The organism is Chryseobacterium sp. 7 (genome assembly GCF_003663845.1).
Classification (GTDB): domain Bacteria; phylum Bacteroidota; class Bacteroidia; order Flavobacteriales; family Weeksellaceae; genus Chryseobacterium.
Map to the genome: position 1 here is coordinate 749,727 of NZ_RCCA01000001.1, position 115,343 is coordinate 865,069.

Sequence of the window (115,343 nt, forward strand, 5' to 3'; positions counted from 1 at the left end):
TTTCAAAATTCTAATTTCGATCCGAAAGTTTAACAATCATAGTTCATTTGAAAATATCTATTCCCGTTTTTATACAAGTCCCGTTAGATTTGATTTACAGGAGATTATAATTTAAATGGCAGATAATTATTGTCTATGATATAAAACTTAAAAAAAACACATTATTAAACCTTTAACATGAAAAAAAACTATTCGATTGTAGCATCAATTGCTGCTTCAGTGATGCTTAATGCACAAGTCACTGCGGTAGGCATAAACACCAGTACTCCTACAAACACATTAGACATTAATGGTACAGCCCGCGTTAGAACCTTAGTTCCCAATACCTACATTTCCGGTATTGACAAAATAGTAGTTGCAGATGCATCCGGAGTATTAAAATCTGTTCCTGAAAGTGCTATTTCTACCCATCTTTCATATGATATTTTATTTGATCTAAATTCTTTAGGAATTGCTTCTATTGATGATGCTGATACCAGTGCAAGTAATCCCAGAACTCCCATTGAAATTCAAAGTAAAACCATAACCCTTACTAAGGATGCCTTGGTACAGATTAATTTTTGCGTTCCCCTTAATAAAGTCTATGAACATGGTACTGCCCTACCTCCAAAAGATGGAAGAATCAAAATGCTTAGAACCAATTTGGTTGTGGATGGAAATATCGTTACAAAATCAACAAACACAGTTACAAATTATGTAAACCCAGATGAGCCTACGCCACCGCCTGCTTTAACTGGTGTTTTTTATAACACCGGCAGTTTTTCTATAAAGTTAGCAGCAGGAACCCACACCATTAAGCTAGAAGGTACATGTAATCCATACATATCCTGTGAACAGGGAGGAGGTATCTCAGGAGCAAGATTTCAAGCTATAGCTTTATACTAACACTATACAAAACAATTACGTTTATATATTAATTTAAAATTCAATTACGATGAAAAAAACAATTTTGGCAGGTTTACTGCTTGCAACATTTAGTACTTCTTTCATGAATGCAAACACCAAAAAGGTCGCGGCTCATAGTGAAAAAACATTATGCTGTTGGTTTTCCGTTTCATATGAAACCAGACAAGAAGGAAGCTGTACAGTTACGTATAAAGTCGTAACTCAATATTTTCTTTGCTGTCCCTTAGGAACTACCAGAACAGTTTATTCAAAAAGTTGTGCATCTACTCCTATTCCTACCAATCCCGGAAATCCAACAAACCCTGGAAATCCTGGTGGAGCAAATAGAATTGCACAATAAAATAATCTTTATTTTAATTTTAAATTACTCCCTTCAGATTTAACCTGGAGGGACTTTTGTTTATGTTCAAAAATCTTAAACAGATACCACAAAAACTATTTTTTTCTCATAAAGGCATAAAATATGCAGAGAATTAACAATACACGTTAAAAATATTAAGTTATGAAAAGTTTACTATGGTTAGTTGCAGTCATCTGCATTGTTGTTTGGCTTTTAGGAATGTTAGGAATAGTTCCGGGTATGAGTACGGGTTATTTAATTCACGTTTTACTAGTCATCGCTATTATTGTTATTCTTTATAACATCATTTCCGGAAGAAAACCCCTCGATTAGTTTATTATTTTGTTAAACATTTAAATTAAGACCTTTTATCAGGTGCTTTTCCAGATGAAGAGCACCTGTAAAAGTCTGTAAGGTTCAATCTATTAATTTTCCTTCATTTCCGTTTCATTTTCTGTATTTTAAAATCTTCTCAATTCCTTCTTTCAACCTTGTTTTTCCGTTAAAATTATGGTTTTATAATTTCTGATTTGCAATCGTCAATAACAAATCCGGTATTTTATGGCATCTTATTTTTAACTACATTTGATGTGTTGAAAATCTATTTGTTCAATTCTTACAATGAACAAACTCATTCTATTTAAATAAAAAAAAATAAATATAATTTATGGAAAGACCACTTATTCTGGTGACTAATGATGACGGAATTACAGCTCCCGGTATCAGAAATCTTATCAATTTTATGAATGAAATAGGAGAAGTAGTGGTTGTAGCACCCAACTCTCCTCAAAGTGGAAAAGGCCACGCTATTACCATCAATTCTACCTTAAGCTATGAAGAAGTAACTCTGGATGGGCCACAGACAGATTTTTCATGCAGTGGAACTCCTGTAGACTGTGTAAAAATGGCTCTTGACAAAATTCTGACAAGAAGACCTGATATTGTGGTTTCAGGAATCAATCACGGGGCTAATTCATCTATCAATGTAATTTATTCCGGGACGATGTCTGCCGCTGTGGAAGCTGGTGTAGAAGGAATTCCTGCGATTGGATTCTCATTACTTGATTTCAGCTGGGAAGCAGATTTTACTCAAGCTAAAGAATTTATTCAGAATATCGTAAGAAAAACACTGGAAAATCCAATGCCTAAAGGCGTTGTACTGAATGTCAATATTCCTAAACTTACGGCCTCAGAAATAAAAGGCGTGAAGGTTTGTAAGCAGGCTAATGCCAAATGGGAAGAAAGCTTTGATGAAAGAGTAAATCCGCACGGGAAAAAGTATTACTGGCTGACGGGTTATTTCAACAATATGGATGATTCTGAAGATGCTGATGAAACGGCATTGTCAAACGGATATATTTCTATTGTTCCTGTAAAATTTGACCTTACAGCGTATGAATATATGAAAACATTGGAAGAGGTAATGACTTTTTAAAATGTAAAAAAAGCAAAATAAATCTCAGAAATTAAAAATAAGAAAAGCGTGAAATTGAGTTTCACGCTTTTTTATGTATTAAAATAACACTTTATCTTCTTTTCTGAGTTCTTCGAGATAAGCCTTTTTTTCGTCCCTGTAGAAAAGATTCATGGTTTCAAAAGGAATTAACTTCAAGTCTTTATTAACAATATGAACACAGGATTTTTTTACTGCCCGTACATCAAAATCATGAGCATCCATAAAGTTCATAATAATAATTCTAAACAGATTGTCATACCCGAGATCCGGGGCGCAAACTTCCGGAAGACAGCACAGTAACTGATTTACTTTGGACTGCACTTTATCTACAGAAATTCCGGTACTGAATATATCCAGCAGCTGCATATGCAGCCCTTTATCCTGTTCGTAAACAATGGTATTCCTGGATTCGTTATTCAGGAGATCTGCCGGATTGATATACCTGGTTAAAGGAATTATTTCATCCTGAAGTTTTAAAATATATCCCATCGCCAAAGAATCCGGGTTACATGGAACCGGAATAATGTCATCAGCATTCAATAAAGGAAACTGATTGATGATTTCCTGCCTTACCTCCGTTAAAGTAATTTTTTCATGAGCAGAATCTTCCCTGTTTCTTCCTGCAATCTCAACAGGCTGGAAAGTGATTCCCCTCACACATTTCTGCTTCAGTGCAAATTCTATAATTTTTCCAATTTCATCAATATTTTTGCCTTTCTGAAGGACAATAACCAATGTAGTGGAAAGATTAAGTTCATTAAGTTTTTCTAACGCTTTCATTCTTACAGCAGTAAGATCTTTACCTCTGAAGTCTTCCAAAACTTCCGGTTTGAATGAATCAAACTGAAGATATATTTCAAACTCAGGAGCATAGGTGGCCAATTGTTCAGCAAATCCCGGATCATTGGCAATTCTGACTCCGTTGGTATTCAGCATGAGATGTTTAATAGGTTTTGACTTTGCAATATCCATAATCTTGAAAAACTCCGGATGAATTGTGGGTTCTCCCCCACTGATCTGAACTACATCCGGCTCTCCTTCATTTTTTACAATAACATCAAACATGGCTTCAATTTCTTCCAGGCTTCTATGACTTCCATAGTGCGGAGAAGACATCGCATAACACGTAGGGCAAGTTAGATTACAACGATCTGTAACTTCTACGATAGAAAGGCAGCTATGCTGTTCATGATCTACGCAAAGCCCGCAATCATAGGGGCATCCATATTCTACATCGGTTCCGAAATGAAGAGGCATTTCTGAAGCCTTATTATAGTTTCTTATGTTTTTATAATAATGTACATCGGAAGCTATTTTTGTTTTAAAAAAGCCATGATCAGGACATCTCTTGGTCATAAAAACAGCTTCATCCTCTATGATAATCTTTGCTCCTACCCTTTTAAGACATTCCGGACAAAGACTGATTGTATAATCGTAATAGGTATAATTTCTTACTGGCATCGTTATTTTTTTAATTGCTTATCCACAAATATAACCGCTGATCAGTCCACAGATCAGAAGGCATATCAGCATTGTTTGAATAAATTGTTTTTTACTGAATTTTCTGTTGTCCTTACTTTCATAAATCAGTTTTGCAATAACTGTAACAATAAGCGACAAAAACAAAGCACCTAAAATTATTATTCCAACGATTATGATTACCACACCGGTCATATCACCAACCTCTAAAAGTGTTAATAGATTCATCTTGAATATTTTAAAGTAGTTTGAGTATTTTTAATACTATAAATGTAATAAATAATCATGCAAATACATACAAGTTGGATAGTTCCCAGATTTCCTGCCAATTCAACCCTCGGTTTTATGAAATCTAATAACAATCTGAATATAAAATAGCTGATCATAAACAATTGAAAAATAAAGCCGGAAGGATATTTCTTAAGATTTTGAATATATTTTAACCCCAGCCAGAGAGCAATTAAAAAGACTATTTCATATAAAGCAACCGGATGCCTGAGGTATTGATCTCCCAAATGCATCCCAAAAACAGAATCAGTAGGAATACCATATGTTTCTTCATAAATTCCTGTAAGAAAGCAACCTATCCTGCCTATAATAATGGCAAACATCAAAGGAAAAACAATAAGATCTCCAGTACTTTCTTTATGGTTGACTATTCTTTTTGCTAATTCAACCCCTAATAATCCAAAGGCCAGACCTCCGACTATGGTATTATTTGACCAGAATTTTTTAATACTAAAATTCTCAAATAATGTATAGGGATTTTCAAGATTACCAATCAGTTTGGAACCTATCAAGGCACCGGCAGTAGCTCCTATTAAAACTGCAGCAGAGGTATTGAAAGAAAGTTTTTCTTTAGACTTACGTTTCAGATAAAAATAATATCTCATTCCCAAAAACATTCCACCAGCCTCAAAAAGAGGATGTGCAAGGATAGTTTTGCCGAAAATATGAAATGTTACAGGAAAATCCATTATTTCAAAAATACACTATTTCATATTATTCACTACCTTTATTCTGACAAATAATTACAAAATGCGTATAGAATATGACATAAAACTGGGCTTTAAGGATGTAATGTTCCGCCCAAAACGTTCTACTTTAAAATCCCGTTCGGAAGTTGATTTACAAAGAGAATTTACCTTTAAGCATACCAAGAAAAAATGGACAGGAGTTCCCGTAATTGCAGCCAATATGGATACGGTAGGAACTTTTGAAATGGCTGTAGAGCTTGCCAAGGAAAAGATTATTACAGCGGTTCACAAGCATTATACTCCTGAAGAATGGAGCCGGTTTCTGGACAGCCAGCCGGAAAGTATACATCAATACATTGCTCTAAGCACAGGAACAGGAAAAGCCGATGAAGAAAAAATAAAACAAATCCTCGAAAAGCATCCAAAAATTGAGTTTCTCTGCATAGATGTAGCCAATGGCTATTCTGAGCATTTCGTTGAATTTGTGAAGAAGGCAAGAGCCAATTTCCCGGATAAAATTATTATTGCCGGAAATGTGGTGACAGGAGAAATGGTAGAAGAGCTTCTTTTGGTAGGAGCAGATATTATAAAAGTAGGTATTGGCCCCGGATCTGTTTGTACAACGAGAGTAAAAACAGGCGTAGGATATCCCCAGCTCTCTGCTATTATTGAGTGTGCAGATGCCGCTCATGGTTTAGGAGGACACATCATTGCTGATGGTGGATGTAAAGTTCCCGGTGATGTAGCAAAAGCATTTGGTGGTGGTGCAGATTTCGTGATGCTGGGCGGAATGTTTGCCGGTCATGATGAAAGCGGCGGTGAAATGATGGAAGAAAACGGTAAAAAATATCGTTCATTCTATGGAATGAGTTCCAAAACAGCGATGGATAAGCATTCCGGAGGTGTGGCAGAATATCGTGCTTCAGAAGGAAAAACAGTAAAAGTAGCTTATAAAGGTCCCGTTTCTGAAACGGTAAAGGATATTTTAGGAGGAGTAAGATCTACTTGCACTTATGTAGGAGCTTCTACCCTTAAGGAACTTTCCAAGAGAACTACTTTTATAAGGGTTCAGGAGCAGGAAAATCAGGTTTTTAACTAAAATTGATTTAAGGATAATAAAAAAGGCTGCAAATTGCAGCCTTTTCTTATATTTTAAGTTAACATTCCACCATCAACGTTTAACGTCTGTCCGGTAATGTATGCTGACATTTCGCTTCCTAAGAATACGCAAGCATTTGCAATATCTGCAGGCTGTCCTCCCCTTTTCATCGGAATTTCTTCTCTCCATCCCTGAACTGTTTTTTCGTCCAGAACAGCAGTCATTTCCGTTTCAATAAATCCTGGAGCGATAGCATTACATCTGATGTTTCTTGAACCTAATTCCAGTGCAACAGATTTTGTAAACCCGATAACTCCAGCTTTAGAGGCTGCGTAGTTGGCTTGTCCGGCATTTCCTTTCACTCCTACCACAGAAGTCATATTAATAATAGATCCTGATCTTGCCTTCATCATCGGCTTGATTACCGCTTTTGTAAGGTTAAAAACTGAATCTAAGTTTACTTTGATTACTTTATCCCAGTCTTCTTTAGACATTCTCAATAACAGGTTATCTTTTGTAATTCCTGCATTGTTGATCAGAATATCAATCTGCCCGAACTCTGTCATTACATCTTCCACCAATTTCTGAGCAGCATCGTAATCTGATGCGTCAGACTGATATCCCTTAATTTGGGTTACAGAACTTAAAGCTGCTTCTAATTCTTTTGCTTTGTCTACAGAACCCGCGTAGGTAAATGCTACCTTTGCCCCTTGCTGAGCAAACATTTCAGCGATACCTTTACCGATTCCTCTTGTAGCTCCGGTAATTAATGCTACTTTTCCTTCTAATATTTTCATATCTATTGATAATTATTTTCTTTTATAACTCATTCAGCTTCTGACAGCTGCCTCTTATTGCTTCTACAATTCCTCTCCGGAATTAAACGGTTTGCAAAGATATTATAAAATGTTATTCAAGCCATTTAAATTGTTAAAATACTGGATTTTTTTGACAATTACTAGGGTTTTTATTAAAGTTGAACGGAGTTATTTTTAAATCTGGTGAAATAAATAAAGTCTGTTTTTTTGCTTCTATCCAGCTTCAGTACTTCTTTCTGCCAGAAATACTTATCATAAATGATTTCTTTTAAAGGTTCATTCTGAAAGTTAGAAACCCCAAATTTTCCTTCTTTTTTTACCACAATTTCGTTTTCAGCATTCCCGAATGTTATTATATCTTCATAGATAAAGGGTACAATTTCTGTTCCTTTTCCATCCAGAATGCCATAAAAATTGTCTGTGTTCCTGCAAACCAAAGGTTTTGAATAATGATTCAGTATATTAAAATATTCTATGCCTTCATTTTTGATTTGGTTGATATTTTTCAATTCAGACATTGATTGATCCTTCACTGAAAATCTATAGTAACGATCCTGCTTGCCAATGATTAAATTATCCGGATAGAAGCCTAAAATCTGAACTCCTTCTCCTACAATGTTCTTAAGATCTTTATCCAGAAACTGTTCTTCATTTCCTTTTTTTAAATAGATAAAATCTTTTCCTGAAATGGTAAAACTTTTGATGAAATCATATTCCTGGGGGAAAATCATATTTCCCTGCAAATCTACAACACCGTATTTTTTTTGCTTATCATGATAAACATTGAAAAGATTATTCAATAAAGGATCCAAATATTTAAATGGCTGAGCATACAACTTCTTATCTTTCTTATTGAAAACTGTTGTTTTTCCATTTTTTGTAAGGTAGATGTACTCTTTTTTGCCAAAGTATTCAGGGATGGCATCGTTGAAGATCTCTTCTGCAATGGTATTTTCTTCCGTGTCAATCAAGCCGTATTTTCCTGTACTTTTATTTTGGGTAATCAGATAAGGATAGGCATTGATATTGACTACATTTTTTGAAAATTTATGCAGTGTCTGACCATTGTTTCCGATGATTTCATGCTCATTGTCTTCATTAATGATAAGAGCTCTGCCCTCTTCAAAATTATAATCTTCTTTAAATTCCCGGGTGCTGAGCTGTTTTCCATGAAGGTCAAAGAGTATCCATTTTTTATCTTTTAAAACAAATAATCTGTTCTTCCCGGAAAAACGAATTTTTTCTGCATAAGGAATGATTTCCTTTCCGTTAAAATCATATACAGCTTCTCTGTCCTGTTTTGTAGAAATAATGCATTCTTCACTCCACCAGGGTGTATTAAATTCCTGATTATCCAAAGGAATAATCTCTTTTCCTTTTTCGTCAATAACAGCGGATTTTCTATTGCTTCCTTCTTCTGAATAAAGGACAAACCTGTTTTTAAAAACATGCAAAATTCCTCCTTTGGAAGGAGATTCAAAGGTTATAGTACCCAAAGAGTCTACAATTCCCAGCTTCTTATAACCGGCATCATAAAACGTTCCGTATCCCTCAGAATAAGAACTTACCTCCCTATCTGCCTTTTTAGACAGAATCACTTTCATATATTGGTTAGTCTGTGCTGTACAGACTACAGAACTCAATACAAAAATTAATTTTTTCAAGGAAAATTAAATAGAATTGTTGACGATAAGAACGATCTCTCCTTTTAAAGTTTTACTCTTGGAAAACTCAATTAATTCATTGATTGTTCCGCGTTTGGTTTCTTCAAATTTTTTAGAGATTTCACGGCTTAAGCTTGCTTTGGTTTCTTCTCCAAAGAATTCCTTGATCTGCTCCAGCGTGGTATTGATTTTATGAGGACTTTCGTAAAGAACTATCGTCTTTTTTTCTTCTGCAAGCTGCTTCAGCTTTGTCTGTCTTCCTTTTTTCTGTGGTAAAAAGCCAGCGAATAAAAATTCGTTATTAGGAAGTCCTGAAACCACTAATGCAGGAATCAGCGCTGTGGCTCCGGGAAGGCAGATCATATCAATATTATTGTCTGCTCCTGCTTTTGCAAGCAAATATCCGGGATCCGAAATACCGGGTGTTCCGGCATCGGTAATAATTGCGATATTCTGACCATTTTTAAGGTCTGCAATTACTTTCTCTGTTGCATGATGTTCATTGTGCAAATGATAAGATTTCAAAGGCTTTGAGATCTCGAAATGTTTTAAAAGTATTCCGGAAGTTCTGGTATCTTCGCATAAAATATAGTCTACTTCTTTCAGGACATTTACTGCCCTGAATGTCATATCTTCCAGGTTCCCAACGGGTGTGGGAACAAAATATAGGATTCCGCTCAAAATTATAAGAATTTATTTTCCACCAATATCCAAAGTCTCTGCGCGTATTCATCCACTTTATTCCATTTTCTGTCGTAATAAAGATCACTCAAATATTCTTTGGCTTCTTCCAGTGTTTTGAATTGGTTCAGCTGAAAAATAGTATCATTAAGATCTGTCTGGCTTCCTTCGAACAGCATTTTAGAGAAAGCAATTCTGTCATTCAGATCCAGTTTAAATTCTGGTTTCTGCTTATCTGCTTCCATAAATTGGGTAGGAATATTAGATTTCAGGATGCTTCCTGTATCTTCTTTTACTGCTGCCGGTTCTTTCTCTTTTGGAAGTGGAACTTCTGTTTCCAGATGATCATCATCAAAAAGTGACTGAACGGCTTTTAATCCTTTGATATTGGCTAATTTTATTTTTTTCTCCTGATGATATGCTTCTAAGTTTTCAAAGCTCTCATCAGAAGGATGTCTGTCTGTTTCTTCAGGAACAGGTCTGTCTATTTCAACAATCTTTCTTCTGTCATACACTTCAGCAAGAATGCTTTCTTCTTTAGCAGGTTCTTCAGAATGATCATTTTTTATCTCACTCAGAATATTTTCTACATTAGAAGTTTCTGTAGCCATTTCGCCCTGTTCTATGGAAATATTGGAAGCTACAAACTGTTCTTCGTTTTCCTCAATCAGTATTTCGTCATCCAGTGTTTCTGCATCAAAAATACTAGGAATAGTCTCCGCTACCGAAGCTTTAGCATCATTTACCACAGCAAAATCTGTTTCTTTTTTAGATTCTGGTTCAGGGCTTCCTTCTTCCAGTTCTTCTATTTCATTAAGCTGATTATTGAAAACAGCTTCTTCTTCTGTTACTTCATGATGAAACAGGTCTTCATTGAGATCTTCATCAGAATCAGGTTGAGAATCTGCCAGAATTTTTTCTTCATCTACAAAGCTTAGAACAGCTCTCTGTTCTTGTGAAATTTCATTTTCATCAATTTCGTTCAGTTGATTATTGAAAACTGCTTCTTCTTCCAGAGTTTCATGCTCAGGAGCTTCTTCATGAATATTTTCTTCCTTGTTTTCTTCTACAAAACTTACGATATTTTCATGGAATTCATTTTCAACAATGTCATTCAGCTGGTTGTTGAAAACGGCTTCCTCTTCTTCAGATTCGTTGGAGAAAACCTCATTTTCATCAATTTCGTTCAGCTCATTATTAAAAATTGCTTCTTCCTCTGTCACCTCATTTCCTGTATCATGATGATCTGTATCTCCTGATACAAAAGAAAGATGCTGATGATCCGGATTCTGTGCCGGAACGTCTGTAATGAAGTATTCAATATTTTTTTCCAGCAGTTTCAAAAAAGAAATCCTGTTAGCAAGCTCATCCACAAGATCTTGCTTGGAAAGTAATTCGTCTATATGGCTTATTTTGTCCAGATTATCAATGATATTCATGGATTCAAAAAAAATCTTTTCCTTTAAATCTTGGATATTCTGCATAATAAGATTCTTATTAAAATTGCTTACTTTTGATGTTAAAAATATACGGCTAATTTAACAAATGTTTTTAGAAAATACAATTAATCATTCCAAACAAAGCGGTTGGATGGAAGTAATTTGTGGCTCTATGTTTTCCGGTAAAACCGAGGAACTTATCCGCAGATTGCGAAGAGCGGAAATGGCAGGACAGAATGTGGAAATTTTTAAGCCAAAAATGGATGTACGCTATTCTGAAGAGGATGTAGTGTCTCATAATCAGAATAAAATCCGTAGTACAGCAGTAGAAAATCCTAATGAAATTCTTCTGCTGGCTTCCAATTGTGATGTAGTAGCCATTGATGAAGCTCAGTTTTTCGATGAAAGCATTGTTGATGTTGCCAATCAGCTTGCCAATAGTGGTATCAGAGTGGTGATTGCCGGGTTGGATATGGACTTTTTGGGACGTCCGTTCGGGCCAATGCCTAATCTGATGGCTACAGCAGAGTATGTTACAAAAGTGCATGCTATTTGTAAAAGAACAGGTAATCTTGCCAATTATTCCATGAGAACTTCTCAGGGAGATGATCTTGTAGAATTGGGAGAAACTGAAAGCTATGAAGCAGTAAGCCGCCGTGTTTTTATTGACGAAGTACTTTCAAAAAGAAAATAAATGAGAAAAGGTAAAACAGTAAAATTTTAAAATTACTGTTTGCAAAAAACATAGAACACATTCACATAATATAAAATGAAAAGCGAAAACGCTCTATTGTAAAATAGTAAAAAGGGGAAATAAAATCTCTTACAATTTTACCTTTTGCCGTTTCGCACAAAAATAAAGCAGAAAGGGTACCAATGAACTATACAGTACAACACATTGCAGAGATCACCAATGCACAGATCATTGGAGACGGTAATTTATTGATTAAAAATATAGCTTATGACAGCAGAATTATTTATTCTACCAAGAATACAGCTTTTATTGCGATCAATACTCATAAAAATTCCGGAGAAAAATTTATAGAATCTGCAATAGACAGAGGTATCAGTGTCATTATTTCTGAACATCATTATCCGGAGTTTGAAAATATAACCTGGATCATTGTTGAAAATTCCGTAGAGTTTCTTCAAAAATTAGCCAAGTATCATTTTGAAAATTCACATTTGCAATCTATCGGCATTACCGGAAGTAATGGTAAAACTATTTTAAAAGAATGGTTGTATCAATGTTTATGGAATGAATTCCCTACAGTAAAAAGTCCTAAAAGTTTTAATTCTCAGATCGGTCTTCCGCTCTCTCTTCTTCAGATTAACAGCTCATATCAGCTGGGAATTTTTGAAGTAGGAATTTCAAAACCTCATGAAATGGAAAAGCTTGAAAATATTTTCCATCCTCAGATCGGACTGCTTACCCACATAGGGACTGCTCATGCTGCCAACTTTTCTTCCGAAGAAGAGTTGATTGATGAAAAGATCAGGCTTTTTAAAAATTCTGGAGTGATCATTTATAATGGTGACCACTCTTTGGTTGATCAAAAAATTAAAAAATCCTATTCTGATAAAAAATTAATTTCTTACGGTTTTAAAAAAGAGAACCAGGTTTTCATCAACAGCAATATTTCTAAAGATGAAAACATCATTGTTCAATATTTTGACGAAGAAATCAGTTTTCCGGTCTATCAAAGAGACGAAGCGACATTAACCAATGCTATGGCGCTTATCACAGTGCTTAAGGAACTGAATATCGAAAATAAAAAGATCGTTGAAAAAATCAACCTTTTAAAGGCCGTTGAAATGAGGCTTGAAGCAATAGAAGGAATTAAAGGCAATATTGTCATCAACGATTCTTTTAATCTTGACCTCGATTCTTTGAAGACTGCCCTCCAATTTTTGAACGAATACAACAAATCTAAAAAATCTCTGGTCTTAACAGATATTGTGGGAGTAAATTCCAACGCTAAAGAATTATATGAAGAAGTTTCTGAACTGGTGAATGAGCAGCATTTTGATTCTGTATTTTTAATCGGTGATGAAATTTCAAAGTTCAGTGAATTATTTAAAGCTAAAACATATACTTTCATTGACACTAAAGAGTTAATTGAAAGTAAATATCTTACAGAAATAGAAAATCAGATAATTCTTCTGAAAGGAGCCAGAAAATTTGAGATCGAAAGGCTTAAAGATATTCTTGAATTAAGAAAGCATGATACGGTACTGGAAGTAAATCTTAATGCAATACTTCATAATATCAATTATCATAAATCACTTCTGAAATCGGGAACCAAAATGATGGCTATGGTAAAAGCCAATGCCTACGGTCTGGGAAGTTATGAAGTATCTGAATTTCTACAGCACCACCATATAGATTACCTTGGAGTAGCTTATGTAGATGAAGGCGTAGAGCTTCGTAAAAAAGGAATTACAACACCTATTATTGTAATGAACCCTGAGCAGCACAGCTATCAGACTATTATAGAATACAACCTTGAGCCAGAAATTTACAGTTTCAGAGTTCTGGATTTATTTTATGAAGCCGTTCAGAGATCCGGATATGACAAGAAATATCCTATTCATATCAAGCTGGAAACCGGAATGCACCGTCTTGGTTTCAAAGATTTTGAGCTGGATCAGTTAAGTGAAACTTTAAGCCAGAAAAATGTAAAAGTGCAAAGTATGTTCAGTCATTTATCCTCTTCGGATATGCCTGAAGAAAAAGAATTCACGTTGAAACAGCTGGAAGTATTCGAAAAAAATTCCAGTTACCTTATTGAAAAATTAGGCTATACTCCTATTCGCCATATTCTGAATTCGGCTGGAATAACAAGCTATAAAGAACATCAGTATGACATGGTGAGAATTGGTATCGGTATGCTTGGAGAATCTGCAGATCCTGAAATTCAGAAGCAATTAAGATCTGTTGTAAGTTTTAAAACCGTAATTTCACAGATATCAACCGTTGAAAATGGCGAATCTGTTGGTTACAGTAGAAGGTATAAAGCAGATCACGCTACAAGAATTGCGACTATTCCCGTGGGATATGCAGACGGAATACCAAGGCTGATCGGAAATCAGGTTGGAAATGTAGGGATTAACAAGACATTGGCTCCAATTGTTGGAAATATCTGTATGGATATGATGATGATTAATGTAGACCATATTCCCAATGTAAAAGAAGGCGATACTGTAACTGTTTTCAATGCCCAGCCAAGCTTAAAAGAATTCGCAGGATACTGCAAAACGATAACCTATGAAGTATTAACCTCCATTTCGCCCCGGGTGAAACGGATTTATATAAAAGATTAATTATGAGAAAACTCCTGATTCTGTTTTTCATATTCCCACTGTTATTGATCCATTCTCAGGTAAAAAAAGATTTGGTGATTCCGAAAAATCCAAAGATAGGTCTGTCACTTGCCGGTGGCGGAGCCAAAGGTTTTTCACATGTCGGAGTTCTTAAAGTATTAGATTCATTGGGAGTGAAAGTGGACTATATCTCCGGAACAAGTATGGGAGCTATTGTAGGCGGATTGTATGCTGCAGGCTATTCTGGAAAAGAAATTGAAAAAATAGTCATGGATACGGATTTCTATTCTTTAATTATGGATCCAAAGTCAAGACAGGAAGCCAGCTTCTTCAATAAATCCGTAGACAAATACCTTTTATCTATACCGCTTAAAAACGGAAAAATCACACTTCCCTCCTCTATCAGTACCGGACAGAGAAATGTTTATCTTCTGAAAGAACTTTTCAAAAACGTTTCCAATATTGAGGACTTTTCCAAAATGCCCATTCCTTTTCTTTGTGTTGCTACCAATCTTGAAAGCGGAAATATGCAGATTTTTGAAAAAGGAGATCTGGTACAGTCTATCATGGCCAGTTCCGCATTTCCTTCTTTAATGGATCCTGTAAAGATTGGCGACAGTATTTATATTGACGGAGCCATGACAGTAAACTATCCATCAAAGCCTTTAAAAGACAAAGGAATTGATATCGTTATTGGGGTGGATCTGAATCAGGATCTATCAAAAAGAGAGGATTTAAACAATATTATATCCATTCTGAATCAGGTGATTGATTTTGGAATAAAAAAAGATACCAGAAAACAATATAAATACACAGACATCAATATAAAACCTAATCTTAAAGGAATGTCTGCTACAAGCTACGATGATAAAAAGAAAATTCTTGATAGCGGTTATGTAGAAGGGTTAAAATATACCCAGATACTAGACCAACTTCCCAAGCGGCCATTTGACCGCCTAAGACAGCGTATAAATCCTATTTATTCCAATGTATATAAAATAGACAGTATTTCTATTGAAGGAAGTAAAATCTACGGAAAAAATTATACCCTGGGGAAAATGGGATTGCGTCTACCCTCTTTACAAACCTATGGAAGCATCAATAAAATGATTGATAAATTGGTTGCAACCAACAACTACAAATTTATTAATTATGATATCGTTCAGGAGAATGATGCTAATTATTTAAAGCTTTATGTAACGGAAGATGACACCCGTCATTTCTTAAAATTTGGTTTGCATTATGATGAAGTTTTCAAAACAGGGCTTCTTCTGAATTACTCTGCAAAAAGGCTTTTATTTAAAAATTCAAACCTATCCCTTGATGTGGTGGTAGGTGACCGTTTAAGATATTATCTGAACTATTTTATAGATAACGGATATATCCCCGGATTTGGCCTTTATTCATCAGGTATGAGCTTCGATATTAAAAACGTAGATAACTATACTGTAGACCGCTGGGAATGGCTCAGAAATGAAGCCTATATACAGTCTGTATGGAAAGATAAATTTGCCATTGGTGGTGGAATAAGCCACGATTATTTCAAAGCAGAAAGCCCCAACGGCGAAAACCAGCGTTACAGCCGTTTTTTAAACCCTTATATCTTCATTAAAACCGATACTCAGGATGATAAGGAGTTTCCAACAAAAGGGGTTTATTTTGCAGCAGAAGGAAAGGTTATCGACCTTTTAAAATCACAAGTAGACAAAAGAATTATTCAGATTAAAGCAGATCTTAGGCTTAATATTCCTTTGGGCAAACAGTTCAGCTACCGGCTGAATTTATTTGGAGGGGTTACCCTTGGAGAAAACCTTCCTGACTATTATCAATACAGATTAGGAGGAATCTTCGAGCAGAATCTGATTAATTTCAAAAGCTTCGGAGGATTTTATTTCGCCCAGCTTTATACCAATAACGTGATATTGGCATCCAATGATATCCAGTTTAAATTTAACAAAAACTATTTCATCAGTGGAAACTTCAGCTTTGCTAACCTATCAAACGATATCAAGTTTGAAGATGCAGTTAAAGTAAACTATAGCTCACTGGGAATAACGGCAGGTTACAAATCTCCTTTCGGGCAGATAAAAGTAAACTTCAGCCACTCACTTAAAAATAACCAAAAAGGTATATTCAGTGTTATTTTAGGACACTGGTTTTAAAAAAAATGATACAGTTCTTTTACGAAAACTTACCAGAGTCGGTAAGCACAGATTACAAAAAATGGCTGGAAGATCTTATTCTTTCGGAAGGAAAAAAACTAGGAGAAATCAATTACATTTTCTGTGATGATGAATATCTTCTTAAGATCAATCAGGATTATTTGCAGCATGACTATTATACAGATATTATCACTTTTGATTATGTAAAAGGCAAGACAATAAGCGCTGAGATTTTCGTATCTTTGCAGCGCATTTCTGATAACGCTTCTACCCTTTCCCGAGATTATGAAGAAGAATTAAGAAGAGTTTTAGCCCATGGTATTTTGCACCTTGCAGGCTATAAAGACAAGACGGAAGAGGAAGAAAAAGAGATGCGGAGAATGGAAGATCTGTACTTAGACAAATACAGGGATTTAGAGATTTAAAATTGAACAATCACTTAAAGTCCCATACCTAAAGTACTCTGTTCTAGTAACAATATAAGTTTATCTAGAGTGCATTCTTCAAAAATGTTTCACGTGAAACATTGGTTAAAAAGATAAGGTTTAAAGCTTAAAACAAGCGAGATAAAATGATTTCAGAAATATATGATGTAATAGTAGTAGGTGCCGGACACGCTGGTTGTGAAGCTGCCGCTGCAGCAGCCAACCTCGGTTCAAAAACACTACTTGTTACAATGAATATGCAGACCATCGGACAGATGAGTTGCAACCCGGCAATGGGCGGAATCGCAAAAGGACAGATTGTAAGAGAGATTGATGCAATGGGAGGATATTCCGGAATTGTGGCAGATAAATCCGCTATTCAATTCAAGATGCTGAATCTTTCAAAAGGTCCTGCGATGTGGTCTCCGAGAACCCAAAATGACAGAATGCTTTTTGCCGAAGAATGGCGCTTAGCATTAGAGAATACTCCCAATCTTGATTTCTTTCAGGATATGGTGAAACAACTGATTATTGAAAATAATAAAGTAACCGGAGTGGTTACTTCTTTAGGAATTGAGATTAAAGCAAAATCTGTAGTTCTTACTAATGGTACATTTCTTAACGGATTAATTCACGTTGGAGACAAACAATTAGGAGGAGGAAGAATGGGCGAACCAAGAGCTTTTGGAATTACAGAACAATTGGTCACTTTAGGTTTCGAAGCAGGAAGGATGAAGACCGGTACTCCACCGAGAGTAGACGGAAGAAGTTTGGATTATTCAAAAATGGAAGAACAGAAAGGAGATGAAAATCCACAAAAGTTCAGCTATCTTGATACCCCAAAATTGACAAAACAATTAAGCTGTCATATTGTTTACACCAACGAAACAGTACATGATATCTTAAGAGAAGGTTTTGACAGAAGTCCAATGTTCAATGGAACGATTCAAAGTTTAGGACCTAGATACTGCCCTAGTATTGAAGATAAAATCAATCGTTTTGCAGAAAGAAACAGACACCAGCTTTTCGTAGAACCGGAAGGATGGAAAACTGTTGAGATCTATGTAAACGGATTCAGCTCTTCTCTTCCCGAGGACGTACAGATCAAAGCAATGAAACATATTCCAGGATTTGAAAACGTAAAAGTTTTCCGTCCAGGCTACGCTATTGAATATGATTACTTCCCTCCCACTCAATTGAAGCATACTTTAGAAACGAAATTAGTAGACAATTTATACTTTGCAGGACAAATTAACGGGACAACAGGATATGAAGAAGCTGCAGGACAAGGATTAATTGCCGGTATCAATGCACACAATAAAGTTCACGAAAAAGGAGATTTTATCCTAAACAGAGATGAAGCTTATATCGGAGTATTGATTGATGATTTAATTACTAAAGGAACAGAAGAACCTTACAGAATGTTTACTTCACGTGCCGAATACAGACTTCTTTTGAGACAGGATAACGCAGATATCAGACTTACTGAAAAAGCATTCCAGCTAGGCTTGGCAAAAGAAGATAGGTTAAGAAGAGTTGAAACCAAAATATCTGAAAGCCAAGCACTTGAAGAGTTTCTTCGCGAAACTTCTTTAAAACCAGGAATAATCAATCCTATTCTTGAATCTATTGAGAGCAATCCTGTAGATCAGGCATACAGAGCAGCTCAGTTTCTTACCAGACCTAATATAACATTAGAAAAGCTGGATGAAATTGATTCTATTAAAGAAGTTTCTTCTCAATACAGTGACGAAGTAAGAGAACAGGCAGAGATCAATATAAAGTATAAAGGTTATATTGAGAAAGAAAAAGAAAACGTAGCGAAGCTGAACCGTCTGGAAAACATTAAAATTCCGGAAGACTTTGATTATACGAAGCTAAACAGCCTTTCTGCAGAAGCAAAACAGAAGATGTCTAACGTACGTCCGAAGACCATTGCGCAGGCAGGAAGAATAAGTGGGGTTTCTCCAGCTGATATTAATGTTTTACTGGTCTATTTAGGACGTTAAAAAAGAAATGTTTCACGTGAAACATTAAAAATAATAAAGCAAAAATTAAGGTATTTATGAGGCTCTATCAACCTCTGAATATCTTAATTTTTTTACAAGATAAAAAGATAACGATTTCAATGAAAATAAAAGATCATTTTCTTTCACAGGAAATATTTGAGATTAAAGAAACACATACAAAAGGAGTCTTTAAGACCTCCCCTATCCCAACCAATATTTCCAGATATTATGAAAGTGAAGATTACATTTCTCATCATCAGGATTCCGGAAGTCTGAAAGAAAAACTATATAAATTTCTTCAGTCTTTTAATCTACAGTACAAAAAAAATATACTCGTAGACAGAATAAAAAAAGGATCAAAAGTTCTTGATTACGGATGTGGTGCCGGAGAGTTTGTAAAATATATAGAAAATGATTTTGAAACATTCGGTTTTGAACCAGATTCAGATGCAAGAAAAGCAGCACAGAGTAAAATAACGAAAGCTTCTATTCTAGATAATATCAATAAAATTGAAGAAAACAGTTTAGACGCTATTACCCTATGGCATGTTTTTGAACACATCGAAAACCAGGATGAGATGCTTAATATTTTTCACGGGAAATTAAAAGAAAAAGGAATTCTTGTAATCGCAGTTCCCAATCCTACTTCTTATGATGCAAAACATTATAAAGAATATTGGGCAGCTTATGATGTACCAAGACACATCTATCATTTCTCTAAAAATGGAATGGAAAATCTAATTTCTAAAAATCCAGATTGGAAAATGAGAAAGATCAAGCCTTTGGTTCTTGACTCATATTATATATCCATGTTAAGCGAAAAATACAAAAAATCACCACTATTTTGGGCAAAAGCAGTGATCCACGGAACAATTTCTAACATAAAGGCATTATTTTCCAACGAATTTTCAAGTTTGATATACATTATCGAAAAAAGATAAAAAGTCGATTTTTAAGCCATTTCTGAAGGTCAATTTTCAACGTTTTTAGCTTAAAAAATAAAAACTCAGGATTTTTTCCTGAGTTTTCTTTTTTTTATCAAACCTAATTTTTATATCTTATAAAATATTAATAAAATCTGGAGAAAATATTTAAACCAAAATATTCACTTTCATAAATTTAAGAAACATCTTCCTTACTCCATTTTACAAACTGAACAAATTAACTATTTCAAAACTTCTCTCAAAGTTCTACTCAAACTTAAAAAAATCAATTTTTATATTTGCTTCTATCAGTATAGATAAAAAAACGCTAAAATTGATTTCAGAAAGCAAATTCTGTCAGAAACAGACATAATTTCAATTCAAAATAAACCAGGATATAAATCTTGAAAAAATTCAGAAATTTGATTTTTAAGCCATTTATGAAGATCGATTTTCACCACTTTTATAGAAAAAAGATTAGTCAATCAGGAACGATGTATCTCTTCAAATCAAAAAATTTAAATTATCAGTTTATTTGAAAATAACTTCACCGAAATTAAGTGAATGGAAAAAATTAAGACTCCCCTACTCCATCTTCTCATTCTTATAAAAAATTGAATTGGCCTTAAATTATAATTTTCAAAATAATTCTATCAAATTTTAAAATATAAAAGAATTGGCAGCAAATGAAAATTTGTGGAGTAAAAAAATTCGAATGTTGATCTAAAAAAATAATACACAATTTAAAAACTAAAATTGGGGAACTTAAAAAAGTCAAAATAATTTTAAGCATCTAATCAATTCTAAAGTTTAAACGGAAAATATATAAAAAAGAAAATTTATCTTAAAAAATATATAACTTATTCATTCTATGATATTTAATGAGTAAAATTAAAACAAAATAACAAATAAAAAAATAGCTTAATTATTGATATACAATAAATTACAATGTCTTCACATATATATGAAATAAAATAAATATTTCAGACCCAATTTTAAACAAGAAAAATAGTAACCAAATCTCTCCTGCAAAAAGATAAAATTTAGAAAAACAAAATACAAAACTTTGGACTAAAGATTATAGCTAAAAAAATATTGAAAATCTGGTAATGGATAAAAATTAAGATCAGAGAAAAACACCTTAATTTATATAGAATATTTTGTCTGAGTCACTCCAAATAAAAACAGATATTTTCCATAAAACATACCCAAAAATTATCTGGAAAGAGATCATGGGAACTTACGACAATTTCAAAATTTAACTGCTAAAAATAGAGTCAGTTTTATTAAGAATTCATGATAAAAAGCGAAAATAAAATCTAAAATAATATAGAAGTTTAGAGGAAGATTGTAAGATAAGATCCATTAGAAAACCTAAGTAACTGAAAGAGAATTCACCTCAAAAATACATAACTATAAGTTATATCTAAAATTATTTGAAGATGCTCATCAATACAGGATTTTCTTACAATTCCAAAAAGAAAAAAAGCCTGCTAATAATATTAGCAGGCTTTAAAATATTAATTTTTATCTCTTAATTGTTGATAGCAGCTACACCTGGTAACTCAAGTCCTTCAAGACTTTCAAGCATTGCTCCACCACCGGTAGACACATAACTTACCTGATCAGCATATCCGAATTGTTTAACGAAAGCAACACTGTCTCCTCCTCCTACTAAAGAGAAAGCTCCTAATCTTGTTGCTTCAGCAATACTCTCACCTAAGGCAACGGTTCCTCCTGCAAAATTTGACATTTCAAAAACCCCAATAGGGCCATTCCAAAGAATTGTTCTTGAATTCAATAATACATCATTGAACTGGTCTCTTGATTTATTTCCAGCATCAAGTCCCATCCATCCTTCAGGGATTGCATAGATATCAACTTCTTTTCTCTCTCCGTCATTACTAAAGCTTTCAGCGATGATAGTATCAGAAGGAAGATATACTTTTACTTTATGTTCTTTTGCTTTTCCTAAAATCTCAAGAGCCAAAGGAATTTTATCTTCTTCTACCAAAGAATTACCAATTTTCCCTCCAAGAGCCTTAATAAAGGTAAATGCCATACCTCCTCCAATGATCAAATTATCCACTGCAGGAAGAATATTTTCTATAATGGTAATTTTAGTTGAAACTTTAGAGCCTCCCAAAATAGCTGTAACAGGCTTTTCTCCACTTTTTAATACTTTATCGATGGCCTGAAGTTCTTTAGCCATTAGTAAACCGAAATATTTAGTTGATGGAAAATATTGTGCGATGACAGCTGTAGAAGCGTGAGCTCTGTGTGCTGTTCCGAATGCATCATTTACATACGCATCACCTAGCTTAGAAAGTTTCTCAGCAAAAGCAGCATCTCCTTTTTCCTCTTCATTATGAAAACGAACATTCTCCAATAATAAAACCTCTCCCGGCTTCAGATCTGCAGCAGCTTGCTCTGCTTTCTCACCAATACACTCATCCACAAACTTCACTTCCTTACCTAAAACAGAAGAAACTTCGCCAACAATATGTTTAAGAGAAAATTCATCTTTCACTTCCCCCTTAGGTCTTCCAAGGTGTGTGATTAAGATGACAGAACCACCATCACTAAGGATTTTCTCCACTGTAGGTTTCACAGCAACAATTCTTGTATTGTCTGTCACCTTCAGCTGATCATCCTGAGGAACATTGAAGTCCACTCTTACCAGAGCTTTCTTATCTTTAAAATTGAAATCATTGATTGTTTTCATAAATAGATCTATTTTTTTCCAAGTCTTACGAAATCATTTTGGCCAGTCCAGATTAACTTTTCCGGAAATCCCGCCAGGACAAATTCATGCAACTCATTGAATTTTCGTTTCACAAATGTAAGGTTTTAAACTTTTTCAACACTTTGATTAAAATAAAAGTTTTCAAAAACTTTCCCCGAACCCAATCACCCATTAATCAACAATTTTTTCTCTTTTAAAAAAAAGAATAATGTAGTTGTTGTTGAGTGTTGTTAGTTTCGGGGATAAGTTTTAGCTTAATAATTGGTAACATTCAACTTTTATTCAATTCATATTTAACTCACAATATAAATACTTGTAAACCGCCTATTTAACATACTTATTAACAAATGTTGGTAACTTTGAAATGAAACCATTATTAGTTATTTTATTATGGAAAAAGCTGGGGATAGATGAAGAAAACATCTGGAAAGTTGTGGTAAAAGTTTGAGGAAAGAAATTCTATTACGAAATAAATTGATCTTTAAAAATAGAAAGTTGATAAAAGTTTTCCACAGTTATTCACATCGCTTTTCACAATTAACTCAGGGTTTACTAACACGAATTGTTATTATTCTTACCTTTGTCATGAAATAGAATCTAATAAAGCTTAATAAGAGTATTATGAAAAGAAAAATTGCTATCGCAGCGGACCATGCAGGCTATGAATATAAGGAGATTGTTAAGAACTACCTTTCAGAACGTTTTGAGGTTCAAGATTTTGGCACGTTTTCCACAAACAGTGTGGATTATCCGGACTTTGTGCACCCTGCTGCAACCTCTGTGGAAAACGGAGAAAATGAGCTGGGAATTCTGATCTGCGGAAGCGGAAACGGCGTTCAGATCACTGCGAACAAACACCAGAAAATAAGATGTGCATTATGTTGGATGCCGGAGATTGCAACACTGGCAAGACAGCATAATGATGCCAACATGATTTCAATGCCTGCAAGATTTATCTCAAAAGAACTGGCGATTGAAATTGTAGATAAATTTCTTTCAACAGACTTTGAAGGTGGAAGACACCAGAACAGAGTTGACAAAATTGCAGTTTGCTAAATATAATAAGGCTTGTAAATCACTTTACAAGCCTTATTTATTTTTTATTCGTACATTTGCAGTGTCCAATAGAAATTACACTCTATTATTCTACAAAGCCTTTCTTATATTTGAAACATATTTAATAGAAGGTTTTTCTCTTTTCTTCTCGAGAATTGTATTAAATTTATACAAAACTAAAGCTCCCGTTCTAAGTAAACTGAAAGATAATTTCTGATGATGTACGGAAAGAATCTAATGATGAAATTGAATAACCTTATATAAAGGAATGAATGGGGAAGATTTAAAAAAGGTCTTCATTGGAATAAGACCAAAACAATTAAAAAGAAATTTAAAATGCCAAAAAAAAGAAAATATATAAGTCATAAAAATGATTTAAAAATGATGGAGATCGGAAGACTGATCCTCCGTTTTATGAATGCGAATTCATCCAAAATTTATAATTATAAGCAGATTGCTGACGGAATAGATTACAAAAATCCGAGACAAAGAGAACTTGTGATCCAGGCACTGCATAAACTTCAGGGATCTGAAAAGATCAAAGAAGTGGAAAAAGGAAAATATATAGTGAACCTGAAAATTGCAGGAACGCTTACCGGAATTATAGACTTTAATCAAAGTGGAAATGCCTATGTAAAAGTGGAAGGATTGGAAGATGATGTCTTCATTCATTCCAAAAATGTGAAGGATGCATTGCAGGGTGATAAGGTTCTTATTATAACTTATCATTATAAAGGAAAGAAATTAGAAGGCTCTGTTCTGGAAGTTTTAGAACGTAACAGAACTGAATTTGTAGGAACATTTCAGAAGGTCCTTCATAAGGATTTCGGGTTTGTGGTTTGTGATAAAAAATCCATCAACACAGATATCTTTATTCCGAAAGGAAAATTCAGCACAGCGGAAGATGGTGATAAGGTGATTGTAAAAATGACGGAATGGAGGCCGGGAGATAAAAATCCGGAAGGTGAAATTATTCAGGTGCTGGGTGCTCCGGGAGAACATGAAACCGAAATCCACTCTATTCTTGCGGAATATGGTCTTCCTTATGAATTTCCAGCAGAAGTAGAAGCAGATGCTGATAAAATTGACAGAAGAATTACGGATGAAGAAGTTACAAAACGTTGGGATATGCGTAATATCTGTACTTTCACCATTGACCCTAAGGATGCGAAAGACTTTGACGATGCTTTATCCATCAGAAAACTGGAAAACGGAAACTGGGAAATCGGAGTTCATATTGCAGATGTATCTCATTATGTAGTTCCGGGAACAATTCTGGATGATGAAGCTTATCAAAGGGCTACTTCCGTATATCTTGTGGACAGAGTTGTACCGATGCTTCCAGAAGTTTTGAGTAACGATGTCTGTTCCCTTCGTCCACACGAAGATAAATATACTTTTTCAGCTGTTTTTGAACTGAATGATAATGCTGAAATTCAGAAGCAGTGGTTTGGAAGAACGGTTATTCATTCAGACAGAAGATTTACTTATGAGGAAGCTCAGGAACGTATTGAATCCGGACAGGGAGATCTGGCAGAAGAAATCAACACACTTGATAAGTTAGCTAAAATTTTGCGTCATGAACGTATCAGAAAAGGAGCTATTACTTTTGACAGAAGTGAGGTAAGATTCAATCTGGATGAAAATAATGAACCGATTGGTGTTTACTTTAAAATAAGCAAAGACTCCAACCACCTGATTGAAGAATTCATGCTTTTAGCCAATAAAAAAGTATCGGAATTTGTATCCCTTTCAAGAAAAGGTGAGATCACCAACAATACATTTATTTACAGGGTTCACGATGATCCGGATCCGGCAAAATTGGAATCATTGAGAGACTTTGTTGCTACTTTCGGATATAAAATGGATCTGGCCAATACCAAAAAGGTTGCCGCATCTTTGAATAAGCTTCTTCATGATGTAAAAGGAAAGGGCGAAGAGAATATGATTGAAACCCTTGCTATGAGAAGTATGAGCAAAGCTGTATACTCTACAGAGCCAATTGGCCACTACGGTCTTGGTTTTGAGTATTACAGCCACTTTACCTCTCCTATCCGTCGTTATCCGGATTTATTGGCACACCGTCTTCTTCAGCATTATCTGGATGGAGGTAAATCCCCAAACAGAGGCGAGCTTGAAGACAAAGCAAAACACTGCAGCGCCATGGAAAGACTGGCAGCAGATGCGGAAAGAGATTCTATTAAATTCATGCAGGTGAAATTTATGGAAAAACATTTGGGAGAAACTTTCAAAGGAGTAATTTCCGGAGTCGCAGAATTTGGTTTCTGGGTAGAAATTCCTGAAAATGGTGCAGAAGGTCTGATCAAGCTTAGAGATCTTGTAGATGATTCTTATATGTATGATGCAAAAACCCATGCAGTATACGGAATAAGACACGGAAACAAATACCAGTTGGGAGATGAAGTTCAGATCAAAGTGGTAAAAGCTAATCTGATCCAGAAGCAGCTTGATTTCCAGATTGTGAAGTAATGACAAGAATAGATAAATCTATTGTCTTTAGTATCTTAAATGCAATATTATTGATAACAGTCATTTTTAATACTGTTATCAATTTTTATCTTTTTGTATTGGTTCTGATCATTGTTGTTATATTATGTAATATTCTAATTAAAAGAAATATTATCAATATCAATAAGCAAGGGAGAAAATATTTTTTTGGAGTTACTTTTCCTCTCATAATAAATGGATTCTTTCTGATCAATTATTTTACAGGAATGAATCCTACCAAAGAAGCATACTGTTTCAGATGTATGGTTTCAGAGGTTGGAAGTGTACGAAGCCATCAGAAAGGAAAGACAACTTACGTTTATTTGAGTGGAAATGCCTATGAATATTCTTATATGACCAGAAGTTTTTGGATAGATTATAAAAGAATGCTGTTTAAAAATCAGGTTATTTATACTTTTGAAAGAGGTATTTTTGGTCTTAAAATCAGAAAAGATTTCGAATTTGTTTTCAATGAGAACTGTTTGGAAAAATAAAAAGATTGCTGAACATACTCTACAAAAATATAATACAAAAGAGGTTATTTCTAAATGGAATGACCTCTTTATTTTTTTAATTAAAAATGTATAATACACGCTCCTCTCCCATTTCATTAAAAATTTCACATTAAACTCTCCTTAAAATCCACTTGATATATCACAACTTTATTGAATAATTAAATCATAAAGTATAACTTTGTATAAAACGAAATGAATTTTATTCATTTTTAAACCCCACTTAATGTTAGAACTTGTACTATCTGCCATCATATTAGGATTTATGCTGAGCCTGGTTTTTATAGGACCTATTTTTTTCCTTTTAATTGAAACCAGCTTTTCCAGAGGCCCGAAACATGCACTTTCATTAGATCTTGGAGTGATTACTGCAGATTTATTATGTATTGTGGCAGCTTATTATGCCAGTACAGATATTGTAAGTTTAATAGATAAACATCCCGGGTTTTACAGAATTACCTCTATTCTTATTTTTATCTATGGAATTGTAATGCTGGTTACCAAAACCAAGATGCATATGCCTGGTGAGGAAAGGATCATTGGCCAAAACTATTTTAAAACATTTTTCAATGGCTTTTTCTTTAATCTTTTGAATGTAGGAGTCATCCTTTTCTGGCTGGTAACGGTAATTTCCGTAAGGAATCAATATCCGGACACCAGCAGTTTTATTTTATACATAGGCATAGTACTGGCCACTTACCTTTCAATAGATCTTGCCAAGATATTTCTTGCCAAGCAGTTTCACGATAAATTAACACAAAAACTGGCCAACCAAATCAGAAGAGTTGTTGGCTGCATTCTTATTGTCTTCAGTTTCTTCATCTTCCTTCAGAGTTTCAAAAAATTCAATCAGTTTGAAAAACAGCTGGAAGAAGCAGAGAAAAAAGAAGTAAAATATCAAAAAACAAAATGAAAAAAATGATCTTTCCGAAGTCTCTTAAAAAAGGAGACAAAATAGCTGTTATTTCCCCTGCCGGAGCGGTAGATGCCTCTCAACTTGAAAAGGGAATTGAAATGATTAAAAGTAGAGGTTTTGAACCCGTTCTAGGGGAACATCTTTACACCAAATTTTCAAACGGATACAATTATGCCGGAACAGAAAAGGAAAGAGCAAAAGATATCAACTGGGCTTTAAATGATGCAGAGATTAGAGCTGTATGGGCTTCCAGAGGAGGCTACGGATGCCAGCATCTGATTCAGCACCTGAAGTTGAAAAACTTTACAGAAAACCCGAAATGGTACATTGGCTATTCCGACAATACCGTAATTCAAAGTTATCTGTTGAAAAAAGGTTTCGCTTCCATCCACGGACAGACCATTAAAACATCCAGTTTTGGAGTTACAGAAGAAAGTTACGATCTGATTTTTGACATTCTGAAAGGTAAAATGCCAAAATACAGCCTTAAATCTCACCAATTTAATAAAGAAGGGAATATTGAAGGAGAATTGGTTGGAGGTAATTTAGCCCTTATTTATGCTCTTTTAGGAACTAAATATTCTTTCGACTTTAAAGACAAGATCCTATTTATTGAAGATATCGGAGAAAACTTCTATGCACTGGACCGTATGATCATGAGTCTGGAGCTGGCTGGAGTTTTCAATAAAATCAAAGGATTGATTGTTGGCGGCATGACCAATATGGGAGATGAAAAAGAAAATAAAAGCTATGAAGAAAGTTTTGATGAATTTGTCTATAAGCTCATCTCGGATAGAATTTTAAAATACAAATTTCCTGTGGTATTCGGTTTTCCGAATGGACATATTAAGGACAACAGGCCGCTATTAATAGGTGGAAATGTTAAAGTGAAGGTTGTTGATAAAGTAAAAATCGAGTTTTAAAAATGAATGATATAATTCTTAAATATTCTTATTCTCCCGGATTTTATGGTGAATTTATATGTAAGGATTTATTGATTTCCCAAACATTTGAAACTCAACTTAAGTTTTTTTGGTATTTTGATCCCGGTTACTTTCCTGATAACGATGAGGAGAGGCGTCAACAGAGACGATTGACCACCATAAAAGATAAATTACCGGAAGCACTGCAGATAATATTTGAAAAAATACAGAAGTCTGATATAAGAGTAATCGTACCTATAGAGACCAAAACTGATAAGGTTGAATATACCACTTCAGTACATGATTCAAATGAATATTATAAAATGAATATTCAAAATGAAGAAAAGCATATCAATATCCCCTATCATTTTTCTGATGCTTTGATTGAGGGAAAAGATGTAGAACTGTTTTTTGATTTTCATACTAAATTGAAATCCTGGATTGATGAAGAATTTGAAATAGTATCAGAAGGTAAAGCAGTTAAACTTAATAAAGGAAACAATGGCTCATCATAACGATTTTGGAAAAATAGCAGAGGATCTTGCTGCCGATTATCTTCAGAAAAATGGCTATAAAATCCTGATCAGAAATTTCCGTTTTCAGAAAGCTGAGATTGATATCATTACTGAAAAAAACAATCAGATTATTGTGGTAGAAGTAAAGGCGAGATCTACCGATGCATTTATACTGCCTCAGGAAGCGGTAACCAAAGCCAAAATAAAATCTATTGTTTCCGCAACCAACTATTATCTGGAAGAATTTAAAAAAGAGAAAGAGGTCAGATTTGATATTATTTCCGTTCTTCCGGATGAAAATAAAAACTTAATGATCGATCATATCAAAGATGCTTTTCAGGCCTTTGATGCCAATTAATAAATCAATTTTATGAAGACAATATTAATTACCGGAGCAACTTCCGGAATAGGAAAATCCACTGCAGAGCTTTTGGCAAAACAAGGAAACAGAATCATTATCTGTGGAAGAAGAAGTGAAGTACTTGAAGCTGTAAAATCTGAGCTATCTCAATATACCGAAATATTTAGTTTAATGTTTGATGTAAGGAATCTTGAAGAAGTGGAAACCGCCATTAATTCACTTCCTGAAAACTGGAAAGACATTGATGTTCTGATCAATAATGCCGGGAATGCTCATGGATTGGATCCTCTGTCGGCTGGCAAGACGGATGACTGGGATTCTATGATCGACGGAAATGTAAAAGGACTACTCTATGTTTCCAAAATGATCATCCCGATTATGAAAACTAAAAATTTAGGTCATATTGTAAACATCAGTTCTGTAGCAGCAAGACAAACCTACGCCAATGGAGTAGTGTACTGTGCAACGAAGAAAGCCGTAGATGTTATTTCGGACGGAATGAGACTGGAGCTTACCGAATTTGGAATCAAAGTAACCAATATTCAACCGGGAGCTGTAGAAACAGATTTCTCTTTGGTAAGATTCAAAGGTGACAGTGAAAAAGCTTCTGGCGTTTACGCAGGCTACGATGCTCTGAAAGCTGAAGATATTGCCGATGCTATTGCTTACTGTGTTAATGCACCGAAGCATGTTACCATTTCAGATATGACTATTTATCCAAGCGCTCAGGCAGAACCGAGAACGATTTATAGAAAATAGTCCAAAATAATGGATTAAATTTGCAGAAAATAAAAAGCATCTTGCCTTTTTGCAATGTTGCAGTTTAGCTTAAAACAAAAAAATGAAAATTCTATATCTGGAAACCTCTTCCAAGAACTGCTCGGTAGCTGTATCAGACAATGAAAAATTACTATGTGTATGCGAAGAAGTTTCTGAAAACTATAAACAGTCAGAAAGTCTTCATACTTATGTAGAATGGGCTTTAGAAGGAGCGGGGATCTCTCTTAAAGATATCGAAGCAGTTTCTTTAGGAAAAGGACCCGGGTCTTATACCGGTTTGAGAATTGGTGCAGCTTCAGCAAAAGGATTTTGTTACGGGCTTAAAGTTCCTCTGGTAGGAGTAAATTCTCTTGAAAGTATGATAGAGCCCTTTTTAGGCGATAACTATGATTTTATAGTGCCTTTGATTGATGCGAGGAGAATGGAGGTTTATACAGCCGTTTATGACGGTCATACAGGGAAAGAAGTATTACAGACCGAAGCTAAAATCTTAGATGAAACTTCTTTTGAAGAATTCAGAGATAAAAAGGTATTGTTTGTAGGCGATGGTGCTAAGAAAACAAAAGAGATCGTGAATCTTCCGGATGCTGTCTTTAAGGAGGATGTTTACCCTTCTTCCCAATATCTCATCAGAAAGACGCTGGAAAAAATAGGAAACAAAGAATTTGAGGATATGGCGTATTTTGAGCCTTTTTATCTCAAAGATTTCCATGGAGTAAAGAAAAAGAAAAGCGAAGAGTAAATCTTCGCTTTTTTATTTTATTGAATTCCTGGCGGTTTGCCAGATGGCGGCCTGTTTTCGTTTGGTTTTTTATCCTTTTGCTGGGAAGGGTTTGTCTGCGGCGGTGGAGTAGCACCCATATTCTGGGGCTGCAGATCTACATTGTCCAGCTTCTGTACTTTTCCGTTATTCATTTGTGGAATACCTATTCCATTCGGGGTGTTAGGTTGAGAAGGTCTGTCTCCTGGCTGTTGCTGTGGAGGGAGAGAATTTCCTTTATTATCAGTCGCCTGGAAGCTTAGGTCACTTTTCAGATAATTCAGCATTTCTTTAGCCCTTACACCTTCAGGAGTTTTTGCATAATTCAGGGCAATCTGCTCAAGCTGCAGAATCATGACTTCCTTTCCACTGGATTTTCCTGCGTTGAACGCATTTAATAAATACAGCTTAGGAACCAGTGCATCTTTAGGGTACTTCTGAATGGTCTGATCTATGATATCTTTACTTTCTGCAAATTTTTCGGATTCAAACAAGGCATAAGCCTTTTTATATTCATTTTCAACTTCTTCAGTAGATTTTACGAAAGACTGGTTTTTAGGATTTCTCGCAAATTCAGCATAGGAAGTATATGGATAATCTGTTAACAGAATTTGTTTTGCTCTTTCAGAAACTTGCGGATTTTTCTCATAGTTCATCGCAAAAATCTCATACAATGCCTGCAGCATTACCTTTTCTTCCGGTTTTACATCTATAAGATCATACAGCGTTTTGGTAGCCAGGGGAGTGTTGGTAAAATAGTTCTGATACATAATTCCCAGCCCTAAGGAAGCAGTGTCTCTGTCTTTTTTTAACTGAGATAATTTACCCTGATCCGTAGGAATCTGCTCAATATAGTAAGTTGGCTCAAAACGTCTTGGATTAGGCGCAGAAGTTACTCCTAATGCATCATTCTTCATATCCTCAATAGAAGCCATTTTCTTTGAAAAACGCCAGTTATCGGCAAGGGCACGGTCTCCCCATACCTGCTTAAACGTAGATGTTCCTTTGCTTACTGTTCCTGTATTGCTGAAGTAAAATGATTTTGTAGTCACCCCAAAATCCTCAAAAGAATTGGAAGAACCATTAGCGAAAATAGAGTTGGCACTATAATCTCCGGTATCAAACCCTTTGCTTCTTTCAGCACGTCTTCTTTCCTGTTCTTCTTTCTCTTCTTTAATCTTTAATTTCGCAATATATTTATTGAAATAGTCTGTTTTCTGTGTATTATCCATCTTTGCCAAAGAAAGAATACTGTCATTCTTTTTGATCAGATAGTAGTTTTTGGAAATCTTTTTGATGTATTCAGACTGGTCTTTTAATAAGATTTTTGAAGGCTCATAAGTCATTACAGCAAGTGCAGAATCATAATAGCTTCCCGCACCGATGTAATCATTCTTTTCCAGATAGCCTTTTCCTATTTCATAATAAGCCAGACCACGGATTTGAGGATCTGAAACCTTCTCAAACAGAGATTTTCTGAAGAACTGCTGGGCTTCATCTTTTTTTCCCGCTTTGTTGGCCATTAAACCCAATGCATAGTAAAATTCATTTTTTCTGGATCCGTAAGTTCCTTTCTTACTGATGCCTTCCAGGTAGTTTTTTGCTCCGGCATAATCGCCTTTACCATTAAAAGTTTTGGCAATAGCAATCTGGGATTTTACTTCAAATTCAAAATCGTTAGCGTATTTGTAAGCCGAAGTATAGCTTTCTCTGGCTTTATCATTCTGACCAAGATTTTCAAGAACCTGTCCTCTCAGGTATGCGATTCTGCTCTTTAATTTTCTGTTGCCGTTCAGTTCAAAAGCATCATCCAGTTCTTTGGCTGCCTCTTCTTTTTTACCCGCATCAAGCAGAGATTCAGCATAATAAATACTAAGCAGTTTTGCATAGCTTTTGTTGAGATCTTCTCCTTTCAGCTTGGCAAAAGTTTCGTGGGCTCTGTGATAATCTTTAATTTTATCATAAGCAAGACCCTGATAAATTCTAGCCAATGGAATCCTCTTATCATCTTTCATGTGGGTGAAAACATAGTTAAGAGCATCCAGCGCTTCCAGAGATTTGCCACGGTAAATTCTTGCTTGAGCCAGAATCATATAAGCATCAAAAATAGTCTTGTTTTTTTCTTCACCATTTCTGGTTACAGAATATTTATTGATTGCTTTTAAAGCTTTTGCTTCTGCAATTTCAAGGGTAGTAGCCCCTTTGCTCTGTTCGCCGTCTGGTCTTCCGGTTCCTGCAGGTCCGCCACCCGGTGTTCCCGGAGGTCCTGAAGCGCTTCTTCCCGCAGGTTTGTTAGCTACTTCAGCCATCTTCATAGAATTTTCGGCAAAAGCTTCAGATTGTCCGAGATCACTTCCTAAAGGCTGGTCTTCATAAGTAAGAATAGGAATATAGGGTGCATAAAAATTATCTTTATGTCCCTTATCTCTGGTCGTAAACTCACTGTTCAATGCGTCTTTTGCATTAAAAAGAGTGTTGTAGTATGTGGAAAATCCTTTCAACATCTTAGATCGCTGCTCCGGCTTTTTTGTTTTGGTAGCACAGGAAGCAACAAGGCATATGACTAAAAGGAATAATATATTCTTTTTCATTATTCAATATAACTCGCTAATCTGCTATTTATTATCAGCTGTTTGATGATTTTGTAAAAATAATAAAATTTTATAATGAATAATATTTATATTTCTTGCGGAAATATTTTATTTCTACTTTAACAGGCATTTTAAACTTCAATAATTGATTAAATCAGAGAGATTTCTTTCAATATTTTGTAAACAAGATGTGTAGGAAGTCCCATAATGGTATAAAAGCTTCCTGTCATATTGGTGATTTTTGCCATTCCCAGCCATTCCTGAATGCCATAGCTGCCCGCTTTATCGAAAGGCTTATAGTTTTGAATATAATAGTTTATTTCTTCATCAGAAAGCGTATCAAGAGTAACATCCGCTACATCTGTTTCTGTAAAGATTTTATTGGCAGTTTTAATAGTAATTCCTGTATAAACCTGGTGGGTTCTTCCCGAAAGGCATCGAAGCATCTTGAACGCGTCGTCCTCATCTTTAGGTTTCCCAAGGATCACACCGTCAACAGCTACTACTGTATCTGCGGTTAAAAGAACTTCACCAGCTTCCAAACTTCTAAAAGCATCAGCTTTTAAATCAGAAAGATAAGCGGAAGCTTCCTCTATCTTGATATTTTCCGGAATAATTTCTTCACAGTCTATTTTTACCACTTCAAATTCAAAACCCAGGCTGGAAAGAAGCTCTTTTCTTCTTGGTGATTGTGATGCTAAAAGTAATTTCATATCCTAAATTATACAGATTGAGTATTATCATCATGCCAGTTCCCCTGAACTTTCATCACCTGTTCAATCACATCACGCACCGCACCTGTTCCTCCTTTTTTCGGGGAAATATAATCTGAAATTCCTTTTACTTCAGGAACTGCATTTTCAGGACAGGCTGCAATGGCCGAACTTTCCATGATATGAATATCCGGAAGATCATCACCCATCGTCAGAATCTCCTCATTCTTAAGATTATACTTCTTTTTAAAATCCTCAAAATCCTCAATTTTATTGTGAGACTTCGGATAATAATCCTGAATTCCAAGATAATTGATTCTGTGTTTTACCATTTCATCATTTCCTCCTGTAATAACACCAATCAGATAATTGTTTTTTAATGCTTTCACTACCGCATACCCGTCCAGAACATTCATAACCCTGCACATATTTCCACCGGGAAGAAGATATACACTTCCGTCTGTAAAAACTCCGTCTACATCAAATACAAATGCCTTAATATCTTTTAATTTCTCTTTATAACTCATACATTTTCTGAATAGAATAATTCATTGTTTTATAAATTTCAAGACTTTCGTCTTTTAATAACTCTTCATGCAGCTGCAAAATTCTCACATCATTTCTTACGGCAGGTCCGGTTTGTGCCAGTTTAGGTTCAATTTCATGAATTTTCTGTACTGTTTCATCAATCAGTGGCAGAAAATAATCAAACGGAATTTCCTGGGAATCCGAAATTTCTTTAGCCCTTGAAAAAAGATGATTCACAAAATTGCATGCGAAAACGGCGGTCAAATGAATATACTTCCTTTTTTCATGACTGCTTTCCATTACCTTTTCTGAAATCTGAGAAGCAAGATCAATTAATATTTTCTGATCCTCTTCATTCTCTGCCTCTACAAAAAACGGAATTTTTTCATATTCCAACTCTTTGGATTTTGAAAAAGTCTGTAAAGGGTAAAAGCTGGCCTTCCTGTAATCACCGGAAAGTGCTTCTTTCGGAAGAGATCCGGATGTATGGGCAACCAAACTGCCTTTTTGGGTAATGAGTTCCGAAACTTTTTCTACAGAATTATCACTCACACAGATGATATAAAGATCTGCCTCTTCCAGATGATCTGTTGAATAGGGAATGTGCAGTTCTTCAGAAATTTTACTTAATTCTTTTTTGTTCCTGCCAAAAATCTGGGCCAGAGGAATGCTTTTCAAAGTGAAAGCTTTTGCCATATGATAGGCAACATTTCCGGAACCGATTATTACAATTTGCATATAACAAATATAAGGTTTTAAGCTGAGAGGGAAAAGGAAGATGATTTTAGAAATAGGATCACTCAATATAGGCACGTTTATTGCGTAACTGTCTCATATTATTTAAATTTTTAATCTGAAAATTGAATTTTTAATTTAACTTTCAGTTATTTTTGTAATCCAAAACAGTGAAAGCATCTTATGAAGATTAAGGACGCGGAGATTATTTCGTTGATGCAGAATCCACGAACCCAGGATAAAGGTGTTCGTGCCTTGATGGATGCCTATCAAAGCAGATTATACTGGCACATAAGAAGGATTATTGTGGACGGAGATCTTGCACAGGATACTTTGCAGGAAACTTTTATTAAAGCATATCAGAATTTTCATCAGTTCAAGAATGATAGCCAGTTATATACCTGGTTGTACAGAATAGCTACCAACGAAGCGCTGCAGCAGGTAAACAAAATGAAGAAAATGCAGAAAACTGATGAAGATCCGGAGTATCATATGCAGAATCTGGTTGCAGATAATACAGAAGGAGATGCCGAAGAGATACAGATTTTACTGCAGAGCGCTATACAGAGTCTGCCCGAAAAGCAGAAACTGGTATTTATGATGAGGTATTATGATGATTTGGCCTACGAAGAAATATCAAAAATAGTAGATATGTCCGTAGGAACACTGAAAACAAATTATCATTATGCCAAACAGAAAATAGAAGAGTATATTAAAGAAAATTACGAAAGATAATTTTTTACCCAACAAAGATGAAAGAGTTCGACATAGAAAAATTAGAGCGTAAAAACATTTACACAGTTCCTGATAATATGTTTGAAAATATTCAGGAAAAAGTTTTGAATGATATAAAGACAAGTAAAAAAGCACCTGTCTTTAAGATGAACTGGATGTATGCAGCAGCAGCGTCACTGGCTTTGATCTTTGGAGCAACTTATGTTTTCAATTCAGATAATGATTCTGCGGAACAAACATTGAATGCTAAAACAGAATATGCTGCCAATACCGGAGAACCAAAAACAGAGAGCGAGCAGGCTTATGAAACTCTAAAATCTGATTTAATTTCTGTTGAAAATAACAATCAAACAGTTGAAAATCAAAAAGGTAAAGAGGTTTATGCTTCAAAAGGTGAAGCGATAACTGAAAAAGTATCAGAGACTGCAAAACCTGCAAAAGCAGCAACAAAAAAATATGAAACACAAATGAATGAATATCTGGACTCGTTTTCTAATTCTGAAATTGCAGAGTTAGCAAGTAATTCGACACAGGACGTTTATTTGGATATATATAATTAAAAGAAGATGAAAAAGATATTATTTGCGTTTTTGATTATTTACGGCTTCGGCTTAAATGCCCAGAGGACGGATTATGACTGGAAGAAAATGGATCCTAAGCAGAGGAAAGAAGTCATCAATAATCTTTCTCCGGAAGAGAGAAAAGATCTCCTAAAGAAATTCAGGAATAATATGATTATGGAAAGCCTGAATGTAGATCCTGGTGATAAAGCCGAGTTTACTCAATTGTATAATGAATATCTGGAAAGCCAGAAGCAGATAAAAAGCCAGTTTAATTCAAGCTTTGATCCGGAAACCTTAACGGATGATGAAGCCAAAGCTAAATTGCAGCAAAGTTTTGAAGTAGGGCAAAAGCTACTGGATAACAGAAAAAAATACGCAGAAAAAATGCAGCAGGTAATTCCCTGCCAAAAAGTTCTGAAGCTGTTTCAGTCTGAAAAAATGATGAAAGATAAAATGGATGAAAGAAAACCTCACGGACACAATAATAATGCTTCGGGATCTAAACAAAACCCATAATAGTTTATTTTTTTAATGTTGGACGGCTCTCACAGATCTTTTTGTGAGAGCCGTTTGATTTAAATAATGTATTACATCATTACGAAAATTAAATAAATTGATACAATAAGATAATGAAAGACAATAATCTCTCTCTTTTTTTTATCTTTGCAAATTACAAGATTCTTAAATGAAAAACATACGAAATTTTTGCATAATCGCTCATATCGACCACGGTAAAAGTACCCTGGCAGACCGTCTATTGGAGTACACGAATACCGTTACCCAAAGAGAACTTCAGTCTCAGACGCTTGATGATATGGATTTGGAAAAAGAACGTGGGATTACAATCAAGTCGCACGCCATCCAGATGGATTATGAGTATAAAGGAGAAAAATATATTTTAAACCTTATTGATACACCGGGACACGTTGACTTTTCTTATGAGGTTTCCCGTTCTATTGCTGCCTGTGAAGGGGCTCTTCTTATCGTGGATGCTGCACAGAGTATTCAGGCGCAAACCATTAGTAACCTGTATTTGGCACTTGAAAATGATTTGACAATCATTCCGATTCTGAATAAAATTGACCTTCCTTCTGCAAACCCTGAAGAAGTAACTGATGAGATTATGAATCTTATCGGATGCGAATATGAAGATGTTTTAAGAGTTTCAGGAAAAACAGGTGAAGGGGTTCATAACCTTCTTGAACAGATTGTTGAACGAATTCCTGCACCCGTAGGAAATCCTGATGGTCCGCTTCAGGCTTTGATCTTTGACTCTGTTTACAACCCGTTCAGAGGAATTGAAGCTTATTTCAAAGTAGTGAACGGAAGCATTACTAAAAATGAAAAGATCAAATTCTTCGCCACTGGCAAAGAATATGGTGCTGATGAGGTAGGTACTCTGAAACTAAAGCAGGTTCCAAAGAAAACAATCCAATGTGGAGATGTAGGATATCTGGTTTCCGGGATTAAAGATGCCCGTGAAGTAAAAGTAGGAGATACCATCACTTCTTTTGAAAAACCTGCTGATGGACCTATTGATGGATTTGAGGAAGTAAAACCAATGGTATTTGCCGGGATTTACCCAATTGATTCTGAGGATTTTGAAGAATTAAGATTCTCTCTTGAAAAATTAAGACTGAATGATGCTTCTCTTGTTTTCGAACCGGAAAGTTCTGCCGCTCTTGGTTTTGGTTTCCGTTGCGGATTCTTGGGAATGCTTCACATGGAAATTGTTCAGGAACGTCTTGACAGAGAGTTCAATATGAACGTAATCACAACGGTACCGAACGTTTCTTATTTTGGATATACTAAAAAAGAACCGGAAGTTCCTATTTTGATCAACAACCCATCTGAAATGATGGACCCTTCAACAATGGACAGAGTAGAAGAACCTTTCATCAAGGCTTCTATCATTACAAAATCCGATTTCGTAGGAGCAGTAATGACTTTGTGTATCGAAAAAAGAGGAGAAATTGTTAACCAAAGTTATCTGACTTCTGAAAGAGTAGAGTTAATTTTCAATATGCCGCTTGCTGAAGTTGTATTCGACTTCTATGACAGGCTGAAATCAATTTCTAAAGGATATGCTTCATTCGATTATCATCCAATCGGATTCAGAGCTTCCAAGCTTGTAAAAATGGATATCCTGATCAATGGTGATATGGTAGATGCATTATCTTCACTGATTCACGATTCTAATGCTTATTACATTGGTAAAAGAATGTGTGAGAAACTTCGTGAGCTGATTCCTAGACAACAGTTTGATATTGCTGTTCAGGCTGCATTAGGAACAAAAGTAATTGCAAGAGAGACCATTAAAGCCCTAAGAAAAGACGTTACCGCAAAATGTTACGGAGGAGATATTTCCAGAAAGCGTAAGCTATTGGAAAAGCAGAAAGAAGGTAAGAAGAAAATGAAGCAGATTGGTAGAGTGGAAGTACCACAATCCGCATTTATGGCTGTATTAAAGCTAAATGATTAATTAATAGCTTATTATAAAACAAAAACCGCTTCGTCAGAAGCGGTTTTTTATTGATTTATTTTTTACGGGTGTACTTTATTTCCATTGTTTTATACTCTTTTCCAGTTTTGGAATCAGGGCCGTACATTTCCAGTTTTTGGGTATTATCATCCACAAAGGTGAAAACTTCTCTGAAATCACAATCTTTGCCGGGTCTTGAAGGGTCTGTCATTTTTCCTTTAAATTCAACTGATTTTGTAGAAGCATTCCATTCTCCCTCTCCATTCATAATTCCGGTTCCCATATTGTCGATCCAGGTACTTACAAACTTCTTTTTGGAGTTGTCATATCCTACAATGCTCATTCCTTCAAAAGGCATTCCCATAAAGTCTCCTTTGTGATTCGTCATCTGATAACGGCCGCCAAACATCATCTTATTGGTAGCCTCAGATTTACTCATCATAGGTTTTGCTCCGTTTTCCATCCACATAGTAGTTTCCCCGGTCCAGGTTCCATCAGATTTTGCAAGCATTTTTTGCATTTCTCCCGGAGTTGAATATTCCATCCAGGCTTTCATGGCCGCTGCGGAATCTACGGGTTTCCATTCAGATTTTGCAGTTGCCGAGTCCATTTTCTCAGAACCTGCGGCAGCAGTAGTTTTTCCTTTCTCACAAGCTACTAATAAAAAAGCTGCAGAAAGAATTGTTAATAAATTTTTCATAATTGTTTAGTTTTAAGAATGTTATAATGATAACTTAAAGATAAGAACTTTTATTATAATTGAAATTATTTTTTTTATACAGACATAAATCGTAATTTTGTGTATTCGTAACGCAAATCAATTTATGGAGTCTCCAAAAAAATTACAGGATATAAAAGTGGCTGTAGATGCCGTTATTTTCGGATATTTTGATAAAAAAGATCTTCAGATCCTTCTGATTAAAAGAAATATTGAACCTTTTAAAGGAGGATGGGCGCTACCAGGCGGACTTGTTCTTGATGATGAAAGTGTGGATGATGCTGTAAAAAGAGAACTCTATGAAGAGGCAGGCATAAAGCCCGATTTTTTAGAACAACTGTACACTTTTGGTAATCTGGGTCGTGATCCTAGGAATAGAGTGGTTTCTGTGGCTTATCTGGGGCTTGTAAACCCATCTTATCATGAACTGTTTGCTGATTCGGATGCGGAAGATGCACAATGGTTCAGTATTAATAAACTTCCTTCAGTAGCTTTTGATCATAAAACAATTATTGAAACAGCCTTAAAAAGACTTCGTACGAAAATTCAGTACCAGCCGATCGGCTTCAATCTTCTCAATGAAGAATTCCCTTTTTCAGACCTTGAAAACCTTTATAAAACAATTGTAGGGCAGGAAATCGACAGGAGAAATTTCCGAAAGAAAATCATGAGCTACGGACTGCTTAACGAAACCAATAACGTTAAAAAAGAGGGAAGCGGCAGACCCGGAAAACTTTTTACATTCAACAAGGAAAAGTACAAAGAACTTGAAGAACAGGGTTTTTACTTTGAAATTAAATAGTTTGTTCTAAACACAAGCTTCACTAATAATTTAGGACTAATGTTCACAAATAATTAGAGCATAATTCTTAGGTTCTGATAAATATCCATAAAAATTTGTTCTATAAATAATGCTTGCAGCAAAGGTCATATTGTTGATCTTTATCATTCTGACGAAGGAAGAATCTCATTTTTGTCACTCTATTAAATTCTTTATGATGTTTATGAACGCTGTTCGTAGACCTTGAGTTGGTGTTTATAATGACGTTGTCGTAATATCAACTTTTGTAATCAAATTTCATTAGCTTTAGCTGAAGCCTATCAGATTTGTGTCTTTAGTGTTTAATTGAATTAAATTTTTATAATTGATTATCAATTATTTACATTTATTAGCGTAAAATTAACGCAAATAAATTTGGTTCATAAAATGATATTCTTTTAAATTTGTGTCAAAATAACGCAATCATGAAATATACCATACAAAATATTACAGAACGTTTTCAGAAGAAGGAAAGAATAAAGTTTCTCTTTTTCTGGGGACACACAGCAAAGGACAGTGTTACCAAATCATGCTTCAGCCAATGGTTTCCGGGAAGTTTTGAAGAAAACGGAATTACTTACAAAACAGCAGAACATTATATGATGGCAGGAAAAGCCAGATTATTTAATGATCCTGAAACAGAAAAGGAAATCTTAAGTGCAAACACTCCCAATCAGGCAAAAGTTTTGGGCAGAAAAGTAAAAAACTTTGATCCAAAACTTTGGGATGAGTATAAATATCAAATCGTAACCCAAGGGAATTTACTGAAGTTCTCTCAAAATCAGAAATTTAAAGACTTTCTTTTATCAACTGGAGAGAAAATTCTTGTGGAAGCAAGTCCTTATGATAAAATATGGGGAATCGGGATGCTGGAAACAGATAACAGAGCAGAAAACCCTTTACTATGGAACGGAGAAAACCTTTTAGGATTTGCTCTAATGGAAGTAAGGGATGAATTAAGAAGGTAAAAGTACAAACCAAACACAGAATATTAATTATGGAAAAAACAGAATTACATCCACAGATATTCCTGATTGAAGATTTTCTGACTGAAACGGAATGTGATCATTACATCAGTCTTTCTCAGGAAAAAGTTTTTGAAGAAGCAAAAATCAATGTATTTGGACGCCAGCAGATGAATAAAGGGGTCAGAAATAATGACCGGTTGATGATTTTTGATACAACAATCGCTGAAGAGCTTTTCAAAAGGGCTGCAGTATTTCTACCTCAGGAACACGATGGATATCAGATTCTTAACTTTAACGAAATGCTGAGGGTTTACAAATATGCTCCCGGGCAGCAATTCAAAATGCATAGAGACGGAAGCTATATCAGAAATGAAAATGAGAAAAGCTTTTACACCTTTATGATCTATCTGAATGATAATTTTGAAGGAGGAGAAACAGAATTTGAAAATCTGTTTACCGTTGCTCCAAAGAAAGGAACTGTCCTTGTTTTTCATCACCCTTTGAAACACGAAGGAAAACCCTGATAAGCGGATTGAAGTATGTTTTGAGAACAGATGTAATGTATTCAAAAGTATAAATCATGCATATAAAAGGAAGGGATTACTATGTCCTGTTTAATTAGTGTAATATTAACACAAATAAAAATATTTGATCATGGAAGATGAGTTAAAACCCAGATTTATCGAATCATTACAAAGAAATAATGATCAGATCAGAGAAGACCGGGCAAAAATCATCGGAGGAGATTCCGAATTGATTTACAGACGCCGAGTGGAAGATATCGAATTAAAAATCAAAAGACTCGAGCGTGAACAGGAAGGGCTTATTGATATCAGTCCTTTAGACAGAAACAGTCTGACTTTTGCGGATTTTAATCCCGAAGCATTCGTTCAGAAAGACATGGAATTATCATTAACAATCAGAAATCTGAATATTCAGCTCGAAGTAACCCAAAAGAGATTTGAATATTTATTTGGAAAAACATTGTAGTCATGGGAAGCACAAGATACGATTTAGACGCTCGTTATGACAGAGCAAGCAAAGCAGGTTACGGAACAAAATCCGCAGGGGAAATTTTCACCCAGAATGCCAAAAGAATGGCTCATGAATCGATGAATCCTCACGGAATTTCTTTCAGAGAATCCCGAGATTCAGAAGTTCATCCTAACTCAGTTCCGATTATTTTGGGATTGGATGTTACCGGAAGTATGGGGCATATTCCTCACGAACTGATCAGAGATGGATTACCAAAATTAATGGGAGGAATTATCCAGGGAGGTGTCCCAGATCCGGCCTTATTATTCCTTGGAATTGGAGATCATGAATGTGATGGTTATCCCCTTCAGGTGGGACAATTCGAGTCAGGAGATGAAGAACTGGATATGTGGCTTACGAGAACTTACATTGAATCCGGAGGAGGTGGAAATGCTGGAGAAAGCTACCTTTTAGCTTGGTATTTTGCAGCATTTCACACCAGAACAGATGCTTTTGAAAAAAGAGGACAAAAAGGATTGCTGTTTACCGTAGGTGATGAACCTTGTTTAAAAACACTTTCTGCATCAGCTATCAGAGAAATTATGGGAAAAGGACAGCAAACCTATACTCATTTTGAACTGCTGGAAGAAGCAAAGAAAAAATACGAAGTATATCATATCAGTGTTTTGCATTCCGATCAGGCATTGAGAGCAGACAGAGGCTGGAAAGAATTATTAGGACAAAATTGTATATCCATTGAAGATCACAGGGAAATTCCGAATGTTATCAAAGGAATTATCTGTGATAAATTTAAAAATAAAACCTCCGAAACAGGAGGGTTAGATCGGTTTCAGATGCTTTAGAACAAGACAATTGACATTTAAAATAAAAAGACATGAAAAAGGCACAAATCGTAATAGGACTTGGTTTTGGTGATGAAGGAAAAGGAATTACCACAGATTTTCTGGCTTCTCAGCATCCTGAAGCTGTTGTAATCAGATTTTCTGGAGGGCAGCAAGCGGCACATACCGTAATGATTGATGAAAGAAAACACGTGCATTCCAGCTTTGCAAGCGGAGTACTCCGAGGGCTTCCTTCTTACTTCACCGAGCACTGTACGATACATCCTGTTTTTCTATTCAATGAAAGAGAAGAATTAAAAGCAAAGAATGGAAACATTGAACTGCATATTCATCCATTGGCAAAAGTTACCACTCCATTTGATGTATGGCAGAACAGAACCAATACAAGAAACCTGGAACACGGAACCTGCGGAAAAGGAGTTGGAGCAACAATGAAAAGAAATGAAAGTCCTTATAAACTCTTTGCAATAGACCTCATAGCACCCAAAGAGATGTTGATCGAAAAGCTGAAAGGAATTGCCTATTACTATGGTTTTGTAGATGAAAATGAGATCAGAGAACTTTTGAATCCTTTTTTAGAAGCTATTGACAAAATTGATTGGAAAATAAATAATTATAACTACCTGGCTTCGTTTGATCACCTTATTTTTGAAGGAAGTCAGGGTATTTTACTCGATATGGATCACGGCGTTTTTCCCAATGTGACCTATGCACATACTACATCAAAAAATGCCTGCGAGATCTGTAAGCTTTTAAAAATTGAAGACATTGAAATGTATTATGTGACAAGAAGCTACTCAACCCGCCACGGAAATGGCTGGATGAGCAATGAAAAAGAAATGAATCTGAGAAATAATGAAGAAGAAACATGTACATTTAATGAGTATCAGAAAGAATTCAGAACCGGGGAAATAGATTACAGTCTCTTGAATTATGCTTTGAAGTTAGATGGAGCTTATGTATTTCCGACTAAAAAGAACCTAGTGATTACCTGTTTAGATCAGATGGATGAGAAATTTAAGCTGGAAAACCTGGATATAGAATTTGATGTTGTCTATGGATCTTATTCTCCATATTCAAAGGATTTTAAACAGATTTTAGAAAATAAATAAAGAATTATATTTATTAAGTAATACTAAGCTTAAAAATGATGAATAATATTTTAAAAATAATAAACGATGAATGCAAAAAGTAAACAGGAATTAATTGATAGAGTTAAAAAGCTTAATGAAGAGGAGAATTATGAAGAGGTTATAAAAATACTTTCAGATGAGATTTTGGAACAAATTAATGATTATGAATTATATTCTGAGGTTGCTCAATCTAAATGTAGATTAGGAAGAAATGATTATGAATTAGATGGAATAAAAAGTATTAATATTAAAGAAAATGCAAAGGCCAACCATTACTTAGGAAATTTCTTTATTGATAGTAATCCTACTCTAGCTGAAGAATATTATAAAAAGGCGATAAAATTAGATGCTCACTTTGTTTTAGCTTATCAAGGTCTTGGAATTTTATTTCAAAGATTAAAACAAGATAATACTGCTGAAGAATATTACAGGAAAGCTATTTCTATGGATCCAAATAATCCCAATATATCATTTGCTTATATTGGTTTAGCGGAAATTTATTCTGATAAAGAAGAATATGATGAAGCTGAGGTTTATTTTAAAAAAGCAATAAAAATAAACCCAAAAGATAGATCATATGCATACAATGGTATTGGAAACTTGTATTATGCTAAGGAGGATTTAAAAAATGCTATTAAATATTATAATTTATCTGTAAAAAATGATGTGTGTAATTCTTCACCTTATTATAATACCGCAAATATTTATTTTAGTCAAGGAAAATATGTTGAAGCAAAAAACAACTATCAAAGGTATATTGATCTTGAGAAGGTAAAAGACTTTTATTATAACAATTCGATATCACAGATAAGAGAAATAAGTAAGATTTTATTGAGTGAAGACTATGAAAAAATTCAAAAGATAGTTTCAAAAATTCAAAAAACGTTAGAATATGAAGAGGACTGTATTACACATTTTACAAGTCTTTCAGTTGCAAAAGCTTTAATTTTAGAAAAAAGTAAATTTCGTTTATCAGAGGGAGCTTTTTTAAATGATACTTCAGAAGGGGCTGCTTTATTTGAATATTTAAAATACGAATCGCCACTTAGCAAAAAGGAAAGTCACATAGATATTATTTTTGTGAAAAAGCCATTTATAGGAAGTTTTGTTTCTCAAAATAAACATAACGATCTTACGATGTGGAGAATGTATGGAAAAGAAGGAAAAGAGGAAGCTAGAGGATGTGCAATTACAATGAATAAGGAGGTATTAATTGAAGAAATCAAATCAGAACTTAATATTAATAAAACATCAACTAATGAAAGAGATTTTAAATTCTATAGAGTTGCTTACAAAAAAGAGAATGGACAGTTTTTTATCCCAGAGCAAGCTGAAGAAAGTATAAGAAATAAGAACTTGAATGATTATTGTAATCAATTAAAATTAGCCCTTGAAGAATTTAATAAAAAAACGGGAAGTAAAGATATTCAGAAAGATGTTGAAGAGCTTTTGTTTGAAATTGCATTTTTATTTAAAGGTATTGAGTATCAATATGAACATGAAGTAAGATTAGTACAAAAAGGTATTGGGTTTGATAAAAAAGTTGATAGAGACTTTGAAATACCAAGAGTATATATTGAACTTTCCGAAATTTTGAAAAGTGTAAAAAAAATAACATTGGGTCCAAAAGTAGAAAGGGCAGATGAATGGGGGGCTGCATTATACTATGAACTTCAGAATAATGAGATTGAAGCAGAAATACATATTTCAAAACAACCTTTTAAATAAATTCTATGAAAATTGAATTAATAAAAGGAGACATCACAAAGATCCAAGCCGATGCAATTGTCAACGCAGCCAATTCATCCTTGCTTGGCGGCGGTGGTGTAGATGGAGCCATTCATAGAGCCGGGGGCTCTCAGGTATTGGAAGAATGCAAAGCGATCAGAAATAAACAGGGCAAATGTAAAACGGGAGAAGCTGTAGTAACAAATGCAGGAAATCTGCCTGCAAAATATATTATTCATACAGTAGGTCCGGTTTGGAATGGCCATGAAGAAAAAGAATCAAAACTTCTGGCGAACTGCTATCATAATTCTTTGAAATTAGCAGAAAGTCTTGGACTGAAAACTATTGCTTTTCCTAACATCAGCACAGGAATTTATAGGTTTCCAAAAGAGCTGGCAGGAAAAATTGCAGTAGATGAGGTCAGAAAATTTAAGTCAGATATCATTGAGAAAGTTATTTTTGTTTGCTTTGATGATGAAAATGAAATGATTTACAAAAAACTATTAGATTAAACCAATGAAAAAACTAACCATATTAAGCGGCGCAGGAATCAGTGCCGAAAGCGGAATAAAAACCTTCAGAGACGGAGATGGGCTCTGGGAAAATCATAATGTAACAGATGTGGCAAGTCCGGAAGGATGGCGAAAAGACAGAGCTTTGGTATTGGAATTTTATAACCAAAGAAGACGCCAGTTGCATGAAGTACAGCCCAACGAAGCTCATCAATTGCTGGTAGAGCTGGAAAAACATTTTGAGGTACAGATCATTACCCAGAATATTGATGATCTTCATGAAAGAGCTGGATCTACCAATATCCTTCATATCCACGGAGAACTGTTCAAATCATGTTCTTGTAACAATAAAAGCTTGATTTATGAACAGAAAGAGGATATCAATATTGGCGACAAAGCCGAAGATGGAGCACAATTGAGACCTTTTATCGTTTGGTTTGGAGAAGATGTTCCTTTGTATAAGACTGCGCAGGAAATCGTAAAAGAATCAGATATCTTACTGGTTATCGGGACGTCTTTACAGGTATATCCGGCTGCGGGGCTTATTCATGATATCAAAGATGACTGTCTTTTAATCGTCATCAATCCTAACGAAACAGGATTTGGCTACGGACAAAGAGCTGTAGTGATGAAAGAGCCAGCAACAAAAGGAATGAAACTATTATTTGATAAACTGGTTAATCTTGCCTGATGGAAAACAAAGTAAAAGCCGGAATTATGGGTGTCTGCATTGGAGATGCACTTGGAGTTCCGGTGGAATTTAAAAAAAGAGAAGACTTAAAACGTTCTCCGGTAACAAAAATGTTGGAATACATGTCCTGGAACCAGCCCAAAGGAACGTGGAGTGATGACAGCTCTCTTACACTTTGTCTTGCTGAAGAGCTTACCAAAGGCTACAATCTGGAAAAAATAGGGCAAAGCTTTGTGAAATGGAATAAATACGGTCATTGGACAGCCCATGGAAGACTTTTTGATATCGGAGGAACAACAAGACATGCTCTGGCAAGATTAATCAAAGGTGAAAGTGCTAGATTTTCAGGAAATATTTTTGAAGAAGACAACGGAAATGGCTCTCTAATGAGAATCCTTCCCCTTGCTTTTTATCTTGAAAATGAAAATGATATTCAGAAACTCTATCTGACTGTAAAAGAGGTTTCAACAATAACTCACGGCCATTTTCGTTCTGTTTTTGCCTGTTTCATCTATGTTATTTTTACCATTCAATTGTTGAAAGGGAAGAACAAAAGAGAAGCATATGCTTATACACAAAAAATTGCATTAGATTATGCTGAAGAACAAGAATTTAATCCAAATGAAATTGAACTTTTCGGAAGAATTCTGAAAAGTGATATTTCTCAATATCCTGAAGATGAAATCAAGAGTGGTGGCTATGTCCTTCACAGCCTGGAAGCTTCCTTGTGGTGTTTTCTAAACTCAGAAAGCTATTCTGAAGCCGTTTTAAAGGCTGTCAACCTTGGAGAAGATACCGATACAACAGGAGCTATTACCGGAGGCATTGCAGGTATTTACTATGGATATGAAAGTATTCCGGAAGAATGGATTTCAGAGCTCGTGAGAAAGGATGATATTGAGAAATTGTGTGAGAAATTACACCAAAAATTAATGAATTAAAACACAAACCATGAACGAAATAGAAAAGAAAAAAATAAGTAAATTTTTAAGCCTGATCCTACGACATCAGCCGGAAAGTATTGGACTTACGCTGGATGAAAACGGTTGGGCAGACATAGAAGAGCTGAGAACTAAATCAGCCAAAAGAAGAATATATTTTACTCCCGAAGAATTGGATGAGGTAGTAGAAACCAACAATAAAAAACGTTTTGCTTTTAACGAAGATAAAACCATGATCAGGGCAAGTCAGGGGCATTCTATTGATATAGACCTGGCTTTGGAAACAAAACAGCCCCCTGAATTTCTCTACCACGGAACTGCAGAAGCCAATATCACGTCTATTTTAGAAAAAGGAATTGAAAAAAGAACCCGTCAGCATGTACACTTAAGTGCTGATAAAGAGACTGCTACAAAGGTCGGAATGAGACATGGCAAACCTGTAATTCTTACTATCAGAACCGGAACAATGCATCAGGAAGGATTATCTTTTTACCAGTCTGCGAACGGAGTATGGCTGACAGATTTTGTAGATACAAAATATATTTCAAAGTAAAATGAGCAGAACATTAGTCATAGGAGACATTCATGGAGGATTTAAAGCCTTACAGCAGGTTCTTGAAAGAGCAGGTGTGACAGAAAATGATCAGCTGATTTTCTTGGGAGATTATGTAGACGGATGGAGTGAATCTTCACAAATTATACAGTTTCTATTGGAACTTTCAGAAAAACAAAAATGCATTTTTATCAAAGGAAATCATGATGCATGGTGCGAAGACTGGCTGGCATTGGGGCAAAAACCGGATGTATGGCTTTTTAATGGAGGACAAAAAACGGTAGAAAGCTATACAGACTACTCCCTTGAAGATTTAGATATTCATCTCGAATTCTTTCAAAGAATGAAGAACTATTACATTGATGATCAGAACAGATTATTTATCCATGCGGGTTATGCTTCCATGCACGGGCCGGAAAAAGAAGTCTATTCCAGCAATTACCGATGGGACAGGACGCTTTGGGAAACCGCTGTAGCAATGGATAAAAAACTGGACAAGAACTCAGAATTATATCCTAAAAGACTGCTTCTGTACAAAGAAATATTTATTGGGCATACGCCAACTCTTGATATTGGAATTAAGATACCAGCCAATAAAGCCAATATCTGGAATATGGATACCGGAGCTGCTTATACCGGATCTTTATCCATCATGGATATTGATACCAAACGGTTCTGGCAAAGCGATACGCTTCCCTCCTTATATCCTAAAGAGAAGGGCAGAAATTAATATTATAGGAACAAACCTAACAGGTTTTCAAAACCTGTTAGGTTTCTATTTTAAAAACATTTTATCCATCAACATATTCTCATTTCTCCCAAAAGATAACTACTTTTAAAGTCTGAAAATATGACTTCAATGAAACTGAAATATCTCTTATTCACCTTGAGCTCTACCTTGTTTTTTGCTCAAAAATCATTTCAGACCCCTTTTGAAAAAGGAAATGGGAGCCAGACGGTTACTTATGATGAAATGAATGACTATTATCAGGATTTGACAAAAAATTTTAATACGATCCAATATCTTAAAAAAGGAGAAGATGACAACGGGAAACCAATTTATGTAGTAGTTTATAACCCTTTTCCTGAAAAAGATCTTGAGAAACTAAGAAAAGAGAAAGCTGTTCTTTTCGTCAACAATGGCATTCATCCTGGAGAACCGGACGGAATAGATGCTACCATGATGCTGATGAGAGATCTTGCGAATAAAAAGATCAAAACTCCACAGAATTTTATCATTGCCGCTATTTCAGCTTATAATGTAAGTGGAATGCTGAACAGGGGATCCTATTCCAGAGCCAACCAAAATGGGCCGGAACAATACGGATTCAGAGGAAATGCCAGAAATTATGACCTGAACAGGGATTTTATCAAGGCAGATTCTAAAAATGCCAGAAGTTTCCAGGAAATCTATCAATGGCTGAAACCCGATGTTTTCATAGACAATCATGTCAGTAACGGAGCCGATTATCAATATACCTTCACCTATATTTCTACCTTTAAGGAACGCCTGGGAAACGTACTCGGAAATTATTTCTACAATGATTATCAGGCTAAAAACCTTGAAGATATGAAGAAGCTGGGCTACGAAAGCACTCCTTATGTCAATATTCACGGAGATGTTCCGGAAGTAGGATTTGCTTCATTTGAAGACTCCCCGAGATATTCTACAGGATATACATCTCTTTTCAATTCTTTAGGAACCGTTCCCGAAACCCATATGCTGAAACCTTATGACAAAAGGGTAGATGCTACTTACAAATACATGTTGATCAATCTACAAAATTTAGACAAAGATTATCAGAAAATAAAACAGCTTCGCATAGAAAATTTAAAGCAATATCAAGCCGGAAAACAATATGGAATCCGTTGGAAAATAGATTCTACCAAATTTTCTACTATGGATTTCGAAGGATATGAAGGAAAATATAAACCCAGTGAAGTTTCAGGAAAGCCAAGGCTCTATTATGATAGAAACAAGCCATTTACCAAGAATATAAAACTCTTTACTACTGCTGTTCCTACAGGATATATTACCATTCCGAAGTATTATGTGATTCCACAGTCACAGTACCGTGTGATTGAAGAATTTAAAAGAAATAAAATTCAGATGAAACCGATACAGAAAGACAGTACAATGGCGGTTGAATCCTATAAAATCAAAGATTTTAAAACAAGTAAAAACCCTTATGAAGGCCATTATCTGCATTTTGAAACAACAGTTGACGCTTCCCACAAGAATTTGACATTTACAGCAGGTGATTATCTTGTTCCTACGAATCAGCCAGGAGTTAAATATGTTATAGAAACCATTGAACCTGAAGCATTAGACTCATTTTTCAACTGGAATTTCTTTGACGGAATTCTGGCTCAGAAAGAATATTATTCTGCCTATATTTTCGAAGATACAGCTGCTGAGCTGCTGAAAAAAGATACAAAGCTGAAAGAAGCCTTTGAGGCAGCTAAAGCATCGGATAAAAAATTGTCTGAAGACGGAGAGGCACAATTAGATTGGGTATATAAACACTCTCCTTATTTTGAAGAAAAAACATTCAGGCAGTATCCTGTTTATAGAGTGTTGTAAATTATTGATATTGAGTAAATAAACTAAAAAAAAGAGTTTCAAACGAAACTCCTTTTTATTATCTTGGTAAGCCTCTCTTCAAGGCCATTTCTGCTCTTTTAACAGCCATTTTCTCTTTCCAGTCCATATAGCTCTTTTTGAAATTTGATTTCATAATGTCATCAAATTTACGCTGTACGGTAAGATTCCAAAGAGAGTGTGCTTTTACCGCCCATGATTTGTCCCATGCTCTCAAAGAAATAGAGAAACTTCCGTCCAGATATTTCATCCAGTGCCACCATCCGGTAGGCATAAATAATGTATCTCCATGTTCAAGATAACATTCAATTCCTTCTACGCCATCCAGCGCCGGGAATTTTGTGAAATCCGGATTTTCTATATCATAATCCTCCAGTGCATAGGTTGCATAAGGAATCTGGTAAAGTCTTTCTCTCCATTTATAATCAAACAGAAGAATATGCTTTCTTCCGTTGAAGTGAGTATGGAAGATATGAGCCATATCAATATCAAAGTGAAGGAATGTTACAGAACCCTTTCCTCCAAAGAACATATTGGGATATTTATCCAGAAAGCCGCCCATTAATTTTTTTGGAGAAATATAATCATCCAAAAGCTTGGGAGCATATTTTATAGGATCAAAAAGAAATATTCTGAGGTCAGTAGGCTCACGTTGTATAAGATCTATATAATCTCCAAACTTCATTTTTGCGGCGGCAGCATTGATGGGAGCAGAAGGGTCTGCCTTTGAGCTGTCATATAGCGGTACCTCCACATCTCCTACAACCTCCTTCATATATTCCATCGTCCATTTTTGGTAAGCCGGCCAGTTTTTTGCCATATTCCTGATGACAACGGGCCTTCTTGGCTTCAGATATTTTTCGTAGAATTCTTCTTTCGAAATGTCTTCTACAACATCTATAGGCTTTAAAATAATTCCCATTTTATAAATTTTATGTTACAAAATTATTAAATATATATTTATGTAATAGGGTTTAATTTTTTTTTAATCTATGATTCAAATCAGATTTTACTATCTAGTCTAAATAAGAATATTAATATTTTTTCTTTAATTGAAAATTGTTGTTATTATGCTCAATATGACAATGTTCGTCCAGATTATGTTACAAAATTTTTAATAAATCAATGATGAAAAATTTTATAGATTTTATATGCCAAATGTACTTTTTGAAGAAATATGATCAGCTAGATAAAGAATCCAAAACTTAATCTGATAAAACACTTTTTTAATAAAAATTCAATCATTTAAAAAATATCACTATGTTTGTAGTGATAAAGATTTAACCTTTACCTATAAAATTCATCTTTATAGGAAGTGTAACAAAAAACAAGAATGATTAACTAATTGAGCAAATAATAAGTATGAAAAAAAATATTTCTTTATTTCTGATGCTTTTCTTTACTGTGCTTACTTTTGCGCAGAAAACAGTATCAGGAAAGATTACTGATGATGACGGGGTTGCCATACCAAGTGCCAGTGTGACGGTAGAAGAACCTGGCAAAGATGCTATTCTGGCTTATGGAATTACCAATTCCAAAGGAGAATACAAAGTAACTTTCACTTCAGCAGAATCCAATGTAGATCTTAAAGTGAAAGCATTCAATCAGAAACCGCTTACAAAGCAAATCAGTAACAGCGATCAGACTCTGAATTTCAAAATGCAGTCTGAAGCCACAGAAATTAAAGAAGTACAGCTGAAAACAAAAATGATTACCGCAAGAGGGGATACTATTTCTTACGATCTTAAAGCATTCAACAGTAAAAATGACAGAACGCTGGCAGATGTAATGAAAAAAATTCCCGGAATTGAAGTGAATACAGACGGAACAATCCTTTATCAGGGGAATGCCATCAACAAATTCTATGTAAACGGAAAAGACCTTATGGAAGGAGGTTATGGAACGATCAACAATTCCCTTCCGAAAGATGCAGTACAGAAAGTAGAAGTTCTTGAAAACCACCAGCCGGTAAAAATCCTTCAGGACAAAGTACCTTCAGATCAGGCTGCCATTAATATCAAGCTGAAAAATTCCGTTACCATGACCGGTAGAGGGGAAGTAGGAACGGGCTTCGGAGATCCATGGCTTTGGAATGTAAAGCTGACACCCATGTTTTTCGGACAGAAAAGTCAATGGGTAGTCAATTATAAAACCAATAATATGGGTGAACAGGTGGAGAATGAGGGAAATATTCTGGCATTTGGAAACAGATTTGAGGGAAAAAGAATCAACGCCTCTCAAAATGATTGGCTTAACGTAGAAAATGCAGATACACCTAATCTTCCGGTTAAAAGATATCTGATGAATAATGTTCATTACTTATCAGCCAATTATCTTACCAATATTGATAAGAAAAAGGAATGGGAGCTTAAAGCTAATGCAAATTATACTAACAATGCTGTGGAAAGAGAATCCTATAGTCAAACTGATTATTTTGGAGGGAGTTCTAATATCATAAAAATACTGAATAACTTTTATACAGATAAAGCAAAAGGAGAATTGATATTTACAAAGAATGCCAAAAAAGGATTTTTTAAAAATACCACAAGTTTCTCTCAATATTGGAATGCGGATAGAGGGATTGTTGACAGAACCGATGCAAAAACTGGAATACAAAGAAATGCGAATGAAGGGATTGAATCTCCAACAACATCTTTCCAGAATTCACTAAGTACAATTATTCCTTGGAAGGAAAAAATGGTAAATCTTTTATCTTATGTAAGCTATCAAACAGATAGACAGACTTTGGAAGTTAACCCATCATCTTATTTGGATATTCCTGGATTTGAGGCAGTAGCTAATACAGAGTTTGCAACACAAAATTTAAGGCTTAAGACTTTTGAAGCTAATCATTCCGCCAACATTGGTTTTTCTGTCAAAGGATGGACATTTACTCCAGAAGTTGGGTTTAATTTCAAAAGTACAGATATGGTTTCAGATTTGTCAAATATTAAAGCAATTCCATCTACCAACCCTAATACTCCCAATCCTCAACCTGATGCATATAGCAATGATTTGAAATATACGACAGCCACACCATACGGAAGTTTAGGAATAAATTATAAAAATGAATCGTGGATGATTTATGCTAATTTTCCAGTAAATTCAAATAATATTAAAGCAGAAGATCCATTAAGGTTTGTTTCGAAATCATTAAATAAAGTAACCTTTGAACCCAATATTTTTGCTCAGTATTCATTTGCTTCATTTTGGAAAGCATCCGTAAATGCTAATATTAATAATAATTTTGGAGAAATAAATACGGCATATTCTGGGTTTTTAATGACTTCTCCAGGTGGAATCATTGCAATGGATATTAAAAACCCAATTCCTCAAAATAATAACAAATCTGCAGGAACAAGAATAGAATATAGAAATCCATTGAATAATTTATTCTTTAATGTTAATTACAGATATTCTGATGCCAAGAGAAACTTAATTTCAAACCCGGAAATCAATGGAGCTGGATATACCATAATGAAATATAAAGAGCAGGACAATCATGTATTAAGTAAGGGATATAGTGTAGAAGTTGGAAAATATTTTCCAAAATTTAAAACGAACGCATCACTTAGCTACAGCAATAATACAACAGAATCTGATGCATTCTTGAATGATAAATCCTATACTAATAAGAATAATGGTCAGTCATTTGGTCTTAAATTCAATAATACATATTTCAGTTGGATGAGTGTTGATTATAATGCAAGTCTTACTAGAACAAAGCAGACAAGTGTAGGAGAATTAAACTCTAACGCTACCAGAACAGGATTTACACATAATCTAGGGGTTTTCTTCTATCCTATAGAAAATCATACTGTTGGATTTAATTGGGATCAGGTAAATACAAATGCAATGGGGCAAAAATATCACAATGGATTCTATGATGTATCATATCAGTTTTCTTGGGCTAAAAAGAAGATTGATTTTGAACTAAAATGGATGAATATCGCAAACAAAAAAGTTTTCGAAACCTATGATATTAATACTACAAATATTGCTTATACAAGGTATCAGCTCCGCCCTAGCCAGGTAATGTTTACCGTAAAATTCAACTTTAAATAAAATAAAAACCAATCCATGCGGATTGGTTTTTTGTTGAGATATAATGATGTATTAAATTAAAAACTTTGCTGGTCTGCTGAAGGCCCATAGCTTCCTGGCAAAGGAATATTGTTCAGTCTGTAATATACACCCAGCTGCGCCCTGTGGTGCGTGATCTGGTTTAAAGCATGGCGGATTGCTCCGTATTTGCTCCAGCTTGCCAGTTCATGGCCGTCATTTTTAATCGTCCAGCTGGGATTCAGATCGTCTTCTGTGCTGTTTTCAAGAGCTTTTTTACCGGCCTGATAATCTTCTTCCAGTTTTTTCATAAGATCTTCTTTTGTGGAAAGAACGGTAGGCTTATATTCGCCTTTGCCAAAATCAAGCTCGGAAGTATTCAAAATGGTGCTCGGCCATTCAAAAACTTCTACAAGATGGGTGGCAAGGGGCATCAGTTTCATGCTTTTTTCATGAGGTGCGAAGTCATTTTTTCCTTCAGGGAAAAGTTCAATAAATTTTTTGGTGGTTTGGAATTCTCCCTCCAGTTCGGATTTTAATTGAGATAAGGTATCCATAATATTTTGTTTTTTAGAAACTTAAAGGTAAGCGTTTTAAAAATGAAACTGTTTTAAGAGAATCATAATTTTTTAATTTGGCAGAGATCAATTTTTTTCGAAAAATAAAATTTCAAAAAAACTGTAACAAAAGAAGAACTATGATTACTAATTATATAAAACTTGCTATAATGAAAAAATTATTTTCTCTATTTCTTATCACTCTTTTTGCATTTGCAGGAGCGCAGGAGTCGAAGGAAACAGCTAATCGTTTCTTTTATGAACTGACCTTTAAGCCGAAGAAAGATTCAGCAAAGGTGGATAAGGTAATTACCATCCTTGATATTACTCCCAAAAAATCTATCTACCAGGATTATACAATGCCTGCTCAGGACTCAATTATTAAAGCTCAGGTAGAAGAGATGGAAAAAACCAAATCTTTTAAGGACATGAGTAAAATGATTAAATGGCCGAAGTTTTCTTACAAGATTGTGAAAAACTATCCGGACATGAAAGTGCAGTATGTAGATAAAATCAGCAGAAACTTTTTCTCTTATGATGATAATGTGAAACTGCAATGGAATATTTTGCCGGAAAAACAGAAAATAGGAACCTATAATACACAAAAAGCAACCACTGAATTTGGAGGAAGAACATGGACAGCGTGGTTCAGTTCAGATATTCCTTTTCAGGATGGACCATATAAATTTTACGGGCTGCCTGGTTTGATTGTGAAGGTTGAAGACGCAGATAAAAACTATTCATGGTTACTAAGCGGAAATAAAAAAATAGACAACTATGACGAAATTTCTTATGCAGATAAGATTAATGCGAAGATGGGAATGTCTAGTAATACGGTAACACCAACTACCAAGGAAAAATTTCAGAAGTCATTTGATGCCTTTAAAGCAGATCCGTTTGCAGAATCCCGTCCCTATATGACCGCTGAGACAATGAGCAAGCCAATGCCTGGAACAGATGGAACCATAGGAGATTTTATGAAAAGAATGGAAAAACAGGTGAAAGATTTCTTCGGAGCCAATGACAATCCAATAGAAAAAGAACAAGCTTCTGACAAGAAGAAAAAATAAGCATTCATATCAACTAAATTATATTTTGAATCAACCCAGATACAGCAATGTGTTTGGGTTGATTTCTTTTTGTAAAATGAATTATGTGCCTGATGAGCAAAAATTTTAAAATAACTTCAAAAAAAATTTGATTTTATTTTTTATTCTGCTATGTTTGTTAAAACTAATTTAAAAATTATACCATGAAAAAAATCATTGTCACATCACTTGTGATGACATCAGCATTGCTATTTGCTAAAAATGAATCTCCAAATAAAAATACGGAGCCTCACAAAACAACAGAAACTGTTTTAGTCGCTAAGAAAACAATCCAGGCGGCAGATCTACAACAAAAACCTATTACAATTTCCGCAGCAAAAGAGAAAGAATTAACAACAGCAGAAAAATGCGCTATTGAACTTGCTGTAGGCCCTATCATTGCTGGTCCTCCGGTACATTGTGCACAACTTGCAGCAGAAGGAATCTCTTAATAAGATTAATATCAACCCAGATGCAATAATGTATCCTGGCTGATTGTTTTATAAAAACTAATTTAAATACTATACCATGAAAAAAATTATTATCGCATCACTATTGATGACATCAGCTGTTGTATTCGCTAAAACAGAAGAACCAAAAATGAAAACAGATTTATCTAAAAATCATGAAAAAGTTTTAGTAGCAAAGAAAGATGTAAAAGAAGAGAAAAAAGTAATCAAAATTGGAAATGCAAAGGTTATGAATCCTTTCCAGCAATGTGTTTTCAACAATTCAATGTCTATTTCCTTAATGTATCTCTCCATGGGGATTCCTACAGCAGACGGCTTTGTAGAAGCAGCGGCAACAGCCAGTTGTATAGCAAGCGGTCTATAGCTAAATAATAAAAAAAGTTGGGTAAGGTTCAGGAAGTTTTCTTTCTGAACCTTGTTATTTAGATTAAATTTAAATAGCGTATATTTGCAGGACTAAAAATTAGGCTTTGGAAGAGAAAGGATTACATAAATTAAGTGGATTCCCTAAAAACAAAATGGGGAAGATATTGGGGTATGATAACGACCATCTTAAAATGCCCAATAAAATTATTGAAATGGGGCTTCTTCCGGAAACCACTTTCAGAATTTTGTATCAGGCACCGTTCAATGGCCCTATGTATGTGGAGTTTGGAGCAGAAAAAAGCCGGATTGCTCTTCGTGAGGAAGAAGGAGATTATATTATTGTTGAAGAATTGAATTAATGCAGGAAAACAAGAAAAAACAGATACTTTTAGTCGGAAATCCTAATGTAGGAAAGTCAACGGTTTTTAATACGCTTTGCAACAAAAAGCAGAAAACCGGAAACTATGCCGGCGTTACCGTTGCAAGCCATTCGGGAAACTATACCTATAAAAATGAGGATGTGGAGGTTATTGACCTTCCGGGTTCATACAGTGTATACCCAAGTTCAGAAGATGAGGCTATTTTTTCCAAATATCTTATTGATGAGCAGAAAAACTACGCAGGAGTTGTTTATATTCTTGAAGCATTAAGTTTAAAAAGAGGATTGCTTCTCTTTCAGCAGATCCAGGATCTTGGTATTCCGATGATTCTGATTGTCAATCAGATTGACCAGGCGGAGAGAAGAGGAATCACAATAGATATTCAGAAATTTTCTGAAGCATTAGGCATTAAAATCATTCAGACTAATGCCAAAAAGCAGATTGGTATTAACGAAGTAAGAGAAGCTGTTTACAACAATGAATTTGTAAAAACAAATAAGCTCTCTTTTGAAACACCAAATGAACACAGAGATTTTATTCAGAAACTTGCGGCACACAAAGGTTTCGATAACGAATATAAAGCCTGGATGAGCCTTTCACTGGGAACAGATCTTGGAAGAATTGGCTCTGTCATGGAACAGCTGAATGAAGCTGAGTCTAAAAGTTTGGTTCCAAAAAGATTACAGGTTCAGGAAACCGTTAGAAGATATCAGAACGTAGACAAAATATTGGCGGATGTCATTTACAAAAAAGCACAGTTCAAAGAATTATTGACTGAAAAACTGGATAAAGTTTTGGTTCATAAATTCTGGGGATACGTAGTCTTTTTACTCATCCTTCTGGTAATTTTTCAAAGTGTGTTCTTCCTTGCAGAATATCCGATGAACTGGATTGAAAGTTCCTTCTCATGGTTGGCAGCATTCACTAGCGAGCATCTTCCCGAAGGACCAATTAATTCATTGATCTCAAATGGAATTGTTCCGGGAATAGGAGGAATTGTAGTTTTTGCCCCACAGATTGGAATTCTGTTGTACTTCCTTTACCTGTTAGAAGATTCAGGGTATATGGCGAGAGTGGTATTTCTGATGGACAGGTTGCTTCGCCCTTTCGGGCTTAACGGGAAAAGTATCGTTCCATTGGTTTCAGGAACTGCCTGTGCTATCCCTGCAGTAATTTCCACAAGAAATATTGAAAACGTAAAAGAAAGATTACTGACCATTTTGGTAACACCTTTTATGACCTGTTCTGCGAGGCTTCCGGTATACAGTATTATCATCGGACTGATCATCTCAGAAGGATCATTTTTAGGAATAAAATATAAAGCACTGGTCCTGATGGGAATGTATCTCCTTGGATTCCTGGTTGCCTTATTCTCAGCAGCAGTCCTTAAAAGATTTATTAAAAGTAAAGGAAAAACATACCTGGTAATGGATCTTCCTACCTATAAAAAACCACTTTTCGGATATGATTTGAAAATGGTTTTAGGAAAAGTCTGGGACTTTATTACCGGAGCCGGAAAAATAATTTTCATTGTAAGTATCATTATCTGGTTCCTGAGCTATTTCGGGCCAAGCCAGAAAGCAGACCAGTTTGTAGCTACAGACGTTCACCTGGACCATTCTTACCTTGCTAAGATGGGTAAAGGAATAGAACCTGTAATTGCTCCGCTTGGTTACGACTGGAAAATGGGTGTAGGAATTCTTACGAGTTTCGTAGCCAGAGAAGTTTTCGTGGGAACAATGTCTACCCTTTACAGTCTGGAAGATGATGCTCCGGAAGTAAAAGTAATTGATAAAATGAGAAGAGATGTAAAACCCAACGGAGAAAAAGTCTTCAGTTTTGCAACCGGAATCTCGGTTCTTCTTTTCTATGCATTTGCAATGCAGTGTGTTTCTACACTTGCAGTAGTCTACAGAGAAACCAAAAGCTGGAAATGGACTGGCTTTCAGGTGGTCATGATGACAGGTTTGGCATATTTTGTGTCGATGATAGTATACCAGATTTTAAAGTAATGGACTCATCATTAATTATTCAGTACGTACTTATTGCATTAATTGTAGCATTTGCGTGTTATTCTTTATTTAAAGTACTTAAAAAGAATTTCGCACCAAAGAAATTCAGCTCCAAAAGAAGCAGCTGCGACAAAGACTGCGGTTGTTCTTAATATTGTATTCATCGGATAATTGAAAAAAATGTAGTAATTTCATTTTTCTAATGAAAATTATTCGGTTTGATTTTTTTTAAAGCAGGATTGCCTGTATTATTTTCTTTATTTGTTTTTCAGGTAAAAGCACAGTCAGATACCGTAAATACCAGGTCTTATGCAGACCAGGTAATGATCCGTGTGAATCTTGATACCAATATTGAGAGCTATGTCTTTTCGGAAGGAGAAGGTAAAAATGCCAAAGAAACCGTCCTGTCCATCAATAATAAAACAAAAACCTCTCTTTCAGTTGATTATAGAATCATAAGTGCAACATTGTCATTTGCTCCCAGATTTTTAGAGGGAAATAATGATGACAATATGAAAGGGAAAAGTTCTTATACTGATTTCAGCTTCAGGTTTTTTCCCGGCAGAATCATCCAGAATCTATACTATAAAAATGTAAGAGGCTTTTATGTGGAAAATATGAAAGACCTTTTACCGCAATGGGAGGAAGGAAGAGATCCGTATATTCAGTTTCCGGATCTTAGAGTGCAAAGCTTTGGAGGTTCTACCTCTTATATTCTTAATAAAAATTTTTCAGCAAGAACAATTTATACTCAGGGTGAATGGCAAAAGAAAAGCAGCGGAAGCTGGGTTCCTTTTGTGGATTATGACCTTACTATTTTCAGAAATAACATTGACGGAGTAAAAGACAAAGAAACCCAATACAATATTGGAGGTAACATCGGATATTTTTACAATTGGGTCATTGGGACAAAAGTAAATATAGCTCCATATCTGGCTGTTGGCATCGGGGGGAAATTCTCCAGCTATCGGGATTTTGAGAATGGAGGAGTAAAAGAAAAAGCACAATATGCCACCATAAGAATGCAGGGTGGGCTGCATGTAGGTTTTAATACAGACCGGTTTCTATTTGGGGGGAAGATGAATTTTAATGCCAATAGCTACGATCAGAAAAACAACCAGACTGTAGAGAATAATAACCTCTATGGCCTATTATACATTGGGTATCGTTTTGCACCACCGAAAGTTGTAAAAAATACCTATGATAAAATTCAAAAAAAGATTCCCATTCTATAAGTTGAAAGGTCTTTTAAGTATCTTTGCTCAGGAAAAATTAGAAAAACTATAAATTAAAAACATAATGTCGTTAATAAAATCTATTTCCGGAATTCGCGGAACCATTGGTGGAAAGGTAAATGATAACTTAACACCACTGGATGTGGTAAAATTCGCATCCGCATTCGGAACCTGGCTTCAGAATAATAAAAATAAAAAAAACCTTACCCTTATCATCGGAAGAGATGCCAGAATCTCTGGTCAAATGGTTTCTTCCCTGGTAACCGCTACTTTGCAGGGATTGGGAATTAATGTGGTAGACTTAGGGCTTTCTACAACACCTACAGTAGAAGTGATGGTTCCTGAGCTGAATGCAGACGGAGGAATCATCCTTACCGCTTCTCACAACCCAAAACAATGGAATGCCCTTAAGCTATTAAACGAAAAAGGAGAGTTTATCACTGGTGAAAACGGAGCAGAGGTACTGGCTTTAGCAGAAAGTGAAGACTTCAATTATGCAGAAGTAGATGATCTTGGAAAATACGAGACAAGAGACGATGCTTTTGATATCCATATTCAGCAGATCCTGGATTTGCCAATGGTAGATGTAGAAGCAATCAAAGCGAAAAACTTTAAAGTGGTGCTGGATGCGGTAAACTCTACGGGAGGAATTGCTATTCCTATGCTTTTGGATAAATTAGGGTGTGAAACCATTAAATTATACTGCGAACCTACAGGTCACTTCCCACACAATCCTGAACCGCTGAAAGAACATTTGGGAGACATTTGTGAATTGGTGAAGAAAGAAAAAGCCGATTTAGGAGTGGTAGTAGATCCGGATGTAGACAGATTAGCTCTGATTGATGAAAAAGGTGAAATGTTTGGCGAAGAATACACCCTGGTAGCCGTTGCTGATTACCTGTTGAAGCATAAAAAAGGTGCTGCAATTTCCAATCTTTCTTCAAGCCGAGCATTGAGAGATGTAGCAAATTCCCACGATTCAGAATACTTTGCAAGTGCTGTAGGAGAAGTAAACGTTGTTACTTTGATGAAAGAGAAAAATGCAGTAATCGGAGGAGAAGGAAACGGAGGAATTATCTACCCTGAATTACATTACGGAAGAGACTCTTTAGTAGGAGTAGCCTTATTCTTAACTCATTTAGCCAAAGAAAACAAAACGGTTTCCGAATTAAGAGCAGGATATCCAAGCTATTTCATGGGTAAAAAGAAGATAGAACTGACACCGGAAATTGATGTAGATGCCATCTTAAGCAAAATGGGGCAGGAATATCAGAATGAAGACGTTTCTACCGTAGACGGTGTTAAAATAGACTTTGAAAAGAATTGGGTTCACCTTAGAAAATCCAATACAGAACCGATTATCAGAATTTATACTGAAGCGAAATCTCAGGAAGAAGCAGATCAGTTAGGTGATGATATCATTGCTAAAATCAAGAGTTTAATCTAAAAACATATTAAGAACGGACACATTGTCCGTTCTTTTTTATATCAGGAATGTTTGAGCATATCAAAAACAGATTTCCCTTTCCCAAAGAAAAATGGAGAAAATTTCTGGGCAGCTTCGAACGCATGGAAGTTCCTGCCAAAACCCTGCTTTTAAAGGAAGATGAGGTTTCCTATAACGCCTATTACATTGAAAAAGGTATTGTCAGAGCCTGGTACAATAATGACGGGAAAGATGTAACCTTCCAGTTTTTCCTTGAAAATACAATGTTCTCCTCTCTTGAGAGTTTTAAAAAAGGGTTGCCGAGTATGGTGTCATTTGAGACCATAGAACCGTGTATCCTGTACAAAATCAATAAACCTGATGTGGAAGCTTTTCTGGAAGATGTCTATGAAAATCCGGAGCTCAGAAACCTCTTTATGGATGCCCTTTTTGAAAGAGTATTTGACTATATGAAACATTTCTTTTCATTCATTAAAGACACTCCGCAGCAACGATATCTGAACCTGGTTAGGCAAAAACCCGAGATCATCAAAAGGGTTCCGCAGCATTATATTGCATCTTATCTGGGTATTACAACCGTGCATCTCAGCAGAATTAAAAGCAAAATATTGAAAGAGAGGCTGGAGTAGGCTGGAAGAAGGAAGCCAGAAGCTGGAAGTTTTATGATAACAATATATAACTTCAGATTTTTCTGTTAATCTTCACGAATTTTTTACTAAAAGAAGTCCCTTCTTATACAATGGGCTTCAATAACCCTCCGCCTCCCTCTTCCTGCTTCCATTCCTAAACAAATCCAAAACTGATAACAAATGTTATCGCCCCGCAACATTCATCCCTCATAATTTTGTATAAAAATTAAAAGAATGAAAGCAGCAGTAGTATTTGAAAAAGGAAGTATTCCTCAATATGCAGATTTTCCGGAACCGGAAGTACAGGAAAATGAAATTTTGGTTTCAGTAAAAGCAGCCTCTATTAAAAACCTGGATAGAGCCAGAGCAGGCGGAAACCATTATTCCACAGAAAATCAGGAATATCAGCCAACTATTATCGGAACAGATGGAGCGGGATACCTGAAAAACGGAGATAAGGTTTACTTTTTCAGTAAAAAAGGAACGGTATCTGAAAAAGCCGCAGCAGACAAAAAAATGATTATCTCTATTCCAGAAGACCTGGATTTTTCTTTGGCAGCCGCATTGCCCAATGCTGTTATGGGATCTGCAATGGCATTAAAATTCAAAGCTGGAATACAAAAAGGAAATACAGTTCTCATTAACGGAGCAACAGGAATTACAGGAAGGATTGCTGTTCAGATTGCCAGATTATATGGAGCTCAAAAGATCATTGTTACTGGAAGAAATGAAGAATCGCTGCAGTCTTTGTGCGAATTGGGTGCCGATGAGGTTGTTTCTCTCAAACTGGATGATCATGATTTTAAGCAAAAAATAAAAGAACTTCACAAAGAAACTCCTATAGATATTGTTTTGGACTACATCTGGGGACATTCTGTAGAGATGATCTTGTCTGCTTTTAAAGGTGACGGAACATTTTCTCATAAAACCAAACTGGTAAATATAGGAGGAATGAGTGGAGATACCATTCAGCTGTCTTCACAGATTCTAAGAGGTACAGATATTCAGATTTCCGGATCCGGATTGGGTAGCTGGACGAAAGAGGAATCTGCCCTTCTGTTTTCAGAAATCATCCCGGAAATGTTTCAGGCAGCTGTGGACGGAAAAATTAAAATGGAAACCCAGGAGGTTGATATTAAAAATATCGAAACTATATGGCATGCTGAGATACAAAGCGGTAAACGCCTTGTAATAAGAATTTAACCCCAATTTCCGTTTTTTTATCCACAATCCTTTTATCGGTTTTCTTTTTTTACTATTTTTATAATAGAAATTAATGAAATGGAAAATTCAAAAAAAAGTTGCAACTTTGCATAAATATTTGAATATCAGTTTCAGATGTATTATTAACTAAACGTTTGCCGAGGTTTGTAAGCAAATTCAGACATCAGGCCGACAAAGAGGACACTATTGGAAGAGTATTTTGGAAATGAACTTGTAAAAAAGTTCGAGGAAATGATGGAAAACAATGACGAATTCTACTTCGATACCGAAGAGTTAGAAGACATCATCGTTTATTATTTGGAGCTGGGAGACTTTAATTACGCTGACATGGCTGTTAATTATGGACTGAAGCTTCACCCTAATTCGTTGGATATTAAGATCAAAAGACTTGAAATCCTTCTGGAGTGGGAAGAGTATAATACTGCGAAAGAACTTATTGACGAGTTGAAGGGTGCTTCTATGGAGCATACAGACTTTTTGGTTTGTTACGCCAAGTATTATTCGAACTTAGGAAATCCCAGAAAATCCATTGAAATCTGCAAAAAAGCTTTGACATTAGAGGAAGAAGAAAACTTTCTCCACAACTTTATTGCGGATGAATATGTGAATCTCGGAGATCCTTTTAACGCTCTTAAACATTACAGAAAAGCACTGAAAGAAGATCCTACGGATGAATATTCGCTGGAAAACGCTATGGTGTGCTTCAGTGACCTGAATAAGAGTGAGGAGGCGATTGCCTTTCTTAATGAATATTTAGATGAATTCCCTTATTCTGAAACAGCTTGGTTTGAATACGGACAATTCTATTTCAACAGAAAAAATTATGATGAAGCCATAAGAGGTTATGATTATCTGTTAGCCATCAACTCAAACTCTGTTGGGGTTTATGCTAATAAATCAGCTTGTTATGAAGCTTTGGGACAATACCAGAAGGCTATTGAGACTTATGAAGAAATGCTGGAGCTGGAATATACAAAAGCATTTACTTTTTATAAGATCGGATTATGCAATAAGGCATTGAAACAGCCTATTTTAGCTTTAAATGCATTCCAGAAATCATTGAGAGAAGACCCTCAGTTTTATCTTGCCATGATGGAACAGTCTTATCTTTACGAAGAAATGGGCGGAATGTCTGAAGCATTGCATTATGCCAAAGAAGCTACCCAGCTGAATGAAAACAACCTTGATTACCAGAAAAGACTGGCGTTTTTATTCATTGATTCCGGGAAGTTTGAAGAAAGCCTTTCCTGTCTTAAAAAGCTGGTGGATGCAGAGCCTTCAAGGTTCTACAACTGGTATGCTTATTCAGAAGTTTTAATGTTGGTAGGAGAGTATGAAGATGCTGTAACTGTTCTAAACAGAGCTATTAAGAAGCATCACAGAGCAGAGCTTTTTTATCAGCTGAGTAACTGCTTTTACAATCTGAAAGACCAGGATAAAGGAATGGAATCACTTCAACAGGCATTAGAACTTGACCCGTCTTTAGCAAAAGATATGCAGAAAAAATATCCTTTCATTAAAGATGAGGTGAAAAAAGTAAAAGCCAGTAAAGTGAAGAAAAAGAATTAGAATAATCTTAAATAATAGAAAAACCTGCTGAAATGCAGGTTTTTTTATTGAAAATTGTATTCATAAACAAATTTATCCGGAGCGCTGCTGGTCGGGTTTCCATTGATATCCAGCGTTTGTCTGTCCTCTACGGATGGGTAACCGGCACTATTAAATGTGGTTGTGTATTTGTGGGCACTCGTTCCGCTTCCTGTGCCTCCTCCAACTGTTGTATTGGTGAATTCGCCTTTATAAGTGCTTAAAGAGTTTTTTATATTTGAGAATAACATACTTACTCCGTCACTGCTTTCATTTCCGTTGAAAATGATTTTGTCAAAACCTTTTACATTTTTAAAAGGATAGTTTTTATCCGTGTAGGTATAGGTCTCTTTCTCGGTATAGTTAACTGTATTTCCATTAACCGTTCCCATTCCTGAACCTACATTGCTCACCATATTCCCATTGTTGTAGGTGAATATACTATTGATGGTAGAAGAGCCTGCTGTTCCGGAATTCGTTAATCTTTTTACACTGATCTCAGTCGTGCTTGTGTAAGTATAGGTAAATGTAACGGTATTCTCTATTGCTCCGGTGGTAGAAAATTCCTTAGTAACTGCTGTTGCCATACGGCCGTTATTGTATCCGTATTCAACAGTGCTTTCAAGAATATTATTTTCGTAATTTTTAATACCGGTTACATAATCATCGGTATAAGTGAATTCAATTCTTTGCCCATGATTAATATTGTTAATCATGCTGATGATTTTGGTTCCGTTGTAATTGATTTTCATGACAATGCCATCCTTTGTCATTTTTGTAGGAAGAATGACGTTTTGAGCAGATGGATCACTGTTATCAAAAGGAGTGTCGTCAGAACTGTAGCAAGAAATTGCAGTTAAGGCTAAAACACCAAAAAGTAGAATTTTTTTCATAGTTATAAGTTAAATCACCCAAATATAATTTAATTTATAATATGATTTTATTTTTTCGGATTTGTTCTTAAAAATATGAGACCGCCAATAATAATTCCTGCCCCTGCAAATTGCAAATAGGTCAGTTTTTCCCCATCAATAATCCCCCAGATAATAGCCACAATAGGCATTATTAAAGTAACCGTAGAAGCAAAAAGAGGAGAAGAAACTTTTAGCAAACGGTAATTCATCGTCATGGCCAGGCCGGTTCCGAAAACCGATAAAAGGCTCACAAACATAAGTCCCATCAAATTATCTTTTGAAAAACTGAACTCCGAAAAGAATCCTGTACTCGTCAATGCTATAACAGATGGAAATAATAAAACAAATGAGAATACAAAAGCAGAGAGAACAGTAGACGAAACCTCCATAAGCTTTGATTTTACAGTTGTTGTGCTCATGGCATAGCATAAAGTAGCCAATAACAGCAGCAAAATCGGAATCATTTTCAGTTCTCCGCTGTCGCCTCCTCCGAAAGCGAGAATACAAACTCCCGTAAAGCTTATTAACGTCCCTATAATCTGTTTTTTGGTCGTTTCGAATTTCCATACCAATGCTCCAACGATAATGACGAAAATAGGCATCATTGAATTGATAATCCCGGCAATACTGCTGCTTACTTCAGTTTCGGCAATCGGAAAGAGAAACATTGGGATAAAATTTCCTGTAAAAGCAGCCAGAATGAGCCATTTCAAGTGTTTCTTAGGGAAAAGTTTATAATTGGAAATTGCAACCGGAAGTAAGATAATCCCTGCAATAAGTACTCTTAAAGAGCCCACCTGATACGGATTAAAATGCTCCAGGGATTTTTTGATCAGAATAAAAGATGATCCCCAGATAATACTCAGGATAATCAGAAGAACCCATTTTTCTTTATCTGCGTTCATTATTTTCGTGTAAGATTTTTAGAAATTCTTTTTTAGGAATCATTTTCGCCCCCAGGCTCTCAAGATGTTCTGTATGTGATTGGCAGTCAACAAGTTCAATGTTGTTTTTGTTGCTTTCTACAAAATGAATAAATCCTGCTTTGGAAGCGTTGCTCACCTTGGCAAACATGCTTTCGCCACAAAAAACATTGCCAATCTGTAGCCCGTAAAAACCCCCTACAAGTTCTCCATCCTGCCATACTTCAATACTTTTGGCCAGACCGTATTGATGAAGCTGGATAAAAGATTCCATCAATTCATCAGAAAGCCATGTTCCTGACTGTCCTTTTCTTGTTGCCTGCTGACAGTTTCTGATCACTTCCCTGAAATTCTGATTCTCCGAAAAGGTAAAAACATTTTTGTTCAATATTTTTCTCATAGATTTTGAAACCTTCAGCTCTTCCGGAACCAGAACAAATCTCGGATCCGGGCACCACCAGAGAATTTCTTCTCCAGGATTGTACCAGGGAAAAATACCCAGCTGATAGGCAAACCAAATGCGCTCTACAGACAGGTCGCCACCGAAAGCAACTACTCCTTCGTGGCCCTCATACAGTTCCGGGTCGGGAAATGAAATCTCGTTTTCGTCTAATCGAACCATTTTTTAGAAAAAAAATCCTACTTCAAAAAGCAGGATTTATATTTGATCTTTATTCTTTAATTAAAAAGGCAAATCATCGTCATCGTCTCCGGCAAACGGATTTTCGTTAGAAACAGGAGATGCTGACTGCTGAGGCATAGCCTGAGTAGGTTCTGAAGCGTTCTCAGAAACTTTCTCTACTCTCCACCCTGTAATAGAGTTGAAGTATTTAGTTTCACCCTGAGGAGAAACCCATTCTCTACCTCTGATATTGATTCCTACCTTTACGTTTTCTCCTTCTTTAAGGTTATCTAATAAACTTATTTTATCAGACAAAAATTCTATGTTTATCGGCTGTGGATACTGTTCCTGGGTCAAAATAACCATTTCTCTTTTTTGAAACCCGCTCGCAAATGTTTGAGCATCAAAAAGTTTCTTTACCGTTCCTTGTAATTCCATATCGTAAATATTAACGATGTAAAAGTAAGAAAATGAAATGTAATAAAAGGTGCCGTGAAAAAAAAATGTGGAATTTTTAATTTTTTTTCCTGAAAAGTTTGGTGCTAAAGGAAATTGTCCTATATTTGCACTCACAAAAACGAAGCAAGCTCTTTAAAACTTACAGTATAAAAAAACCAGCGGATGTGGTGTAATTGGTAGCCACGCCAGACTTAGGATCTGGTGCCGTGAGGCGTGGGGGTTCGAGTCCCTTCATCCGCACTATGCGAAAATAGCTCAGCTGGTAGAGCACAACCTTGCCAAGGTTGGGGTCGCGGGTTCGAATCCCGTTTTTCGCTCCACACCATGCCCTGGTGGTGGAACTGGTAGACACGCAGGACTTAAAATCCTGTGTCCGCAAGGACGTACGGGTTCAAGTCCCGTCTGGGGTACAAGACCCTCTGTAATATCTTACGGAGGGTTTTTTGTTTTAATAGAGAGTGTTCTTTTAAATAAAATATTTTATATTTGTAAGAAATACGGCCAGTATCTGTAAAAAGAAAATGGTAAATCCGCGGATGTGGTGTAATTGGTAGCCACGCCAGACTTAGGATCTGGTGCCGTGAGGCGTGGGGGTTCGAGTCCCTTCATCCGCACTATTCTAAAAATACTTTTAGAATTATAAAGAAGGTTGGAACCGAGGTTCGAATCTTTTTTTTGTCCATACCATGCCCTGGTGGTGGAACTGGTAGACACGCAGGACTTAAAATCCTGTGTCCGCAAGGACGTACGGGTTCAAGTCCCGTCTGGGGTACAACTCCGCAAATCCCCTTCCACAAAGGATTTGCGGAGGTTTTTAAAATTCAAAAAAAATTCTTTGTTCTCGCTAGATTTCAAATCGTGCAAAAAAACGTGCAAAAAATGAAATCTTATTCTGAAATGAAAGTTTATCCCGTAAATTGGGAAACATCAAAAAAAACAATCTCAAAAGACTGGATCGTTCGATACAATTTTACTGATAAAAATGGAATTGAATATCCTACATCATTCAAAGGTATGAACCATATTAAGGATCATACAGAACGTGTTGCCGAGACAAGGCGTCTGATTGCTGAAGAGCAATATTTGCTTGATCGTGGGTACAATCCAAAAACAGGAGAATATGATACCGTTTCTGGATTAAATCTTGTTAATGGTAAAACCTTATTTTTGGCAGCTTGTAATATTGCTATTGAAACAAAAGATCTGGTTAAATCTTCTAAAGAAGATATGATCAACAGCATGAAGCATATTACAAAATATGCTACTTTGTTGAAACTGCATTTAAAACCCATAAAAGATATTACGAAAGCAGATATTAAACAGCTTCTTATTCACATGAAAAACGATCAGCATACCAATTATAGGATCAATAAGACAAAGTCTCATTTATCTTCTTGCTTTACGTTTTTTACGGAACTGGATATATTTCAGGTAAATTTTGTTCGTGGTATTTCAAAACTTCCTCACATTCCGGCCAAAAAAGAAGTTATTAGGACTCCAGAAGAGTGGAAGAAATTCCATTCTATAAAAAACCTGAATTATAATGTTTATGTTTTTTTGTATATTTTCTTTTATTGTGGAAGCAGGTTTGAAGAAATGATCCATGTTAAAAAAGAAGATGTTGAAATTGATAAAAGCATCTTTTGGATAAATTTGAAAAAGGGGGGCGTTCATACCCGAGCTATGCGACCCATCAATTTCCATGCGTGGAATTATTGGAAAACTTTGTATGACATTGCTAAGCCTGATCAATACTTATTTAGTTTTAACCAAATGCCACATGATGAGCCTGTAACTGCAAACAGTTTATATCGTATTGCTTCAAGATATTTAAGGAAAGTTGGGTTGAATATTACTGGGTATGCTTTAAAACACTCATATATAAATATGGTGACTAATGTTTATGGGCTGTCAAAAGGTAAAGAACTTGCAGGACATACAACTGAAAGAACAACATTAAATTATGCCGTTGATTATGAGCAGCAGCAAGTAGAAAAAAATAAAAATATTGATATTTGTATTTAAAATAATAGAGGCTGTCTTACTTTTAAGACAGCCTCTTCTTACTTGTTATTAAAAAGTTCTTACTTTTAAAAAGAGTAGTTTATACCTAATTGGAAATTAGTATTTTTTGAAGAGTCAACGTCATCTTTGACAATTTTTGTTAATCCGGCAACATAACGGACATTGACTCCTTGGTTGGGAATAAATTTATATCCGAGGCCAATCCCTAATCCAAAATTGAAGGTTTTTAATGAATCTTTATTATTTCTACTCAAAGGTGTAGTTATGAAATTTTCTTCAGCCTTTGCATTGATAAGGAAGCCAAATTCAGTCCCTGCTTCAAAATAAAATTTAGAAGTGGCATTATACTGAACCATTACAGGAACATTGATGTAGCCAAGAGTTTGCTTTATATCCGTTACAGCAAGACCTCCAAAATAATATTTATCTTTTGCTTTTGCTCCCTGCTGACTGTACACTACCTCTGGTTGAATACTAAATATTTTAGAAATAGGGATATTAACAAAAGCTCCGGCATAAAATCCAAGTTTAGATTTATAATCACTTCCAGTAAAACTTGAAAGGCTACCTCCAGCTTTAGCACCAAATTTAGGTCCGTTTGTAGATTGTGCGAATGACAGAGTTCCTAAAACCATGTATAAGCTAATTAAATGTTTTTTCATAAATATGTTTTAAAAATATATTAGAATCTAGTATTTTTATGATTATCAGATGTGTCTAAAATTTACCTACTTTTTATGGTGAGTTTATTTTTTACAGTCATTTTAAATAGAAGCAAAAGTACGAATATTCATACTTTTGCTTTAATAATCAGATTATGATTATTCGAATTTCTACTGTGTCACTAGGTTAATATTTTAAGCTTTACGTAAATCATCCAAAAGTTTACTCATTCTTTCTGCTCTTTCTTTTCTCTCCTTAGTTTCTTTTTTTTCATCACCCCAAAAATCAAGGTATACAGTTTCTCTACCGAATGCAGCTTCCGCCAATATTTTCACTTCAGGATCAATCTTACCTTCCAAAAACAATTGAGAAAATGCCAATGAAATAATCATATTATCAATCATGTTTAAATCAATATATTCATTACGCATGGTGCGAACGATTCTAGTTAACCTTTCTGAATCTTTACCATCCATGGAAATATCAAAGCCCAGGTATCCAAAATCTGAAAGTTGAGAGTCAATAAATTTTTTTATATCTTTTTTTGGATGTTCCTTTTTCCAGTCAGAATACAGATAGTATGTATCACTACCTATATCATTTCCAAAAGGAGACCATGCATCTAAAGGATCATAATAAAACTCACTAGTCATTATTTTCTTTGCAGCTTCACTGCCGTTTTTCCATTCAATTTCTAAATACTTTGGAGAAGCCTGTCCTTTATAGATTCCAAAAATTATAAAGCAGAAAAGAATAGCTGAAGTATTGACAAACTTTCTCATAGATCTATTTTCCATATTTTACAGTCATTTGAAAATGAAAGCAAAAGTAGGAGTACTCCTACTTTTGCTTGAAGAGATTTAATTTACCACTCTCTCAATTCTTCAGTGATATCTTCATCTACGGCATTATAACCTTTTTCGTGCCCCGCCGATATGATAATCTCGGCGATTTGCTCCCTCTCATTTGTTTCTATCAAAGAAAAATCACATTTATCATTAAGGTCATTTAACTTCAGAACTGTCGATTTTACGATTTTCATCCCTTCATCTTTTGATTCTGTAGCAAATAATTTGATTACATAATCAGACAAGGTCACGATACAGAGATCGACATCATCCTGCGTATATGACGGATCATTTTCATGCATATAATCTTCCATATTCTTCTTGAGATCAAGAATTAAACTATCGATGTGTTTATCCCCTGTTGAGTTTAGATTGACATCCGAAGATTTCTTTTCTACATTCACTTTCCTTTGAGGCCATACTCTTGCAAGGGAAGGTAGATTAGTAATATCTAAATTTTTACAATTTTCTATAAATACATCATTAAGCTTATGGTGATTTGGTAATAAAATCTTTTCCAATTTAGTACAATAATGTACACCCAATTTCTCTAGATCTTTATTATTCCTTAGATCCAGTTCCGTTAATCCTCCTTTATTAATTGTTAACTCTATAAGATTGGGAAACATTTCTGGAAAAGAAGATGTTTTAGTGCTATCCCAAAATACAGCCTTTTTAACAGTATCAAACTGGTCAAGTATTTTACCTTTAAAGCTTTTTACAGATAAAAAAGTAACTTCTTCAAGGTTCTTGAAATTCTTTGCAGATATATTCATTTTTGACTTCTCACCTATAATAAGATGTTGAACATCTATTATAACATCAGATAGATCTACTGAGGAATCATGAAAAGCAACTGCCTCTAATTTTAGTTTAGAAAATACTCCCTTCATTTTTTGGAAATAATCATCTTCTACTTTAGTGAAACCTACATCTACTACTTTATAATTATCTATTTCTGAAATTTCTATCTTTCTATATTCTATCTTGGGATTCACTCCCAAATCCATCCATTTTTTCTCTTCAGCGAAATTACTAGTGACTAGCAATCCTTGTCCCTCAATGTCATAATAAATATTAGTATCCATCTTGTTGTATGTATTTTTTTCCAGGTGATTGTATCATATTATAATTTATTGGATTCATATAGCCCTCTTCATATCTTCGGCGCACTCTATCCGTTTGCATTCTCCTATATTCTGCTTTAAAAGCTTCTCTGTGAGATACTGAAGGTGTCCAATCAAAAGATTTTACCGTTGTACTATTCTGCGTCATCTTTAATATTGCAGATGTAAACATTCTTTCAAGTGATCCCTTACCGTGGTATTTATGATCATTCCCAAATATAATAGTATAAGAACCAGGTCTGGTATCCCTTTCTCTCACCTTGTATTCAGCTCTGACATCAGTGAGAGTTAATGGTACGGCTCTAGTGTATCGATACCCCCAATCTGCATGATTAGGTATATGAGCAGAACCAAAAACCCCATTCATTACGTACCAAAGTACGCCAATTGGTCCGGCAGCAGATACCGTAGTTCCTCCCTCTAAGGTTCCGACTAGCGCTCCAGCTAATGCCCCTTTCCCAGGGCCTCCGGGACCTTCATCTATTTCATCATTATAGTCTGGAGAAATAATGTATTTATATCCATTATTAGGAATATTTGTTGATGTTACTTTATTGGTAAATAAATTCCCTGTATAGGATATTCCTCCAATGGCTCCCCCTAAGAAATTACCTCCTGTAAACGCTGAGTTGAGTCCTCCTGAGATAATACCCGGCAAAGCAAACTTAATAGCTCCGGGGTTGCTTGTGATCGTACCCAGTGCCCCTGAGATAGCTGCTCCACCGATGGCACCTCCCAACACGGCACTCCATGTTCTCTGCCAGTCCCATTTTACAGGGTTCCAGTTTCCACCATTGGCAGCCACACCGTTTAGGTATCCTCCAACAAAAGCTCCAATAATCCACTGTAAAAATTCCCCGCTTGGGTCATTATACATTAGCGGATTATTCATCACATACCCATACTTATTGTAGTTTTGAGTATTGGTAGGATCCTGGATATTTTCATCCGCATTTAAGAACCTCCTTAATAAAGGATCATACAGCCTGCCATTCATGTGAATAATGCCTACTCCCATAAAGTGCTCATGTCCTGTATAGCCACGATCAATAATAAGCGAAGCTTCAGCAATGACTCCCTTATCCGTTATTACAGGTTCATTTCCTATCTTTAGGTGGGTAAGATTCCCCATGCGTCATAGTGTCTCTGTTCGAGTCTGTTTCCGTCCTGGTCAGTTATCGCCAGAATGCTGCCTAGATAATCTTTGTGCAAAAATATGTAAGAACCGCTGCTCTGTTCAAAGTTTTTCAAATATACAATATTAGATTCATACGGATTACCTCCGATGTATATAATATGTTTCTGTTGTCCTGTTGTGTGATCATAAACCACTTCAAAACTTCCGTCTTCATTATAAAACTTTGATATTTTACTCTGCCATACAGGGCCTTCCGGTAGTGCGCTCATCAATGAAATAGAAGAGTCTGATCCTCCTCCGCCAATTACTAGTGGTTTTTCAATGTCCACACGCTGCCTCATACTCCCAAGACCATACCCAAACCTGATATGGGCTTTTTCCCCATTGATTTGGACTGGATCATTGTTCTCATTATATACAACGGTCTGGATCAGGTCACCATTATAGTTCTGCGTTCCATTGTTATTAAGGGTCATTGCTGTAGGCTGATAAATTTTAGCTGAATTATCAAATTTTATCTCACCTACCTGGTCATTCTGCCTGATCCTTCCTTTCTCATCATAGGTATTTTTAGAAAGCTGGCTTGTGACTGGATTAGTCCACTCAATCAGCCTGTTATTGTCATCATAAGTAAAAGATTCAATGATATTAAAATCGCCCAGTGTTTTTCTGGATTTCAGCTCATTTCTGATGGCATCAAAGCCGTACTGTATGTTCAGTACAGTCTGTGCTGGTGAAATATGCTTTATTTCAGTGAGCATTCCAGAAGCAGTATTGTACGAATTGGTAATATTGACAGCACCCAATCTGCTTTCAAGAACCTGTCCTTTTGCATTCGTTTCCTGAAGCTGCCAAAGAACCTTATCGTTTTGCTGGTCCTTAATTTGGTAAAGCTCTCCGTTCCAGTCATTGTAAATATTCTCTATATGAGCCTCGGTAACCATACCTGAAGAAGAGAGCTGTTTTACATAGGAAATTTCCCTTCCTTTATCATCATAGGTGATTCCTTTATTGGCGTAGGTTTTCCCATTACTATTCTCAATAGCAGAAACAACTCTTCCATAAGGATCATACTCATATTCCGTACTGTATGGAATCCCGTTTGCCGTACCAGATTTTTTGATAAGCAGCCCTTTAGAATCATAAGTGAAAGTAATGAGCTTATTGGTAGCCACTCCGCCATCACTCGTAGAAAGTTCTTTTTGGGAAACCAGCTGCCCCAGGTTATTGTAAGTAAATTCCTTGGTTCCTTTCGGGCTGATGGTTTTCTTAGCCTGCCCCAGTCCGTCATATTCATATTTATACAATCCATTGGAAGGATCGTTAAATTCTGATTTCCTGCCCCAACTGTCATAGACTGTACTTACCGTATTTTCTGCATACTGTGCTTTTACCTGTTCTCCGGCGGCGTTATAAGAAAATGTAATGGTTCCTCCCTTATCGGTGGAAGTGATCGTGTTTCCTAAAGCATCCGCTGTTTTGGTAGTGGTTCTTCCGTAATCAGCAGTAGCAGTCTCCTTTACTGTTGTTGTGAACGCTGACACGCTGGTTTCTGTCTGTTTACCCGTAAATGCTGTAGCCGTTACTTTGGCAGGGTATACAGAATTATCATAAGATATGATGTTCCATTTACTGGCGCTTTGTCCTTCGAAATACGGTTCAGACTCTTTTGTCTTTCTTCCCAGGACATCATACTGGGTTTCTTTAGAAACGTATTGTCCCTGGGCAAAAGCCTTGGTGGTTACCTTGTATACCTGTCCCAGCTTGTTGGTAAGTGTTTTAGAGATATTTCCGTCCGCTTCGATTGTGGTAACAGTAACATTATCGTTTGCATCCCTGTCATAGGTATACACTGTTTTTCCCAAAAGGTTGTTTTCTGTAAGCAGAAGTTTTCCCCAGTTATCATAGCTGCTCTTAACGGTATTTCCCAGCGGATCTGTCTGGGTAAGCACCTGCCCAATTGCGGTGTAAGTGATTTGAGTAGAGAGTCCCATGTGATCTGTTCTCTTAATGACAAACCTTCCTGTAGGATCATACTGTGAGCTGGTGGTACGCACCTGAGAATCAATACTGTTGGAAAGTGTTTTTCCGGTGATGTTTCCAAAACCGTCATAGGTGTAGGTTTCAAGAAGGTATCCCGTATTATCCCTGTTCCACTTTTTCAGCGTTTTGATACGGTTATTTTCATAGGTATATTCCTGTTTTCCGGATTTGGTATCCCCGTAAGCCTTCTGGGTTTCTGTTTTAGATTTCAGACGTCCTATATAATACCCACTGCCATTGCCGGAAGGATTATGCTCATACTCAAATACCGAAGTAGTAACCCCGTAAGTATCATTTACCTTTGAAACAACCTGCTGGGGAAGGTAGTACTGCCCGTAAGAGATATTATTTTCTGAAACAGTCCCCGTTAAGAAATCTTTTACCCTGGTTCTGGCTGGTAAAATGGCTGTCACCACCTTTGCCTTATCGGCATCAGGAATAGAAGTAACCTGCTGTCCGTTCAGGTGTTTAATGGTCTGGTAAATGGTAGATTTTAAGCTTAAAAGCTGAGTATTGTTTTCAGAGACATCTGCCGGGAAAATATTTGTTTCATTATCAGTCCTGATGGACCATTCTTTTACCGGAACCCCATCATTGAGCGGATCTGTTTCTACCCCTGTCCAAATCTTTGTATTTTCAAATCCATCAGCATACCATGAGGAGCGTGCCATTTTTCTAAAGCCCGTAAGCCCTCTTCCCAGAATATTAGAGGTAAGCCCCCTGTACCTGAAATCCTGCTTTAACTTTTTATCTGTTGTAGTACTTTGCGATAGTTGGGAAACTACATACATTCCTGTAGACTGGTTAATCTCTACATAAGGGTAGCTGAGCTGAGAAACATTGTCATACAATCCTGGATTGATACTTTTGTCCAGCTGTTTATAAGTAATATCTGTAGTGATTCCTCCCTGTGATATACTCTTTATTCTTCCAGCCTTTGCGATGTCATAATATTCATGGGATATAAGACGCTGCTGGTCTCCAAGATCACTGCCATACCCCACGGCGGAACCCAGCGCCACTTTTCTAAGCATTGCTCCGGTCCACTGGTCAACCGGTAACCCTATCAGGTCCCTGGAATTAACGCCAACTTCTGCATTAACGCCATTGTTGTCAAGATATAGCGTATAGGTGTCAAGATTATAGAGGTAAACCCCATGCGAGAACTGATTTTCTGTAGTAGCATAACCGCCTGTTTCAGAATAAATAGCAGTCATGATATCAATACCTGTGACATACTTAGCTGCATTATTGTTATCCTGTACAGAGGCTAAGCTGTAATTTCTTATTGATTTAACAGCAATAATCTCTGCCTTGCCGTCATTGTTAATATCATAAGCGGCAAAGGTCCGTGGATTGTGGATATTAAAATAGGCCCCGTGCTGAACAAGCTCTCTTTCTGTAGGGGCTTTAAAGAGCACCTTTTCATAAGTAAAACCATTTCCTTTTGAAATATATTTATGCCAATATTCGGAAGTATTACTTTCGGGTATCATCAGATCACTCAGACCGTCCCCATTAAGGTCTCCCACAACTCCTTTAGCCCAAATGCCCTGTAAGGTTTCATTGTTTGCTGGATTAAACGGAGCGATAAAAGATTCATACTGTCCCTGGGAATTCTTTTTAAAAGTAATCAGTACAGGTTTTAAGTCCTGGCTTAGTTTCAGAAAGTCAAATACGCCGTCTCCGTCAAAATCTCCTCCTTTGTAAATGGTAAAGACATCTTTATCGATCTGATCATAATTAGGATAAAGCTCCAGGGGATAGTACCATCCGTTACCAGAAATAGATTCATCAGGATCTACTACATAATACCGCTTTGAAGTGGTGCAAGTCGATGGAGGTCTTGACTCAGGACTTATCACTTCAGGATAGCACTCCCTGTCATTAAGCATTACCACAAGTTCACTCAGACCATCCCCGTTGAAATCAACGGCGTTGATTCCTGTAACAGTCGTTACAACGCCATTGTACTGGGTTCCCGTTGTATAATCATAATCAGCTCCCGGAATGGTTTTGGTAAAATCCAGCACCAGGCTATTTCCTGAAAAGCTGTAAAAAGAAAACTGTAAATCTTTTGTGGAAGTAGCAGTATTGGTAATCGTTTTAAATCCTACAATTCCCTGTTTGTTATGAATAAGATTAGCACTTTTAGAATTAAATGCAATGAAATCTTTCAATCCCTGCAGGGTACTGTTAATAAATATGGGATTCTCCGTAGTATAGGTAACGGAATAAAAATTTTTGTAAAGATATATTCCTGGCTGTGGAATCCTGGCTGAAGCCTGAGAATGATATCTTAACACGTCAAGATTGCCATCACCGTCAAAATCTCCCACTACATCATAATCCTTTTTAGGTTTTAAGGCTGTACTTATCGTAGAGGGCAAAGAATCTGGTTCTCCTGACTTTTCATACGTGAAAATAACCGGGTTGGCTTCTTCATTTTGACCGTTTGAAATAGTTATTTTATCCACGTATCTGTATGAAGTGCCCTGAACATCTTTTTTATAAGAAATAACGTATTTTTTGTACTGCTGCCCACCTGTAGAAACGACTACAGATTCCAGGAGCTTTGTCTGCTTATGCTCAACTCCCCTAATGTAGGCTGCTTCACTTCTGGGTCTTGCTATAAAGTTAAAATCTATAGTATTAACAGGCTGTGTGCCCTGAGCTTCATTACCGCCCCAACTTATCTTTGTGATCACCGAAACATTATCAGCCAGAGTATAGCTGTAGGTAATATAATTTCCGTCAGTATCCTTTGTTTTTACAACATGATAGTCTATAGGTGTTCTGGCCTGGCTGCTTCCGGGAGCAGTTGCCCCGTACCATGATATAGAACCGTCTGGCGAAGTCACTTCCCAATATTCAGGTCCCTGCCAGCTTTGTCCAGAAATGCTTCCTACAGATTTAATTTTGATATTGGAATATTTCTCTGTGACATATTCTGCTCCATCTTTGCCATATTCCCCGGATTTTAAAATTAACCTTTGTCCGTTAAAACTGTAGTAATCTGAATAATCAAGCTGTACTCCTTTGGTAATACCGTCTTTTTCAAGATTCTTTCCAACCCTTGATATGGAACTAAGACCAGTGACGTTCCATCCATAGCCTGCCAGCCCGTTTCCACCACCACTTACATAGACAAGACTAATGCCGGGAGACATATTTTTAACACCCGGAGGAAGATCTATAGGAAGGGTATACTGAAGCTGCCCAGCTCCTGTAACCTCTATATTTCCTTTGGTGTCATGAAATTTTGGGGATGGGGTCTGAGAAAAACAGAATACGGATATAAAAGATAATATGAGTGATGAAAACAGCTGTATTTGTTTTTTATTGTACTTTTTCATGGCGCATTATCTTTTAGTGATGTTTTTACTGAAAACCCTTCCGTCTTTCAGAGTGAAGCTCAGTATGTATACTCCCCAGTCATATCCTGACATATTAATTTTGAGCTGTCTGTTTAGCTCTGGTAAGTTCTGCTGCTGAAATTTCCAGTGAACTGTACTATGTTGATAGAGTGAAACTGATTCTATCAGATTGTCAGTTTCCTCAGTCCAGTCGATAGTCAAAAAATCATTTACCGGAACCGGGTACAACCGTACCTGTTTCCAGAAGGTCTTTTCATCTATGGCCGGATTCTGTACAATTGAAGTGGTTAGTGGTGCTGATTTTGAAAGTGCACTCGTTTGTAATTTAGGATCGTTTTCAGGGCCACGATATTTTTGGCTGCCCGCTTCATCGTATTTGAAGTAGACTTCGGTTTGGGAATATCCCCAAAAGCTAATCAGTAAGGAAAGCAAAGGAAGTATTTTCCTTTGTATTATGGTTTTCCGGACCGACTTGCCCGGAGCGGTACATTCAGAAGATGTACTCAAATAAAGATTTTTCATTTTTTTGTTTTAAAATTGAAATTAGATGTAGTAATCCCAATAAATGAGAATTAATACCGTATTTAACGGCTTTTCATGCGACAGGAAGGACTTATCCTGACAGGTAAAATACTTTCATATTTCTTGTTTTTAAGGTTCGACATGAGTAGCCTGACTTTTACCATCAGGATCTGTTTATATTTTAGTCCATAGGGACTTTAGGTTGTAAAGCTGCACAGAGAAATCAGGAGGTAAGTCCTTAATTATGGTGCATTTAAGAAATTAAGTGTGGGAACAGAATTTCTTTTCTTTCATTTGTTGTTATTTTTTCCAGAAGCGAACTTATGGACGATTGCTATTTCTGACAATCCGTAAAATCACGGTATTTTTATTCCGGATTTTTACGGGAAAAAATCAAAATATATTCATATGCTTTTATTAGAGTTTAATTTCATTCTTATATGTTAATGCAAAGCTATCACGACGCGACGACAAAACGTGACGCATAATATCACAACTCCGGAAAATTTTCTTATTTTTTATAAAAAGAAAGGCACGGAGCAAAAGTCAATCCGTTAAAGAGGTACTAGGATACCCTACAACCAGAGAGACTCCGCCCAGTGCCCAGTATAGGACATGGGCGTAAGTCTATCAAATTTGGTTGTATGAGAAGATTCCTAGTTTTCTTTAACCTATTCGACAGAGCCTACGCTTTTTTCGTTAAAATTATGGGTGCTAATATAGAGATATTTTTTGAACTTATAATTGGCCAAACAAAAACGGGAAATACCGATCCGGCTTTATTGTTATGTTTGTTGTTTCTATATATAATAAAAGCATCCATTTGGGATGCTTTAAATAGAATTGAAATACTGTTTAAAAATTATTTCTATAGATCATTATATCATTATAGGCAGCATTGTAAGTCAGCTGTGTTCCTACGGTTATGGTCTTAGCTCCATCAAAAGGGTTTCTGCAGTATCCATGCTGCTGCATCCACTCGCAAAGCTCTGTAATTTGGCTTTTATTGCTTGTAAAATAGAAGTAAGATGTATCTTCAATAGTCTTGAGTACATTGAGATAGTCTGACAATTTCCAATAATCATTACGGTTGTATGTTGTGGTATCTGTTGAGAGATAGGGAGGATCAACTAAAAATACTACATCTGTATTATTTCTATAATCGGCAAATAAATCACGATAATCTTTTTTAGTTGTGTTTACCCCTTCAAGATAGCCCTCTGCATAATAATCACTTAATCGCAGCCTATTATAGAATGTTTCTTTTTTCAGGTGTTCAAAGTTTGTCACATAATTCATGGAGAACAGTAACGATGATGATATGGTCACCCAGTCGATAAAACCTTGCTCATGGCTTATTCTTTCAATAATTTTAGAGCGAAGCTCATCACTTAGTCTTTCTTTGTCTTTTCTATTGGTATTTTTAGAACAGATTGCCCGAATATCAGCCAGTAAAGTATTGGTGTTATCAATATTCTCAATGCGTAATGTGTAATTATCAAAATCATTATAAATAACCGTTGCATCCGGATAGAAATTTTTCACAGTATGGCTGAGCAGTCCCGATCCACCAAATAAATCTACATAGGTAGCATTGGGTGAGAATTCTTTTAAAGCTTCTTTAAAGTGTTTTAAAAATTTTCTTTTCTGTCCCTGAAAAGGCAAAGGAGCCTGAGTATAATTTTTCATTGTGATTATTGTATTAAACGATTAATATATTAGCATCTCTGTAATAGCTTCTGAGTTTTTTTGTTCATCTTTTTGGGCATAGGCAATGCTGTCAAAAAACGAGATTACTACTTGTTAGAATGGCATATAATGTAGTCAGCTTATAATCCCACTTTATAAGGTATTTACCTAATGTGCAGAACAAACTGACTGTAAAAAGGTAATTTTTTGAATATTTTCGGGTACGTTTAAATGTTCGTACCTGTTAAGACAATAGAATTTTTCCCAGTAACTGCATACTGATAGAGCCTTGTCCTCCTCCGCCTAGTTGGAAAACAAACCTTTTCGGGTATAAATTGTAAGTACTGTTAAACTGTTGATACGTTTTGCCATTTCCTTCGGCGATGACATAGACGACTCCATTATAATAGGCAATATGAAAAGTATCGTTTCTTATGGCCAATGTAGTGCCAGGTAACATTCCTATTCCCCCGCCATCGTAGTACTGGACTCCATAGAATACGCTATCCCCGTTGCCGATTAACCCGCATCTCCAAAAGTTAACGAAGTTGGCTCCATAGTTGGTTAATTGGTTATTTAAAGAAAATGAGGCCATAAAACCGGCATTCACTTCGGCGGTACTTATTAAATTATCCGAGTAATAGAGGGTGTTTTGCGATCCAGATGAAATGGCTGTGTCATTTACGGAAGAATCCCCTCCTGAAGCTTTCTGCCAGTTTGTTATCCCTGTAAACTGGCTGTAAGTTAATCCTTCTTTTACGATTAATTCCGGGGAGCTTGCGTTTGTCATACCATTATGGGTTACAAAAACCTGGTAATATCCTTCTGGCTTTGTTTTCCAGTTGATTCCAAAATTCAGGTTATTGGGGAAATTCTGCAGTACAGTGAAATTATCCACATCATATGTTTCAGGTTCTGGAAGATTTGTACCGTTTATATCCTTCATTCTTTTAATTTTGATATAGGCGTTTGGGGTAACATTATCCACAAATAGATTGACTCCTACGAGTGTTGTATATTGAATGAAGTTCTTTGTATTGTCAATAAAAGGAAGGAGTAGGACATCAATTCTTGGGGTTCCGGTAGAGAAGTTTTCCGTTGAGAGTTTGAGTCCATTTCTGAAGGTTGTTTTTTCGGCATCGGTTGCCAGAGAGGGAAAACGTAAGACGATATTTTTCCCGTTACTCCATGCCTCCTGGCCTGTTGAATCCTGGACCCTCATTCTAACAAAATTTGAATCGATAGATTTATCGGGCAAATTTTTGAGGTAATAATAGAATCCTGCTGTATTTAGGGTCCAGTTTGCTCCTAATGTGAGTCCGGCTCCAGGAACGGATGTCAATGCTGAATTGGCAACATTTTTTCCCAGATCACCGGCGAGCATTCTTCTGACATTATTATCCTGGTCAAGAATATAGGCATACTTAAAAACGGTATCAGGACCTGAAACAGTCTGTGTTGTTTTATCGAGTTTTCCATCAATGCCTTTTTCATCGACAAAGTTATCATTAAACTCATCCACTATATAATACAGCACGTCCCTGACTTTTTCGGCGGTAATTTCTCTGGCCTGATTGTCTTTGATGTTTAGGTTGATCTTATTTTTAATATTCGTTGTATCCATCTTAAAATCTTATATAAGGTGTTAGTGCTATGTTTTGCGGTCTTGTTTCATAGGTTCCTGCTTCCTGGGTTTCAGTATTTCTCCATTTAAAGTTATTTCCTCCGCCATTAAATCCCCCTCCCAGCAGTGCAAATCCATCATAGGGATGAACATCGGTAATGAGGTGTTTGTGCTTTTTTAAAGCATCTGCCTGGAAAGATCCGTCCTGAATGTTTGCTGAATTTCTGTCCAGGTCTATGCCCCTTCCAGCGTCTAATCCACGAATGAAAAGACCTCGTAAATCCGGCACCCTGAAAGTAGAAGTACCATTGCCTGAAGAAAAATATCCGCTGTTTAAACCACTGCCACTGAGCCACTGGGAGTCTGTAACGATCTTGGAATATTTGCTGACCATTTGCCAAAGTCTTGGGAAATCCGCTCGGTTAACAAGAGTGCCGTTTGCCGGGAGAGAGAAAGATTGCGGGGTATATCCATAGCGTACTTCGCCAATGTTTTCCAGATGAATATTTCCACTGGTCAGATAGAGTTTACCTCCGTAGAATGCTGCTGAAAAGCTTTCTCCGCCATGTAACCACAAATCTGTTTTAAACTCATCATCGGGAGTTGCTTCTATGGGGATTCCGGTTTCTATTTTTACGGCATTTCTGTTTGTCCCCAGTGCGGTGAAAGACATAACCTGGCCCTCAGTAATGCCTGAAGTATTTACTGTTACCACTTTGCCGCTGGCTGTAATATCCAAAACGACGTCTTTATCCACGATATCAGGCAAAGTCAATTGAATGCTCTGTGAAACCTGCTTGATGGTTAGAGATTTTCTTTTGCTGAAATGATCATAAAGATACTTCGTTCTATTGGCCAGCTGCTGAGCCTGTCGGTTGGCAATTCCTCCGGACTGGGGATCACCTCCCCGTACTACATCCGACTGTTCTATCTGATAGATGCTTTTTTCCCACTCTGCTGATTCCTGTAAAACTCCCATTTTAGTTAATTGTTATGGTCCAGATTCCTGTTAAAATAATTGCTGATGTCTTGAGTATTTCCGGTCTGGTTTTTCTTGAAAACATGACCAGATCTGCATTAAAAAGTCCCAGCTCTGTAATTTTGAGTCCGTTGGCCTCCCCAGCAGCTAAAGAAAAAGTAAATTGTACCTTACTCATGGAAGGGTAGGTAACGCTATCTATATTTTTATAGAACCCATTGACCAGGGCATTGTCTTGTGGGGAGGGATCGGCGAGGCCTTCACCAAAACCTACTTTGGAAATACTTTTCCCGGAAAGATCTCCGCCCAGTAGTTTGGCTACGTTGATGATTCCTCCGGAAACAATAAGATTATCACCGCTCATCCGCTCCAGGGTTTGTCGTGTTGCCGAATCTTTTACAATGATTTCCAGGGATCCTTTTGTTACTATATTTTCTTTCATATCAGCTTATTATGATTTCTAAAACATCATTATCGTTGTTGTAATTTTTTTCACCATTGTAGGTGTAGGTTCCATCGTATGTAAAGTCACCCCCTAAGAATACCGCGTCTTCACTTTCTATTCCGGGAGCTTCGTAGCTGTCATCTTTTATTGTAAGATCCTCATCGAAATCGAGTTTAAATTCAAATCCCATGAGATGTGAGCGTTCATTCTTATAGGCTTTGACCATGGCCAGAGCATCTTCAATACGCTGTGGATCTACAGCATTCTGTCCAATACCCAGTTCAATGGTAAATCCTGCCCAGTGGTTTACATGCTCTGTAATGGTTGCATCGGGAAATCCGACTGTTCTCAGGGCTTCTTTGATGGCCCAGAGCGTCCCTTTATACCTGTGAAGCTCAATTCCTCTTTTGATAAGGTCTCTTTTCTTTTCGGTGGTGTCTGCGAGTTTCCATCCATTGTAGCCCATGAGATCAAACTGAATCGCTAATGTTCTTAGGACTGATTCCGGTACGGAATCAATCATATATACGAGCAGAGTATCTAGCTCTATGGCATTAAAACGCTTTTTGGCCAAAAGGTCAAAAGCGATAATATGGGGTTGCTGCAAGCTCTCGGGCAGGAGATTATTCATCGCTATATCCTGTTACTTTAACATTGACCCCCGAGCATAGGGCCACCTGATCTTCACCGACAAGGATTGTCGATAAAGGTGAATTTACCTTAACCTCATACACAGAATCTACTTTCATGGCTTCTCCTATAATTTTTTCGATAACCACGTCAAGTCCTGTTTTCATCTTCCTGCTGCTGGCATAATTGATGAGTTTATCATGTACCATAGCGATAACTTCCGAACTTAAAGCCCCTGTGATTAATGTGAGATCAACATCAATCTGGTAACTTTTAGCGGTAGGGGGCAGTACGATAACTGTGTCTGTGAGGGGCCGTACTTTTTCATCGTTACATGCCATCTTTACTTCATCTAAAATGCCCTGGCTGGGTAATTCTCCATCTTTCATTAATGGATAAATATTAACCTGTCCCGGAACAGGGGAGGTGATTCCTACATCCATAATTGCCGCATTGGCGCTGCGTGCAAAAAAAGCATACGCTCCGCGGCTTCCCGCATTGCTGAATGATTGTGGGGCCAGCATAATACGCTGGCGCAAAGCTTCGTCCGATTCTTCATTACTTCCTCCTGTGGAGGTATTGATATTAGTGACAGAATACAGATAAGGCTGAGGGTCCAATATGATTGATATTTCCCCGGGATTCAATCCATTAGCCTGTGCGCCGTTATTCACACTGACAAGTGATGCTGTTTTTTCATCTTCATCAGCCTGAAGGATGACATCCTCCATGAGAGCAAATACCTCCCCGGTATTATTAGACTGAATTCTGATGCCCTTTGGTATGGTGAGAACTCCGTGTCCTGGCGTACATTTCATTTTTACCTGAACGAAAGCCTTAGAAGGTGGAAGTCTTTTTACGCCGACCAGATCTCCCAGGAAATCTAAAAAGGGAGCAGAGCTGAAGGCGACCAGATTCTGTGTTGCGGCGTTTTGGATCTGTGTTCTTAATAATACTTCACGATAGGCCAAGGCATTAATCAGCAATTGTTCTACCTGTCCGGGATAAAGGGTCTGCCCGGTCATCTGCTCGTAGTCCGATTTTATCTCGCGGATAATGGTTTCAGGGTCTATATCTATAAATTCAGGTGCTTCCATTATATTTCAAAGTCTTCATTAAAATCAGAGCTAAAAGCCCCTTTTGTTAATAGGTTAATTTCTAACGTATAGCCATCTAAAGGCTCACTTGCTATGAGCACTAAATAATTGTCTTTCAAGATCCACTTCCCATAGTCTTTGTATTGCTGACTTACGAAATTCAACGCTTCATTTTCTGTCTCAAAACCTTCTGATGGCCATGGCGATATTCTTTTCCCCTCTTTCTTTAATACAACATTGTAATTCATAAGATCGTATCTCTCTGGAAATGGTGCGTGTAATTCACCAGTAACACTTGTGATGGCTAGTTTACCGGATGCTCCTAATTGGGTATTGATATACACAATCACCTTGTTTTCCTGGATGAGTAGATACCAATTGCCAAAATTTCCCCAAAATTGATGAACCCATTTCATCATTTCATTAATAGACAGGAAACCATTTTGTGGACTCGCTGGAGTAACCTCCCCACCCTCTAAAGACATCTCAATGAAATACAGGAATGCATCAGGCAGGTAGGAAGCGGAAAGAGCCAAAGGCGTGGTGTCCTGTTTCAGGGAATACTGAAAGGTACCCGTGTAATTCTCTCCGGTTTTGTAGATAATACCCAAAATAACATTGCTTTTACCCTCTGTTGTATCCAGCTCATGAAGAATTTTTTCAATGGTTATCCTGGGTTCATATGATTGCAGGGCCTGAATGATTTCTCTTTTCATGTTGGGAATTGATGCTGATAGGGGTTTATCGAGCCATTTCCAGATATCACTTCCAAAATCCGGTCTCAGGGGATCTTCGCCTTTGCGTGTACTGAGAATAAGAGCAATACACTGCTGAATATCATCATATCCGGTGACCACCTTACCTGTATTGTTAAGGTCTAACTGCCAGTTTTTTGTAGGGATATCGCTTACTTGCATAGGACAAACTTAATGCCTTGTTGTGGGAAAATTTTTGCTGAATATTTGCCTTTATGAGATGGTTCCTGTCCCTTCCCCTGAGGTGGATCCAGAGCCACCGGAGGTTGTTACCGGAATTCCGGCAGCAACTGTTACCGTAGCGCTCTTAACAAATGCATCAATAGCCTCTGAGAGTCTTTGGGCAAATTCTTCTTTGCTGTCCGTTTCTTTGCTTTCCATATCAGATAGAATGGCTTTAATTTCGGTTTTTAATGTATTTTTATCTAATGGCATCAGGATAGTATTTTTTCGTATTTCTGTTCGAACTGGTTTAATCGCTCTATGGTATCGGGCAGGAGTCCTACGCTGGGTCCTGAGGATGTTTTGACTTTGAGGTTTTCAATGAGTATTTTTAAGTCCTCAAACAATTCCTTAAAACTAACTTCCGGATTGCTGATCTTGAATTTCCCGCTTGCTTTATCAATTTCCAGTCTAAATTTACCATCGTTCATTTCTGTGATGAGCTTATCTTCACGGGCTCCTTGTGGCGGCTTATCTTTTCGGGAATAGATGGCCCCTCCCACGACTCCGAATTCACAGTTTTCATCCATCAGGCACCATACCTGCTCATTGATTGAAAATGGGAATGTGTATTTGTCCTTTTTTGAAGCCGGTACAGATACCGGCAGGGGATTGCTGACGATCTGATCGCTGGCAAAGTTCACTCTGACACACCCTTTAGCGTGGTCTATTTCTGTTATAAATCCGAATTTTAGCATTGTGGTGGTCAATTTTTTAAGGATTCTCCAGTTGGCTTTATCATTAAAACTTACTGGCTGCTGTCTTTTTTATTTTTTTCGGGGTATTTCTTTCGGTCTGTTTTTCTAGCTCCTCCTTACCTCCTACCTTATAGATCTCTGCATCTACCAGCCAGCCGCTGGTACTGCTCAAGGTATGAGAAGCACTTTTGATCAGATAATCCCCGGAAAGTCTTCCCAGGCGATGCAGGGAAATGATATTGCCACTTATTAGAACCACAGATCCGGGAAGGGAAATATTTCCTGATTGCTGCATTTTATTAGCTTCCCGGAGGGCTGATTTTGTCATCTGCTGTGCCTGCTCGATACTATCTACGCTCTGTTCTAAATGCAGGATATCATCAGCATTGGGAAGTCCTCCCTCAGAGGTCTTATACTCAATAATGGATCCTGCTTCCGGATTGTGAAATCGGATAGATGCGGAGCTATAGGTGCCAAAAGTTCTATCCGTTAAAGAGAAGCTGATTAGATCCGTTTTATCGAAATAGGCTACGGCCTGTTTACCCTCCAATTCTTCGTTTTTAATAAAAATTAAATTCTGATCCCTGACATTGAAGGTATAGCCGTATCTGGAAGCGAGTTTTTTGAGCGTGGTCAGATTGCCTTTTTTCTGCTGCACGAGCCTTTCTACTGTTATATTACTGATAGAGCCAATGACTTTCAATCCTAGATCTGCTGCGATGGTATGCACGATCTGAGAAAGGGTTTTCTTTTCGTGAACATGGCTTTTTAGGGTTCTTTTCTGTCCCTGTTTAAATCCGGCTGCGATACAGCGTATATTGACTGCATCGGGGCTGCCGTACAATTCAATCTCATCAATTTCAAAGATTCCGCAATCTAAGACCTCAGCTCCTAAAATTCCGATTTGAGCGGTAATTGTGGCTCCTTTCTCCGGATACCACTCAGATTGCCATTTACCCTGTGAATCTTCCAGGGTTATATCCAGTGTATCAGCTTCTGACATATGATCGGTATACCCCAAAGACATGAGGCTTTTGCTTACATCTGCGGTAATGTTTTTACCATTATAGAGTACTTTGATGTATATCTGATCTATTGTTTCCATGGCGGTAATTGGTCTTTATCGGCTTTGAGGTTGTAACTTTCCAATACTGGAACCTCCAGCACTGTACCTGCTTTTAGTCTTTCAGAAATGGGCACCTGGGGATTAGCAGAAATTAATCGTGGAATTTCTCTCACGGTTCCATACATTTTCCAGGAAATGGAATCCCATCTCTCTCCATCTTGCGTGATATATTGAATCGTATCGGCCATTATATTTTTCTTAGAATAATATCATTAGTGAATACGGTAGAAGCGGTATTAACCGCCCTGATTCCGTTCTTTACATTCAAAACAGAAACTTTTACCTCTTCTGGTTTAAAAGGCTCTTTCATTAAACTTTTACCCTCTGTGAGCTGAGCCATAGAGTGGTTAAGGGCTGAAATAATACCGGCTGCATTATGGATCTGCTGCTGGGTTTTGGAAATAGCATCTATTGCTTTGGTCATGCTGTTTTGAGCTTCTTCCACCGTTTTTTTCACGGGGTCAAATAAAGACGCGGGATTGTCCACTTGGAGGGTTTGATTGGCGGCCTCAGCGGCCTCCCATGCTTTTAACTGGGCATCCATGAGTGCTTTATGGGCCTGTGCTTCTGATGTTCTGGGTTGTGGGGGGAGCTTATTGATCTGCTCTTTATCTCCAACAGCCCGTGCATTTTTCCTTGCATTGATTTTTTTCTTATCAGCATCAGGGACAACTTCTAAGAGAGACAGCGAAACCTGGATCTCAATAGGGGAGCCATCGCTGAAAGTCTGCGAGATGGTCTTCGCTGCGGATTTGAGTACAAAATCGTTGATATACTCCCCATTGCCTAATATCAGCGGTAATATTTCTCCTGTGCTTTTCCAGGTTTCAAAATCCTGTAATTCCTGATTGATATTACAGAAGTCGGCTCTTAAGGTGAGCTGTAGGGATAATTCTTCCAGGGTTTCACTCCCCAACTCAAGCCTTGGCTTGGAGCCTATCAAATCATACTGGGAGAGTACGGCCTCGTTTCCGGAATAAGACCAGCTTTCCGGGGCGTAAAGCCCTGAAAATTCTTTATTGCCTAATTGAAATATCATGCGAATCCTTTTCTTTTTTGTCCGTGACTGTAGTCTGCCATTTGCTTTTCAAAATCTCTACGCATCTGAGCGGTGAGTTTTTGTTGGGTGATCTGATCCATACTGCCGCTTATGTTAATCACCGGCGCGAAGCTCATGCTGCTGTTTAGATTTCGGGCATACGATTTGGGTTGAGGGAGCGCTTTAGTGCCTCCCACATGATTAATTGTTGCGTCCAGAGAATTTTTTGAGGCGTAATCAAGAGCGGAACGGGTACTGCTCACGGCTCCTTGCAGGCCACTTAATATCTTACTGATTAATTGTCCTATCGCAGAATTTTTTATCCAGCCGATCGCTTTAGCGAATATCTCTTTGACCTTGTCCCATAACTTCTGGAAAAAAGCAGTAATGGGAGACCAGTGTTTGTAGATCAGCCCCTGCGGAGTGAAATTCAAAAATAAAAATTGAATCCCTTCCAGTCCTTTATTAAAGAGTTCTTTTAGAGTGCCCCAGAGTGAGGAGAACCATCCTTTTATCTTATCCCAATGTTTATAGATCAGTCCTGCAGGGGTGAATTTGATCAGAAGAGCGGATATGAGTTTAATATAGGAACGGAAAACAGCGGCTACCTTGGTCCATAATTTAGAAAACCAGGTGGAAATCTTATCCCAGTTTTTATAAATAAGATAGGCTGCTGCTGCAATGGCGGTCAGTGCGAGTATCCAGGGATTTGCGATGAGTAATTTTGACACGGTGGAAAAAGCGATCCCAATAACCCTGAATGCTTTTCCCAGACCCATAGCGGCTTTTATGGCGGCGGGGCCTATACTGGTAAAAACTCTGCCCACTACTGTGAAAGTTTTACCGATGTGCGGTCCTATTGTTGAGGAAAACTTAGAAATGGCACTTAGTGCCTTACTTCCGCCAGTGATAAATTTTCCTATCGTGGTGATCGTACTTCCAAGTCCAAATTGTAAGGCGCCGACTCCTATCTTTAGAGCGGCAATGGCTGCAATGATTTTTACAATACCCTCCACTAATTTAGGATTTTCTGTTATCCATTTAGAAAGGTTGTCTATGAGTGGTTTTGCAGCCTGAGCCAGCTTCATCAGGGAGGGTAATAAGGCGCCTCCTATTTTAATACCGGCATTGATGGTTTGCTGTTTTAGGATTTCCAATTGTGCACCTGTTGTTTTTAAGCGGTTCTGGGCTTCATTTTGAACACTGCCTGTCACATTGGAATTTTTAGAGAGAAAGTTGAGCTGGTTTCTGACTCCGGTTGCTGTATCCATATTGGCAGCTAATTGAGCTACCGCGTTACTGTATTCACCGACATCTCTTTTATTGAGCCAGCTAAAGGCATTACCGCTGGCTTTTGCTTTTTCCAAAATAGCGATGAGTCCTTTTGCTCCGCCGCCTGCTTTAACAAACATCGCGCTTAGCTCCTTATTTCCGATGATGGCTTTTTGGAATCTTTTCATAATGGTTGCGGACTCTTCACCGCTTTGTCCTACAACCTGCAGGGCATTCCCAAAGGCCTGCATATGAGTTCCTGAAACTTTTAATGTACTGGCTACAGAGGCTCCGCCCTTGGCCATAAAAGTCACCAAATTGGAAGCTTTACCTCCAAATTTGTTGGTGGCAGCGTTCATGGCATCCATTACGGCATCGGTTTCTTTTAGGGTAATGCCCATGGCATTTTTAATGACCATATAGCCTTTGGCGGCCTCACCTGCTGCCATGTCAAAGGCGAAAGAAATCTTACTGGCAGACCTTGCCACTCCATCAATTTCTTTTTTGGCCACGCCTCCTGCTGCCAATTCGGCCATGAGTTCTGCTACACTGGTAGCAGCCCCTCCGTATAGATTAGAAACAGCGATGGCATTATTGGTTAATTCAGTAAACCCTTTACTTCCAAAATCATCATTGGTTACTTTGGCCACATCGGCAATTTTTGATTCTAATTCTATGGCCTGTTTTACGGCTAAACCTAAAGGAGCGAGCATGGCAGCACCTCCAGCCATGTTGGAAAGGCCTGCCTCCTGCATTTTCTTTCCCTTATTGATCAAGGATTGTCCCTGTGCATTGATTCTGCTTAATGTGCCGGAGAAAGATCTGTCAAGTTGTCTGATGGCTGACTCTGCGCCTGAAATATCGGCTCTGAGTAAAAGGGTTACGGCGGTTGCTGCATGATTCATTCTTCGATAGAATTTAAGGTATTATGAATGGCAACCGCTTCTCTATAATAAAGGTATATCTCCCGGCTGTACCACTGTTCTACCTCTAATGGTGATATGCCATAGAAGTGCGCTGTAAAGGCTATTTCCCTGAGCCCTATTAAAAATTTAATGAGGAAAATGCGATCATGAGTTTTGCATAATCATCCTGGAAGAGATCATCGAGATAAAATTCCGGTGGCTGCTGTTTTCCCTCTATGGTGGTGGCAACACTCATATTGATGGTTTCAAAATCACCGGCAGGATCGTTTTGCATTCTTTTCTTGGTTTCGACAAAATCCCGCCCCTTAAGTTTTCTCACCGAAGCTTTTCGGCCATCCTTGAGTTCAAGGTGTTTTACTTCACTTCCGTTGTCGTATATCTTTGTTAATATACCGCTGTTTTTCTCCTCTTCACTTTGGTAGAAAAAGCCATCCTCGCTGGGCTCTGTTGGGAAAATTTCTTTATTCATAATACTTTGTTCAAAGCTCAAAACTAGGAAAGAAAGCAGAAAAAAAACTTGCCAAATATTTGACAGGTTTCTCCTGAATGGATTTTGTAGGAAGTTCACGGAAATGCTTTAACAAAATTTTCCACTAAAATTTAAACAGGCTCTAAATGTTTTTTAACGGACTGAATCGTAATTTTAGTGGGTTTTGTGTGTTTAATTTTATTATTACGCTATAAAAAAGGGATTAAATTCCTAAATTTTGTCTGTAAGCCGCTAACAGATCCTCCCCATCGACTTTAAATATATTGGCTTCTACATCGACTTCAGTAATGACCTGCCCACCGATTTCCAGTCTGACATAGGTGCATCCATAGTTTGTGGAAAGCTCAACATTATCATGCTGCTGAAAATTTCCGAGGGGAAAATTCTTTGGTTGAATGGTAAGGAAAACAACAGCAGGAGTCTGTGCTATTCTTTCCCCGCCCTGGTATTCTTCCAAACTTCCCCTTACCTGGATTCTTACGGCCTTAAATGGATTGGCCATTTTCTTTAAAAACTCAGGATAGTAAGAGGTCCACTTCATGGAACCTTCCATTTTGTCGATCCCTGAATAGTATTCTATGGTACCATTCATTCCTAATGCTTTATGTTCGGACTGTTTAAAGGTGAGGGTAGGGCATTGGAATTCCTCAACACGCCCCAAAAGGCTTGCACCATCGACATAGATATTGGCATTGGTGAGCCTTCCTATTGTAATTTTTTGCGCCATTTTATGTTATTTTAAAGAGCTTAGATAATTAATATTGATCAGGGAAGTAAAAGAAATTCTTTCGGCCGGTGTTGGCGGCATAAAGTCCACATAGAATGTAACATGTCCCTGTGCGAGCTGTGTTGGGGGATTATCTTCTTGCAAATATTTACATACCCCGTCTATGATGGCTCCTCGTCCCTGTAGTGTTCTTAAGAAGGCGTTCACGGTTTCCCTGACGGAGTCAATCCATCCCTGGGTGATGGGCTGGTCTACAAATTGCAGGCATGCCTGTTCAATACTTTCATTAATGACATCTGCTGTTCTCCTTACGGCAATGAAATTATCAGAAGCTGTACTGGCAGGAAATGCTGCGCTTCTGTTTCCCCATGTTCTGTACCCGGTTCCATAAGAATTGAATACGGTAGTAATTCCTTTTTCATTCAAAAGATTGGCATCGCTGTTGCTATTGGAGATACCGGCACTGATCTCTCTTTCAATTCCTGTAATTCCTTTAATTTCATGGTTGGACTCCGAGACCCAATAGCCTTCCTGGTGATCCACTTTAGCTCTCACGCCTGCCAGGAATGCGGAATACGGAAAGAGCGTCTCGCTCTCTATTTGTGTATTAAAAACTTTCATCATCGGGTATAGCAGCTCAGCTCTACTACTGGAGGTGTTAAAGTTGATGGTTCCTTCCGGTCCTCTGCCTTTAATAGCTTCTTGCACGGTAGTGGCATAGGGGGCATCCAGATAGCATATGGCACGCATTTTTTCAGCGGTGGAAATCAGTTCAGCAGCCACGGCACTGTCGTCTGAAAAGGTAGGGGTAATGATGATTTTTGGAGAAAACCCGAAAAGATTGTAAGCAAGTTCCAGGCATTTGAGTCCGGTTCTCTGGTCGGTGGCGGGGTTGATCTCCCCGATGATATCGCTGGCTGTAATTTTAGTCTCATCGAGTCTTTTGTAGGAAAATTTGATAAATATTCCATCGGCAATACGGGGAGTCAATGCCTTGAAGTTTCCAAAAGGATCGATGCTGTAATCAACATCCTGCACATAGTCTGCGGGGTTGCCGTCAGCATCTTTTATGATGACCGTATCCAGGGGAGGGTAGGTTAATTTCAGGGCTCTGTCTTCTACTTTCAAAGACTCATCGGTTACCGGTGTAGTATGTTTGGTCTGATCAAAAACATTGACTACGATGACTGTTCCGGCTCCCTGGTTGAAAATAGCCTCTAAAGCCCCGGGAATAGAAAATCCGGATATTGTACTCCCAAATTGCGCTGCATCTTTCTCTGAATTCACCAGAATAGGGGTGTTTTTTTCACCCGAAGGGGCAGTACCCACCAGACCTATTACGGCCGATTTGACCACCTGTATGGTTTTGGTGCCCTGTTTCATTTCGAGTGTTTCTACCCCGTGCAGATAATTTGCTGCCATATTATTTTGTTTGTTTTTTGGTTTCTACTAATTCTAAGAGTCCCTGTGCCAGGAGACTTTTTACTCTTTCGTCTTTTTCTGGGAGCTCAATGACTGAGCCTGGAACAACAATATAGCCGCCAAGTGTCGTTTTAACAAGACCTTTATAGATGTACTTTTTCATATGTTATTATTGGGGTTGATCATATAGCGGAGGATCAACAGATTGGGGGAGGATTTGTGTTCTGAGTGATCTGCATGCTACCGACAGGGAATATTCCCAGACATCATTCTGGTAGTTTACATAAGCAAAATCCCCTAAAGAAACCGCTCCGCAATCTGTAGGGGTAAACCCCATCAAGGACTGCTTGATGAGTTCTGAAATGGCGTACACTCCTTTAGGTCCTCTTAATCTTCTGGATTGAATGCTGATCGTAAAGGTCGCGGTGCTGTGCTGTGATATTGGGCCGATACTTTGATTTTTATCAAAGATTTCACTCATAAAAACAACGGTCACTAAACCATTCACAACCGGTATTTTGTATTGTGTAATATCTTCCGGAAGTACTGTAATATCTGCTATTGCAGATAAATCAGTATTTGCTTGCATCTGATGTGCGAGTTCTGATTCTACTGCCTGGTAATTCATTATGCTTCTTCTAGTAGTACTTTATAGGTGTCTCCATCTTGGGCGATACGATCATCGCCTATGATTTTCATAGCGTAATATTCTTTTCCTCTCACTGTGATCAGAACATCTTCTTTTCGCTCAATAGCTTCCCGGATTCCTTTCCAGTCATTCACTTTAAATTCTAAAGTAGGACGGTCATAATCATAGTTATGTTCGGAGAGTTTTTCATTTTCACTGGGATGGTTGAAAAGTACTCTTGCTGTGATTCCTCTGCACTGGGCATCATATCCCATAGTCGTTGCAATAACATCGAATGTCTGAGCCTTGAAGGAGTCAAATACATTATCCAATTTTCACTCTTACTACAGGGTTAGTGGCATCAGCCGTTTCCCAAACGTAGCCGATGAGTGTATTGCCTGAAGCCACGCCGGTAACGGTTTTGTCAGCAGAAATGAAGTATGCTTTTTTCCCCTGACTCAAAGCGACCCCTGTAGCTTTAGGAAGTTCAAAGACGCCCTCAACGGCTACAGCGCATAGATCTATTCCGTTCCCATCTGAAACGGCTACCCCTATTGTGTCTTCTTTGATGACCAGATCACCTCCTTTTACGGTATCTTCTAAAACGGTGTGGAGAAATTCTCCTTTTTCGATATAGTTTTTCATATTCAACAGTTAATTTTAAAATTCATGCAAAGCTTTACTTTGCTATGTAACAATTTATTTTCCTTTGTTTTTATACCACCCTTCCCATCCCCATACGGCAGTGGCAAAAGCCATTGATCCTTTTACTTCCAGGGCATCGGTATCCCAGTTGACCCTTGATTCTGTTTTAAGTCCTCCCTGTCCATTGAGGTAAGCGTAGACGATGCCATCTGCTGAAATGGCTGAAGGATCAGCCAGCAGGTACCATGCTTTGGGATCTTCAAGCTGATCGCTTACCATGACCCTCAGCTGTCCTGCGAAAACGTTAACGTTTCCGGTTTCGGTAGCCAGCACTGCTGATACGAGTCTTTCTGCAGTGGTCTGTAATTCCGGGGGCACTAACAGATACTGGGGTTTGATGCCTAACTTTAATCCTGCGGGTGATTTTTGCCTTCTCATAGCGGTTCTTGCCGTGCTTAATGCATCAGTGGTGAGAGGGGCTCCTGTGGCATCGTAATTTTTATGGTCAGCATGAAATAAAGTCTTTCCATCCGGTGCATTTTTGTTATCGATGATATTGGACCAAACTAAATCACTTTGGAATTGCTGTGCTCCCAGTGCCATAATTTGTGGCAGTCTGCTGAAGACACTCAAATCATCATTGATAATGGCAATATCGCTGATGCTGTATTTCCTTCCGAATTTTTTGAGTTTTATTTTGGCATCTTCCGCCTGAAGGATATTGCTTTCTTTGTATTCTCCTGCTTCGGGAATTTCATCAAAAGACACGGCACCATCGACTTTAATTCCTGTTTTTTCTCTGAAATCGGTAGCGTTTTCCTGCCTTGCAATGAATCTCCACTCATCGGCGTAGCCTTCATAGAACCTTCTGAGTGACCTGTCAAAAGCCAGGGATAAGAGGGTGGGGAAGTCTGTGGTAGCCCATGCTCTTTTTACCACTTCCTGTTCACTTAACATCGAAAAGTTTTCACCCGCTGCTGTTAATCTGTCTTTGGCTACATCCAGGAGTCTCATGTTTCTGAACTGCTGTGCTTTTTCGTTTCCGTTAAGGTCTATAGATCCGGGAATCGCTCTTGCAACAATTCCTTCTACCATCGAGATTCTTTTTTTCTCGGATTCATCTTGCGTCACTTCTGCTGGCGGAGGAGCTGCTACGGGCGCCGGATTGGCTCTTTTGGCTACTTCATCGATGATCAGTGCTCTGGCATCATGTAATGAGGTACCGTTTTTGATGAGTGAATCTGCGAAGGATGTTTCTAAGCCTGCCCGCTGGCAGACCTCTGAAATATCCATTGCTCTTTGTCTTTCCTGGGCAACAGCCTCTGCTCTTACCTCTGATTCATTTACTTTGGGTTCAGGTGTGGGTGTATTCTGAACTTTTGGCGGTGTTGGGACTTCATCCGCCGGGATATTATCTAGGTCCATTATCGTAATTAAATTAAAATGTTCTTCTTTTTGCTGAGATCGTATTCCGGAATTAAAGTCTGCCGGAACGGGTACCAGTGATAATTCATTGGGAGTCCAGCGTGTGGCCCTGTACTCGGGAATTTCTTTGCCATTTTTTGAAACGGTGTACTGATCGACCTTGTAGCCAACACTCATATGACGGATGATGCCTTGTCTCACTTTAGCAATGATATCTGCATCTTTTTCCGTACTGGAAAGTCTGATAATGGCTTTGGCCTGTTTGGTGTTTTCATCGATCCAGGCTGACTCTACCACGCCCAGAATATTTTCCAGTCCATAGGATTGATGGGAGTCCAAAACAGAAAGGCCTCTATTGAGTCTTTCAAAATTGATGGCATCTTTGGAAATCTCGAGAACTTCATTGAAATAGCATCCTTCATTCCAGTCATACCTTTTTACCGGAGTTTCTGTAGCGAAAACCACCTCAATGGTGTTGTTCTCTTCATTGAAGCTGTTCTCGGGTATTGAAGCCCTGACGTAGGATAAGGAAACTTTTGCCTTTTTCATGATACAAAGCAAAGGATTGGATTCCAGAGTATCTTTGCTAAATATTTGACACAAAACCTCACATTGGCGAGGTGCATCTACAAGCTTAAAACGAAATTTTCAAAAAGAAGAACGCTCTTCAATTTTTAGAATTAATTTTGTACATTTGAAAAAAATATTTATTATTTCTTATGAGTGAAGAATTATTACAAAGAGATTTGCAAAAAAATCCTGAGAAAATAGGGAAATGGGATTTCTATAATATTGGTGCTACTTCAATCAAGAATCTAAAAGAATTCGGAATAATAAGAAATGTTGATTATGGGAGTGAAGAAAAGAAAAAAATTGATGCTTTAATCGTACAAAAGAAAAACGTAATTGCGGTAATTGAATATAAAAAACCTTCCGAATTTAAAACAGCCATACAAAAACAGAAAGCTATTGAGCAAGAATTAGAAGTTGCAAAAAAGCTTGATGCTCATATAATAATTGCCACAGATACTAAAGATACAATTTGGGTAAATGTTCTAACAGGAAATAAAATAAAGGATGAAAAAGGTAATTTTATAAAAGAAAATTTTAACCCAAAAGACGAGAAATTACCTGAATTAATTGAAAAAATAAAATATTCTATAAATGAATTAAGTGATCAATTGAAACCAAAAGAATTAGTAAATCCTACTGATTTAGCTAAACAAATTTGGCAAGATATTTGGTCCGTCAGTGGAGCAACTCCTGAAAACTGTTTATATACTTTCGTGGAACTGTTTATTTTCAAATATTTAAGTGATTTAGGGGTTTTACAAGGTATTTTTAATTTTAATACTTTATATTCAAGCTACGATGGAAATACAGAAGATGAAGTGTTAGAGACATACGCAACAACTATACGTCCAAAAATTAAGACCCTTTTTCCTGAAAATTCAATTGACAAAACAACAATTATTAACGGAACTATATTTGTAAGTAAAGATCAAAAAGCTGTACAAGGTTATAGTACGGTTTTTAAAAAAGTTCTAAAAAAGTTCAAAGATTATGGAAAGCTTGAACATATTGATTATGACTTTAAAAGTCAACTTTTTGAAAGTTTCTTAAAAGAAAGTATAAGCAAGAAAAATTGGGGACAATTTTTTACACCAATTAAAGTCGTTAGGGCTGTTGTAGAAATGGCTAAGGATGATATAAAAGAAGGTGTTAAAATATGTGACCCAGCTTGTGGTGTTGGAAAATTTCTTTTAGAACCCATTATTACAAAACTAGACCAATTTTATGAAGTAAAAAAAGGAAAATTAATTCCTAAAATTACGATTCATGGATACGATAAAGGTTTTGATAAAGACGAACAAAAAACAATTATATTGGCCAAAGCCAATATGCTCATTTATTTTTCCGATTTATTAAAAGATAATCCTACAATTACAACTGAATTTGCAAAACTTTTTAATGAAAGTTTTATTTTAAAAACTAATTCTATTTTAGGGACACTTTCTGAACCGATTGAAAATCAGTATGATTTAATTGTAACTAATCCACCTTATGTAACGAGTGGAAGTAGTAATTTAAAAGATGAAATAAAAAAAGATGGAGACCTTGTAAATTATTATAAAATCAATGCTATTGGTGTTGAAGGTTTGTTTATGGAATGGATTGTCAAAGCTTTAAAACCAAATGGGAAGGCATTTATAATTGTCCCAGACGGTATTTTTAATCGTCAAAATGATAAAAATTTAAGACAATTTTTACTTGATGAATGTTTTATTGATGGTATTATTTCTTTGCCAATTAAAACTTTTTTTACAACTCCCAAAAGAACATATATACTTTGCTTAACAAAAAAAGGGCACAAAAAGCAAATCCAAACAGATCCGGTTTTCACTTATTTTGTAAGTGAAATGGGAGAAAGTAGAGATGTTTATCGATTTGATATTGACCAAGATGATTTAAATGAAGCGGTAACATTATATTCCTTTTTCAAAGGTAATAAACAAAGTTTTAGTAAAATAAATACTGATGTTCGTTGTAAAATTCAGCCGATCGAACTTTTTAAACCAGAAAATCATTGGTGTGTAGAAAGATGGTGGTCATCTGAAGAAAAGGAGACTTTAGGAATTAAGGATGAAAATCTAAAATTAAAAATTGAAGAATTTCCGACTTTATTAGAGGAAGTTTCAAATAGTATTATTTCTATTAAAGCCGAAGTTGAAGAGTTATCAAATGACGCAAATAAACCTAAATTTATCAAGCTTGCTATTAAGGATATTTTTGATTTAAAAATCAAAACTAACAATAGTAAATTTACTAAAACGTTTATTGATAAAAACAAAGGTGAAATTCCTGTCTATTCAGCTTCTAAATTTCCTGAAAACGTTGATTATGGTTATGTAAAAGACAAATTAGAAGGGGTGAAATATTTTGAAGATTGTTTAACCTGGAATATTGACGGTTCTATAGGAAAAGTATATTTACGTAAAGGCAGATTTTCTTTGTCAGAGAAGGTAATTCCTTTAATTCTTCAAAAAAAGTATAAGGATAGTTTAGATTTACTGTTCTTAAAATATGCAATCGAAATGGAATTTAGTAAACATTATTTTGGTTTTGATAATAAGGCGGGTAAAGGTAAAATTCAAGAGATTGAAATTTCAATTCCAACTGATAGCAAGGGTAGTTTTGACTTAGATTTACAAAAACAATTAGCAGAAAAATTCAAACGAATAGAAGATATAAAGAAAAGTATTTCTGACGAATTAGAAAAGATATCAAGTACAGAAATTGAATTTGAATAAAAGAAAGGTAGCATATAAAACCCTCCCAGACGCTCAAGCGGGAGGGTGTTTCCTGAACAGATTTTAATGATTAAACTCCCGGTCTTCTTATCTGCTTTTACGCTATCTTCTTGTTAGTAAATAAATTTGTCTTTCAAACTCTCTTTGCAGGGTTTCTTTAGATTCTGTTTCTATTTTTTTTTGAATAGGGTCATGAGTCAAAATCCCGAAAACAGAAGTGGTTTTCATGGCTGTAATGGGGAATCTTTCTTTTGCTTTCTGGAATTTTCCTCCGGCGTATTTTCCTCTGGCAAAAATCTGCTTTTCAACCCCGGTATTGGCCTGTGATTTCGTTAAGAAAGCATAAGGGATGACTTTTCTGCTTCCTTTTTTGATCTCAATAGAAACGCCTCCACCGGCTTGCTCGTTTCTGCTTGCATTTCGGGCTGTTTGCTGTAAAGTTCTTCTGCCTGTTTCTCTATTTCTCACCGATCGAATAGAAATAACACTTCGGCCATTAACAAACTGGGGATTGAACCTGGATAAGCTCAGGGGTCTTATATTTCCTGAGATAGAAGTTTCTGCCTTGTTATAGGTTGCTTTTTTCAGTATAATGGAAGACCTGATGTGGGTAGGCTTAATGTTGTAATGCTCTGAAATCATTCGCCTGTAAAGGGTGTTGCCTTTGGCAACTGCTTTATTTAACGCCCTTGTGCTGGCTTTCTTAAGATTTTTGTCATCTAATTGTCTCTGCAAAAAATTGAGGCCATTACTGCTGTGTGCTATTGTTACCTGTATCATCAGTGCTGTTTTTTAGATTTACCGCATCATATCGGGGATCTGATTTGGGCTGAAGTCCTGCCTTGTCAAATAATTCTTTAGAAATTTTCATTTCTTCCAGAATTTCCTCCGGGGCATAGCCTAAGAGCCTTACGGCTTCCTGCCAGCTCATAAATCCGGCTCTTACCTGTGCTAAAAGTCCGTTCACCTCTTTTACCGGGTCAATCATCATTCTACCCGGGGCGGTCCACTCGACTGTTTTAGGCGTGTCTTTGGGAAGTACCCCTAATAAATTTCCTGCCTCTACAAACCAAAGCCATACTTTTGCGCATAATTTAGGGATGAGAATAAAATTCTGCCATGTTTCAATCATTCGCTGGTACTCCAGCCATCCCATTCTTCCACTGGAATAGTTAACATGGCTTAAATCTCCGGTCATGGCTTCATAGCTCATACCATACCCTGCTGAAATACCGGTAAGAACATTCCTGGAATATTCGCCATAGCCATCGGCAGGTGGCGGGGAGGCAAAAGTGACGGATTTGCCGGGTTCCAGGGTTTGAATAAGTCCTGGTTCCACCCTGTCAAACTCTTCATAATCCTGTGAGCTCATGCCCATCATTTCAGAATCGGTTCTGGTGATGAATATAGAGAAACAGGAAGCGATCTTTTGTCTTACCAGCTGTGCATCGGAATAGTCGTCAAAATCTCTTAAGCTCATCATGGAGGGAGAACCAAAGGGCACGCCATGGATCTGACCGGGTTCATCCTGAAAAAAAAGATGGATCACATCCTGATCTTTCCAAAATGTACTTTTAGAATATTCCAGCTCCGGATCTTTATCGTAAATCCAGTATCCTTTCCTTTTTCCGCTGGCGGCGAACTCAATTCCCCCGGAAATATATGACCCGGTGGAAGTTTTTATGGTATCTTTTGAGAGGTCTAAAAATTTAGTGGAAACCACCTTGAGTTCTAATGGAATATGTTCTTTATTATTGGTTTTAATTCTTAAGATGAGTACTGAACCATGCATAGAGAGTGTTCTCATGCATAGATTCTGTAATCCGTAAAAATTAAAATTGCCATCAAAATCCACGGTGGTTTGCTGGGCCCAATCCTTCCAGATCTTTTTCAGCTGTTCATTTTTAATGGCCGGCACAATGCCTGTGCCGGTGGTATTGTTGGCAATGGAATTGTGAGCGCGGAAAGAATAGGGATTGTTTCGGTAGAGGTCCCTGCTTCTGTTTTTCAGGGTTTTAATTTCGGCTACTTTTGCGGCCTCTTCAAAATCATTCACATTCCACCCTTTGGTACGGCGGTCTTTTCGTGCTCCTTCATATCCTCTCTGTAATATATCCATTGCATTACGCCGCTGTACTCTTTTTAGTCCCCACTGCGGACTTAAATAAGAAACTACTTTATCGAGTAAATTTAATTCTAAGGACATTTTTTCCAGTTTTTACTAAAGACTCCTACTTTTCGGCCATTGTCTTTTTTAATAAGCCCCAATTCTGCTGCGATGAGATTTCTGATTCTGAGCATCTCATCAAGGCTGCGGTAGGTAACGGTTTTATCACCATAGGTAACAGTTAAGGTTCCCTGTGCGATACTCTTATTCAAGGCGTAATACTGTTCTAAGGTGAATGCTGCTCCATCCATTTTTTTTGTTCTTTCTGTAAAGTTGTGAAAATATGGTGTATGTTTTTGTAATGGCAAGCATTTGACAAGTACAATCTGGATCGTATATCGACCCTATCGAGCATATAACTTACATACTGACGGCTGGTGCCTGCCATTCGTGCAATTTCCGGGACTGTCATATTGCATTCTGTTTTTAACAAATGATAGACGAGTGATTTTCTTTCTGAATGCTCGTGATTAGGACTTTTCCCCAATAATTCTTCAGGGGTGGTCTGATAGTATATACATGCAGCATGAATGGCCATTTCTGCGAGGCTTAACGGCATTTGAATGCGTATTGTGATGTGTTTTTCCATATTAATTCCAAAAATCTGATTTCTTCTTTACTTTATTTTTAACTGCTCCGGTTCTTTTATTTCGCATGAGTTCCCAATGTTTGGGTGAAAAGGAGTCCATGCCGACCATATGGGCCGCTGCCCTGGCGTAGTTCCTTATATCGAGGGGCTCATTTCGGGTGAACTTTTTCACCCACCTCTGTACCGTGTGTCCACTTTTATTTTTGGTTGTAATAAGTTCTTCAGAGGTAAGTCCTTTAAAGTAGGCCTCATCATACATTGGGAAATGGCAATACCCTGGATCTCCCTGATTAACTCTTAACCAGCCGTATAGTTCCGATTTTAATAATGAAACACCGACATGCCATACTTTTACCCCGTCCACGGATTTGTTTTTTCTGGTCACATTCACGGCTTTTGGCGCAGAAATAACCGTAATCTGATTATCACGTCCTTTGATGGGGACGACTCTTGAAGGGGGATAACGGCCGCAAAAAGCATAGACTTCAGAGGACCAGTTTCCACTGTCCACACACATCATTCTGATACTCATCTGTGTGCCGTCGGGTCTTATCCATGTTTCATTCAGGACGGCATCGAGTTTTTGCCAAACCTGGGCGCTGCCATCACCTGCCACAAACCCCATTAGCACTCTATAATCAATGGAGTAGGAAACCTTCCCCTCGCACCAGCCTACTATTTCCAGTTCGATACGGTCTTTCTGAATATCTACCCCGGCTGTTAAAAAAGCAATTTCATCAGTGGGTATTTTTCCTCTTGGGTAATCCTCTCTACGGTCATACAAGGCTTCCCACTGGGGCTTATCTCCGCTTTCTTCATAGGTCAGCCCTAAGGAGGTGTTGTAAAACGTTTTCATTTTCGGGACATCTCCCATGGCCTCTTCATATTCTATGGCTAAATCTTCCCAGCTTTTCCATCCTAAAGGGGAATAGAGGGAATTGATATGATAACCCACCCTTTTTTTATTTTGATTCTCAGGCTTTGTAGGTATCCAAACTCCACTCTCCAGCATTTTTGTTTTTTCAGATTCCTGAATACCTTCCTGGCAGTGTTCACACTGGTAATAAACCTCTTTTGCGACCTTTGCGCTTTTGTTGTATTGATATTTTAAATTTTCCCATTTCAAATGCTGCAAAGTTCCGCAATGAGGGCATGGGAGAAAAAAGTATCTCTGGTCGGTACTCTCAAACAGGGGCTCAATAACACTAAGCCCTTTTGTTACCGGAGTGGATAAAATGAAGATTTTTCTTTTGGCAAATGTGGAAGTCCTTTTCTTTGCCAGGTCAATGGGATTTCCTTCAGTATCCAAATCCACAGGATAAGCATCTACCTCATCGAGCATGAGTCTTTTGACGGGCATATTTCTGAGCCCTGCGGCGCTGTTGGCTCCTGCTAACCTCAATACCCCTCCGGGGAATTCTTTTTTTGTGAGGGTATTTCCGCTGTCTCTGGACTTAGGTGGTTTTACTTTGTGTGCCAAGCTGGGCGAGCTTTCGAGCATAGGCTGTATTCTGGTCTTGCTGACGAGTTCCACCACTTCTTTAGTGGGTTCTACAAAAAGCATAGGGCAGGGGGAGATATCAATGGTGTAGCCTATCCAATTGAGTCCTGCCTCGGTCACGCCCAGCTGTGCTCCCTTCATGACAATAACTTCCTCTACAGGAGAATATTCCCCGAGATGATCCATAATCTCTTTGAGAAACGGAGTGATGGAAGTTCTGTATTTTCCTGGCATTGCTGAACTTTTACTGTCTAAGAGCCTGTTTTGATCTGCCCACTGGCTCACAGATAGTATGGGTTCTGGTTGTAAGGCGTCTAAAAATCCTTTAATGAGCATAGGTGGTAAGTTTTATTAAAGATTCGTTGATGCTTTCTGTTAATAATTTATGGGCATCGTTTCGGTCCATGGTCAGGAGCTGATCTATGATCCTGTCGGGAATTGCCTGTAGGTTCATTCTGATTTCTTTGCCATAGGCGTAAATTTCTTTATATACTTCTTCTTTGTTTACCAGCTGTCCGCTTTCTGTTTTGAGTTTCAAGAGATCGAGCTGCGCTTTAATGATGATTTGCTTTCGCAAGGCTTCAGGTGCTGTGTCCTGATGAGAGATTTGTATCTCAACGACATCGACCCCGCTGTAAGCTTCCAATTGCTGCTGGGATATATTTTCTTTTAATTTTTCATTGATCTTTTTGATCTCGGTCTGAAAACCGTATTCCTGATCTGCAATATCTGGGTTGATGGTTTTGGTTTCTGAATCATAGCCTTTAGAAATTTTTCCTGCTTTGATGGCCTTCTGAATCGAAACATGACTTACTCCTACACGTTTCGCATATGCTCTTATGGATAAGTATCTTTCTTTTTTCATAATTTTTTAATGAGTGGCAACCATAGTGGTAACCATGGTGGTAACCAAAGTGGTGTCTGGTTGCCAGGCTGGTCTTTCTCAAACCCTTATTAATACTACGTTTTTGTATTACCACAGTGGTAACTGGTAACCAGAAAAAAAATCTGTAGCTAGCGCTTTTTTGGGGCTCGTAGCGCCGTAGAAGGAGATTGCCGTAAAGTACCTACTCAGATTCCAGGGGTGTGTGTTATTTTTTACTTAATTTATCGATACAAGCCCCTTGATTGTAGCCTGTATCCGTTTCACTTTTACATCACAACTTAGGACTGTTCGCGTTATGATTTCCTGAAGCTCCTTATGGGTCCATCCTGACTTTAAAAACACATCGGCCTGATACTGCTCGTTGTTTTTATCCGTTACTATCATTTCCAGATCTGTCGGCTTCCCAATACTGAACCCCGATTTAATGGCATTGTCTGATATAATGATCTCTATTTCTGTACCGTCTCTGGTTTTTGATTGTAAACTTTTCATATTGATCTTGCTACGATTTTCAGTTTTATGGGTTTCATTAATAATTGGGTTTTTTGGCGGTCTTTTTTTCCTGTAAAGAATGATCATCCATGAGGAAGGGGATTTTCTGGTCATCCATCATCAGGATAAAGTCCCGGAATGCCTTTCCTCTGGTAAGGGCAGCAGAGACAATACTTCTTGTTTCATCATCGGGATCTTTCTGAATCCTGATGGCTGTTTCACAGAGGTTCATCAGATTGGTTCCCAGATTTCCGCGGGGTTTGAGGCTCTGATTGTAAGTTCCGGATGGGTTTTCATGAATGACCACAAGAATATGCGTTTTATACTCTGATTTTAATTTCAGCAGCCACTGAGTAATTTCCCCACTTTCAGCAACGTTATTAAAGTCTTTTACAAAGTGTACGATGTTGTCAATGATCAGCATTCTGCAATCAGGGTTTTGTTTCAAATGCTGCTCTACCAATTGTTTTTTTTGGTCTTTGGTAAGGGTTAAAACACTGTAATAATCTATATCGGCGCCTGTCATATAATAAATTCCTTTTACTGCATCGTGGCTGTCATGCTGTGATTGTTCGGTGTCAATTACTGCAATTTTTTTGCTTTGATAGGTTGAGAACATTTTTTCATTACTTCCATTTAAAATAGCCTGACACATTGATTTTATAAGTCCTGATTTTCTTGCTTTTGCAGGTCCGAAAAGAATGGAGATATTATCTTCAGACATGAAAGGGATATGATATCCATCCTGCTTAATGCAAAGTATGGGAATGGGTTTAGGATAATGATCCGTTCTGCGGATTAAATAATCTGAAATATTGAGTAACACTGGATCTTCATATCCTGCTGCAATGGGTTTAATCGGCTCAATCATTACTCAAAAATTACGTATTATCCGATCTTTGTTGATCGGCAGAACTCAAAGGTTTAACTTCCTTGAATCTGTATCCTTCATTCCATAATTTAAGTTTTGGAAACTCTTCTTTAGCTTTTTTAAGCAGGTCATTTAGTAATTCTTCTACCTGCTGATAGGTGATCCTCTCTTCTTTTTTGATTGGGACCATTTTTTGCGGCGTTACTTTTAAGGTCGATAGATGATCATTTTGTTCCCAGTTTTGTTCTCTATACATTTCTTTCAGGTATACATCCCGATCTTTCGGTATGCGTTCATACTGCTGATAAATCCAAAGTTCATCTGTAATTTTTCGTATCACTTCTTCTTTGGGGTCTATGAGCATGGTTATTCTTCTCATAATATCCATGGCATCAGGCATTCCCATGGGGAAATTGATTTCCTCTAACGGTTTTTCCCGCAAAACGGCTTTATTATTTTCATTCTGAACTTTATAGCATTTTAGAAGGTAAAATAAGAGAAGAGCATCCTCTAGAGAGGTATTTCGCTGTTTGGAATTCTCTTCATTAATGAGCTGCTGCAAGGCGTCAATGTCGGTTTGAGTTAACCTTAATGTTCCTGAATTTCTACTGGCATAATCAAACCTGTTTCGAAGGTGTACAAGAGCTTTCATACTGTTTGAATTTTTTAATTGCGGTTTCAATAGCCAGATGAAATTCGGGCTGTTTTTCGGCGGTCTGATTGACTTCTTTTGCGATTTTATCAATCTGCTTTACGTCATCTTTGCCTGTTTTGCGAAAAGCTTTCAGGCTTGAAATGGTGGTAAACCAAAAATCGTTAAAGCCCAATTGCTTCGCCTGGCATCTTTTGAAATGTTCCAGGATGGCAAGCATTCTTTCCACTCCGTTTTGGTCATTGACAATAATTAATTTCATGGTATTTACCCACTGATAAACATCGGCTTTGAGCAGATGCGAAGCTTTAGGGTTTTCTTCGATCCATAATTTCCAAAATCTGTAGGCCAGAATAAAGTGAGATTTATTGCCCTTAAAATTTTGAAGATAGTCGTTGAGATTTTTAATCGAAACAAAAAGAAATTTTTCTTTTTCCTGACCCTTCACAATATATTTATTAATACTACTATTATTAATACAGTTAGTATATACTTTACCCTTACCAAACCTCGGCGAAACCTTGGAATAAACCTCATCCTTAACCTCGGTACTAACCTCATCCCGAGCCTCTGTAAAATTTCCAAAGGTTAGGGAGTATAGCGTTTCAGAAGCTCCGTTTTTGGTTACAAAATCTATCATTCCTGCCTGTTTTAATTTATTTCGGGCATTTGCCAAAGTTTTGAATGTAACTTTGATGCCTGCTATGATTTTACTATTGTTATGCTTGAAGGATTCTTTCCATGAGCAAAGGTCGTTTATGCGTATCAGATACATATAAAGAGCGATCTCAGTCGAATTGAATGAATGGATTTCGTTCATACTCCAAAAGTGGTCCATAGCTGTTTTAAGATTCATTCTAACTAATTTGAAATGTTTCAGGTAAAAAATTAATAACTCTTAATGACCAGTTCTCCTGTACGTGGACCGATGGCATCGGTGAGTTCAGTAATACGAAGGTCAATCTTATTTTTAAAATACTCATCTGTTGTTTTAAAGAAAAGCCAGTACAGGATGTGTGCTGCTGCCGGAATCTCTACCAGATAGTCTATTATTTCCCTTTCTTTTATAGGTCTTTTGCTGGCCTGATCATTTGAATATACAGGGCTTATATCAGAATATTCCGGGTATTCTTTACTTGATAAGAATTCTTTCAGGAACTTGTCAATGTCGGGAACACATTCAAGCAGAATTTCTGATAAGCTAAGTTTAAAGGTGTCGCTACTGCATGGTTGTGATGGGTTTCTTCTGTTGTCTTGGTAGAATGTCATAATATTATTTTATAGGGTTTAAAAGTGCTTTTTTAGCACATTTGAAAGAATTTATGGTATGATCTTTTTTTTACTCAAAAACTCCCTGAGGAAAACAAATCCTTTCTCGGTCCATTCCATTCTGTTTCTGGTGTCAGAGGTTCCGTCAGATCTGAAAAATGGATATGGTATTGTTTTAGTATATCCATTGCCAGAATATTTTGCAGTAAGCTTCCAACAATCATCACCTTTTATTTTGTATTGAATGCCTAACTTTTTCAATTCTGCATTCAATGCTTTTGCACTTCTAAATCCTAATCTTGCTGATAGGATAGAGGCTGTGTAGGATCCGGTGCTGTTATAACAGTTTTTTGATAAGTCAACCCAAGGAGCATCACTTATGATCTGTTGCTGCTGGATCTCATTTTGCATTTCCAATTGTTTGTTCTTAAGCTTTACATTTTCGATAGTTTGCATGGCTACTTGAAATCCTTTAGCCATGATCATTTCAGGAGAGTCATTGTATTGTATAGGAATATATCCACCCGTCAGCCTTATTTGTTTTAAAACCTGTTTGATTCCTCTCTTTAAAGTTTTTGCAATGGGTTTTCGTGATTGCATTAAAACTTCATAAAGTCCATTTTCAGTTAAAAAATTACACCACCCTTGGAGACTTCCTAAGTTTAACTTAGTCACCTCATCTTGGTCAACTCTGCTTATCATGTCAGTCACGTTTGTTAATCCGAGCCATTGAGCGACATCTTTAGCTAAGAACAATGGATTATCATTTGTTCCATAAACGGTAATGTTTTTACCTAAAATTTCTTTTTGTTCTAATATTTTGATTTCCATATTGTTAAATATTTTGTAATTCCATCATTTATTTTATTTTTGTTATTTTTAAAGGAATTGGATATATCCGGTTAAAAGAATTCCTGCTACGATCGATAGTATTGCAATTGGAGTAGGAATGTCTTTAGTGTGTGGTTTCATAGCTATCCTTAACATTTTCACTTTGTAACATTTAAACGGAACTGTTTTTATTTTTTTGTATATTGGTGGCTCATCTTATTGTTTAGAACAATAATTAATTAAAAAATGATCATCTGCCATGTGCAGGTGATTTTTTATTTTCTGTACATATTCTTTGTCCGTCTACCTGGTAATTTTGCTTTCTCTTCCTCGGGAAGTCCTTTTCCCCTTTGGGGGGAGTTGTTATTTATCACACCAGACAACTCCCTTTTGCTGCATTATCAATTAATTGTATAGGGGATATTTTCTGCTATTACTTTACATCAAATCCAGGTTATTTATTTTTAGGGCTTGGGCAAGAGCTAATTTTTTAGCATTAGATCCTCTACGGTTTAAAATCCTTGAACTATCAATCACGGCTTCCACTCCGTTATTATTCTCTTTGTTCCCGATAGATTCCAATTCTTCAATTTGACATTTTATTAATGTGATTTCTTTTTTTTGATGATCTACCTTTTGCTCAAGCTTCCAGACTTTGATCCGCAGAGTTTCTAATGTTTGTTTTAAGCTTGCCATGTTTATTTTTCCTATTAAGGTTCAACAATTTCAGAGATAGAATCTTCCATTTTTTTTATATCTTTTTCAGCTGTTTTTATTATTTCTTTTGCATTGTCTATTGCGACTTTCGCCAGAGCATACAAAGCCTTTTGATTCTTTTCGTTTGATATGTTTGCATTACAAATCTTAATGTTGTGTAAAGTATTGTACCCGATGCTGTGGTCAAGGGTAATTTTTGCTACGTCTTTAGGTTTAGTGTATTCTTTAAAAAAATCTTTCCAATTGTTGCTGATTCGTTTTTTTAGATTGCTTTTCTTTGTTTCCATAAAAAATTATTTTGTATTGTTATTATTTTAATTATCTTTGTCACACAAATTTGTTTTTACAAATATACAAACAAAATTCGCTTATTACAAACAACAAGACAAACAAAATTCGTTGTTTGTTGTAATTTGTTGATAGTCAAATGGAAAAAAATATAATTGAAATTTCTCAGCGGTTAAGAAGGGCTATAGCTGTTTTAAAGGGAGATATGGTTGTTAAAACCAATCAAAATATCATAGAGAGAATGCAAGTGAATAAATCAAACTTTTCATCAGCTATTAATGGTAATACGAATTATTTGACTGAAGAGTTTGTTAAAAAGTTTGTGTCTGCGTTTCCTGGTTATGGATTTGACTTTGATTCTATATGGTATGGTTTGGAATGTCCGGCTCTTGTTAAAAAGGTAGAAAGTGAAGGCTTAGAAGATAAATATAATGGGTTTTATTATCCTGAGGTAAGGGTTAGTGCTGGATTTGGTGAAAATAATATCCAGCATCATAAAGAACCAGTAATTGTTCCTGGAGTCTATGAAGAGTTGGAATATATAAATGTTTTTGGCGACTCTATGTTTCCTAAGTTTTCAAGTGGCGATATTATAGGTATTAAACCTATAGATTTTAGCTATTTAGTATATGGGCATTCTTATGTTGTTGTCCTTGATAATGGAGACTGTTATATAAAATATGTTAAAAAAGGTTCGGATCAGTATCATGTTTTATTATCCAGTGAAAATAAATTTTATGATGACATGGAATTTCCTTTATCGAGAATAAAAAGTCTCTTTATTATCAAAGCATTAATTAGTAAACAAACATTTTAATTTATTAATATGGAAAACAAGGGAGAAAAACCAAAGACTAAAACCGAAATAAATGGGGTAGGTACAAAAAGTTCTACTGAGGATAAGAACAAAGCTCTCGCTTTAGTGCTTGATAAGTTAGATAAACATTATGGGAAGGGAACTGTAATGCGAATGGGTGATAGTAAAATTGATGAGAATATTGAAGTTATTTCATCTGGCTCATTAGGATTAGATCTTGCATTGGGTGTAGGAGGTTATCCTAAAGGAAGAATTATAGAAATTTATGGTCCCGAATCTTCGGGAAAAACTACTTTGACGCTCCATGCGATAGCAGAAGCTCAGAAAGCTGGAGGTATTGCTGCGTTTGTTGATGCTGAGCATGCTTTTGATCGTGAATATGCCGGTAAGCTTGGGATTGATTTGAATACACTTCTTTTTAGTCAGCCGGATAATGGTGAACAGGCTTTAGAAATTGCTGATAACCTGATCCGTTCTGGGGCTGTAGATATTGTAGTGATTGATTCTGTTGCTGCTCTTACTCCAAAGGCAGAAATTGAAGGAGAAATGGGGGATTCTAAAATGGGCCTTCATGCAAGATTAATGTCTCAGGCATTAAGAAAGCTTACGGCTACGATTTCAAGAACAAAAAGTACGGTAATCTTCATTAATCAGTTAAGAGAAAAAATAGGTGTTATGTTCGGAAACCCTGAAACGACTACAGGAGGAAATGCATTAAAATTCTATGCTTCCGTAAGAATCGATATTAGAAGAAAGGGAGGCGAAGGGGATAGAATTAAAAATAAAAGTAATGAGGCAATAGGTAATCCTGTCAAAATTAAAATTGTTAAAAATAAAGTGGCGCCTCCATTTAAAGAAATAGGATTAGATTTAATGTATGGAGAAGGAATATCCAAAGAGGGGGATATTTTAGATATAGCTCTTGAAAAAGGGATAATTTCTAAAAGTGGTTCCTGGTTTAGCTATGGAGATACAAAGATTGGACAAGGGCGTGATGGAGTAAAAGATATTTTAAAAGATAATCCTGAGCTTATTGAAGAGCTTAAATTAAAAATAGTTGAGACAATAAATACTTAAAAATTAAAATACCTTTTTAATTTTAATTCCCTTAAAATAGGGCGTTTATATGTGTTGCAATCGTGCAAAATACCGTGTAAAAATACTTAAAATTTAACATAATTTAACTAAATTATTAATTCGTAACGTTTTGATTTATAGTGATAAAGGGAAATTGGATGACAGAAATAAAGGACTTAAAATCCTGTGTCCGCAAGGACGTACGGGTTCAAGTCCCGTCTGGGGTACAAAGCCCTCTGTAATAATTTACGGAGGGCTTTTTTGTTTTCAATAATCATATTAAAATATATATAGTACAAAATAAATTTAATACGTCAGGTTCTGTCGCTTTCTGCATTGATATTTGTAACAATAAAACGCAAATATGAAATTCATACCAAAGTAAAAAAGATTCTGAGCCGGACGTTATAGTCTTAATCAAATATTCGGCTCTTTACCTAAACTTTGTTTCGATTTTCATGCTGAATTTTTATTAACCTAAAATTTTAAGCAATGAACTATGACAATTATTTTAATGATTTTGACGACTTCGATGAAACCAGCAAAAAAACTCTGCAGTCTTTATCAAGCTATTTTGTGCCCCATGAATCTCTTTTAAGTAAAACATTAAAGCAACCCACAGATTTACAAACAGAAACCTCTTTACCGCCTGCCCCGTCTTCCGTTTCAGATATTACAGACTGGCAGA

The 115,343-nt window shown here is 36.7% G+C and carries 113 protein-coding genes and 5 tRNA genes (1 of these 118 only partly in view); 58 read left to right on the forward strand and 60 right to left on the reverse strand.

Features of this window, described 5'->3' with window-relative positions; all coding sequences use genetic code 11:
* Positions 1-177 precede the first annotated feature (177 nt).
* From CLU97_RS03495 to surE, 4 genes are all read left to right on the forward strand, one after another.
* On the forward strand, positions 178-885 hold the full coding sequence (locus CLU97_RS03495; protein ID WP_121486714.1) for a hypothetical protein: 708 nt from the start codon (positions 178-180) through the stop codon (positions 883-885).
* Positions 886-934: 49 nt separating this feature from the next.
* Positions 935-1,246: a hypothetical protein gene (locus CLU97_RS03500; RefSeq protein WP_121486715.1), complete on the forward strand. Its 312-nt coding sequence runs from the start codon at positions 935-937 to the stop codon at positions 1,244-1,246.
* Between the two features lie 162 nt (positions 1,247-1,408).
* Positions 1,409-1,579: a lmo0937 family membrane protein gene (locus tag CLU97_RS03505; protein WP_047426491.1), complete on the forward strand. Its 171-nt coding sequence runs from the start codon at positions 1,409-1,411 to the stop codon at positions 1,577-1,579.
* Between the two features lie 334 nt (positions 1,580-1,913).
* The gene (gene surE / locus CLU97_RS03510) at positions 1,914-2,681 is read left to right on the forward strand and encodes a 5'/3'-nucleotidase SurE (RefSeq protein WP_121486716.1); all 768 of its coding nucleotides are present in this window, start codon (positions 1,914-1,916) and stop codon (positions 2,679-2,681) included.
* Positions 2,682-2,759: 78 nt separating this feature from the next.
* Here the strand turns inward: surE and CLU97_RS03515 are convergent, their stop codons facing one another.
* From CLU97_RS03515 to CLU97_RS03525, 3 genes are read right to left on the reverse strand one after another with little or no spacing between them, the layout of a single operon-like run.
* Positions 2,760-4,163, reverse strand: a complete 1,404-nt coding sequence (locus CLU97_RS03515) for a radical SAM protein (protein ID WP_121486717.1) — start codon at positions 4,161-4,163, stop codon at positions 2,760-2,762.
* An 18-nt stretch (positions 4,164-4,181) separates the two neighbouring features.
* Positions 4,182-4,409: a hypothetical protein gene (locus tag CLU97_RS03520; protein WP_121486718.1), complete on the reverse strand. Its 228-nt coding sequence runs from the start codon at positions 4,407-4,409 to the stop codon at positions 4,182-4,184.
* Positions 4,406-5,158: a prolipoprotein diacylglyceryl transferase gene (locus tag CLU97_RS03525; protein ID WP_183084508.1), complete on the reverse strand. Its 753-nt coding sequence runs from the start codon at positions 5,156-5,158 to the stop codon at positions 4,406-4,408. Before CLU97_RS03525 ends, CLU97_RS03520 begins: the two co-directional genes overlap by 4 nt.
* Before the next feature lie 61 nt (positions 5,159-5,219).
* Here CLU97_RS03525 and CLU97_RS03530 point away from each other — a divergent pair, with 61 nt between their 5' ends.
* Positions 5,220-6,257, forward strand: a complete 1,038-nt coding sequence (locus CLU97_RS03530) for a GMP reductase (protein ID WP_121486720.1) — start codon at positions 5,220-5,222, stop codon at positions 6,255-6,257.
* A 53-nt stretch (positions 6,258-6,310) separates the two neighbouring features.
* On the opposite strand, the gene fabG is transcribed toward CLU97_RS03530, so the two are convergent.
* From fabG to CLU97_RS03550, 4 genes are all read right to left on the reverse strand, one after another.
* Positions 6,311-7,054, reverse strand: a complete 744-nt coding sequence (gene fabG, locus CLU97_RS03535; RefSeq protein ID WP_121486721.1) for a 3-oxoacyl-[acyl-carrier-protein] reductase — start codon at positions 7,052-7,054, stop codon at positions 6,311-6,313.
* Positions 7,055-7,227: 173 nt separating this feature from the next.
* Entirely contained in the window at positions 7,228-8,739 is a 1,512-nt protein-coding gene (locus CLU97_RS03540; protein ID WP_147436436.1) for a WG repeat-containing protein, read from the reverse strand.
* 6 nt (positions 8,740-8,745) lie between these two features.
* A complete protein-coding gene (rsmI, locus tag CLU97_RS03545) occupies positions 8,746-9,420 on the reverse strand; it encodes a 16S rRNA (cytidine(1402)-2'-O)-methyltransferase (protein ID WP_121486723.1) in 675 nt (224 codons plus the stop codon).
* A gap of 2 nt (positions 9,421-9,422) precedes the next feature.
* Positions 9,423-10,904 (reverse strand): hypothetical protein, encoded by a 1,482-nt coding sequence (locus tag CLU97_RS03550; RefSeq protein WP_121486724.1) that lies wholly within the window; start codon positions 10,902-10,904, stop codon positions 9,423-9,425.
* A 61-nt stretch (positions 10,905-10,965) separates the two neighbouring features.
* Between CLU97_RS03550 and CLU97_RS03555 the strand changes: the two genes are divergently transcribed.
* The 6 genes from CLU97_RS03555 (at position 10,966) to CLU97_RS03580 (ending at position 19,720) form a co-directional block, all read left to right on the forward strand.
* A complete protein-coding gene (locus CLU97_RS03555; RefSeq protein ID WP_089693308.1) occupies positions 10,966-11,553 on the forward strand; it encodes a thymidine kinase in 588 nt (195 codons plus the stop codon).
* A gap of 182 nt (positions 11,554-11,735) precedes the next feature.
* Positions 11,736-14,183 (forward strand): bifunctional UDP-N-acetylmuramoyl-tripeptide:D-alanyl-D-alanine ligase/alanine racemase, encoded by a 2,448-nt coding sequence (locus tag CLU97_RS03560; RefSeq protein ID WP_121486725.1) that lies wholly within the window; start codon positions 11,736-11,738, stop codon positions 14,181-14,183.
* A gap of 2 nt (positions 14,184-14,185) precedes the next feature.
* Positions 14,186-16,345 carry a patatin-like phospholipase family protein gene (locus CLU97_RS03565; protein ID WP_121486726.1) on the forward strand — a complete coding sequence of 720 codons (2,160 nt, stop codon included), beginning with the start codon at positions 14,186-14,188 and terminating at the stop codon, positions 16,343-16,345.
* Positions 16,346-16,350: 5 nt separating this feature from the next.
* Positions 16,351-16,770 (forward strand): rRNA maturation RNase YbeY, encoded by a 420-nt coding sequence (ybeY, locus tag CLU97_RS03570; protein ID WP_121486727.1) that lies wholly within the window; start codon positions 16,351-16,353, stop codon positions 16,768-16,770.
* A gap of 146 nt (positions 16,771-16,916) precedes the next feature.
* On the forward strand, positions 16,917-18,779 hold the full coding sequence (gene mnmG / locus CLU97_RS03575; RefSeq protein WP_121486728.1) for a tRNA uridine-5-carboxymethylaminomethyl(34) synthesis enzyme MnmG: 1,863 nt from the start codon (positions 16,917-16,919) through the stop codon (positions 18,777-18,779).
* A 119-nt stretch (positions 18,780-18,898) separates the two neighbouring features.
* On the forward strand, positions 18,899-19,720 hold the full coding sequence (locus tag CLU97_RS03580; RefSeq protein WP_121486729.1) for a class I SAM-dependent methyltransferase: 822 nt from the start codon (positions 18,899-18,901) through the stop codon (positions 19,718-19,720).
* Positions 19,721-21,236: 1,516 nt separating this feature from the next.
* Here the strand turns inward: CLU97_RS03580 and CLU97_RS03585 are convergent.
* Positions 21,237-22,427: a phosphoglycerate kinase gene (locus CLU97_RS03585; protein WP_121486730.1), complete on the reverse strand. Its 1,191-nt coding sequence runs from the start codon at positions 22,425-22,427 to the stop codon at positions 21,237-21,239.
* Positions 22,428-23,069: 642 nt separating this feature from the next.
* On the opposite strand from CLU97_RS03585, the gene rpiB reads away from it, so the two are divergent.
* The 9 genes from rpiB (at position 23,070) to tsaB (ending at position 30,761) form a co-directional block, all read left to right on the forward strand.
* A complete protein-coding gene (gene rpiB, locus CLU97_RS03590) occupies positions 23,070-23,504 on the forward strand; it encodes a ribose 5-phosphate isomerase B (protein WP_027372149.1) in 435 nt (144 codons plus the stop codon).
* Positions 23,505-23,840: 336 nt separating this feature from the next.
* Positions 23,841-25,994, forward strand: a complete 2,154-nt coding sequence (rnr, locus tag CLU97_RS03595) for a ribonuclease R (protein WP_121486731.1) — start codon at positions 23,841-23,843, stop codon at positions 25,992-25,994.
* Entirely contained in the window at positions 25,994-26,506 is a 513-nt protein-coding gene (locus tag CLU97_RS03600; RefSeq protein ID WP_121486732.1) for a hypothetical protein, read from the forward strand. Before rnr ends, CLU97_RS03600 begins: the two co-directional genes overlap by 1 nt.
* Before the next feature lie 244 nt (positions 26,507-26,750).
* A complete protein-coding gene (locus CLU97_RS03605; RefSeq protein ID WP_105702325.1) occupies positions 26,751-27,437 on the forward strand; it encodes a LysE family translocator in 687 nt (228 codons plus the stop codon).
* Entirely contained in the window at positions 27,434-28,363 is a 930-nt protein-coding gene (locus CLU97_RS03610; protein WP_121486733.1) for an LD-carboxypeptidase, read from the forward strand. The genes CLU97_RS03605 and CLU97_RS03610 overlap by 4 nt, the downstream gene beginning before the upstream one ends.
* 2 nt (positions 28,364-28,365) lie before the next feature.
* On the forward strand, positions 28,366-28,878 hold the full coding sequence (locus tag CLU97_RS03615) for a hypothetical protein (protein ID WP_121486734.1): 513 nt from the start codon (positions 28,366-28,368) through the stop codon (positions 28,876-28,878).
* Positions 28,865-29,236 carry a YraN family protein gene (locus CLU97_RS03620; protein ID WP_121486735.1) on the forward strand — a complete coding sequence of 124 codons (372 nt, stop codon included), beginning with the start codon at positions 28,865-28,867 and terminating at the stop codon, positions 29,234-29,236. The genes CLU97_RS03615 and CLU97_RS03620 overlap by 14 nt, the downstream gene beginning before the upstream one ends.
* A gap of 12 nt (positions 29,237-29,248) precedes the next feature.
* A complete protein-coding gene (locus tag CLU97_RS03625; RefSeq protein WP_121486736.1) occupies positions 29,249-29,998 on the forward strand; it encodes an SDR family NAD(P)-dependent oxidoreductase in 750 nt (249 codons plus the stop codon).
* Between the two features lie 82 nt (positions 29,999-30,080).
* On the forward strand, positions 30,081-30,761 hold the full coding sequence (gene tsaB, locus CLU97_RS03630; protein WP_121486737.1) for a tRNA (adenosine(37)-N6)-threonylcarbamoyltransferase complex dimerization subunit type 1 TsaB: 681 nt from the start codon (positions 30,081-30,083) through the stop codon (positions 30,759-30,761).
* 17 nt (positions 30,762-30,778) lie between these two features.
* Here the strand turns inward: tsaB and CLU97_RS03635 are convergent, their stop codons facing one another.
* The 4 genes from CLU97_RS03635 to CLU97_RS03650 all read right to left on the reverse strand — a co-directional run bounded on the left by CLU97_RS03635 (position 30,779) and on the right by CLU97_RS03650 (position 35,349).
* On the reverse strand, positions 30,779-33,370 hold the full coding sequence (locus CLU97_RS03635) for a tetratricopeptide repeat protein (RefSeq protein WP_121486738.1): 2,592 nt from the start codon (positions 33,368-33,370) through the stop codon (positions 30,779-30,781).
* A 149-nt stretch (positions 33,371-33,519) separates the two neighbouring features.
* Positions 33,520-34,083, reverse strand: coding sequence for a Maf family protein (locus CLU97_RS03640; protein ID WP_121486739.1), 564 nt, complete (start codon positions 34,081-34,083; stop codon positions 33,520-33,522).
* 8 nt (positions 34,084-34,091) lie between these two features.
* Entirely contained in the window at positions 34,092-34,610 is a 519-nt protein-coding gene (locus CLU97_RS03645) for a KdsC family phosphatase (protein WP_089693341.1), read from the reverse strand.
* Positions 34,600-35,349, reverse strand: coding sequence for a Rossmann-like and DUF2520 domain-containing protein (locus tag CLU97_RS03650; protein WP_121486740.1), 750 nt, complete (start codon positions 35,347-35,349; stop codon positions 34,600-34,602). Before CLU97_RS03650 ends, CLU97_RS03645 begins: the two co-directional genes overlap by 11 nt.
* Positions 35,350-35,529: 180 nt before the next feature.
* Here CLU97_RS03650 and CLU97_RS03655 point away from each other — a divergent pair, with 180 nt between their 5' ends.
* The 4 genes from CLU97_RS03655 to lepA all read left to right on the forward strand — a co-directional run bounded on the left by CLU97_RS03655 (position 35,530) and on the right by lepA (position 39,126).
* On the forward strand, positions 35,530-36,081 hold the full coding sequence (locus tag CLU97_RS03655) for an RNA polymerase sigma factor (RefSeq protein ID WP_121486741.1): 552 nt from the start codon (positions 35,530-35,532) through the stop codon (positions 36,079-36,081).
* A 17-nt stretch (positions 36,082-36,098) separates the two neighbouring features.
* A complete protein-coding gene (locus CLU97_RS03660) occupies positions 36,099-36,641 on the forward strand; it encodes a hypothetical protein (RefSeq protein ID WP_121486742.1) in 543 nt (180 codons plus the stop codon).
* A 6-nt stretch (positions 36,642-36,647) separates the two neighbouring features.
* Positions 36,648-37,160, forward strand: a complete 513-nt coding sequence (locus tag CLU97_RS03665) for a hypothetical protein (protein WP_121486743.1) — start codon at positions 36,648-36,650, stop codon at positions 37,158-37,160.
* Between the two features lie 169 nt (positions 37,161-37,329).
* Complete coding sequence (gene lepA, locus CLU97_RS03670; RefSeq protein WP_076551861.1) at positions 37,330-39,126, forward strand: translation elongation factor 4; 1,797 nt, start codon at positions 37,330-37,332, stop codon at positions 39,124-39,126.
* A 55-nt stretch (positions 39,127-39,181) separates the two neighbouring features.
* On the opposite strand, the gene CLU97_RS03675 is transcribed toward lepA, so the two are convergent.
* Complete coding sequence (locus tag CLU97_RS03675; RefSeq protein ID WP_121486744.1) at positions 39,182-39,826, reverse strand: DUF1579 domain-containing protein; 645 nt, start codon at positions 39,824-39,826, stop codon at positions 39,182-39,184.
* Positions 39,827-39,950: 124 nt separating this feature from the next.
* Here CLU97_RS03675 and CLU97_RS03680 point away from each other — a divergent pair, with 124 nt between their 5' ends.
* From CLU97_RS03680 to CLU97_RS03740, 13 genes are all read left to right on the forward strand, one after another.
* Positions 39,951-40,646 (forward strand): NUDIX hydrolase, encoded by a 696-nt coding sequence (locus tag CLU97_RS03680; protein WP_034694004.1) that lies wholly within the window; start codon positions 39,951-39,953, stop codon positions 40,644-40,646.
* A gap of 443 nt (positions 40,647-41,089) precedes the next feature.
* Positions 41,090-41,632 (forward strand): NADAR family protein, encoded by a 543-nt coding sequence (locus tag CLU97_RS03685; RefSeq protein ID WP_121486745.1) that lies wholly within the window; start codon positions 41,090-41,092, stop codon positions 41,630-41,632.
* Between the two features lie 29 nt (positions 41,633-41,661).
* Complete coding sequence (locus tag CLU97_RS03690; RefSeq protein ID WP_228437506.1) at positions 41,662-42,156, forward strand: 2OG-Fe(II) oxygenase; 495 nt, start codon at positions 41,662-41,664, stop codon at positions 42,154-42,156.
* Positions 42,157-42,286: 130 nt separating this feature from the next.
* On the forward strand, positions 42,287-42,622 hold the full coding sequence (locus CLU97_RS03695; protein WP_121486746.1) for a hypothetical protein: 336 nt from the start codon (positions 42,287-42,289) through the stop codon (positions 42,620-42,622).
* Positions 42,623-42,624: 2 nt separating this feature from the next.
* Positions 42,625-43,470, forward strand: a complete 846-nt coding sequence (locus CLU97_RS03700; protein ID WP_121486747.1) for a hypothetical protein — start codon at positions 42,625-42,627, stop codon at positions 43,468-43,470.
* Between the two features lie 32 nt (positions 43,471-43,502).
* Entirely contained in the window at positions 43,503-44,582 is a 1,080-nt protein-coding gene (locus tag CLU97_RS03705) for an adenylosuccinate synthetase (RefSeq protein WP_121486748.1), read from the forward strand.
* A gap of 66 nt (positions 44,583-44,648) precedes the next feature.
* On the forward strand, positions 44,649-46,331 hold the full coding sequence (locus tag CLU97_RS03710; protein WP_121486749.1) for a tetratricopeptide repeat protein: 1,683 nt from the start codon (positions 44,649-44,651) through the stop codon (positions 46,329-46,331).
* A 5-nt stretch (positions 46,332-46,336) separates the two neighbouring features.
* The gene (locus CLU97_RS03715; protein WP_121486750.1) at positions 46,337-46,843 is read left to right on the forward strand and encodes an O-acetyl-ADP-ribose deacetylase; all 507 of its coding nucleotides are present in this window, start codon (positions 46,337-46,339) and stop codon (positions 46,841-46,843) included.
* 4 nt (positions 46,844-46,847) lie between these two features.
* Complete coding sequence (locus CLU97_RS03720) at positions 46,848-47,534, forward strand: SIR2 family NAD-dependent protein deacylase (protein ID WP_121486751.1); 687 nt, start codon at positions 46,848-46,850, stop codon at positions 47,532-47,534.
* A complete protein-coding gene (locus tag CLU97_RS03725; RefSeq protein ID WP_121486752.1) occupies positions 47,534-48,475 on the forward strand; it encodes an ADP-ribosylglycohydrolase family protein in 942 nt (313 codons plus the stop codon). Before CLU97_RS03720 ends, CLU97_RS03725 begins: the two co-directional genes overlap by 1 nt.
* 10 nt (positions 48,476-48,485) lie before the next feature.
* Positions 48,486-49,028 carry an RNA 2'-phosphotransferase gene (locus tag CLU97_RS03730; RefSeq protein WP_121486753.1) on the forward strand — a complete coding sequence of 181 codons (543 nt, stop codon included), beginning with the start codon at positions 48,486-48,488 and terminating at the stop codon, positions 49,026-49,028.
* 1 nt (position 49,029) lies between these two features.
* Complete coding sequence (locus tag CLU97_RS03735; protein WP_121486754.1) at positions 49,030-49,758, forward strand: metallophosphoesterase family protein; 729 nt, start codon at positions 49,030-49,032, stop codon at positions 49,756-49,758.
* A gap of 129 nt (positions 49,759-49,887) precedes the next feature.
* Positions 49,888-51,612 carry a hypothetical protein gene (locus CLU97_RS03740; RefSeq protein ID WP_121486755.1) on the forward strand — a complete coding sequence of 575 codons (1,725 nt, stop codon included), beginning with the start codon at positions 49,888-49,890 and terminating at the stop codon, positions 51,610-51,612.
* 58 nt (positions 51,613-51,670) lie between these two features.
* On the opposite strand, the gene CLU97_RS03745 is transcribed toward CLU97_RS03740, so the two are convergent.
* A complete protein-coding gene (locus CLU97_RS03745; protein WP_121486756.1) occupies positions 51,671-52,552 on the reverse strand; it encodes a cupin-like domain-containing protein in 882 nt (293 codons plus the stop codon).
* 440 nt (positions 52,553-52,992) lie between these two features.
* Between CLU97_RS03745 and CLU97_RS03750 the strand changes: the two genes are divergently transcribed.
* Entirely contained in the window at positions 52,993-55,695 is a 2,703-nt protein-coding gene (locus CLU97_RS03750; RefSeq protein ID WP_121486757.1) for a TonB-dependent receptor, read from the forward strand.
* A gap of 56 nt (positions 55,696-55,751) precedes the next feature.
* On the opposite strand, the gene CLU97_RS03755 is transcribed toward CLU97_RS03750, so the two are convergent.
* Positions 55,752-56,249: a DinB family protein gene (locus CLU97_RS03755; RefSeq protein ID WP_121486758.1), complete on the reverse strand. Its 498-nt coding sequence runs from the start codon at positions 56,247-56,249 to the stop codon at positions 55,752-55,754.
* A 170-nt stretch (positions 56,250-56,419) separates the two neighbouring features.
* On the opposite strand from CLU97_RS03755, the gene CLU97_RS03760 reads away from it, so the two are divergent.
* The 10 genes from CLU97_RS03760 to CLU97_RS03805 all read left to right on the forward strand — a co-directional run bounded on the left by CLU97_RS03760 (position 56,420) and on the right by CLU97_RS03805 (position 66,669).
* Positions 56,420-57,319 (forward strand): GLPGLI family protein, encoded by a 900-nt coding sequence (locus tag CLU97_RS03760; protein ID WP_121489641.1) that lies wholly within the window; start codon positions 56,420-56,422, stop codon positions 57,317-57,319.
* A gap of 182 nt (positions 57,320-57,501) precedes the next feature.
* Complete coding sequence (locus tag CLU97_RS03765; RefSeq protein ID WP_121486759.1) at positions 57,502-57,789, forward strand: hypothetical protein; 288 nt, start codon at positions 57,502-57,504, stop codon at positions 57,787-57,789.
* A 76-nt stretch (positions 57,790-57,865) separates the two neighbouring features.
* The gene (locus tag CLU97_RS03770) at positions 57,866-58,171 is read left to right on the forward strand and encodes a hypothetical protein (protein ID WP_121486760.1); all 306 of its coding nucleotides are present in this window, start codon (positions 57,866-57,868) and stop codon (positions 58,169-58,171) included.
* A 106-nt stretch (positions 58,172-58,277) separates the two neighbouring features.
* A complete protein-coding gene (locus tag CLU97_RS03775; RefSeq protein ID WP_121486761.1) occupies positions 58,278-58,532 on the forward strand; it encodes a ferrous iron transport protein A in 255 nt (84 codons plus the stop codon).
* Entirely contained in the window at positions 58,532-60,565 is a 2,034-nt protein-coding gene (gene feoB, locus CLU97_RS03780; RefSeq protein ID WP_121486762.1) for a ferrous iron transport protein B, read from the forward strand. Before CLU97_RS03775 ends, feoB begins: the two co-directional genes overlap by 1 nt.
* Before the next feature lie 218 nt (positions 60,566-60,783).
* Entirely contained in the window at positions 60,784-61,800 is a 1,017-nt protein-coding gene (locus CLU97_RS03785; protein ID WP_121486763.1) for a DUF4421 family protein, read from the forward strand.
* A gap of 64 nt (positions 61,801-61,864) precedes the next feature.
* Positions 61,865-63,247: a phosphoglucosamine mutase gene (gene glmM / locus CLU97_RS03790; protein WP_121486764.1), complete on the forward strand. Its 1,383-nt coding sequence runs from the start codon at positions 61,865-61,867 to the stop codon at positions 63,245-63,247.
* Positions 63,248-63,294: 47 nt separating this feature from the next.
* A complete protein-coding gene (locus tag CLU97_RS03795) occupies positions 63,295-63,876 on the forward strand; it encodes a Crp/Fnr family transcriptional regulator (protein ID WP_121486765.1) in 582 nt (193 codons plus the stop codon).
* A 234-nt stretch (positions 63,877-64,110) separates the two neighbouring features.
* Positions 64,111-65,079, forward strand: a complete 969-nt coding sequence (locus tag CLU97_RS03800) for a zinc-binding alcohol dehydrogenase family protein (protein WP_121486766.1) — start codon at positions 64,111-64,113, stop codon at positions 65,077-65,079.
* 207 nt (positions 65,080-65,286) lie between these two features.
* Positions 65,287-66,669, forward strand: a complete 1,383-nt coding sequence (locus CLU97_RS03805) for a tetratricopeptide repeat protein (protein ID WP_121486767.1) — start codon at positions 65,287-65,289, stop codon at positions 66,667-66,669.
* Between the two features lie 44 nt (positions 66,670-66,713).
* Here the strand turns inward: CLU97_RS03805 and CLU97_RS03810 are convergent, their stop codons facing one another.
* From CLU97_RS03810 to CLU97_RS03825, 4 genes are read right to left on the reverse strand one after another with little or no spacing between them, the layout of a single operon-like run.
* Positions 66,714-67,580 (reverse strand): hypothetical protein, encoded by an 867-nt coding sequence (locus tag CLU97_RS03810; RefSeq protein WP_121486768.1) that lies wholly within the window; start codon positions 67,578-67,580, stop codon positions 66,714-66,716.
* 47 nt (positions 67,581-67,627) lie between these two features.
* Positions 67,628-68,506, reverse strand: a complete 879-nt coding sequence (locus CLU97_RS03815; RefSeq protein WP_121486769.1) for a DMT family transporter — start codon at positions 68,504-68,506, stop codon at positions 67,628-67,630.
* Complete coding sequence (gene aat, locus CLU97_RS03820) at positions 68,493-69,146, reverse strand: leucyl/phenylalanyl-tRNA--protein transferase (protein WP_121486770.1); 654 nt, start codon at positions 69,144-69,146, stop codon at positions 68,493-68,495. Before aat ends, CLU97_RS03815 begins: the two co-directional genes overlap by 14 nt.
* 60 nt (positions 69,147-69,206) lie before the next feature.
* Positions 69,207-69,584 (reverse strand): DUF3127 domain-containing protein, encoded by a 378-nt coding sequence (locus CLU97_RS03825; RefSeq protein ID WP_089693608.1) that lies wholly within the window; start codon positions 69,582-69,584, stop codon positions 69,207-69,209.
* A 179-nt stretch (positions 69,585-69,763) separates the two neighbouring features.
* On the opposite strand from CLU97_RS03825, the gene CLU97_RS03830 reads away from it, so the two are divergent.
* The 6 genes from CLU97_RS03830 (at position 69,764) to CLU97_RS03855 (ending at position 71,630) form a co-directional block, all read left to right on the forward strand.
* A tRNA-Leu gene (locus tag CLU97_RS03830) sits at positions 69,764-69,845 on the forward strand.
* 4 nt (positions 69,846-69,849) lie between these two features.
* A tRNA-Gly gene (locus CLU97_RS03835) sits at positions 69,850-69,925 on the forward strand.
* A 6-nt stretch (positions 69,926-69,931) separates the two neighbouring features.
* Positions 69,932-70,015, forward strand: a tRNA-Leu gene (locus tag CLU97_RS03840).
* Between the two features lie 122 nt (positions 70,016-70,137).
* Positions 70,138-70,219: transfer RNA gene (locus CLU97_RS03845), tRNA-Leu, on the forward strand.
* 74 nt (positions 70,220-70,293) lie between these two features.
* Positions 70,294-70,377, forward strand: a tRNA-Leu gene (locus CLU97_RS03850).
* A gap of 107 nt (positions 70,378-70,484) precedes the next feature.
* On the forward strand, positions 70,485-71,630 hold the full coding sequence (locus tag CLU97_RS03855) for a tyrosine-type recombinase/integrase (protein ID WP_121486771.1): 1,146 nt from the start codon (positions 70,485-70,487) through the stop codon (positions 71,628-71,630).
* Between the two features lie 65 nt (positions 71,631-71,695).
* Here the strand turns inward: CLU97_RS03855 and CLU97_RS03860 are convergent, their stop codons facing one another.
* From CLU97_RS03860 to CLU97_RS03990, 27 genes are all read right to left on the reverse strand, one after another.
* Positions 71,696-72,292 (reverse strand): porin family protein, encoded by a 597-nt coding sequence (locus CLU97_RS03860; RefSeq protein ID WP_121486772.1) that lies wholly within the window; start codon positions 72,290-72,292, stop codon positions 71,696-71,698.
* Between the two features lie 195 nt (positions 72,293-72,487).
* Positions 72,488-73,075 carry a hypothetical protein gene (locus tag CLU97_RS03865; protein WP_183084509.1) on the reverse strand — a complete coding sequence of 196 codons (588 nt, stop codon included), beginning with the start codon at positions 73,073-73,075 and terminating at the stop codon, positions 72,488-72,490.
* A gap of 83 nt (positions 73,076-73,158) precedes the next feature.
* Complete coding sequence (locus CLU97_RS03870; protein WP_121486774.1) at positions 73,159-74,229, reverse strand: hypothetical protein; 1,071 nt, start codon at positions 74,227-74,229, stop codon at positions 73,159-73,161.
* Positions 74,219-75,400 carry an RHS repeat protein gene (locus tag CLU97_RS23960; protein ID WP_228437508.1) on the reverse strand — a complete coding sequence of 394 codons (1,182 nt, stop codon included), beginning with the start codon at positions 75,398-75,400 and terminating at the stop codon, positions 74,219-74,221. The genes CLU97_RS03870 and CLU97_RS23960 overlap by 11 nt, the downstream gene beginning before the upstream one ends.
* On the reverse strand, positions 75,379-80,805 hold the full coding sequence (locus CLU97_RS23965; RefSeq protein WP_228437513.1) for a SpvB/TcaC N-terminal domain-containing protein: 5,427 nt from the start codon (positions 80,803-80,805) through the stop codon (positions 75,379-75,381). Before CLU97_RS23965 ends, CLU97_RS23960 begins: the two co-directional genes overlap by 22 nt.
* A 6-nt stretch (positions 80,806-80,811) precedes the next feature.
* The gene (locus CLU97_RS03890; RefSeq protein WP_228437515.1) at positions 80,812-81,348 is read right to left on the reverse strand and encodes a T9SS type A sorting domain-containing protein; all 537 of its coding nucleotides are present in this window, start codon (positions 81,346-81,348) and stop codon (positions 80,812-80,814) included.
* Between the two features lie 855 nt (positions 81,349-82,203).
* Complete coding sequence (locus tag CLU97_RS03895; protein WP_121486775.1) at positions 82,204-83,037, reverse strand: DNA adenine methylase; 834 nt, start codon at positions 83,035-83,037, stop codon at positions 82,204-82,206.
* A gap of 244 nt (positions 83,038-83,281) precedes the next feature.
* Positions 83,282-84,661, reverse strand: coding sequence for a hypothetical protein (locus CLU97_RS03900; protein ID WP_121486776.1), 1,380 nt, complete (start codon positions 84,659-84,661; stop codon positions 83,282-83,284).
* 1 nt (position 84,662) lies between these two features.
* The gene (locus CLU97_RS03905) at positions 84,663-85,640 is read right to left on the reverse strand and encodes a phage tail protein (protein WP_121486777.1); all 978 of its coding nucleotides are present in this window, start codon (positions 85,638-85,640) and stop codon (positions 84,663-84,665) included.
* A gap of 1 nt (position 85,641) precedes the next feature.
* The gene (locus CLU97_RS03910; RefSeq protein ID WP_121486778.1) at positions 85,642-86,082 is read right to left on the reverse strand and encodes a hypothetical protein; all 441 of its coding nucleotides are present in this window, start codon (positions 86,080-86,082) and stop codon (positions 85,642-85,644) included.
* Between the two features lies 1 nt (position 86,083).
* Complete coding sequence (locus tag CLU97_RS03915; RefSeq protein ID WP_121486779.1) at positions 86,084-86,716, reverse strand: phage tail protein; 633 nt, start codon at positions 86,714-86,716, stop codon at positions 86,084-86,086.
* Complete coding sequence (locus tag CLU97_RS03920) at positions 86,709-87,812, reverse strand: baseplate J/gp47 family protein (protein WP_121486780.1); 1,104 nt, start codon at positions 87,810-87,812, stop codon at positions 86,709-86,711. Before CLU97_RS03920 ends, CLU97_RS03915 begins: the two co-directional genes overlap by 8 nt.
* Positions 87,812-88,729 (reverse strand): GPW/gp25 family protein, encoded by a 918-nt coding sequence (locus tag CLU97_RS03925; protein WP_121486781.1) that lies wholly within the window; start codon positions 88,727-88,729, stop codon positions 87,812-87,814. The genes CLU97_RS03920 and CLU97_RS03925 overlap by 1 nt, the downstream gene beginning before the upstream one ends.
* Positions 88,730-88,780: 51 nt before the next feature.
* Complete coding sequence (locus tag CLU97_RS03930) at positions 88,781-89,002, reverse strand: hypothetical protein (protein ID WP_121486782.1); 222 nt, start codon at positions 89,000-89,002, stop codon at positions 88,781-88,783.
* A complete protein-coding gene (locus CLU97_RS03935; RefSeq protein WP_147436439.1) occupies positions 89,002-89,487 on the reverse strand; it encodes a hypothetical protein in 486 nt (161 codons plus the stop codon). The genes CLU97_RS03930 and CLU97_RS03935 overlap by 1 nt, the downstream gene beginning before the upstream one ends.
* A gap of 43 nt (positions 89,488-89,530) precedes the next feature.
* Positions 89,531-90,592: a phage late control D family protein gene (locus CLU97_RS03940; protein WP_121486784.1), complete on the reverse strand. Its 1,062-nt coding sequence runs from the start codon at positions 90,590-90,592 to the stop codon at positions 89,531-89,533.
* Positions 90,580-90,801, reverse strand: a complete 222-nt coding sequence (locus CLU97_RS03945) for a tail protein X (RefSeq protein WP_121486785.1) — start codon at positions 90,799-90,801, stop codon at positions 90,580-90,582. The genes CLU97_RS03940 and CLU97_RS03945 overlap by 13 nt, the downstream gene beginning before the upstream one ends.
* Entirely contained in the window at positions 90,801-91,652 is an 852-nt protein-coding gene (locus CLU97_RS03950; protein ID WP_121486786.1) for a phage tail protein, read from the reverse strand. The genes CLU97_RS03945 and CLU97_RS03950 overlap by 1 nt, the downstream gene beginning before the upstream one ends.
* Positions 91,649-93,829, reverse strand: a complete 2,181-nt coding sequence (locus CLU97_RS03955; protein WP_121486787.1) for a phage tail tape measure protein — start codon at positions 93,827-93,829, stop codon at positions 91,649-91,651. The genes CLU97_RS03950 and CLU97_RS03955 overlap by 4 nt, the downstream gene beginning before the upstream one ends.
* Positions 93,830-93,968: 139 nt before the next feature.
* Complete coding sequence (locus tag CLU97_RS03960; protein WP_121486788.1) at positions 93,969-94,319, reverse strand: hypothetical protein; 351 nt, start codon at positions 94,317-94,319, stop codon at positions 93,969-93,971.
* A gap of 223 nt (positions 94,320-94,542) precedes the next feature.
* On the reverse strand, positions 94,543-95,067 hold the full coding sequence (locus CLU97_RS03965; protein ID WP_121486789.1) for a phage major tail tube protein: 525 nt from the start codon (positions 95,065-95,067) through the stop codon (positions 94,543-94,545).
* A gap of 6 nt (positions 95,068-95,073) precedes the next feature.
* Positions 95,074-96,489: a phage tail sheath family protein gene (locus tag CLU97_RS03970; protein ID WP_121486790.1), complete on the reverse strand. Its 1,416-nt coding sequence runs from the start codon at positions 96,487-96,489 to the stop codon at positions 95,074-95,076.
* Position 96,490: 1 nt separating this feature from the next.
* Positions 96,491-96,652 carry a hypothetical protein gene (locus CLU97_RS23550; protein WP_183084510.1) on the reverse strand — a complete coding sequence of 54 codons (162 nt, stop codon included), beginning with the start codon at positions 96,650-96,652 and terminating at the stop codon, positions 96,491-96,493.
* A 6-nt stretch (positions 96,653-96,658) separates the two neighbouring features.
* Entirely contained in the window at positions 96,659-97,117 is a 459-nt protein-coding gene (locus CLU97_RS03975) for a Gp37 family protein (RefSeq protein WP_121486791.1), read from the reverse strand.
* The gene (locus CLU97_RS03980; protein ID WP_147436441.1) at positions 97,117-97,449 is read right to left on the reverse strand and encodes a hypothetical protein; all 333 of its coding nucleotides are present in this window, start codon (positions 97,447-97,449) and stop codon (positions 97,117-97,119) included. Before CLU97_RS03980 ends, CLU97_RS03975 begins: the two co-directional genes overlap by 1 nt.
* Entirely contained in the window at positions 97,442-97,762 is a 321-nt protein-coding gene (locus CLU97_RS03985; protein ID WP_121486793.1) for a DUF2190 family protein, read from the reverse strand. The genes CLU97_RS03980 and CLU97_RS03985 overlap by 8 nt, the downstream gene beginning before the upstream one ends.
* A gap of 54 nt (positions 97,763-97,816) precedes the next feature.
* A complete protein-coding gene (locus CLU97_RS03990) occupies positions 97,817-99,736 on the reverse strand; it encodes a prohead protease/major capsid protein fusion protein (protein WP_121486794.1) in 1,920 nt (639 codons plus the stop codon).
* 170 nt (positions 99,737-99,906) lie between these two features.
* Between CLU97_RS03990 and CLU97_RS03995 the strand changes: the two genes are divergently transcribed.
* On the forward strand, positions 99,907-102,498 hold the full coding sequence (locus CLU97_RS03995; protein ID WP_121486795.1) for an N-6 DNA methylase: 2,592 nt from the start codon (positions 99,907-99,909) through the stop codon (positions 102,496-102,498).
* Positions 102,499-102,600: 102 nt separating this feature from the next.
* Here CLU97_RS03995 and CLU97_RS04000 read toward each other — a convergent pair whose 3' ends face one another.
* The 14 genes from CLU97_RS04000 to CLU97_RS04065 all read right to left on the reverse strand — a co-directional run bounded on the left by CLU97_RS04000 (position 102,601) and on the right by CLU97_RS04065 (position 112,760).
* A complete protein-coding gene (locus CLU97_RS04000; protein ID WP_121486796.1) occupies positions 102,601-103,278 on the reverse strand; it encodes a phage tail protein in 678 nt (225 codons plus the stop codon).
* Entirely contained in the window at positions 103,247-104,704 is a 1,458-nt protein-coding gene (locus CLU97_RS04005; protein WP_121486797.1) for a phage portal protein, read from the reverse strand. The genes CLU97_RS04000 and CLU97_RS04005 overlap by 32 nt, the downstream gene beginning before the upstream one ends.
* On the reverse strand, positions 104,695-104,916 hold the full coding sequence (locus tag CLU97_RS04010) for a phage head-tail joining protein (RefSeq protein WP_121486798.1): 222 nt from the start codon (positions 104,914-104,916) through the stop codon (positions 104,695-104,697). The genes CLU97_RS04005 and CLU97_RS04010 overlap by 10 nt, the downstream gene beginning before the upstream one ends.
* Positions 104,892-105,224, reverse strand: a complete 333-nt coding sequence (locus tag CLU97_RS04015; protein ID WP_183084511.1) for a hypothetical protein — start codon at positions 105,222-105,224, stop codon at positions 104,892-104,894. The genes CLU97_RS04010 and CLU97_RS04015 overlap by 25 nt, the downstream gene beginning before the upstream one ends.
* 31 nt (positions 105,225-105,255) lie before the next feature.
* Complete coding sequence (locus tag CLU97_RS04020) at positions 105,256-107,091, reverse strand: phage terminase large subunit family protein (protein WP_121486800.1); 1,836 nt, start codon at positions 107,089-107,091, stop codon at positions 105,256-105,258.
* Complete coding sequence (locus tag CLU97_RS04025) at positions 107,081-107,620, reverse strand: hypothetical protein (protein WP_121486801.1); 540 nt, start codon at positions 107,618-107,620, stop codon at positions 107,081-107,083. The genes CLU97_RS04020 and CLU97_RS04025 overlap by 11 nt, the downstream gene beginning before the upstream one ends.
* A gap of 237 nt (positions 107,621-107,857) precedes the next feature.
* Positions 107,858-108,133, reverse strand: a complete 276-nt coding sequence (locus tag CLU97_RS04030) for a hypothetical protein (RefSeq protein ID WP_121486802.1) — start codon at positions 108,131-108,133, stop codon at positions 107,858-107,860.
* Positions 108,134-108,170: 37 nt separating this feature from the next.
* Positions 108,171-109,004, reverse strand: coding sequence for an AAA family ATPase (locus CLU97_RS04035; protein ID WP_121486803.1), 834 nt, complete (start codon positions 109,002-109,004; stop codon positions 108,171-108,173).
* Positions 109,005-109,014: 10 nt separating this feature from the next.
* Positions 109,015-109,656 (reverse strand): hypothetical protein, encoded by a 642-nt coding sequence (locus CLU97_RS04040; protein WP_121486804.1) that lies wholly within the window; start codon positions 109,654-109,656, stop codon positions 109,015-109,017.
* Positions 109,622-110,512 (reverse strand): hypothetical protein, encoded by an 891-nt coding sequence (locus CLU97_RS04045; protein WP_121486805.1) that lies wholly within the window; start codon positions 110,510-110,512, stop codon positions 109,622-109,624. The genes CLU97_RS04040 and CLU97_RS04045 overlap by 35 nt, the downstream gene beginning before the upstream one ends.
* Positions 110,513-110,544: 32 nt before the next feature.
* The gene (locus CLU97_RS04050; RefSeq protein WP_121486806.1) at positions 110,545-110,925 is read right to left on the reverse strand and encodes a hypothetical protein; all 381 of its coding nucleotides are present in this window, start codon (positions 110,923-110,925) and stop codon (positions 110,545-110,547) included.
* Between the two features lie 51 nt (positions 110,926-110,976).
* Positions 110,977-111,756: a phage antirepressor gene (locus tag CLU97_RS04055; protein ID WP_121486807.1), complete on the reverse strand. Its 780-nt coding sequence runs from the start codon at positions 111,754-111,756 to the stop codon at positions 110,977-110,979.
* 438 nt (positions 111,757-112,194) lie between these two features.
* Positions 112,195-112,452 (reverse strand): hypothetical protein, encoded by a 258-nt coding sequence (locus CLU97_RS04060; RefSeq protein ID WP_121486808.1) that lies wholly within the window; start codon positions 112,450-112,452, stop codon positions 112,195-112,197.
* Between the two features lie 14 nt (positions 112,453-112,466).
* Complete coding sequence (locus CLU97_RS04065) at positions 112,467-112,760, reverse strand: hypothetical protein (protein WP_121486809.1); 294 nt, start codon at positions 112,758-112,760, stop codon at positions 112,467-112,469.
* Between the two features lie 140 nt (positions 112,761-112,900).
* Here CLU97_RS04065 and CLU97_RS04070 point away from each other — a divergent pair, with 140 nt between their 5' ends.
* From CLU97_RS04070 to CLU97_RS04080, 3 genes are all read left to right on the forward strand, one after another.
* Positions 112,901-113,578 carry a helix-turn-helix transcriptional regulator gene (locus CLU97_RS04070; protein WP_121486810.1) on the forward strand — a complete coding sequence of 226 codons (678 nt, stop codon included), beginning with the start codon at positions 112,901-112,903 and terminating at the stop codon, positions 113,576-113,578.
* Between the two features lie 9 nt (positions 113,579-113,587).
* Entirely contained in the window at positions 113,588-114,655 is a 1,068-nt protein-coding gene (gene recA / locus CLU97_RS04075) for a recombinase RecA (protein WP_121486811.1), read from the forward strand.
* A gap of 492 nt (positions 114,656-115,147) precedes the next feature.
* Positions 115,148-115,343, forward strand: the start of a protein-coding gene (locus CLU97_RS04080) for a hypothetical protein (RefSeq protein ID WP_121486812.1). 2,294 nt of this gene lie beyond the right edge of the window; 196 of the gene's 2,490 nt are visible here — the first part of the coding sequence; it begins with the start codon at positions 115,148-115,150; its stop codon lies off the right edge, out of view.

Excerpts from the sequence above, each read along its gene's own strand:
- CLU97_RS03665 (WP_121486743.1), top strand. The coding sequence starts at position 36,648 with ATGAAAAAGATATTATTTGCGTTTTTGATTATTTACGGCTTCGGCTTA.
- CLU97_RS04060 (WP_121486808.1), bottom strand. The coding sequence starts at position 112,452 with ATGGCAAGCTTAAAACAAACATTAGAAACTCTGCGGATCAAAGTCTGG.
- CLU97_RS03990 (WP_121486794.1), bottom strand. The coding sequence starts at position 99,736 with ATGAAAAAGGCAAAAGTTTCCTTATCCTACGTCAGGGCTTCAATACCC.
- surE (WP_121486716.1), top strand. The coding sequence starts at position 1,914 with ATGGAAAGACCACTTATTCTGGTGACTAATGATGACGGAATTACAGCT.
- CLU97_RS03770 (WP_121486760.1), top strand. The coding sequence starts at position 57,866 with ATGAAAAAAATTATTATCGCATCACTATTGATGACATCAGCTGTTGTA.
- CLU97_RS03765 (WP_121486759.1), top strand. The coding sequence starts at position 57,502 with ATGAAAAAAATCATTGTCACATCACTTGTGATGACATCAGCATTGCTA.
- CLU97_RS03550 (WP_121486724.1), bottom strand. The coding sequence starts at position 10,904 with ATGCAGAATATCCAAGATTTAAAGGAAAAGATTTTTTTTGAATCCATG.
- fabG (WP_121486721.1), bottom strand. The coding sequence starts at position 7,054 with ATGAAAATATTAGAAGGAAAAGTAGCATTAATTACCGGAGCTACAAGA.
- CLU97_RS03800 (WP_121486766.1), top strand. The coding sequence starts at position 64,111 with ATGAAAGCAGCAGTAGTATTTGAAAAAGGAAGTATTCCTCAATATGCA.
- feoB (WP_121486762.1), top strand. The coding sequence starts at position 58,532 with ATGCAGGAAAACAAGAAAAAACAGATACTTTTAGTCGGAAATCCTAAT.
- CLU97_RS03855 (WP_121486771.1), top strand. The coding sequence starts at position 70,485 with ATGAAATCTTATTCTGAAATGAAAGTTTATCCCGTAAATTGGGAAACA.
- CLU97_RS03695 (WP_121486746.1), top strand. The coding sequence starts at position 42,287 with ATGGAAGATGAGTTAAAACCCAGATTTATCGAATCATTACAAAGAAAT.
- CLU97_RS04035 (WP_121486803.1), bottom strand. The coding sequence starts at position 109,004 with ATGATTGAGCCGATTAAACCCATTGCAGCAGGATATGAAGATCCAGTG.
- CLU97_RS03965 (WP_121486789.1), bottom strand. The coding sequence starts at position 95,067 with ATGGCGCAAAAAATTACAATAGGAAGGCTCACCAATGCCAATATCTAT.
- CLU97_RS03945 (WP_121486785.1), bottom strand. The coding sequence starts at position 90,801 with ATGGCCGATACGATTCAATATATCACGCAAGATGGAGAGAGATGGGAT.
- CLU97_RS03620 (WP_121486735.1), top strand. The coding sequence starts at position 28,865 with ATGGCTCATCATAACGATTTTGGAAAAATAGCAGAGGATCTTGCTGCC.
- CLU97_RS03970 (WP_121486790.1), bottom strand. The coding sequence starts at position 96,489 with ATGGCAGCAAATTATCTGCACGGGGTAGAAACACTCGAAATGAAACAG.
- CLU97_RS03825 (WP_089693608.1), bottom strand. The coding sequence starts at position 69,584 with ATGGAATTACAAGGAACGGTAAAGAAACTTTTTGATGCTCAAACATTT.
- CLU97_RS03560 (WP_121486725.1), top strand. The coding sequence starts at position 11,736 with ATGAACTATACAGTACAACACATTGCAGAGATCACCAATGCACAGATC.
- CLU97_RS04055 (WP_121486807.1), bottom strand. The coding sequence starts at position 111,756 with ATGGAAATCAAAATATTAGAACAAAAAGAAATTTTAGGTAAAAACATT.
- CLU97_RS23550 (WP_183084510.1), bottom strand. The coding sequence starts at position 96,652 with ATGAAAAAGTACATCTATAAAGGTCTTGTTAAAACGACACTTGGCGGC.
- CLU97_RS03860 (WP_121486772.1), bottom strand. The coding sequence starts at position 72,292 with ATGAAAAAACATTTAATTAGCTTATACATGGTTTTAGGAACTCTGTCA.
- CLU97_RS03520 (WP_121486718.1), bottom strand. The coding sequence starts at position 4,409 with ATGAATCTATTAACACTTTTAGAGGTTGGTGATATGACCGGTGTGGTA.
- CLU97_RS03525 (WP_183084508.1), bottom strand. The coding sequence starts at position 5,158 with ATGGATTTTCCTGTAACATTTCATATTTTCGGCAAAACTATCCTTGCA.
- CLU97_RS23960 (WP_228437508.1), bottom strand. The coding sequence starts at position 75,400 with ATGGGGAATCTTACCCACCTAAAGATAGGAAATGAACCTGTAATAACG.
- CLU97_RS03530 (WP_121486720.1), top strand. The coding sequence starts at position 5,220 with ATGCGTATAGAATATGACATAAAACTGGGCTTTAAGGATGTAATGTTC.
- CLU97_RS03750 (WP_121486757.1), top strand. The coding sequence starts at position 52,993 with ATGAAAAAAAATATTTCTTTATTTCTGATGCTTTTCTTTACTGTGCTT.
- CLU97_RS03985 (WP_121486793.1), bottom strand. The coding sequence starts at position 97,762 with ATGAAAAACTATATCGAAAAAGGAGAATTTCTCCACACCGTTTTAGAA.
- rpiB (WP_027372149.1), top strand. The coding sequence starts at position 23,070 with ATGAAAAGAAAAATTGCTATCGCAGCGGACCATGCAGGCTATGAATAT.
- CLU97_RS03935 (WP_147436439.1), bottom strand. The coding sequence starts at position 89,487 with ATGCTAAAATTCGGATTTATAACAGAAATAGACCACGCTAAAGGGTGT.
- CLU97_RS03625 (WP_121486736.1), top strand. The coding sequence starts at position 29,249 with ATGAAGACAATATTAATTACCGGAGCAACTTCCGGAATAGGAAAATCC.
- CLU97_RS03930 (WP_121486782.1), bottom strand. The coding sequence starts at position 89,002 with ATGCCATTAGATAAAAATACATTAAAAACCGAAATTAAAGCCATTCTA.
- CLU97_RS03725 (WP_121486752.1), top strand. The coding sequence starts at position 47,534 with ATGGAAAACAAAGTAAAAGCCGGAATTATGGGTGTCTGCATTGGAGAT.
- CLU97_RS03585 (WP_121486730.1), bottom strand. The coding sequence starts at position 22,427 with ATGAAAACAATCAATGATTTCAATTTTAAAGATAAGAAAGCTCTGGTA.
- mnmG (WP_121486728.1), top strand. The coding sequence starts at position 16,917 with ATGATTTCAGAAATATATGATGTAATAGTAGTAGGTGCCGGACACGCT.
- CLU97_RS03995 (WP_121486795.1), top strand. The coding sequence starts at position 99,907 with ATGAGTGAAGAATTATTACAAAGAGATTTGCAAAAAAATCCTGAGAAA.
- CLU97_RS03735 (WP_121486754.1), top strand. The coding sequence starts at position 49,030 with ATGAGCAGAACATTAGTCATAGGAGACATTCATGGAGGATTTAAAGCC.
- CLU97_RS03495 (WP_121486714.1), top strand. The coding sequence starts at position 178 with ATGAAAAAAAACTATTCGATTGTAGCATCAATTGCTGCTTCAGTGATG.
- CLU97_RS03975 (WP_121486791.1), bottom strand. The coding sequence starts at position 97,117 with ATGAATTACCAGGCAGTAGAATCAGAACTCGCACATCAGATGCAAGCA.
- CLU97_RS04025 (WP_121486801.1), bottom strand. The coding sequence starts at position 107,620 with ATGAAAAAAGAAAGATACTTATCCATAAGAGCATATGCGAAACGTGTA.
- CLU97_RS04045 (WP_121486805.1), bottom strand. The coding sequence starts at position 110,512 with ATGAATCTTAAAACAGCTATGGACCACTTTTGGAGTATGAACGAAATC.
- CLU97_RS03915 (WP_121486779.1), bottom strand. The coding sequence starts at position 86,716 with ATGAATAATCTCCTGCCCGAGAGCTTGCAGCAACCCCATATTATCGCT.
- CLU97_RS03615 (WP_121486734.1), top strand. The coding sequence starts at position 28,366 with ATGAATGATATAATTCTTAAATATTCTTATTCTCCCGGATTTTATGGT.
- CLU97_RS03920 (WP_121486780.1), bottom strand. The coding sequence starts at position 87,812 with ATGGAAGCACCTGAATTTATAGATATAGACCCTGAAACCATTATCCGC.
- CLU97_RS03600 (WP_121486732.1), top strand. The coding sequence starts at position 25,994 with ATGACAAGAATAGATAAATCTATTGTCTTTAGTATCTTAAATGCAATA.
- CLU97_RS03705 (WP_121486748.1), top strand. The coding sequence starts at position 43,503 with ATGAAAAAGGCACAAATCGTAATAGGACTTGGTTTTGGTGATGAAGGA.
- CLU97_RS03565 (WP_121486726.1), top strand. The coding sequence starts at position 14,186 with ATGAGAAAACTCCTGATTCTGTTTTTCATATTCCCACTGTTATTGATC.
- CLU97_RS04010 (WP_121486798.1), bottom strand. The coding sequence starts at position 104,916 with ATGGATGGAGCAGCATTCACCTTAGAACAGTATTACGCCTTGAATAAG.
- CLU97_RS04030 (WP_121486802.1), bottom strand. The coding sequence starts at position 108,133 with ATGAAAAGTTTACAATCAAAAACCAGAGACGGTACAGAAATAGAGATC.
- CLU97_RS03515 (WP_121486717.1), bottom strand. The coding sequence starts at position 4,163 with ATGCCAGTAAGAAATTATACCTATTACGATTATACAATCAGTCTTTGT.
- CLU97_RS03755 (WP_121486758.1), bottom strand. The coding sequence starts at position 56,249 with ATGGATACCTTATCTCAATTAAAATCCGAACTGGAGGGAGAATTCCAA.
- CLU97_RS03890 (WP_228437515.1), bottom strand. The coding sequence starts at position 81,348 with ATGAAAAATCTTTATTTGAGTACATCTTCTGAATGTACCGCTCCGGGC.
- CLU97_RS03795 (WP_121486765.1), top strand. The coding sequence starts at position 63,295 with ATGTTTGAGCATATCAAAAACAGATTTCCCTTTCCCAAAGAAAAATGG.
- CLU97_RS03815 (WP_121486769.1), bottom strand. The coding sequence starts at position 68,506 with ATGAACGCAGATAAAGAAAAATGGGTTCTTCTGATTATCCTGAGTATT.
- CLU97_RS03680 (WP_034694004.1), top strand. The coding sequence starts at position 39,951 with ATGGAGTCTCCAAAAAAATTACAGGATATAAAAGTGGCTGTAGATGCC.
- recA (WP_121486811.1), top strand. The coding sequence starts at position 113,588 with ATGGAAAACAAGGGAGAAAAACCAAAGACTAAAACCGAAATAAATGGG.
- CLU97_RS03900 (WP_121486776.1), bottom strand. The coding sequence starts at position 84,661 with ATGGATACAACGAATATTAAAAATAAGATCAACCTAAACATCAAAGAC.
- CLU97_RS03760 (WP_121489641.1), top strand. The coding sequence starts at position 56,420 with ATGAAAAAATTATTTTCTCTATTTCTTATCACTCTTTTTGCATTTGCA.
- CLU97_RS03730 (WP_121486753.1), top strand. The coding sequence starts at position 48,486 with ATGAACGAAATAGAAAAGAAAAAAATAAGTAAATTTTTAAGCCTGATC.
- CLU97_RS03690 (WP_228437506.1), top strand. The coding sequence starts at position 41,662 with ATGGAAAAAACAGAATTACATCCACAGATATTCCTGATTGAAGATTTT.
- CLU97_RS03505 (WP_047426491.1), top strand. The coding sequence starts at position 1,409 with ATGAAAAGTTTACTATGGTTAGTTGCAGTCATCTGCATTGTTGTTTGG.
- ybeY (WP_121486727.1), top strand. The coding sequence starts at position 16,351 with ATGATACAGTTCTTTTACGAAAACTTACCAGAGTCGGTAAGCACAGAT.
- CLU97_RS03655 (WP_121486741.1), top strand. The coding sequence starts at position 35,530 with ATGAAGATTAAGGACGCGGAGATTATTTCGTTGATGCAGAATCCACGA.
- CLU97_RS03895 (WP_121486775.1), bottom strand. The coding sequence starts at position 83,037 with ATGAAAAATTATACTCAGGCTCCTTTGCCTTTTCAGGGACAGAAAAGA.
- glmM (WP_121486764.1), top strand. The coding sequence starts at position 61,865 with ATGTCGTTAATAAAATCTATTTCCGGAATTCGCGGAACCATTGGTGGA.
- CLU97_RS03955 (WP_121486787.1), bottom strand. The coding sequence starts at position 93,829 with ATGAATCATGCAGCAACCGCCGTAACCCTTTTACTCAGAGCCGATATT.
- CLU97_RS03700 (WP_121486747.1), top strand. The coding sequence starts at position 42,625 with ATGGGAAGCACAAGATACGATTTAGACGCTCGTTATGACAGAGCAAGC.
- CLU97_RS03865 (WP_183084509.1), bottom strand. The coding sequence starts at position 73,075 with ATGAGAAAGTTTGTCAATACTTCAGCTATTCTTTTCTGCTTTATAATT.
- CLU97_RS04040 (WP_121486804.1), bottom strand. The coding sequence starts at position 109,656 with ATGAAAGCTCTTGTACACCTTCGAAACAGGTTTGATTATGCCAGTAGA.
- CLU97_RS03580 (WP_121486729.1), top strand. The coding sequence starts at position 18,899 with ATGAAAATAAAAGATCATTTTCTTTCACAGGAAATATTTGAGATTAAA.
- CLU97_RS03675 (WP_121486744.1), bottom strand. The coding sequence starts at position 39,826 with ATGAAAAATTTATTAACAATTCTTTCTGCAGCTTTTTTATTAGTAGCT.
- CLU97_RS03905 (WP_121486777.1), bottom strand. The coding sequence starts at position 85,640 with ATGGGAGTTTTACAGGAATCAGCAGAGTGGGAAAAAAGCATCTATCAG.
- CLU97_RS03635 (WP_121486738.1), bottom strand. The coding sequence starts at position 33,370 with ATGAAAAAGAATATATTATTCCTTTTAGTCATATGCCTTGTTGCTTCC.
- CLU97_RS03870 (WP_121486774.1), bottom strand. The coding sequence starts at position 74,229 with ATGGATACTAATATTTATTATGACATTGAGGGACAAGGATTGCTAGTC.
- CLU97_RS03640 (WP_121486739.1), bottom strand. The coding sequence starts at position 34,083 with ATGAAATTACTTTTAGCATCACAATCACCAAGAAGAAAAGAGCTTCTT.
- aat (WP_121486770.1), bottom strand. The coding sequence starts at position 69,146 with ATGGTTCGATTAGACGAAAACGAGATTTCATTTCCCGACCCGGAACTG.
- CLU97_RS03555 (WP_089693308.1), top strand. The coding sequence starts at position 10,966 with ATGTTTTTAGAAAATACAATTAATCATTCCAAACAAAGCGGTTGGATG.
- lepA (WP_076551861.1), top strand. The coding sequence starts at position 37,330 with ATGAAAAACATACGAAATTTTTGCATAATCGCTCATATCGACCACGGT.
- CLU97_RS04070 (WP_121486810.1), top strand. The coding sequence starts at position 112,901 with ATGGAAAAAAATATAATTGAAATTTCTCAGCGGTTAAGAAGGGCTATA.
- CLU97_RS04015 (WP_183084511.1), bottom strand. The coding sequence starts at position 105,224 with ATGCCGTTAAGCCTCGCAGAAATGGCCATTCATGCTGCATGTATATAC.
- CLU97_RS03500 (WP_121486715.1), top strand. The coding sequence starts at position 935 with ATGAAAAAAACAATTTTGGCAGGTTTACTGCTTGCAACATTTAGTACT.
- tsaB (WP_121486737.1), top strand. The coding sequence starts at position 30,081 with ATGAAAATTCTATATCTGGAAACCTCTTCCAAGAACTGCTCGGTAGCT.
- CLU97_RS03650 (WP_121486740.1), bottom strand. The coding sequence starts at position 35,349 with ATGCAAATTGTAATAATCGGTTCCGGAAATGTTGCCTATCATATGGCA.
- CLU97_RS04000 (WP_121486796.1), bottom strand. The coding sequence starts at position 103,278 with ATGATACAGGTAACAATAGCACACAGCAGTAATGGCCTCAATTTTTTG.
- CLU97_RS03610 (WP_121486733.1), top strand. The coding sequence starts at position 27,434 with ATGAAAAAAATGATCTTTCCGAAGTCTCTTAAAAAAGGAGACAAAATA.
- CLU97_RS03745 (WP_121486756.1), bottom strand. The coding sequence starts at position 52,552 with ATGGGAATTATTTTAAAGCCTATAGATGTTGTAGAAGACATTTCGAAA.
- CLU97_RS04050 (WP_121486806.1), bottom strand. The coding sequence starts at position 110,925 with ATGACATTCTACCAAGACAACAGAAGAAACCCATCACAACCATGCAGT.
- CLU97_RS03960 (WP_121486788.1), bottom strand. The coding sequence starts at position 94,319 with ATGAATAAAGAAATTTTCCCAACAGAGCCCAGCGAGGATGGCTTTTTC.
- CLU97_RS03925 (WP_121486781.1), bottom strand. The coding sequence starts at position 88,729 with ATGCAAGTAAGCGATATCCCTACAAAAAACTGGCAGTTAGACCTTAAC.
- CLU97_RS03685 (WP_121486745.1), top strand. The coding sequence starts at position 41,090 with ATGAAATATACCATACAAAATATTACAGAACGTTTTCAGAAGAAGGAA.
- CLU97_RS04065 (WP_121486809.1), bottom strand. The coding sequence starts at position 112,760 with ATGGAAACAAAGAAAAGCAATCTAAAAAAACGAATCAGCAACAATTGG.
- CLU97_RS03950 (WP_121486786.1), bottom strand. The coding sequence starts at position 91,652 with ATGATATTTCAATTAGGCAATAAAGAATTTTCAGGGCTTTACGCCCCG.
- CLU97_RS04020 (WP_121486800.1), bottom strand. The coding sequence starts at position 107,091 with ATGCTCATTAAAGGATTTTTAGACGCCTTACAACCAGAACCCATACTA.
- CLU97_RS03605 (WP_105702325.1), top strand. The coding sequence starts at position 26,751 with ATGTTAGAACTTGTACTATCTGCCATCATATTAGGATTTATGCTGAGC.
- rnr (WP_121486731.1), top strand. The coding sequence starts at position 23,841 with ATGCCAAAAAAAAGAAAATATATAAGTCATAAAAATGATTTAAAAATG.
- CLU97_RS23965 (WP_228437513.1), bottom strand. The coding sequence starts at position 80,805 with ATGAAAAAGTACAATAAAAAACAAATACAGCTGTTTTCATCACTCATA.
- CLU97_RS03660 (WP_121486742.1), top strand. The coding sequence starts at position 36,099 with ATGAAAGAGTTCGACATAGAAAAATTAGAGCGTAAAAACATTTACACA.
- CLU97_RS03720 (WP_121486751.1), top strand. The coding sequence starts at position 46,848 with ATGAAAAAACTAACCATATTAAGCGGCGCAGGAATCAGTGCCGAAAGC.
- CLU97_RS03645 (WP_089693341.1), bottom strand. The coding sequence starts at position 34,610 with ATGAGTTATAAAGAGAAATTAAAAGATATTAAGGCATTTGTATTTGAT.
- CLU97_RS04005 (WP_121486797.1), bottom strand. The coding sequence starts at position 104,704 with ATGTCCTTAGAATTAAATTTACTCGATAAAGTAGTTTCTTATTTAAGT.
- CLU97_RS03910 (WP_121486778.1), bottom strand. The coding sequence starts at position 86,082 with ATGAAAGAAAATATAGTAACAAAAGGATCCCTGGAAATCATTGTAAAA.
- CLU97_RS03740 (WP_121486755.1), top strand. The coding sequence starts at position 49,888 with ATGAAACTGAAATATCTCTTATTCACCTTGAGCTCTACCTTGTTTTTT.
- CLU97_RS03810 (WP_121486768.1), bottom strand. The coding sequence starts at position 67,580 with ATGAAAAAAATTCTACTTTTTGGTGTTTTAGCCTTAACTGCAATTTCT.
- CLU97_RS03940 (WP_121486784.1), bottom strand. The coding sequence starts at position 90,592 with ATGGAAACAATAGATCAGATATACATCAAAGTACTCTATAATGGTAAA.
- CLU97_RS03715 (WP_121486750.1), top strand. The coding sequence starts at position 46,337 with ATGAAAATTGAATTAATAAAAGGAGACATCACAAAGATCCAAGCCGAT.
- CLU97_RS03710 (WP_121486749.1), top strand. The coding sequence starts at position 44,649 with ATGAATGCAAAAAGTAAACAGGAATTAATTGATAGAGTTAAAAAGCTT.